This window comes from Burkholderiales bacterium, assembly GCA_035543335.1.
Taxonomy (GTDB): Bacteria; Pseudomonadota; Gammaproteobacteria; order Burkholderiales; family JAHFRG01; genus JAHFRG01.
In genome coordinates, this window is record DASZZH010000023.1 from 1 (window position 1) to 99,321 (window position 99,321).

93 protein-coding genes, 2 tRNA genes, 2 pseudogenes and 1 riboswitch are annotated in these 99,321 nt (G+C 57.2%); of the genes and pseudogenes, 51 read left to right on the forward strand and 46 right to left on the reverse strand.

The annotated features are described in order from the left end of the window. Positions 1-815: 815 nt before the first annotated feature. On the reverse strand, positions 816-1,385 hold the full coding sequence (locus tag VHE58_04490) for a hypothetical protein (protein ID HVS26540.1): 570 nt from the start codon (positions 1,383-1,385) through the stop codon (positions 816-818). Between the two features lie 697 nt (positions 1,386-2,082). Here VHE58_04490 and VHE58_04495 point away from each other — a divergent pair. Then, on the forward strand, positions 2,083-3,966 hold the full coding sequence (locus tag VHE58_04495; protein HVS26541.1) for a potassium transporter Kup: 1,884 nt from the start codon (positions 2,083-2,085) through the stop codon (positions 3,964-3,966). Positions 3,967-4,030: 64 nt separating this feature from the next. Here the strand turns inward: VHE58_04495 and VHE58_04500 are convergent, their stop codons facing one another. From VHE58_04500 to VHE58_04515, 4 genes are all read right to left on the reverse strand, one after another. Further along, positions 4,031-4,510 (reverse strand): hypothetical protein, encoded by a 480-nt coding sequence (locus VHE58_04500; protein ID HVS26542.1) that lies wholly within the window; start codon positions 4,508-4,510, stop codon positions 4,031-4,033. Between the two features lie 525 nt (positions 4,511-5,035). Next, positions 5,036-6,187, reverse strand: coding sequence for an MBL fold metallo-hydrolase (locus VHE58_04505; GenBank protein HVS26543.1), 1,152 nt, complete (start codon positions 6,185-6,187; stop codon positions 5,036-5,038). Between the two features lie 367 nt (positions 6,188-6,554). After that, positions 6,555-7,586, reverse strand: coding sequence for a site-specific integrase (locus tag VHE58_04510; GenBank protein HVS26544.1), 1,032 nt, complete (start codon positions 7,584-7,586; stop codon positions 6,555-6,557). A gap of 272 nt (positions 7,587-7,858) precedes the next feature. After that, the gene (locus VHE58_04515; GenBank protein HVS26545.1) at positions 7,859-8,611 is read right to left on the reverse strand and encodes a hypothetical protein; all 753 of its coding nucleotides are present in this window, start codon (positions 8,609-8,611) and stop codon (positions 7,859-7,861) included. Between the two features lie 398 nt (positions 8,612-9,009). Here VHE58_04515 and VHE58_04520 point away from each other — a divergent pair, with 398 nt between their 5' ends. Continuing rightward, complete coding sequence (locus tag VHE58_04520; GenBank protein ID HVS26546.1) at positions 9,010-9,234, forward strand: hypothetical protein; 225 nt, start codon at positions 9,010-9,012, stop codon at positions 9,232-9,234. 67 nt (positions 9,235-9,301) lie between these two features. On the opposite strand, the gene VHE58_04525 is transcribed toward VHE58_04520, so the two are convergent. Further along, positions 9,302-10,243 (reverse strand): integron integrase, encoded by a 942-nt coding sequence (locus tag VHE58_04525; protein ID HVS26547.1) that lies wholly within the window; start codon positions 10,241-10,243, stop codon positions 9,302-9,304. Positions 10,244-10,513: 270 nt separating this feature from the next. Between VHE58_04525 and VHE58_04530 the strand changes: the two genes are divergently transcribed. The 5 genes from VHE58_04530 to VHE58_04550 all read left to right on the forward strand — a co-directional run bounded on the left by VHE58_04530 (position 10,514) and on the right by VHE58_04550 (position 13,411). After that, positions 10,514-11,071: an ATP-dependent Clp protease proteolytic subunit gene (locus VHE58_04530; protein ID HVS26548.1), complete on the forward strand. Its 558-nt coding sequence runs from the start codon at positions 10,514-10,516 to the stop codon at positions 11,069-11,071. 84 nt (positions 11,072-11,155) lie between these two features. Next, on the forward strand, positions 11,156-11,731 hold the full coding sequence (locus VHE58_04535; protein ID HVS26549.1) for a hypothetical protein: 576 nt from the start codon (positions 11,156-11,158) through the stop codon (positions 11,729-11,731). A 71-nt stretch (positions 11,732-11,802) separates the two neighbouring features. Beyond that, a complete protein-coding gene (locus VHE58_04540; GenBank protein ID HVS26550.1) occupies positions 11,803-12,204 on the forward strand; it encodes a winged helix-turn-helix transcriptional regulator in 402 nt (133 codons plus the stop codon). A 65-nt stretch (positions 12,205-12,269) separates the two neighbouring features. Continuing rightward, positions 12,270-12,728, forward strand: coding sequence for a hypothetical protein (locus tag VHE58_04545; protein HVS26551.1), 459 nt, complete (start codon positions 12,270-12,272; stop codon positions 12,726-12,728). A 68-nt stretch (positions 12,729-12,796) separates the two neighbouring features. Beyond that, positions 12,797-13,411 carry a hypothetical protein gene (locus VHE58_04550; GenBank protein HVS26552.1) on the forward strand — a complete coding sequence of 205 codons (615 nt, stop codon included), beginning with the start codon at positions 12,797-12,799 and terminating at the stop codon, positions 13,409-13,411. A gap of 200 nt (positions 13,412-13,611) precedes the next feature. On the opposite strand, the gene metE is transcribed toward VHE58_04550, so the two are convergent. Together metE and VHE58_04560 are read right to left on the reverse strand one after the other, a co-directional pair. Continuing rightward, positions 13,612-15,918: a 5-methyltetrahydropteroyltriglutamate--homocysteine S-methyltransferase gene (gene metE, locus VHE58_04555; protein HVS26553.1), complete on the reverse strand. Its 2,307-nt coding sequence runs from the start codon at positions 15,916-15,918 to the stop codon at positions 13,612-13,614. A 130-nt stretch (positions 15,919-16,048) separates the two neighbouring features. Continuing rightward, a riboswitch (cobalamin riboswitch) is annotated at positions 16,049-16,235 on the reverse strand. Positions 16,236-16,595: 360 nt separating this feature from the next. Continuing rightward, the gene (locus VHE58_04560; protein ID HVS26554.1) at positions 16,596-17,189 is read right to left on the reverse strand and encodes a heme-binding protein; all 594 of its coding nucleotides are present in this window, start codon (positions 17,187-17,189) and stop codon (positions 16,596-16,598) included. A gap of 429 nt (positions 17,190-17,618) precedes the next feature. Between VHE58_04560 and VHE58_04565 the strand changes: the two genes are divergently transcribed. Both VHE58_04565 and VHE58_04570 read left to right on the forward strand, forming a co-directional pair. Then, complete coding sequence (locus tag VHE58_04565) at positions 17,619-18,125, forward strand: PepSY domain-containing protein (protein HVS26555.1); 507 nt, start codon at positions 17,619-17,621, stop codon at positions 18,123-18,125. A gap of 311 nt (positions 18,126-18,436) precedes the next feature. Then, entirely contained in the window at positions 18,437-18,775 is a 339-nt protein-coding gene (locus VHE58_04570; protein HVS26556.1) for a hypothetical protein, read from the forward strand. Between the two features lie 171 nt (positions 18,776-18,946). On the opposite strand, the gene VHE58_04575 is transcribed toward VHE58_04570, so the two are convergent. From VHE58_04575 to VHE58_04590, 4 genes are all read right to left on the reverse strand, one after another. Then, positions 18,947-19,804, reverse strand: a complete 858-nt coding sequence (locus VHE58_04575) for a hypothetical protein (GenBank protein ID HVS26557.1) — start codon at positions 19,802-19,804, stop codon at positions 18,947-18,949. After that, a complete protein-coding gene (locus tag VHE58_04580) occupies positions 19,801-20,604 on the reverse strand; it encodes a hypothetical protein (protein HVS26558.1) in 804 nt (267 codons plus the stop codon). Before VHE58_04580 ends, VHE58_04575 begins: the two co-directional genes overlap by 4 nt. A 13-nt stretch (positions 20,605-20,617) precedes the next feature. After that, positions 20,618-21,379: a hypothetical protein gene (locus tag VHE58_04585; protein ID HVS26559.1), complete on the reverse strand. Its 762-nt coding sequence runs from the start codon at positions 21,377-21,379 to the stop codon at positions 20,618-20,620. Positions 21,380-21,586: 207 nt separating this feature from the next. Beyond that, a tRNA-Asn gene (locus VHE58_04590) sits at positions 21,587-21,675 on the reverse strand. Between the two features lie 221 nt (positions 21,676-21,896). Here VHE58_04590 and VHE58_04595 point away from each other — a divergent pair. The 7 genes from VHE58_04595 (at position 21,897) to VHE58_04625 (ending at position 30,199) form a co-directional block, all read left to right on the forward strand. Further along, complete coding sequence (locus tag VHE58_04595; protein HVS26560.1) at positions 21,897-22,295, forward strand: MarR family winged helix-turn-helix transcriptional regulator; 399 nt, start codon at positions 21,897-21,899, stop codon at positions 22,293-22,295. A gap of 249 nt (positions 22,296-22,544) precedes the next feature. Further along, on the forward strand, positions 22,545-22,916 hold the full coding sequence (locus VHE58_04600) for a hypothetical protein (protein HVS26561.1): 372 nt from the start codon (positions 22,545-22,547) through the stop codon (positions 22,914-22,916). A 162-nt stretch (positions 22,917-23,078) separates the two neighbouring features. Continuing rightward, positions 23,079-23,942 carry an oxidoreductase gene (locus tag VHE58_04605; GenBank protein HVS26562.1) on the forward strand — a complete coding sequence of 288 codons (864 nt, stop codon included), beginning with the start codon at positions 23,079-23,081 and terminating at the stop codon, positions 23,940-23,942. An 11-nt stretch (positions 23,943-23,953) separates the two neighbouring features. After that, entirely contained in the window at positions 23,954-25,123 is a 1,170-nt protein-coding gene (locus VHE58_04610; protein HVS26563.1) for an efflux RND transporter periplasmic adaptor subunit, read from the forward strand. Continuing rightward, a complete protein-coding gene (locus tag VHE58_04615) occupies positions 25,120-28,263 on the forward strand; it encodes an efflux RND transporter permease subunit (GenBank protein ID HVS26564.1) in 3,144 nt (1,047 codons plus the stop codon). The genes VHE58_04610 and VHE58_04615 overlap by 4 nt, the downstream gene beginning before the upstream one ends. Then, a complete protein-coding gene (locus tag VHE58_04620; GenBank protein ID HVS26565.1) occupies positions 28,260-29,684 on the forward strand; it encodes a TolC family protein in 1,425 nt (474 codons plus the stop codon). The genes VHE58_04615 and VHE58_04620 overlap by 4 nt, the downstream gene beginning before the upstream one ends. Before the next feature lie 47 nt (positions 29,685-29,731). Next, entirely contained in the window at positions 29,732-30,199 is a 468-nt protein-coding gene (locus VHE58_04625; GenBank protein ID HVS26566.1) for a DUF2147 domain-containing protein, read from the forward strand. Positions 30,200-30,673: 474 nt separating this feature from the next. Here the strand turns inward: VHE58_04625 and VHE58_04630 are convergent, their stop codons facing one another. The 6 genes and pseudogenes from VHE58_04630 to VHE58_04655 all read right to left on the reverse strand — a co-directional run bounded on the left by VHE58_04630 (position 30,674) and on the right by VHE58_04655 (position 35,466). Further along, positions 30,674-31,444: an ABC transporter ATP-binding protein gene (locus tag VHE58_04630; protein HVS26567.1), complete on the reverse strand. Its 771-nt coding sequence runs from the start codon at positions 31,442-31,444 to the stop codon at positions 30,674-30,676. A gap of 3 nt (positions 31,445-31,447) precedes the next feature. Next, positions 31,448-32,467, reverse strand: coding sequence for an iron ABC transporter permease (locus tag VHE58_04635; GenBank protein ID HVS26568.1), 1,020 nt, complete (start codon positions 32,465-32,467; stop codon positions 31,448-31,450). A 2-nt stretch (positions 32,468-32,469) separates the two neighbouring features. Further along, positions 32,470-33,510 (reverse strand): annotated as a pseudogene (locus tag VHE58_04640) (iron ABC transporter substrate-binding protein). A gap of 217 nt (positions 33,511-33,727) precedes the next feature. Next, positions 33,728-34,636: a hydroxymethylglutaryl-CoA lyase gene (locus VHE58_04645; GenBank protein ID HVS26569.1), complete on the reverse strand. Its 909-nt coding sequence runs from the start codon at positions 34,634-34,636 to the stop codon at positions 33,728-33,730. A 138-nt stretch (positions 34,637-34,774) separates the two neighbouring features. Next, a complete protein-coding gene (locus VHE58_04650; protein HVS26570.1) occupies positions 34,775-34,942 on the reverse strand; it encodes a hypothetical protein in 168 nt (55 codons plus the stop codon). Positions 34,943-35,091: 149 nt separating this feature from the next. Then, the gene (locus VHE58_04655) at positions 35,092-35,466 is read right to left on the reverse strand and encodes a MerR family DNA-binding transcriptional regulator (protein ID HVS26571.1); all 375 of its coding nucleotides are present in this window, start codon (positions 35,464-35,466) and stop codon (positions 35,092-35,094) included. A 244-nt stretch (positions 35,467-35,710) separates the two neighbouring features. Between VHE58_04655 and phaC the strand changes: the two genes are divergently transcribed. From phaC to rng, 8 genes are all read left to right on the forward strand, one after another. Beyond that, positions 35,711-37,510, forward strand: coding sequence for a class I poly(R)-hydroxyalkanoic acid synthase (gene phaC / locus VHE58_04660; GenBank protein ID HVS26572.1), 1,800 nt, complete (start codon positions 35,711-35,713; stop codon positions 37,508-37,510). A 163-nt stretch (positions 37,511-37,673) separates the two neighbouring features. Then, positions 37,674-40,334, forward strand: coding sequence for a pyruvate dehydrogenase (acetyl-transferring), homodimeric type (gene aceE / locus VHE58_04665; GenBank protein ID HVS26573.1), 2,661 nt, complete (start codon positions 37,674-37,676; stop codon positions 40,332-40,334). An 8-nt stretch (positions 40,335-40,342) separates the two neighbouring features. After that, the gene (gene aceF, locus VHE58_04670; GenBank protein HVS26574.1) at positions 40,343-41,662 is read left to right on the forward strand and encodes a dihydrolipoyllysine-residue acetyltransferase; all 1,320 of its coding nucleotides are present in this window, start codon (positions 40,343-40,345) and stop codon (positions 41,660-41,662) included. Then, entirely contained in the window at positions 41,662-42,318 is a 657-nt protein-coding gene (gene nadD / locus VHE58_04675) for a nicotinate-nucleotide adenylyltransferase (GenBank protein ID HVS26575.1), read from the forward strand. Before aceF ends, nadD begins: the two co-directional genes overlap by 1 nt. Further along, complete coding sequence (gene rsfS, locus VHE58_04680; GenBank protein ID HVS26576.1) at positions 42,315-42,677, forward strand: ribosome silencing factor; 363 nt, start codon at positions 42,315-42,317, stop codon at positions 42,675-42,677. Before nadD ends, rsfS begins: the two co-directional genes overlap by 4 nt. 11 nt (positions 42,678-42,688) lie before the next feature. Beyond that, positions 42,689-43,159, forward strand: coding sequence for a 23S rRNA (pseudouridine(1915)-N(3))-methyltransferase RlmH (gene rlmH / locus VHE58_04685; protein ID HVS26577.1), 471 nt, complete (start codon positions 42,689-42,691; stop codon positions 43,157-43,159). An 8-nt stretch (positions 43,160-43,167) separates the two neighbouring features. After that, positions 43,168-43,788: a Maf family protein gene (locus tag VHE58_04690; protein ID HVS26578.1), complete on the forward strand. Its 621-nt coding sequence runs from the start codon at positions 43,168-43,170 to the stop codon at positions 43,786-43,788. Continuing rightward, complete coding sequence (gene rng, locus VHE58_04695; GenBank protein ID HVS26579.1) at positions 43,785-45,239, forward strand: ribonuclease G; 1,455 nt, start codon at positions 43,785-43,787, stop codon at positions 45,237-45,239. The genes VHE58_04690 and rng overlap by 4 nt, the downstream gene beginning before the upstream one ends. A gap of 393 nt (positions 45,240-45,632) precedes the next feature. Here the strand turns inward: rng and VHE58_04700 are convergent, their stop codons facing one another. The 4 genes from VHE58_04700 to VHE58_04715 form a co-directional block, all read right to left on the reverse strand. Next, positions 45,633-46,205: a YggT family protein gene (locus VHE58_04700; GenBank protein HVS26580.1), complete on the reverse strand. Its 573-nt coding sequence runs from the start codon at positions 46,203-46,205 to the stop codon at positions 45,633-45,635. 118 nt (positions 46,206-46,323) lie between these two features. Continuing rightward, positions 46,324-47,136 (reverse strand): pyrroline-5-carboxylate reductase, encoded by an 813-nt coding sequence (gene proC, locus VHE58_04705; GenBank protein ID HVS26581.1) that lies wholly within the window; start codon positions 47,134-47,136, stop codon positions 46,324-46,326. A 25-nt stretch (positions 47,137-47,161) separates the two neighbouring features. Then, on the reverse strand, positions 47,162-47,707 hold the full coding sequence (locus tag VHE58_04710) for an SRPBCC family protein (GenBank protein HVS26582.1): 546 nt from the start codon (positions 47,705-47,707) through the stop codon (positions 47,162-47,164). 100 nt (positions 47,708-47,807) lie between these two features. Further along, positions 47,808-48,494 carry a YggS family pyridoxal phosphate-dependent enzyme gene (locus VHE58_04715; protein HVS26583.1) on the reverse strand — a complete coding sequence of 229 codons (687 nt, stop codon included), beginning with the start codon at positions 48,492-48,494 and terminating at the stop codon, positions 47,808-47,810. Positions 48,495-48,574: 80 nt separating this feature from the next. Between VHE58_04715 and VHE58_04720 the strand changes: the two genes are divergently transcribed. Next, complete coding sequence (locus tag VHE58_04720; GenBank protein HVS26584.1) at positions 48,575-49,618, forward strand: type IV pilus twitching motility protein PilT; 1,044 nt, start codon at positions 48,575-48,577, stop codon at positions 49,616-49,618. Positions 49,619-49,642: 24 nt separating this feature from the next. Next, positions 49,643-50,779, forward strand: a complete 1,137-nt coding sequence (locus VHE58_04725; protein HVS26585.1) for a PilT/PilU family type 4a pilus ATPase — start codon at positions 49,643-49,645, stop codon at positions 50,777-50,779. Between the two features lie 136 nt (positions 50,780-50,915). Here the strand turns inward: VHE58_04725 and VHE58_04730 are convergent, their stop codons facing one another. The 7 genes from VHE58_04730 to VHE58_04760 form a co-directional block, all read right to left on the reverse strand. Beyond that, positions 50,916-52,067 (reverse strand): THUMP domain-containing protein, encoded by a 1,152-nt coding sequence (locus VHE58_04730; protein HVS26586.1) that lies wholly within the window; start codon positions 52,065-52,067, stop codon positions 50,916-50,918. A 35-nt stretch (positions 52,068-52,102) separates the two neighbouring features. After that, positions 52,103-52,513, reverse strand: a complete 411-nt coding sequence (gene hemJ / locus VHE58_04735; GenBank protein HVS26587.1) for a protoporphyrinogen oxidase HemJ — start codon at positions 52,511-52,513, stop codon at positions 52,103-52,105. 135 nt (positions 52,514-52,648) lie between these two features. Further along, on the reverse strand, positions 52,649-53,437 hold the full coding sequence (locus tag VHE58_04740; protein HVS26588.1) for an ABC transporter permease: 789 nt from the start codon (positions 53,435-53,437) through the stop codon (positions 52,649-52,651). Further along, positions 53,437-54,348: an ATP-binding cassette domain-containing protein gene (locus VHE58_04745; GenBank protein HVS26589.1), complete on the reverse strand. Its 912-nt coding sequence runs from the start codon at positions 54,346-54,348 to the stop codon at positions 53,437-53,439. Before VHE58_04745 ends, VHE58_04740 begins: the two co-directional genes overlap by 1 nt. Beyond that, positions 54,336-54,947, reverse strand: coding sequence for an alpha/beta hydrolase (locus VHE58_04750; protein HVS26590.1), 612 nt, complete (start codon positions 54,945-54,947; stop codon positions 54,336-54,338). Before VHE58_04750 ends, VHE58_04745 begins: the two co-directional genes overlap by 13 nt. Before the next feature lie 15 nt (positions 54,948-54,962). After that, complete coding sequence (locus VHE58_04755; protein HVS26591.1) at positions 54,963-55,271, reverse strand: (2Fe-2S) ferredoxin domain-containing protein; 309 nt, start codon at positions 55,269-55,271, stop codon at positions 54,963-54,965. A gap of 33 nt (positions 55,272-55,304) precedes the next feature. Then, positions 55,305-56,408, reverse strand: coding sequence for a VanZ family protein (locus tag VHE58_04760; protein ID HVS26592.1), 1,104 nt, complete (start codon positions 56,406-56,408; stop codon positions 55,305-55,307). A 259-nt stretch (positions 56,409-56,667) separates the two neighbouring features. Here VHE58_04760 and VHE58_04765 point away from each other — a divergent pair, with 259 nt between their 5' ends. From VHE58_04765 to VHE58_04815, 11 genes are all read left to right on the forward strand, one after another. Then, the gene (locus tag VHE58_04765) at positions 56,668-57,057 is read left to right on the forward strand and encodes a hypothetical protein (protein ID HVS26593.1); all 390 of its coding nucleotides are present in this window, start codon (positions 56,668-56,670) and stop codon (positions 57,055-57,057) included. Positions 57,058-57,471: 414 nt separating this feature from the next. Then, positions 57,472-57,738 carry a phosphopantetheine-binding protein gene (locus VHE58_04770; GenBank protein ID HVS26594.1) on the forward strand — a complete coding sequence of 89 codons (267 nt, stop codon included), beginning with the start codon at positions 57,472-57,474 and terminating at the stop codon, positions 57,736-57,738. 46 nt (positions 57,739-57,784) lie between these two features. Next, a complete protein-coding gene (locus tag VHE58_04775; GenBank protein HVS26595.1) occupies positions 57,785-58,357 on the forward strand; it encodes a hypothetical protein in 573 nt (190 codons plus the stop codon). 10 nt (positions 58,358-58,367) lie between these two features. Further along, positions 58,368-59,714: an AMP-binding protein gene (locus VHE58_04780; GenBank protein HVS26596.1), complete on the forward strand. Its 1,347-nt coding sequence runs from the start codon at positions 58,368-58,370 to the stop codon at positions 59,712-59,714. Then, the gene (locus VHE58_04785; GenBank protein ID HVS26597.1) at positions 59,714-60,922 is read left to right on the forward strand and encodes an acyl-CoA synthetase; all 1,209 of its coding nucleotides are present in this window, start codon (positions 59,714-59,716) and stop codon (positions 60,920-60,922) included. The genes VHE58_04780 and VHE58_04785 overlap by 1 nt, the downstream gene beginning before the upstream one ends. Positions 60,923-60,925: 3 nt before the next feature. Then, positions 60,926-61,495, forward strand: coding sequence for a LolA-related protein (locus VHE58_04790; GenBank protein HVS26598.1), 570 nt, complete (start codon positions 60,926-60,928; stop codon positions 61,493-61,495). Continuing rightward, on the forward strand, positions 61,492-63,798 hold the full coding sequence (locus tag VHE58_04795) for an MMPL family transporter (protein ID HVS26599.1): 2,307 nt from the start codon (positions 61,492-61,494) through the stop codon (positions 63,796-63,798). Before VHE58_04790 ends, VHE58_04795 begins: the two co-directional genes overlap by 4 nt. 31 nt (positions 63,799-63,829) lie before the next feature. Further along, positions 63,830-65,011: a beta-ketoacyl-[acyl-carrier-protein] synthase family protein gene (locus VHE58_04800; GenBank protein ID HVS26600.1), complete on the forward strand. Its 1,182-nt coding sequence runs from the start codon at positions 63,830-63,832 to the stop codon at positions 65,009-65,011. Further along, on the forward strand, positions 65,008-65,793 hold the full coding sequence (locus tag VHE58_04805) for a beta-ketoacyl synthase chain length factor (protein HVS26601.1): 786 nt from the start codon (positions 65,008-65,010) through the stop codon (positions 65,791-65,793). The genes VHE58_04800 and VHE58_04805 overlap by 4 nt, the downstream gene beginning before the upstream one ends. After that, positions 65,790-66,227 (forward strand): 3-hydroxylacyl-ACP dehydratase, encoded by a 438-nt coding sequence (locus VHE58_04810; GenBank protein ID HVS26602.1) that lies wholly within the window; start codon positions 65,790-65,792, stop codon positions 66,225-66,227. The genes VHE58_04805 and VHE58_04810 overlap by 4 nt, the downstream gene beginning before the upstream one ends. Further along, positions 66,224-67,003 carry a glycosyltransferase family 2 protein gene (locus VHE58_04815; GenBank protein ID HVS26603.1) on the forward strand — a complete coding sequence of 260 codons (780 nt, stop codon included), beginning with the start codon at positions 66,224-66,226 and terminating at the stop codon, positions 67,001-67,003. Before VHE58_04810 ends, VHE58_04815 begins: the two co-directional genes overlap by 4 nt. On the opposite strand, the gene VHE58_04820 is transcribed toward VHE58_04815, so the two are convergent. Both VHE58_04820 and VHE58_04825 read right to left on the reverse strand, forming a co-directional pair. Beyond that, on the reverse strand, positions 67,000-68,031 hold the full coding sequence (locus VHE58_04820; GenBank protein ID HVS26604.1) for a hypothetical protein: 1,032 nt from the start codon (positions 68,029-68,031) through the stop codon (positions 67,000-67,002). The genes VHE58_04815 and VHE58_04820 overlap by 4 nt on opposite strands. Further along, entirely contained in the window at positions 68,028-69,374 is a 1,347-nt protein-coding gene (locus tag VHE58_04825; protein ID HVS26605.1) for an NAD(P)/FAD-dependent oxidoreductase, read from the reverse strand. The genes VHE58_04820 and VHE58_04825 overlap by 4 nt, the downstream gene beginning before the upstream one ends. Positions 69,375-69,472: 98 nt before the next feature. Between VHE58_04825 and VHE58_04830 the strand changes: the two genes are divergently transcribed. The 12 genes and pseudogenes from VHE58_04830 (at position 69,473) to VHE58_04885 (ending at position 82,845) form a co-directional block, all read left to right on the forward strand. Next, entirely contained in the window at positions 69,473-70,348 is an 876-nt protein-coding gene (locus VHE58_04830) for a polysaccharide deacetylase family protein (GenBank protein HVS26606.1), read from the forward strand. 170 nt (positions 70,349-70,518) lie between these two features. After that, positions 70,519-71,433 carry a DUF1259 domain-containing protein gene (locus tag VHE58_04835; protein HVS26607.1) on the forward strand — a complete coding sequence of 305 codons (915 nt, stop codon included), beginning with the start codon at positions 70,519-70,521 and terminating at the stop codon, positions 71,431-71,433. A 27-nt stretch (positions 71,434-71,460) separates the two neighbouring features. After that, positions 71,461-71,562 (forward strand): annotated as a pseudogene (locus VHE58_04840) (competence protein ComA). 49 nt (positions 71,563-71,611) lie between these two features. Beyond that, positions 71,612-73,000 (forward strand): UDP-N-acetylmuramate:L-alanyl-gamma-D-glutamyl-meso-diaminopimelate ligase, encoded by a 1,389-nt coding sequence (gene mpl, locus VHE58_04845; protein ID HVS26608.1) that lies wholly within the window; start codon positions 71,612-71,614, stop codon positions 72,998-73,000. 183 nt (positions 73,001-73,183) lie between these two features. Then, positions 73,184-73,756, forward strand: a complete 573-nt coding sequence (locus VHE58_04850; protein HVS26609.1) for a YqiA/YcfP family alpha/beta fold hydrolase — start codon at positions 73,184-73,186, stop codon at positions 73,754-73,756. Positions 73,757-73,826: 70 nt separating this feature from the next. Next, on the forward strand, positions 73,827-75,674 hold the full coding sequence (locus tag VHE58_04855; GenBank protein ID HVS26610.1) for a ribonuclease catalytic domain-containing protein: 1,848 nt from the start codon (positions 73,827-73,829) through the stop codon (positions 75,672-75,674). A gap of 767 nt (positions 75,675-76,441) precedes the next feature. Next, positions 76,442-77,302, forward strand: coding sequence for a TonB family protein (locus tag VHE58_04860; protein HVS26611.1), 861 nt, complete (start codon positions 76,442-76,444; stop codon positions 77,300-77,302). A 6-nt stretch (positions 77,303-77,308) separates the two neighbouring features. Further along, positions 77,309-78,145, forward strand: a complete 837-nt coding sequence (gene aroE, locus VHE58_04865) for a shikimate dehydrogenase (GenBank protein HVS26612.1) — start codon at positions 77,309-77,311, stop codon at positions 78,143-78,145. Between the two features lie 86 nt (positions 78,146-78,231). Beyond that, positions 78,232-78,927: a monofunctional biosynthetic peptidoglycan transglycosylase gene (gene mtgA / locus VHE58_04870; GenBank protein HVS26613.1), complete on the forward strand. Its 696-nt coding sequence runs from the start codon at positions 78,232-78,234 to the stop codon at positions 78,925-78,927. Positions 78,928-79,078: 151 nt separating this feature from the next. Beyond that, on the forward strand, positions 79,079-80,509 hold the full coding sequence (gene mgtE / locus VHE58_04875) for a magnesium transporter (GenBank protein ID HVS26614.1): 1,431 nt from the start codon (positions 79,079-79,081) through the stop codon (positions 80,507-80,509). 708 nt (positions 80,510-81,217) lie between these two features. Next, on the forward strand, positions 81,218-82,177 hold the full coding sequence (gene msrP / locus VHE58_04880; GenBank protein ID HVS26615.1) for a protein-methionine-sulfoxide reductase catalytic subunit MsrP: 960 nt from the start codon (positions 81,218-81,220) through the stop codon (positions 82,175-82,177). 80 nt (positions 82,178-82,257) lie between these two features. Continuing rightward, entirely contained in the window at positions 82,258-82,845 is a 588-nt protein-coding gene (locus tag VHE58_04885; GenBank protein HVS26616.1) for a protein-methionine-sulfoxide reductase heme-binding subunit MsrQ, read from the forward strand. On the opposite strand, the gene VHE58_04890 is transcribed toward VHE58_04885, so the two are convergent. The 14 genes from VHE58_04890 to VHE58_04955 all read right to left on the reverse strand — a co-directional run bounded on the left by VHE58_04890 (position 82,842) and on the right by VHE58_04955 (position 95,439). Further along, a complete protein-coding gene (locus VHE58_04890) occupies positions 82,842-82,997 on the reverse strand; it encodes a hypothetical protein (protein ID HVS26617.1) in 156 nt (51 codons plus the stop codon). The genes VHE58_04885 and VHE58_04890 overlap by 4 nt on opposite strands. A 477-nt stretch (positions 82,998-83,474) precedes the next feature. Further along, the gene (lysA, locus tag VHE58_04895; protein ID HVS26618.1) at positions 83,475-84,719 is read right to left on the reverse strand and encodes a diaminopimelate decarboxylase; all 1,245 of its coding nucleotides are present in this window, start codon (positions 84,717-84,719) and stop codon (positions 83,475-83,477) included. Further along, entirely contained in the window at positions 84,716-84,874 is a 159-nt protein-coding gene (locus VHE58_04900) for a lipoprotein (GenBank protein HVS26619.1), read from the reverse strand. The genes lysA and VHE58_04900 overlap by 4 nt, the downstream gene beginning before the upstream one ends. 652 nt (positions 84,875-85,526) lie before the next feature. Further along, positions 85,527-86,246 (reverse strand): lysophospholipid acyltransferase family protein, encoded by a 720-nt coding sequence (locus tag VHE58_04905; protein ID HVS26620.1) that lies wholly within the window; start codon positions 86,244-86,246, stop codon positions 85,527-85,529. A 3-nt stretch (positions 86,247-86,249) separates the two neighbouring features. Continuing rightward, positions 86,250-86,783 (reverse strand): D-glycero-beta-D-manno-heptose 1,7-bisphosphate 7-phosphatase, encoded by a 534-nt coding sequence (gene gmhB / locus VHE58_04910; protein HVS26621.1) that lies wholly within the window; start codon positions 86,781-86,783, stop codon positions 86,250-86,252. Continuing rightward, positions 86,780-88,864, reverse strand: coding sequence for a glycine--tRNA ligase subunit beta (gene glyS, locus VHE58_04915; GenBank protein ID HVS26622.1), 2,085 nt, complete (start codon positions 88,862-88,864; stop codon positions 86,780-86,782). Before glyS ends, gmhB begins: the two co-directional genes overlap by 4 nt. 3 nt (positions 88,865-88,867) lie before the next feature. Next, positions 88,868-89,770, reverse strand: coding sequence for a glycine--tRNA ligase subunit alpha (gene glyQ, locus VHE58_04920; protein HVS26623.1), 903 nt, complete (start codon positions 89,768-89,770; stop codon positions 88,868-88,870). 30 nt (positions 89,771-89,800) lie between these two features. Continuing rightward, the gene (gene lnt / locus VHE58_04925) at positions 89,801-91,276 is read right to left on the reverse strand and encodes an apolipoprotein N-acyltransferase (protein HVS26624.1); all 1,476 of its coding nucleotides are present in this window, start codon (positions 91,274-91,276) and stop codon (positions 89,801-89,803) included. A gap of 44 nt (positions 91,277-91,320) precedes the next feature. Beyond that, the gene (locus VHE58_04930; GenBank protein ID HVS26625.1) at positions 91,321-92,157 is read right to left on the reverse strand and encodes a transporter associated domain-containing protein; all 837 of its coding nucleotides are present in this window, start codon (positions 92,155-92,157) and stop codon (positions 91,321-91,323) included. 67 nt (positions 92,158-92,224) lie between these two features. Beyond that, positions 92,225-92,692 (reverse strand): rRNA maturation RNase YbeY, encoded by a 468-nt coding sequence (gene ybeY, locus VHE58_04935; protein HVS26626.1) that lies wholly within the window; start codon positions 92,690-92,692, stop codon positions 92,225-92,227. Then, entirely contained in the window at positions 92,689-93,648 is a 960-nt protein-coding gene (locus VHE58_04940) for a PhoH family protein (GenBank protein ID HVS26627.1), read from the reverse strand. The genes ybeY and VHE58_04940 overlap by 4 nt, the downstream gene beginning before the upstream one ends. After that, a complete protein-coding gene (gene miaB / locus VHE58_04945) occupies positions 93,645-94,985 on the reverse strand; it encodes a tRNA (N6-isopentenyl adenosine(37)-C2)-methylthiotransferase MiaB (protein HVS26628.1) in 1,341 nt (446 codons plus the stop codon). Before miaB ends, VHE58_04940 begins: the two co-directional genes overlap by 4 nt. An 8-nt stretch (positions 94,986-94,993) precedes the next feature. After that, a complete protein-coding gene (locus VHE58_04950; protein ID HVS26629.1) occupies positions 94,994-95,320 on the reverse strand; it encodes a hypothetical protein in 327 nt (108 codons plus the stop codon). A gap of 43 nt (positions 95,321-95,363) precedes the next feature. Further along, a tRNA-Met gene (locus tag VHE58_04955) sits at positions 95,364-95,439 on the reverse strand. Positions 95,440-95,584: 145 nt separating this feature from the next. On the opposite strand from VHE58_04955, the gene VHE58_04960 reads away from it, so the two are divergent. Both VHE58_04960 and VHE58_04965 read left to right on the forward strand, forming a co-directional pair. Next, a complete protein-coding gene (locus tag VHE58_04960; protein ID HVS26630.1) occupies positions 95,585-96,739 on the forward strand; it encodes a UbiH/UbiF family hydroxylase in 1,155 nt (384 codons plus the stop codon). A 38-nt stretch (positions 96,740-96,777) separates the two neighbouring features. Then, positions 96,778-97,500, forward strand: coding sequence for a DsbC family protein (locus tag VHE58_04965; GenBank protein ID HVS26631.1), 723 nt, complete (start codon positions 96,778-96,780; stop codon positions 97,498-97,500). Positions 97,501-97,514: 14 nt separating this feature from the next. On the opposite strand, the gene VHE58_04970 is transcribed toward VHE58_04965, so the two are convergent. After that, the gene (locus VHE58_04970) at positions 97,515-98,699 is read right to left on the reverse strand and encodes a murein transglycosylase A (GenBank protein ID HVS26632.1); all 1,185 of its coding nucleotides are present in this window, start codon (positions 98,697-98,699) and stop codon (positions 97,515-97,517) included. Positions 98,700-99,321: the final 622 nt, after the last annotated feature.

A 99,321-nucleotide genomic window follows, 5' to 3' on the forward strand; every position in this document is an offset into this window, starting at 1 on the left:
ATGTCCGGGAGGTTGGCAGCAGGTAGTGCCGCAACCGCCCGCACCTAATTAGTCCGGTCTCTTTACCCAAGGGCTTACGCCTAGGGACGCTAATTTACCCCGTTACCTTTAAAATACTCCCGGCCCCTAATACCGGTTGGAGCGGTTTGAGAGGACAAGTCATGTCAAAGCTGGGTTCAGATCAGGGAGGAGGTTTGAACCTTTTGCGAGTGACTTGATTCTACCTTGGGCAGCCTAGCGGACCCACAGCCGTTTCGACCTGATCTCAAAATCACCGCGCACCAACTGGGATGAAACTGGGCACTGGCGAGAGATTATTTTAATCAGGTAGCTTTGGCGTTCGAGCTCTCTTCGGCCCCCAAACCAGGGCAAAACTGGGCACTTCTGGGAATCGGCCGTGCCGCTCGCGTGATTGCGCTCCCGCCACGTATTCTCATTCACACCTAGGTTCCGGAGATGGCGGCAACCGGCCAACAGCGGACGTTCAATTGAATCAGCCGCGCCAAGGCCGATTTCGCCCGCGCGGCGACTGGCGCGCCCCATCGGACGGGAACGCGAATGTCTGGGTGCGACCTTTCTCGCGCCCCCACCAAAGACTAATAGCATTCCAAAGCGTCGATATGGCGTCTTGACCGGGCTATAGCATCGGGGTAGCGTCATTTTCCATGCGGGCGAAAGTTTATCTCGCCGTCCATAGGGCGCGATGGACACTACATTCCCGCTGATGGCGGCGCGCTCACTTGCCAGTCCGGTGAATTGCCGGAATAATTCTCCCTGAGTTAAAGTTTGTGGCTATCTCGCGTCGGCTAAAAAAACTACCGTGCATTGCCCATTTGTACTTGATTAGTCGTGATACTGATTCGTAGTTCACCAAACTGTTCGGCTTTAGCAGGCGCTATGTTGAATTGCACTTTGTTCCATGTGGCAGGACGGAGAATATCGGTGAGCTTGACCTCCTTTTCATGTTGCGTGCTTATATATGCCTCTGCGGCTTTTGTTCTTTCCTCGTCATTAAGTTTACTCCAGTCTGGCTCCCGTGAACCCCAAGACACATTTAAAGTAAGGCCATTAAATATGACATAATTAAGGTTTCCAATAAGCAACGTTATTTTCTGTCCGTCCAGATAAGGTTGAACATTCTCAAGAACCACCAAAAACGTGCCAACGTTTGCATCAACTCTCTGGAAAGCATGTTCTCTGGTAGGGTCAAACGTGGCATTCTTGTATTGGTTAATTTCAGACTCAAGCCGTACTATTCTGCGGGTTATTGCCGCCAGAAGCTCCTCTAGTTGCTTGATATCGTTTTTAGCGGAAACAACATCGACGGGCAGAGACTGCGGCTGATTGGTATCCTTTTCGGTGGGTGGGGAGCAGCCCAGAAGCATAAAGCAGACCGTTATCGACAGCATTGCTACTGGAGCAACTTGCCTGGAAGTCGAATGGACCATACGCCCCCTTTCTCGGAATACATTACTCCCGTCGAACAACAAGGGTCAACGCGGCACAATAGCGCTACATGCGATTCAATCAAGCCCTTGCCAGCTTGATCCTGTCGAATACTCGATCTTGGTGATGGGTTGAAGCTCCCATAGAGTGCCCCTTGTTTTCCTGAGGTGGTTCGATCTGTTAGAACTGCTCATTCGTACTCAATAAACGTGCCCATAGTGCGCCGTAGCGTCCATATCTCTTTTTTTCACTCGCATCGTCTAGCATAATTTGCTCCCCGAAAAATCGCCCCGCTATTGAGGGGCTGAATGAGGGATAGACTAAAATGCATCACAGTAACTCATTAATTACGTGGCGTCCCCAAGGGGGTTTGAACCTTATGCGAGTGAACTAATTCTACCTTGGGCAGCTTAGCAGACCTGCAGTAATTTCAATCTAATCTGACAGACATTGTCCGATAACGGCCAAAAGCGGACACTGGCGAGAGGTCGTGTCAATCGGGTAACCTGAATGCTCGAGCCCTGCTCGGCTCCCCGACCAAGGCAAATCTGGGCACTGGTTGATAAGCGTCGAACTCTGGTAACGCCCAGAGCAGGGGGCCTACGCGCTCACGTCGTTTTCACCACGAGGCGAGAGATGGAAAAAGAGCCGGACCAAGGAAAATCTTCGCGCGCCGCACTGACCCTTGCCGCACTAGGCGTGGTCTACGGCGACATTGGCACCAGCCCGCTCTACGCAGTCAAGGAAACGTTCAATCCCGAACACGGAATTCCGCTCAACGCCGTGAACATTCTCGGGGGACTCTCGGCGATCTTCTGGGCGCTGATGATCGTGGTCTCGCTCAAGTACGTGATCCTGATCATGCGCGCCGACAACAAGGGCGAGGGCGGGATCATGGCGCTGCTTGCGCTCGCGTCCTCCGCAGTGAAGGACCATCCGCAATGGAGCGCGACGATCATGCTGCTCGGCGTGTTCGGTGCGTCGCTTTTTTACGGTGACGCGGTACTCACTCCGGCAATCTCGGTGCTCTCGGCGGTGGAAGGGCTCGAGGTGGGAACCACCGCGTTCAAGCCCTACGTGGTGCCGATCGCAGTCGGAGTGGTGATCTCGCTCTTCGCCCTGCAGCGCAGAGGAACTTCCGTGGTCGGCGCGCTGTTCGGCCCGGTTACCGTGCTGTGGTTTCTCGCGATCGCGGCGCTCGGCGTGGTTGCGATCGCAAGGAATCCCGAGGTGCTGCGCGCGCTCGATCCGCTGCACGCCCTTGCCTTCGTCACGCAGCACGGCTGGGCGTCGTTCGTAGTGCTTGGCGCGGTGCTGCTCGCCTTCACCGGTGCCGAGGCGCTTTACGCCGACATGGGGTACTTTGGCAAGGCACCGATCCGCATCGCTTGGTTCGGACTCGTGTTTCCGGCGCTGATTCTGAACTACTTTGGGCAGGGCGCGCTGCTGATCGCGAGCCCGAAGGCGCTGGAGAACCCGTTTTATCTCCTCGCTCCGGGCTGGGCTCTGTATCCGACGGTGGCGTTGGCCACGGCGGCGACGGTGATCGCCTCGCAGGCTATCATCTCGGGCACCTACTCGCTCACTAAGCAGGCGATCCAGCTCGATTACCTGCCGCGCATGCACGTCGCGCAGACCTCGGCCAAGGAGATCGGGCAGATCTACATTCCCGGCGCGAACTGGGTGCTGCTCGTCGTGATCATCGCGGTGGTGATCGGTTTCGGCTCCTCGTCGAAGCTCGCCTCTGCATACGGCGTGGCGGTGACGGGGACAATGCTGGTGACGACCTTCCTCACCTTTTTCGTGATCCGCTTCGGCTGGGGCTATCCACTGTGGCTGTGCATCGCTGCCACCGGATTCTTCATTTTCGTCGACGCGGCGTTCTTCTCCTCGAGCCTGCTCAAGATCCGGGAGGGCGGTTGGTTCCCGCTCGCGATCGGCGCGGTCGTATTCACCGTGATGACGACCTGGCGGCGCGGCCGCCTGCTCACGTTCGCCTCGCAGAAGCGCACCGCGGTCCCGCTCGCGCCGTTTCTGGAATCGCTCTCCGCGCACCCGCCGATCCGGGTTCCCGGGACTGCCGTGTTCATGGCCGGCGATCCCGAAGCGGTGCCGCATGCGCTGTTGCACAACCTCATGCACAACAAGGTGCTGCATGAGCGCGTGGTCTTCGTCACCGTCGTTCCCCGCAACATTCCTTGGGTGCCGTCGTCGGATCGCGTCGCGGTCGAGCCGCTCGGGCAAGGCTTTAATCGCCTGCTGGTGTACTTCGGCTTTATGGACCGGCCCGACCTCACGCAGACGCTGGAGGTCTGCAAGAGCTATGGGCTCGAGTTCGACCTGACGCAGACCACGTTTTTCCTCAGCCGCGCGACGGTGATCCCGACGCCGAAAGAGGGCATGGCGCTGTGGCGCGAGGTCTTGTTCGCAACGATGGCGCGCAACGCGCACACCGCGGCGGACTACTACAACATACCGGCGAACTGCGTGATCGAGCTCGGCACCAAGATCGAGATCTAGCCACTACGTCCCCCATCAACCGTTCCGGACAAACCGGACATTCGGCATCGGCACCGACTGCGATTCAGGGTTTGACAAACCGCGCCCCGATCACCGGATGAATCTCCCAAAGGGTAGCGGCGTGCATGCCCTTTTTCCCGCGCGGGGCATCGCCAACATGTGCGTCGTCAAAGAACAGGGCGCCGGCAAATTCCATGTAGGGCGGGTGCTGCATCACGGAGCCGCCGCTAGAGGGTTCGCGCCCCTTTAGCAACCGGTCGCGGATCAACTGGCGTACGGCCCCGGCTTTCTCGCGCACGTACGGGTCGTGGACGTAAATCGGATCGTCCTTGGGCACCTCGACCACGATGCAGTGATCACCCGAGGTCGGGCTGTTTGAAATCTGGATGTGGTAATCCCCGTCGGGCTCTCCCGCCACCAAATGGACGTAGCCGCGAACGGACACAATTTGATCCTCACCCTGGTATCGCGCCTTTTGAAACTTTGGGTTGTTATGGGCAGCCGAGGGCGGGTCGGGAAGGGTTACAAATTGGTCGAAGGCCATGGGCGTGGGCAAGCTGACGACTTTGGCAATCGATGTTTTGATTGCCTAGCGTTCTACACCGGGTTTTTGGACCTTGGCCTGAGCGTGCGCCGTGAGCGCGAGGATCAGGCATACGCCGATAAAGTATTTGATCATGATGCACTCCCTAGTGATGAACTACCCACCCCATCCTGCGGTTAATCCCGATGCAAAGTCAGCTCACCTCCGGTACTGGTGCAAATTTGCTTCTGACCCATTATCCACCGTATCAAGTTTACGGTTTAGACACCAGCCCTCGTAGGGTCGTAAGAACTTTGCACCAGAACCCTTTTCGGTCTGTTGCCACAGCTCTCGGCGATCCTGGATCGCCTGGTTGACGAGGCGAAGTTGTGAACTACGTCATTGACAGGGCGAAGTCGTGAGGGCAATCTCCAAGGTAACAGCTGGCGTCTCCTCCTCAATCGCCGGCTCTTTAAAGCGGCGCTTTGGCTGATTGTGGCCGGCGCCGTTTTTCTTTGGTGGTGGCCCGCATGAGTGGATCCTTGCTTAGTCAAACGGCCACGGCATCGCTTTGGGTAGTGTCAAGGCAGGCATCCCGGATGGTTGCTGTCGAGGCTCTTGTACGTCGACTGCCCGCCACCACGACGTGACCTCATGGGTGTGTGCTGGCTCAACGGGCTCGCCCAGCCGCGGCATCAGCAGCTGCGCACCGTGCCTCGGACCGAGCGTCAGCAACGTCTCGGCTGGCTGGTCCCAATCATGGAGAGCCAACGCAAATGTACCCCAATGCACTGGCAGGAATGCACCACCGCCCAACAGGGCGAGCGCCTCAAGCGCGTGTTCGGGGCCGAGGTGGATATGGCCCCACGATGGGTGGAAGGCGCCCACTTCCAGCATGACGAGATCAAACGGGCCCAATCGGGTGCGGATCGCGGCGTATTCGGTCGTCAAGCCGGTGTCGCCACTAAAAAATACAGCGTGCCGCGGGGAGCGAATAACCAGGGATGACCAAAGCGTCGCATTACGGTCCTTGAGTCCGCGACCCGAGAAATGTTGCGACGGCGCCGCAGTCACCGATAACTCAGTGTTCAGTAGCGTGTGAGATTCCCACCAATCAAGCTCTACAATGCGTTCCGCCGGCACGCCCCACGCCTCCAGGTGCGCTCCGACGCCGAGTGAGGTAACGAACGGCACATCGGACTTCGCCAGCTTGCAGATCGTTGGATAATCGAGGTGGTCGTAGTGATCATGGGACACGAGCACGACGTCGATCGGCGGAAGCGCCCGTAATGCAACGGGCACTGGCTGGAAGCGTTTCGGCCCGACCAGACGCGACGGCGAAGCGCGCGGGCCCCACACGGGGTCCGTTAATACTCGAATCCCGTCTATTTCGATGAGGACGGTGGAGTGACCGAGCCTAGTCGCTCGCAGTCCAGTGCCCGGTGTCCTGGACCACACTTCGCGCGGATCGACGGAGGGGAGGCCCGTGTGCGGTACCCGGCGATTGCTGCCGCACAGAAAATCTGATAGTGATGGCGTCGGTACACTAGTATCGCGCAGACCCGGCAGCACCGGATGAATATTGCGAAAGCCATCTCCGCTCCAGAGAGGCGAGGATTGCATGCGCTCGAGCCGCAAACCGCTTGGCCTCTCACCTAAAGACTTGCAATGCATGCCTTTCTCCCCGGTGCGGCCCATCTAAAGCGATATTGTTGGCCTAAATTCACCCAACGGCAATGTCCGCTTTGAGTCGATAGCGGACATTGAGTGCTGGCACGCCGAATAGGGCTCGAACCACGGGCCTACGGATTAACAGTTCGTAGTAGCAATGTTATCGGAGGCTTGCCGCGGGCAATGTAGCCAAATTTGTACCATTTTGAGACTGGATTAAATGATATTCAGGCTTTACGTGACTGTTTTTTAGTTTAGCGGGCGTCACAGGTTGTTGATTTAAAGGGAGCTACTTTTCACATTTCCGTCTCCGAAGCCAAAAGTCACTGGTTCGAATCCAGTAGGGCGCGCCATTTAAAACATGGCGTTGCAAAAATTCAGCACGTTTTGTTTTTCACTGCTGTGCCAGATTTGTGCCATTGGGAAAATCTCCCACTACCTTAAGCTCGCAAAGGCGATCCGCGTAAGGGGCCAAGTGTTCGCAAGATAAATGCGCGTAACGGCGCACCATCTCCGGCGATGCCCACGCCCCCAATTCCTGCAAGACGTAAAGCGGTGTGCCTTGCTGCACATGCCAGCTCGCCCAGGTATGCCGCAGATCGTGCCACCGAAAATCCACGATCCCGGCACGCTCTAAGCCCTTGTACCAGGCTTTGGTGCTCACCTGGATAATCGGCTTACCCCTGAATAAGAACACGTGCGTCGGATGCTTCCCGAGCTGATTGCGGATGATCAATACCGCCTCCGCGTTCAACGGAACCGCTATCGCTTTCCCCGCTTTCGCCTGATCGGGATGAATCCAGGCCATGCGCCTTACCAAATCCACTTGCGACCATTGCAGACCTGTGACATTCCCCTGCCGCAAACCTGTGGCGAGAGAAAATGCCGCCATGTCTGCAAGGTGCCCCGGCAGCACCGCGAGCAGTCGAGACGCTTCTGCTCGCGTTAACCACCGGATACGCCTTGTGGGTTCCTTCAACAGCCGCACCTTTGGCACACGATCGAGCCATTCCCATTCATTGATGCATTTCCTGAGAATCGCCCGCACGAGCTCCAAGATGCGATTTACCGTTGCGTTACTTACACCTTCAGCAAGCTTGGCCGCCGTAATGCGGTCAAGCACGTCTCGCGTAATGGTGTCGAGAGGTTTGCCGGACAGGTGTTGATCGAGCCAGCGCAGCCGCGACTTATCGGCTACGCCCGCCCCCTTACGGTTCGCCTCTTTCAGCCATCGTACGACCGCCTCATTCCACAGCCTTCGGGGTTTTTCCCCGAGGTAGGCGATGCGCCACGATTCGGCTTTTAACCTGTCGTGGAGTTCTTGCGCGAAGGCTTTGTTGCCAGTCCCAGCAGATCGGCGTACTCGTTGCCCATTCGGCGCAACGAAGTCGATCCACCAGGTATTGCCGCGTTGGATAAGTGACATAAACTCTCCTTGTCACCTTGCAACGCTTGCCGGGAACTAGCATAAAGCGAGCGTAGATAGGTTACAAGATCATCTTCAATAAAAACCCAACACCTGCCGACCTTCGCCCCGCGCACGAGTCCCGCCTTTGCACGCTGGCGCAATTCCTCAGGATGAACATGGAGGAAAATCGCCGCCTCTTTAAGATCAAGCGTCCTCATACCTATGATTGCTCCATCGCTAATTCACGATGAGCCAATTTTGAGGATAGCTGAGAGGTGCGTCTAGGAGGATTAGGGCTTCGAGTTGGCGGAAATCTTCCGGGTGGAGCGGGTGAGCTTTCTGACCAAATCTTCTGTTACCGGGTTGTCGTGAAAGTTAAAGGAAGCGTTCACGGTGTTGGCGACGACTTCGTTCAAGGGTTTTCCAAAGCGTCGTTTGACGTAGCGGGCCAAATCCTGGATGTAGGCGGTGCGGTCGGCGTTCTTGTCTCGGAGCTTGCGCGGGCCTACGGGCGGGGCTTGTAGAGCGAGTTCTGCAGCCTGGATCAGGTTATTGAGTACGTTTTCGATCCCTGTCTCCCTCTGGAGATCGGCAAGGGTCTGTTTTAGGGTGAAGGCGTGAACGATCGTTTGATTTTCTTTCCGCAGTGCGAAGGAATGGGTGACTACCTGGTTAAGCAGATGTTCCAAGGCGGCTAGCCCGGCAGCAGGGTTATTTCCGCCAATCGCCTCCAACTCTTTGAGCAGCTCTTTGCCTAGCTTTGCAACTCGCTTTAGCGCCCGGCGCTGGGAGGACAGGGCGGGGAATTTTCGCCAGTAGCCGTGCCACATGAGGGTGTAATGGAGGCGGGCGTATTCGAGATAGTCCACCAGATCCTGAGGCTGGGGAGCATATTTCGCCAAGGCGGCCCACGCGGCTCTCATCCCTGCATCGGTGGTAAGCCTTTTGAGCCGCTCGGTCATCTTTTCACCCAGCCCCCCGCTATCGATGAGCTGGGTAGCGTGGTCGGCTACAATTTGAGGCAACCAAGGGGGAAAACGCATTATGGGGGCACAAAAATCATAAACTACCAAAGAGCAACCAGCAGCGCTTGGATTAAAACTTATCCTGACGCTTTAGCACAGTTTGACGCGAAAATTCAGAAAAGCTATCTCGGAAATCTTCCCACGCGGTCAAAACACGCTGCGTTAACGCTTTTATGAGCTCTTATAGACGGTAATTGGCGTACAAAGCGCACCTGAACACCTACCCGCCCTGTACGCTTTTACTACGTTTCTTCTACATTTCTCCTACATTTTATCTACTATAGCATCTACTGTTTGACCTACTTTTCGACCTACTTTTTCACGCTGCGGGTCGTGAATTTCAGAAGGTATCGCATCAGGTCCCCCAAAATATCGCCTGCGCGGCATTAATGCGCGTTGAAGGGCGCTTTAAAAGGATGTTTGGCTACGAACAAATGCTGTCGCGGATTCGAATGCTGCCGGGCGCGCCCGGCAGGCGAAACTGGGCATTTCTGGGAATTGGCCGTGCCGCTCGCGTGATGGCGCTCCTGCCACGTATTCTCATATACACCTGGGTTTCGGAGATGGCGGCAATCGGCCAAAAGCGGCCGGTCGAGTATTTCCCCCATAGCAGTCACTCGATCACGTTATTGGTCGGCTGAGACGAGTCTGAGCCAGCAGCAGACCAACACTCACTCATGGCCGTGCGATGCGCTTAAGCTAAGAGCTTCACAGTGCATCAAGTGGGCTGGTTACCCGCTTGGTCACCTCCAAGACATGCGTATAGATCATCGTGGTCTGGAGGTTGCGGTGCCCGAGCAAGAGTTGAATTTTCCGGATGTCCGTCCCCGACGCGAGCAGTTGTGTAGCGAACGAATGTCTCAGCGTGTGAACAGTCGCGTGCTTCAAGATTCCCGCGCGTTCCGCAGCCTGACGGAATGCGCGCTGGATCGTCGCGGGCGATACATGCCAACGGGCCAGGCGCCCACTTTGACCCCAAGGTCGGCACACGGAAGACGGGAACACGAACTGCCAACCGAGGGACTCGAATGCCTTCGGATATTTACGTTCAAGCGCACCGGGTAACGGTGCGAGGCCCGCTCCACGGCTTCGGTCATCGGTATGCAATTGCGCAACCTGCATCAGGTGCGCCTGCAAGTCCGCCTGTAAGCGGGCGGGAAGGACGGTCGCCCTGTCTTTCCCGTCCTTGCCATTGCGAACGTTAATGATCGACGAGCCGAAATCAATATCTTTGACCCGCAAGGTGCAACACTCCTCGACCCTGAGGCCCGAGCCAAACATCAACTGTGCCATTAGCGCCCTTGTCCCAGACATCTGCGACAAAACCGCCGAAACCTCGCTCGCTGTCATCACCACAGGAATACGCTTGCGCTGCTGCACACGATTCAGTCCGCTCATCTCGCCGAGCGGAACAACCAGTACATCGCGATAGAGAAACACAAGCGCATTGAGAGCCTGCGTCTGGGTCGACGCTGCGACTTTGCGCTGAACCGCCAAGTGGTTCACAAACTGCGTCACCTCGGCCTCTCGGAGTTCCCGAGGATGACGTTTGCCGTGGAAGAAAATGAATTGCCGAATCCAGAACCGATAGGCTTCTTCTGTGCGGGGACTGAGGTGCCGACGTCGGCAGACCGCATGAACCTGATCCATCAGGCGCGGCGGCGAGGCGACGGTGTTGCTTTGAGGGGGTTGGCTAATCGGGCCCCATAAGTGTCACTCCTGGTTGAGGGTGAAAGCCTCCACAGTACACCGGCGTCATCGATCTGTATTATTATTGCATATGCGGACAGACAACCTCAGGGCACACACAATGAATCAAGCAGTTATTGCGCATCGGCATGTTCTGAGAATTTCAATAGTCCTGACCGGCCGGTCTGGTGAATAACTGTTAGGGTGCACGGTGGATCAGAGATGACTAGCGTGAAGAGCCCGCTCTACGTGAACTTCTTTGACGCGATTAACGATGTTAAGGTGAAGGCAATCATGGCCGGCCTTGCTGAAGTGATCAACACAAGGAAGCCCGACCAGATCTATTGCCTGTTCGCCTCTCCGGGCGGAGGGGTGGACGCAGGCATCACCCTATACAACTTCCTTCGCTCCCTCCCAGTTGAGATCGTGATGCACAATACCGGGAGCATTGACTCGATTGCAAATGTCGTTTTCCTCGCGGCGAACATACGGTTCGCCTCTGTGCATTCGTCCTTTCTGTTTCATGGAGTAACCTGGAACTTTGCGGCCAACACCTCCATGAACAGGGGTCAATTGGCAGAAACGCTCAGTGGCCTTGATGCCTCAGAGTCCAAGATTCGCGGATTGATCACGGAGAGAACCAAGTTGACGGCCGAGGAGGTTCGTTCCCTGTTCGCTCAGGGCGAGAGCAAGGCCCCCGAGTGGGCGCTAGAGAAGGGAATCGTCAGTGAAATCAAGAATCCGATGATTCCGACGGACGTCCCAATCGTTTCACTTAACCTGGTGTGATGTTGTGCGCCCTAACCCGCGGCTGCAGCCGACACGCTTGCGCGTGCCGCTGAGCCGCAAGCCGTTAGTCATCATTACACGGCCATGAATGTGCGACTGAAGGTTTCCCGAGAGCGCAACTTTTCTGCACACCATATGCTTCTGCGGATTGCAGCTGCGGCACTTGAGGATGCCGAGAAGAAACAACCCGGCTGGTTCTCTGCACAATTCACGGCAATGACCATGTCTGCTTTGTCCCTCGAGGCGATCTGCAACGCGGTCGGCGAAAGAGTCATGGCTGACTGGAAGGACTTTGAGAGTGCAAGCCCTACTGCAAAGCTCAGGCTCATTTGTCAACAGACCGGTATTGAGTACAACCGAAATAAGGAGCCTTGGGCAACCGCGTGCTGGCTTTCGCGGTTCAGAAATGCGATAGCACACGCTAAACCAGAATTTGTGAAGCAGGACGTCGTCTGGACCGAGGAAGAATATGAACGTAGACGCAGTGAGTACCCAAAGTCCACGCTTGAGGCCGAAATCACTCTGGGAAACGCTCGTCGCGCGGTACGCGGAATGGACAAGATCAAAGATCTTCTATGCGAGAAAATTCCAGCGGAAAATCGCTTGGGCCTGTACAGTGATGCATGGACTGGCTCTGCGAAGATGGCGAATGATGACTAACCGCGCGTTCGAGAGCGGACGCGCGCAAGAGCGGCGCGCGCACGCTCAACGCGAACGTTAGGGGTCACGCTATGGGATGGATTGCTGATTTACTCAAAGAAATTCCGAGCGCGGCCCGCTACAAGGCCGAGCTTGAAACGATGAAAGACGAGAACACATCTCTCAAGTCGCAAGTAAGCGATCTGCGGCAAGAAATACAGCGGAGAAATGATGAAGTTCAAAAAGAAAAATCGCATGGTCAACGCCTCGAAGAGGTGAGAGAGAAAATCTTACTGTTACTTGCCAAGAGCGGCGGCTCAACAGTCACAGAAATATCCAAGTCAATAAACATTGAAGTGCAATTAGCCAAATTTCATTTGAACGAACTTCTTGCAACCGAATTCGTTCATCATCCAGCGCCTTATGCCGCGTCAGAAAGGTGGGGCATTGAACAAGAAGGGCGGCGTTACTTGGTCAGTCATGGTTTGCTCTAAGACCCCTAACCCGGCGCTCAAGGCGACCGCCTTCGGCGGCGCCTTAGCTTTGCGTTAGATTGCCCATGGTAGAAATCATTGCACTGGTCGCGGCAGTAACAGCACTGTGCGCCGTCCTGCTGGGACCGTTGGTTGCGCTATGGACCACTCAAAGGCAGTCACGCATTGCGGTCCGCGCGACCAATCGTCAAGCCTGGATTAATAGCCTGCGAGACGCATTCGCAGAGTTCATCTCTCTTGCCTCACTCCTATCCCTGGTTCCTGCTGGCAGAGAGCTTTACGAGAAGGTAGAACGATTGGCATTCCTAGAGGCCAAGATAAAACTACTCCTGAATCCGAAAGAGACAGACCATCAACAGCTGATGTCTTTGGTAGGCGATACGCGCAGAGCGGTTGCCGCAACCATTCGCACTTCAAGGGAGGAGAAGGATCATGAACTGTTGGTTGAAGATGTCAAAGCACTGGTGCCGTTGGTTCAGGCCGTTCTGAAGCGCGAGTGGGAACGTGTTAAGCGAGTCGAATAGACAATCTAACTGTTCGTTGCAGGCGACCGCCTGCGGCGGCGCCTGAACTCGGTTGTTAGGTCGCGATCATGCAGCGGGTACCGGTCACCATATCAGTACTGATTCTCATAGCTTGGGGCGGAACGTCCTGGTACCTCGTTTCATCGAATCAGCTGGGACTTACGAACGCGCAGCGAGTTGAGTACCTGATTCTTTTGGCTACGGCGGCGGGTGCCTTTATCTCAGCGACCTTTGTCGTATGGAGCTATCTGCAGAAAAACCAGGCGTTTGTTCTGAGTCAGAAGCCAGCACTTCTACTCTTTGTGAACAACCTCAAGCTGGCACGGTCTCAAACTAACCCGGAGGTTGTACACGTCACTCAGGTCGCTTATCACAACATCACCGCGAATAGTTTCTATGATCTGACCATACGAGTGAGCGTGACGATCGCGAATCGAACTGTCGATCTAAGCGATCTCTTCACGCCTCGTATGTATATGGCCGGTCGCGACCAGCGGCAACGGCAGTTTGTGACTATGGATGAATTAGGGCCGCGGGGGCTTGACCTGAATGCTATGACGGAAAGAGGAAACGAGGCGGTACTTTCCTTACATTACACGTTCACGTTTTTGCGGAAGCCAGAGGTCGTTCAAGTCCAGGAGTACAGGTGGGAACGAGATAAGCAGTGCTGGAGCGTCCGCTAACTTCGCGACCTAACAGCCGGTTCGAGGGCGACGCTTTTGGCCCGGCGCTGCGCGCCTAAGCTCGCGCGCCTCAACCGGAACGTTGAACGTCTGCTTTCGGGCAGAGCGAAGGTCAGCTAAGGGTCGTTAGCCGACGTTTAGGGAAGTCAGCTTTCGGCCAAAAGCGGACACTGGCGAGCGGATCGTGACAATGGTTCCTTCTATACTTGCTCTCGCAACGCCTTCGCAGCGGCAACCATATTGGCAAGCGCCGCCTTGGTCTCCGGCCACCTTCGGGTCTTCAGGCCGCAGTCGGGGTTGACCCACAGGTTGCGGGCCGGTAACACAACTTGCGCTTTTTGCAGCAGCGCAGTCATTTCCTGTTCGGTAGGAACGCGGGGCGAGTGAATGTCGTAGACGCCTGGACCGATCTCGTTCGGATAACGGAACCTCGCGAAGGCGTCGAGCAGCTCCATTTGCGACCGGGATGTTTCGATGGTGATGACATCGGCATCCATTTCGGCAACGGACTCGATGATATCGTTGAACTCCGAGTAGCACATATGGGTATGGATCTGAGTCTCGTCAGCCACACCGGACGAGGCCAACCGGAAGGTATCTACGGCCCAACGGAGATAATCCTTCCACTCCGCCTTGCGCAGGGGCAGCCCCTCGCGGATGGCCGGTTCGTCGATTTGGATGATGCGGATGCCGGCTTTTTCGAGGTCGCACACTTCATCGCGAATCGCCAGGGCGATCTGTTTCGTCGTGATCGAACGTGGCTGATCGTCCCGTACGGATGACCATTGCAGGATCGTGACCGGCCCGGTGAGCATTCCTTTGACAGGCTTAGTGGTCAACGACTGCGCGTATTGCGACCATTTCACCGTCATCGGCGCTCGGCGTTCCACATCACCATAGATGATGGGCGGCTTGACACAGCGCGAACCGTAGCTCTGCACCCAACCGTTAGCGGTGAACGCAAAACCGTCCAGAAGTTCGCCGAAGTATTCCACCATGTCGTTGCGTTCGAACTCGCCGTGCACCAGCACATCCAAACCGATTTCTTCCTGCCAGCGGATGGCCTGCTCGGTTTCCCTGCGAATTGCCGCCTCGTACTGTTCTTGCGTCAATTCGCCCTTACGGAAGCGGCGCCGGAGCTTTCGCACTTCACCAGTTTGGGGGAAGGACCCGATCGTGGTTGTGGGATATAAAGGCAGCTTGAGGAGCGCGTGTTGTTTTGCCTGGCGCACGCCAAAAGGGCTTTGGCGTTTGAGATCGCCAGGAAGAACGGCGGCAAGACGCTGCTTCACGGCCGGCCTGTGGATCAAAACCGACTGGCGGCGGCTCTCCATGTCGAGCAAGTTCTCCTTGAGCTTGCCAGCGTATTGCCTGTGGGTCTCGGGCTGCGCCAATCCCTTCAGCGTAACGACTTCATCCAGCTTTTGCCGGGCAAAAGCCAGCCAACGCTTGATCTCGCCGGGCAGCGCCGCCTCGTCGTTTTCGATTGTGAGGTCACAGGGCGCATGCAGCAGCGAACAGGAATGTGCCAGCATCACTCGCTCACTACCGAGCTTTTCCACGGCCTTGGCGATCAGCGCCAAGGAATGGACGAAATCGTTTTTCCACACATTGCGGCCATCCACGACCCCTAGTGAGAGGCCCAACTCGGGTGGGATCAACGACAACACGGTGTTCAGTTGTGCCGGCGCCCTGACCAGGTCCAGATGCAGGAAGCGCACCGGAAGGCTCGCAGCTAGCTCGGCATTATCGTCAAGCCCTGCAAAGTAAGTGGCGAGGATGATCTTGAGTCCAGGACACGCTTTTGCAATCTTGGCATAGGCCGATTCATAGGCGCGCTTCGCTTCGTCCTGCAAATCCAGTGCGAGGAAGGGTTCGTCGATCTGGACATATTGCGCGCCGAGACCTTGAAGTTCGCCTAGAATTTGTAAGTAAACCGGCAAGAGCCGGTCGAGCAGGTCAAGGCGGTTGAAGCTCGGTTCTTTCTCCTTGCCGAGGAGCAAATAACTCACCGGTCCGATCAAGACGGGCTTGGCGTTGATGCCAATCGCTCGGGCCTCTTGGAATTCATCGAAGATTTTCCGCGAGCTCAAACGAAACGCCTGGTTCTTGGTGAACTCAGGCACCAGGTAGTGATAATTGGTATCGAACCACTTGGTCATCTCCATGGCGATGATGTCGAGACCGTCTTTCTGATAGCCCCGCGCCATGGCGAAGTATAAATCCAACTCGGAACCATCGGATTTTTCGAGCAGCGGTCGGTAGCGCGCGGGTATCGCGCCAACCATGAGCGAGAGATCGAGCACCTGGTCGTAAAACGAGAAATCGTTGCAGGGGATTAAATCAATGCCCGCCCCGTGCTGGAGCTGCCAGTTATTCCTGCGGATGGTCCGGCCGGCCTCCAGGAGTTCATCAAGGCTGATCTGGGAAGACCAGTAACTTTCGCAAGCTTTTTTGAGTTCTCTGTGGCTACCAATACGCGGATAGCCAAGGTTGTGCGTAAGCATGTGCATCTTTCCTTTCACAGGTTGGCGCTACCAAGAACGTAGCGATCCTGCCACGGAAAGAGGAAAGGCGAACACACCTCACGAATGCAGGCGCAAAGAGTCCACCCGACTGAGCCTCAGACCGCGGAAGCATCGCCGTTGCGGGTAAGGTAGGTCTCCTGGCTTGTCACGTTTGGCCACCCTTCCCATTCCTTGCTGGAACAGTGGGCATCAATGGCACAAACCTTGTACGTGACTTACAGTTGCGCGACAGCTCGTGATTTGCACACGATTCCCTGTTGCTCGCGTATAGCGAAACCTTATCCCATGGCTAAAAATCCAAGGCAAAGAATAACAGTTTATCGTGCATGTGTATAACTTTCGGACGCCCACGACTTTCTGAAAGCTAACCTGTATTGGTTGACAAATGTGGCGGTTCGCAAAAGCCTCATTCGTAGTTGGATGGCAGCCCGATCAGGGCTCGAACCAAGAACCCGGATTAACGGTCAGCAGGAATGACCGCTTTGGGTCGGGAAGCGACCTTTGACGAACGTCAGTTGCCGGCCAAAAAAAGACGGTCGAGTATTTCCCCCATAGCCGTCACTCGAATAACGATCCCTAAAAAACGAAAGGGGTTTCGGACTGCCGAAACCCCTTTCTTATACTCACGCTAAATCTAACTCTGCACAGAATACTTTCTATTTGATCACCGCTGCGCCGGCACCGGCCACCTGCCCATCCTGAACAGACGTTCCGCCGGAAGCACCGATGGCGCCGATGATCTTGCCGTCTTCGATGATGGGTACGCCGCCCTCGATGGCGGTAATGCCGTCCAGGGTCAGGTACGTGATGTTCGACTTGACAACATTCTCGAGCGCTAGGGTTGCGCGCTTGTACTGAACGGACGCCTTGGCCTTGTGGATCGCCACGTCAATGCTCCCCCACTGCACCACGTCAAAGCGCTCCAGGTAAACCAGCTGTCCGCCCGTATCCACAATGGCAATGACCGAGTTGACCTTCATCTCCACCGACTTTGCCGCTGCTGCCGCCGCTACCTTCTTGGCCGCCGCTAGGTTGATGTTCGGGCCGTAGGGGTTCGGCATTTGCTGGGCGAAAGCCGATCCTGCGATGAAGAGGGCGACAACACAAAGTACCGCCGCGAGTTTCACAGAACGCATGGGTGAATCCTCCTTTGAGATCTGCATTTCCACCTCCGGTGGGGAGAGAGCAGTATAAGAAAGAGCAGCGTTCAAGTCAAAAGAGCTGCACAGAAAAAGCGTTTGTACTGCCATGCGGCATCGCCCGCTCTACGATCTGTCCTCGTCCGACCCCAGGCACCTTGCCCGGACTCAAGCCGGAGCGTCAGGACGCGTTCTGGGGCCCGATCCGCGCTTGCCGGTTAATTCAAACATTGAACGGCCGCTTTTCGGATAGGCGGGTGACCGGAATGGGTCGCTTACCGCCAAGTCGCGAATCGGTCAATAGCGGACATTCGCGATCCCACTTGGAACCTTCCAAAAACCGGTGGAGAATAGGCATCTGAAAGCGGCATGCCCATGATCTTCACGCACTTCTGGGCTACCGACAATGCAGGGAAGCTCGCCCAGGCCCTGCGTACCGGGCTTGAGAAAACGGCGATCGCAAAAAACTGAGTCCCTATTGATGATGCGTCACAAGGAATCGAAGCTCGCAACCCGTGGTAAAACGCAAAAGGAGTAGTTATGAACACGAGATTCTCAAGGTTGGTCATCTCCGCAATTGGCGGAGTGCTTCTGATGGGCGGCACCGCCATAGCCGAGGAGAAGGGGGTCGATTGGAATGCGCTCAAAGCGGCAAAGATCTCGCTTAGCAAGGGACTCGCTGCCGCACAGCAGAAAGGTAAACCGATTTCGGGCAAGTTCGAGATGGAAGATGGAAAGCTCCAGCTCTCCGTATACACCGCAAATAAGGGCAAGTTCTTGGAAGTGATTGTCGACTACAAGAGCGGCAAGATCGCTAAGAGCGAAGAAATTAAGGAGGGTGATGACCTCTCATATTCAGTCACTCAGGCCAAAGCTATGGCGAAAGCGAAAAAGAGTCTGCGCGCTGCCGCCGATAAGGCGGTGGCCGGCAACACCGGGTATCGAGCGGTGAGCGTCGTTCCGTCGTTGGAACAGGGTAAGCCCATAGCGACTATTGTTCTAGAGAATGCGACCGGAACGAAAACCGTCTCAGAAAAACTCGACTGAGTGGTGCCATCCGTTTCACGGTGCCCACGTAAGATCGCCGCTGGACAATTCGTTTAGGGGATTTGCCGTTCCCGATCGTAGGTCGAAACCGGGCCTGCTCACAACCCGTCTGCGCCGCGATGGGCCGTTTAGTTTTTAAGGGGGGTTCCCTATGAAATTCGTAAGTCCCGCGGCGTTAAAACTTGATCATGACGATAATCCCACTGAACTAGCACGTTGAATGTCCGCTTTGGGTCGATTAGCGACCGTCACCTCTCGGCCAAAAGCGGCCGGCCTGGCGAATAACTAGTAGGCGGTAAGAACACACGAACATGGACGCCACGGTCATCGCATCGTTTGTTCGGCGCATAAGATATTTAGCAATGGAGCAAGAAATGAAAAAACTATTCGCTGTGCTAGCGGTAGCCGGTATCGCCGGATGTGCAACCCCCGGTTCTGGGATCGTCCAGATCGCGGACGACACCTATATGCATTCGAAATTTGGATCCGCTTTTACCTATTCGGGGGGATATGTAAAAGCAGAACTGTACAAGGAGGCCACTCAGTTTTGCGCGGCTAAGGGCAAGAAGCTGATACCTTTAGACTCAACATCAAAGGATGCTGGCATTGCTTCCTATGCATCTGCGGAAATTCAATTCAAATGCCAGTAAGGAGCATTCCACGCATTTACGAATGCCCACGCGTCATGGTGTCGAGAAATCGCAGCTCATCCATGAGCTCCGCGCCGCGGGCCGCCAGTTACATTGTTTCGTGAATGTCTGCTTCGGGTCGATTAGCGACCGTCACGTCTCGGCCAAGAGCGGACATTCAGCGCGTTCGAATTAGATGCAAGATCTCGGATCTCCAAGCTCATTTGGCAAAAAGTCCCAATACGTCTGAGTTTGTTCAGCGACACCATCACGGCGAATCGACCATACAGTCCACTGCGCGTGAATATAGGTATCGACACAGTAGACGTGAGATGGAACATGCCCGAGATGCTGAATTGCGGATGTGAACGCGCTTCTGATGAATGGAAAATTGGATAGGGCAGCATCCCAGTTTTCGAGAACCAGAACATCAATGGCTCCCAATTCCGCCCATCCTTTTAGCTTCGAGAGCTTGCTGCTGATTCCTTTCATCATCTGAGTAACACGGTCTTTCTCGATGCTTATCTCATTGATTCCTCTTGCGGCAAAAAGCTTCGTCGGAGCTGACCAGCGTTGCCATCTGAGATCTGCCGAAAACGGCACCCCCTCGGGAGTCTCGGATTCAGCACCGCGGTCACCTTTGGATTCAAGACGGTGCGCAGCATCCAGAATCCATTTTGCTAGGCGTGCTCTTATATGCGGCACCTCGTGATGCTTGATACCGGTTGTCGCGCCGACTGAAAGAATTAATTGATACAGACCATTCGCCGGTAGTTTCCCTTCTAACTCCGCACTAAGGCCATCGGTCATTCCAGCGAAGTTGAAACCATCCCCAATCTGATTGTGAAATGCCTCTACTCGCGTATGTTCTAGCGCATATCTGAGGCCACCAATTCTGCAAACTAGCTCAACTGGGTGTGCGCCACCCATTTTCTCGGGGAATGATAGGTCGGCCCTGATCGCATTCCGAGTGCGTTCCAGTACTCTAAGGGTTGCGTCGAGGCACTTGCCTTCATTGTTAGGCAACTTGAGCGTATGCGCAGAGGTCATGACGCTTTTGTGTCGGCCCGGGCGCCCCAACCCGACCTCTTCACGTCCTCGACCACTTTCTCTATCAGCTCCGATACGCTGAGCGCGTCGCAGATCATTTGCGGATGAAGAAATAGCGGCCGCGCGTCGTCGGAGAGCAAATGAGAAAACGCGCCACAGATTGTTCCTAGAGAATCCTGCTCCGCCCTGAGGCGAATCACCTCCGCGATGTCTCTATTCGTCATCGCAAGCTGTATGGCGGAACCGAGGTCTTGCCATTTGGCGCTGTCCTTCGTCCTCACCGTGTAAGGCGGGACGTACAGCGGTATCCGATGCGCAAGCGCATCCCGATAGTTCTTAGCGTATTCCTCGAACCACGAAAGCAACTTCGAATTGAGATAGCTACGTAACGGCTCCGAGAGGTGTTGCTGCGTCCGCTTATTGAATAGCCCGACGAACGTGCGATCACCAGCTGTCGTTGACACGCGCCCCTGCTCGAGCATATAAACCCATGCGATGTTGTCCAGGATACCGTAGACATTGATCGCAAAGGCATGAAGGTTGATTTGAATATCGTTAAGTTCTTCGATCTCGAGGAGTCGCGTCCTCTCGGGAGGAAATATTTTGAATACGTTCTCCAAGCACCGGCGCGCGGTCTTTATCCGTCGGCCGACGCCTTGCTTGAGGTACTCGATGGCTTTCTCATTCTTGGCCAACGGGACTAGCTCCGCAAGCACGCTAAACATGGCAACGTCGAGCCGATCCGCGGCCGGTTGAAACTCGGCGGCGACTTTCCGCGCTTGCTCTAGAGAGAGCCTCATGCTCAGAAAGGCGTTAGGCCCCTTCAGGGGGAGCAGATTGCTGCGGGACCGTCCGCGCCACGGCGCCCTGGCGATCCATTTCTGCCAGCATTTCGAGAATCGGGCGCGGCAACTGGGGCAGGTTCTCCCGCCGAAAGTGTGGGGCGACGACAGTCGATTTCACAAAGTGTGGCTGCTTGGCCCACCACTTGTTCAAAGTGTCCTCAAGAGCCGCGCGGAGGCTCGAAATCGCGTCTGTGTAGGCCTTCTCATTGTCACGGGCGCGCTTCGCAACACTCTTGATGGCAGTGAGCATAGTCTCAATTCGCTGCGGCCCGAGGGCTTTCTCCGCCTCGGCGTGGGAGGTAAAATTCCTTGTCGAAACTTCTTGATAAATGGCTTGCGCGGCATCGTTGCGGAATTTTTCAACCGCCTGCATATCGCGGTATGTCAATTCGGCTAGGCGTACTGCGTTGAGCGCCTCGATACGCTCGGGGTTCTCGAAGAGGAACGATAGCGATTTGAGGTCGATGCAGTAGTCTCCGAAGCTCTGAAGGTTCGGGCGAATGCGTGCCCACAGCGGGCTGTCGCTCGCCCTCTCGGGGTCAGCCATATCAGCATATGCTCCCAGCCTCCACAGTAGGTACTCGTTCAGCATGCTGTTGAGCATGCTTAGGGTGAGGTTTCCTGCGGCAACGTTCTCCTGTTGCTGACGGCGCGCGTCGTGAACGCGCGTAGACAAGAACGCAAGGCCCGCGCCAATGAATGGGCCTATGGCAGCGTTGAGTATGCCCAAGATTGCCGTTCCGATCACGGATCATCGCCTCGCGAAGCCACCGTGCAGTGGCGCTAGCGTGTATTGTATATCAGTCCCAATGGGTGCCGTTTCAGGACATTCGTCCACCGAGTAGAGAGCAATACTGAAGCAGCAGCGCTAAATAGCGCTGGGTTTGAGTCCGATGCCAATGTCAGCTTTGGGTCGATAGCCGACATTGAGTGCCGGCTTTCCCAGTAGGGCTCGAACCTACGACCTGCGGATTAACAGTCCGCAACGCTCTTAAAGCCCAGTCTGGCGGCGCAAGCGTTGAGAAATGTGTAAATACTAGTGGTCAGCGATGAATTATTTTTGAAGCGATAAAATTCCGCTCCTGAGATTTGCATTCCGTAGAAAAATGCGGCCCCTTAGATTCGGTAACAAAAAAATGTGGCGTTAGGGCTTGACAACTCAAATTATATGTATATACTTGCATTCTATGAACAGCCGTATTGACACTTCTGAACTGGCACTCTGCTCCGAGATAAGCAGGATATGTGTGGGCTTTAATCTGCGAAAAGCCGCGCGTGCTGTCTCCCAGTTTTATGACAGCACCTTCCAAAACAGCGGCTTGCGCAACACGCAGTTCTCGATGCTGGTAGCGATCCATACCTATGGGCCGTTGACAATTAACGACCTGGCGAACGGTGGGGTGATGGACCAGACCACGGTTTCCCGGAACGTGAGAGTATTGCAGAGGCAGGGTTATGTCGAAATGGTGCCGGGTACTGACAAACGGACACGTGCTGTGAGCATTACTAGCAAGGGCAAGAGCGTTCTGAAGAGTGCGATCCCTCACTGGAAAACCGCTCAGGCCCACATGACAAAAAAGCTCGGAGATCAAGGAATGAAAGTATTGTTGGAAGGACTGAAGATGGCCACAAAAGCCGTCAGGTGAGTCCTATATTTTTTAACTGCTATATGCATATACATATGTATTGACGTTAATGGGAAGGTGAGATATGCAAATTTTTGAAAGGAGGTTCCCAGCCCAAGACATTAGATGTGAAGGTGTTGTTGGAAGGACTGCAGATGACCTCGAAAGTCGTCAGGTAAGTCCTAAATTTTTTAACTGTAATATGCATATACATATGTCTTTACGTCAATCGTAAGACGAGATATGCAAACTTTTGAAAGGAGTATCACCATGTTTAAAACATTGATTGCTAAACCCACCGTCATCACAGCCAGCGCGCTGCTCTTCGCTTCTTTGGTTGGTGTACACAACGCCAAAGCAGAGCAAGGCGGCTTCGGCTATGTGGATTCTCAGGAACAAGCGCGTCATCTCCTGCAGCACGGAGGAGTTGTGGAATCTGGTTACTCGCAGGCACCTGCGGCAGCAGGCATCGTCCGCTCAGTTAAGTTGGACGCGCAGGAGCAAGCAAGACGCCTGATTGCAGGCCCCATCGCCGGTAGTAACGATGGCCCGGTATATATAGGTGCGATGCTGACCTTGAAACCACAAGAGGTCGACGCTCATAAGCAGATTGAGCGTGTTCTTTCGGCACCCCTACCGTAATAAAGGCGAGTGGTGTGACGAAGCGTAGTGCGGGTGCGAGAGTGTTGCAATTCTATGAACACGACCCTCGTACTCGCATCAACGCACTTTTCACGCTTAAGTGTTGTATAGAAACGGGAGCAGCCCTACAAATGCTGCTCACTTAACTAGGAGGGCAAAAAGATGGTGACTCATAAGTACACAAAGCAAGTCGTTTTGATTTCTGGCGTCTCATCCGGCATAGGCAATGCCATAGCGCGCTTGTTCGCAGATCGTGGTTATCGGGTATTTGGCAGCAGCCGTGATCCCGGCCGGTGTTCCCCGATTTCCGGCGTCGAAATGCTCACACTCGATGTCCGAGATCCGGACTCGGTTCGGCGCTGCGTAGGCGACGTCTTGTCCCAGGCGGGAAATATCGACGTACTGATCAACAACGCGGGCTATGCCTTAATGGGCGGAACGGAGGAGTCTAGTGACGAAGAGATTGCGGCCCAATTCGATACCAATTTCCATGGCGTTGTTCGCCTGACCCGGGCGGTCCTGCCCGACATGCGCAAGCGGCGCCGGGGCCACATCATCAACATCAGTTCCCTCGTAGGCAGGATTTCAATGCCTTTCATGGGGATTTACTCCGCAAGCAAGCATGCAGTCGAAGCCTATTCCGAGGCCCTCTACCATGAACTGTTGCCGTTCGGAGTGCCCGTGTCGCTCATCGAGCCGGGCTTCATTCGCACTGCTTTCGGCGATCACAGCGTCACTGCGAAAACACACATTCCCGACTACGCCCCCTGGTACCGGCAGGCCTCGGAATCGGTGCAGCAGCACCTCGCCAAAGCACCGTCGCCCGATCTGGTAGCAAAGGCCGTACTGCGCGCAGTCGAATCCGACAGGCCCAGGTTGCGTTACCTCGTTGGTTCCGACGCCAACCTAGTTGTAAGGCTTCGCAAGTGGCTTCCGGAAACCATGTTCGGACTGGTCCTGCGCTGCGAGTTCGGCTTAAACCGTGTCACCACGCCCCCGCCGGGCACGTCCATTTATAGAGAATGAGGGAAATACTTATGAACATCGATACTCGAGCATATGTGGCCTTGGCGTTGCTCTTGTCAGCACTCATTGCGGGGTGCGCAAAACAGATCGAGCCTCAAACGGTCGTCCGCCCGGTGCGCGTGTTCAGGGTCGGGGATCACCAGGTAGCGGGCAACCAGGAGAGCTATGCTGCTGAAGTCAAAGCGCGCTACGAGACTAAGCTTTCCTTCCGCGTTCCCGGAAAAGTCGTCGCCCGCCGCGTCGAGATCGGCGATCGGGTCCGCAAAGGGCAGCTCCTTGCGCAACTCGACCCGGTCGACTACCAGCTCGCTTCCAAGAGCCTCGCTTCGCAGCTTGCAGCGGCGCGCACCGAACGCGATTTCGCCAAGGATGATCTGGTTCGTTATCGCGAACTCCTGGAGCTTAAGTACATCAGCCAGGCTGAGTATGACCGGCGTGAAACGGCCTATAAAACAGCCAATGATCGCGTAGAAGCACTGCAGTTTCAGCTCAGTCAAGCGAACAACCAGATAACTTACACGAATCTTTACGCTGATCGAGATGGCGTGGTGACCGCCCTTGATATGGAAACCGGACAAGTTGTCGGCGTGGGTCAGGTGATCATGAGGATCGCCCAGCTCGACTACAGAGAAGTCGTGATCAACATTCCGGAGCATCGCATTGCCAAGCTACGCAATGCGACCGAGGTGGCCGTGGTCCTCTGGGCCGACGGAGACCAGCGCATCAAGGGCCGAATCCGGGAGATTTCGCCCGGAGCAGATCCCGCAAGCCGGACTTATACCGTGAAGGTATCGCTGCTGGAAGGCAACGACCTCGCCCGGCTCGGCATGACCGCGACGGTGTATTTTCCTTCGACCCAAACAAGCGAGCCCGCCATTCCTTTGGCGGCGGTATTTCAACCGCAGAATAACCCGATGCAGACCCGAGTGTGGCTAGTGGATGAGCGGACGAAAACTGTCAGGTCCGTTCTGGTCAAGCTTGGCGCGCCGGTGGCCAATCAGCAGGTGACTGTCAGTGGCCTTACACCAGGGCAAACCGTGGTCAGCGCCGGCGCAACACGCCTGTTGGAAGGACAGGCTGTAAGAATCCTCGGTGGGGAAAACGCACAGGAGCTGGACCCTACGAGCCTCAAACATGTCGCCTCTGGTCCTGCATCACAGGCAGCGGGTGAAGTCAAATGAAGCGCTTCAACCTCACCGAATGGGCGCTGAACTACCGCCAGTTTACCGGGTTCATGATTGTGTTGCTGGTGTTGGGCGGCGCGTTCGCTTATTTCCGCCTCGGCCAGCGCGAAGACCCCGATTTTACCTTCCGCGTTATGGTGGTGAAAACGTTCTATCCAGGCGCCACCGCACGCGAAGTGGAGCAAGAGGTCACCGATCGGCTCGAGAAAAAAATCCAGGAATTACCTAATCTCGACTATCTGAACAGCTATTCCAAGCCTGGTGAGTCGACGATCTTTGCTACCTTGCGGCAGGACGTGCCACGCACGGAGGTACCAGGTCTCTGGTACGACGTACGCAAGAAAATTGGCGACATCCGCCTCACGTTGCCACCGGGTGTGATCGGTCCTTTCTTCAATGACGAGTTCGGAGACACCTACAGCATCATCTACGCGTTCTCCGCCGAAGGTTTTAACTACGCCGAATTAAAAGACTTTGTCGATTCAGCCAGGCAACAACTTCTGCGCGTGAAAAGTGTGGAAAAAGTCGATCTCATCGGCGCGCAGGACGAGAAAATCTATGTCGAGTTCTCTGATAAACGGCTCGCCGAACTTGGCCTCGATGCCCGGCAAATCGCCGCAGCATTACAGACGCAAAACGCGCTCACACCTGCAGGCGATATCTTTACTCCGCTTCGCAACCTGCCCCTGCGGATCTCCGGCAAGTTTGATACCGTCGAGAGCATCGAAAACCTCCCCGTTCGTCTCAACGGCAGCACCTTCCGCGTCGCGGACGTCGCCAAGGTCACGCGCGGCTATATCGACCCGCCCGAATTCAAGATGAGATTCAACGGCAAGAATGTCATCGGTCTCGGCGTGACCATGAACAAGAAAAGCGATGTCCTCGAACTAGGCAAGGAACTCGAGGCGAAGATGGCGAAAATCAAAGCCGAGTTGCCAGTCGGCATCGAGTTCGAGCAAGTCGCCGACCAGCCCCGTGTAGTGAAAACTGCTGTCGGCGAGTTCATGCGCACGTTTTTGGAAGCGGTCGTCATCGTGTTGATCGTGAGCTTCCTGAGCCTCGGCTTTCGCACCGGGACGGTGGTTGCGTTTACCGTGCCTCTCGTGCTCGCAGGCACGTTCCTCATGATGCTGTTGTTCGGTATTGACCTGCACCGCATCTCCTTGGGCGCCTTGATCCTCGCTCTCGGATTGCTGGTGGATGATGCAATAATCGCGGTGGAGATGATGGCGCGCAAGATGGAGGAAGGCTGGGACCGCTTTCGCGCCGCCACCCATGCTTACAGCACGACCTCTTTCCCAATGTTGACCGGGACCCTGGTGATGGTTGCCGGCTTCCTGCCCGTGGGGCTTGCCCGCTCCAATGCCGGCGAATACACCGTGGCCATCTTCCAAGTGACCGCCATCTCACTGCTGCTGTCTTGGATTGGCGCAGTTGTTTTTACCCCTTTCATCGGCTGGTATCTCCTAAAGGCCAAGAAGCGCACTGTCGGCGAGCCACATGAAATTTTTAATACGCCGTTCTACAACCGCCTGCGCCGGTTGGTTGATTGGTGCGTCGCGCATCGTTACAAGGTAATCGTTGCCACGGTGGCGTTGTTCGCGGTCGGTATGGTGGCGTTCATCCACCTGCCGCAGCAGTTCTTCCCGCTCTCCAACCGACCGGAAGTAATCGTCGACATGTGGCTGCCCGAAGGCTCCAGCTTTGCGCAGACTGAAGCGGCGGCGAAGCGTTTCGAGGCAATTCTTGCCAAGGACAAGGAAATCGCCCATTACGCTGCCTACATTGGTGGCGGCACGCCGCGGTTCTTTCTGCTCATTTCCCAGGAACTCGCCAACACTAACCTAGCGCAGTTCGTGGTGATGACTAAGGACAACGTCGCCCGTGAGCGGGTAATGAAGCGTATCCGCGAAGTATTTGCTAACGACTTTCCTGAAGTGCGCGCCCGTGTGGGTCGCCTAAATGTGGGCCCGCCGTTCGAGTATCCCGTGGTGTTTCGCATACTCGGCGAAGACCCGCAAGTTGTTCGCCAGATCGCAGAAAAGGTGAAACAGGTTATGCGCGCCAATCCCAATACCGTGGATGTAAATGACGATTGGCACGATCGAATTCCCTCGGTGAGACTTACCCTCGACCAGGAAAAATCCCGCGCATTAGGTATAACGACAGAAGATCTTTCCCGAGCGCTGCAAGCGCACTACACCGGCATTCCCGTAGGTCAATTCCGCGAGCGTGACAAGTTGATCGATATTGTTTGGCGGGCACAAGCCGATCAACGGGTTGCACCAAACGAGTTGCCGGATGTGGCAATTCAGACTGGTAACGGAAAGTCGGTCCCGTTGTCGCAACTTGTAAAGATGGAAGCCACGTTCGAAGAAGGAGTGATCTGGCGGCGCAACCGCTTCCCGGCAATTTCCGTGCGCACCGATGTGGTTGACGGCGTGCAAGGACCGGATGTGGCACGGCAGATCGAGTTGGCGTTGAAACCGGTCATGGAGCAATTACCACCCGGCTACAACGTTGAGACAGGCTCAGCGCTCGAGGACAGCAGAATCGCGCAAAAATCAATCCTGCTGTGGATCCCATTAGTCGTGGTAGCGACACTGGTCCTGCTCATGATCCAGCTACATAACATCGCGCGCACCATGCTGGTGTTTATCACCGCACCCCTGGGTGTAATCGGTGCCGGTTTTACCTTACATCTGTTCCGCATGCCGTTCGGGTTTGTGGCGCTGCTCGGCATCATCGCGCTCGCCGGGATGATCATGCGCAATTCCGTGATCCTTGTCGACCAGATTGAGCATGACGAAAAAGCGGGGCGCAATACCTGGACTGCGATCGTCGAATCCACAGTGCGTAGATTCCGGCCGATCATGCTGACAGCATCCGCCGCTATCCTTGCGATGATTCCGCTCTCGCGTAGTGACTTCTTCGGCCCGCAGGCGATCGCCATTATGGGTGGTTTAACCATTGCCACTGTGCTCACAATCTTTTTTCTGCCTGCACTCTACGCCGCCTGGTTCCAGGTGAAGCGAGCACCGCGCAAGCCAGGCGAAGACAGCTTAACAACGCCGTCGCAAGCAAAAGGGAGTGCGCTGCCGGAACCGGTGTTGACGGTAACGAGAGGCGCGTTATGAAGCGAACCTTTCGGCTATCTGCGGTCCTTCTCGCTTCCGTGTGGCTTGGCGGGTGTTCAATCACTCCAGTACGCGACAAGGTGTCAGTCAATGTTCCCGCCCATTGGAGCAATGCGCTTAAAGCAGAAAATGCGGCAACCACGCAGGACCTCGCGCGCTGGTGGAAAGATTTCAACGATCCGTTGCTCGACGACCTCGTTACCAGAGCGCTCGCAGCGAACCACGATCTGAAGATTGCTGCGGCGCGGGTTCGCGAAGCCCGCGCCTTCGAGACGGTAGCAGAGTCGGTGTTATATCCAACCATTGATGCGACCGCGAGTGCCGGTCGCAACAAATCGTTCGAACGGCTTCCAAAGCCGCCTATCGGGACAACATGGACCGTCGGCCTTGAGGCCGGTTGGGAAATTGACTTGTTCGGCGGTAACCGGTTCGATGCGAAAGCGGCATCGGCGCAAGCGCGGGCTTTGGAAGAAGCGCGCCACGCGGTGCAAGTTGGCCTCCTTGCGCAGGTCGCTACCAACTACCTGGAGTTGCGCGGCGCACAAAAGCAGACCGCTATACTGAAAGAAAACATCGCGGTGCAGCGCGAGCAATTGCGGTTGCTCGAAGCGCGCTACCGCGCAGGTCTCGCTACAGAACTTGATATCGCAAGGCAACAAGAACTCCTCCATACGAGCGAAGGCGCGCTCCCACTACTTGCGAACGTGACGGCAACGCTCATTCATCGACTCGGTGTGCTACTGGGGGAGCCGCCGGCCAATCTTGAGGCATTACTCGGACCGCCCGCGCCCCTGCCCTCGGCACTGCCGAAGATACCGGGTCTCTTGCCTTCCGACTTGTTCGCGCAACGCCCGGATATCAGGCGTGCGCAGGCTGAAGTAGTGGCTGCCGCTGCAAAACTTGGTTCCGCGAAAACGGATCTGTTCCCCAAGTTCTTCCTGTCCGCGAGCGGCGGTCGAAGCGCACTCGATCTTAGCCCGCTGCCACTTGCCACCGGCAACGTCTTTGCACTCGGGCTTGGGCTTGTCGAGCCGCTCTTCAATGCGGGAAGAATTAGAGCCAACATCGAAGCGGTAGATGCCCGTTTGTCACAAGTCGCTGCGAGTTACGAGAAGACATATCTCACTGCTTTGGAAGATGTCGAGGATGCCTTTGTTGCGCACACGACGGCGCGCGGGCGTCGTGATGAACTCACGCAAGCAGCAGAAGCAGCCGCACGTGCGGAACACCTGGCGCAGGAGTTCTACAAACGCGGTGTCACAGACTTTCTTGCGGTGCTCGATTCGGAGCGGAGAAAGCTAACGGCCGAAGACGATCGAGTCAAAGCTGAGACCGCGGTTTCTGTGTCCATGGTGTCGCTCTACCGCGCTTTCGGCGGGGGTTGGGTAACAGAGGACGAGACAATCGTGAAAACACAGTAAGCAGCAGAGTTGACTTTATTTCCCGTGTAAGTTGAAAGAGGGTTGTCGTGAATCCGATTTTGTTTTTGCATAAAACCGGCCGTTTTGTAGGCTACCTAGTACTTGTTGCTTGGAGCTTGTTCGCACAAGCGGCCTCTTTCGATTCCCCGGTAGGTTTGTGGATGATGATCGATGATCGGACCGGTACGCCTCGCGCACTGGTCCGGATAACTGAAACCAACGGCGAGTTCCAGGGGACGATTGAAAAAGGCCTGCGCCTAGGTGAGGATGAAAATACCGTCTGTGAGAAATGCGAAGGTTCCAGGCACGATCAGCGGCTGTTCGGCATGGCCATCGTCACCGGAATGAGGAAGCAAGGAGACGTATATGCTGGCGGGGAGATCCTCGATCCTGACAACGGAAAGGTTTATCGTTGCAAGATGACCCTGGAAGACAGTGGGACCAAGCTCCAAGTGCGTGGGTTCGTCGGGGTATTTTTGTTTGGGCGGACACAGACGTGGGTCCGGATCGAGTAGCTTTGTGGTACGAGCTGCCTCCACACCCAGTACCAACGTTTATTTGCTTGAGAACGCCAAAGATGATTCGAAATTCGAGTAAATTAATTGTGCTGATATCGTGCTCAGTCTTCCCAGTGGAAAACGTGATCAACCACAATTTACCTAGACAATGATATTGGCCAGCGTTGGTAATTTGTTAATAAAAAATGCATCTTAAATTGCGTCTACGACTTTTAATCAGTTGGTTTGGTTGGCAAGCCGTTCTATCCTTTCTTGTCGACCCCTTTCACTTGCGTGATTGGAAGTTAAATCGAACGCTACGTGTCCAATCTGTGCAAGAGTGATACTGGATGTGCCACAATTGTGCCATGCTGAGGCTGTTTTCGAAGTTGGCAAGCGTTGCAAGTTATTGAAATAATAAACATTTAAACTTCTAAATCCGCCTCCGAAGCCAAAGGTCACTGGTTCGAATCCAGTAGGGCGCGCTAAGTTTTAACGTTTTATCACCGGCAGGCACGCGCGGCCGCCGGGCAAATCGACGACTTCCACCGGCACGCCATACAACGTTTCCAGATTTGAAGCGGTAATCACCTCACTCGGCTTTCCGGTTCCAATCACCCGGCCTTCGCGCAGCATCATCACTCGTTGCGCGCAGGCAAAGGCTTCGTCGGGATGATGCGTCGAAAATACCACCCCGATGCCGCTTGCCGCGATACGCAAGAGTATTTCCAGCACCCGCGCCCGATTGCCGAAGTCCAGGCTGGCGGTGGGTTCGTCGAGCACGATGAGGCACGCCCCCTGCGCCAGGGCGCGCGCAATCAGCGTGAGCTGGCGCTCGCCGCCGCTGATGCGCGTGTAGATGTTGTGCGTCAAATGCGTAAGTCCCAGCGTCGCGATGGCTGCATGCGCCTTCTCGCGGTCTTGCACCGAGGGGCTGGCGAACAATCCGACGTGCGCGGTGCGGCCCATCAGCACGATTTCTTCAACGGTAAAAGCAAAAGCGCCTTCGTGAGACTGCGGCACGTAGGCCAGCGCTTGCGCGAGTTCGGCGCGCGGCCATTCGGCGAGTTCCCTGCCGTCGAGCAGAATCCGGCCCGCTTTCGCGCGCAACAGGCCCAGCAGCGTGCGAAATAGCGTGGTCTTGCCGCTGCCGTTGGGGCCGAGCACGCACAACGCTTCACCGGCGCTAAGCGAAAAACTCAGCCCTTCGCCGATGACGCGCTGCGGGTAGCCGTAAGTCAGATTTTCGGCGATGAGCTGCATAGGTTAATGCCAACCCCGGCGCGCGGTTGCCAATATCCATACAAAAAACGGCGTGCCGATTAACGCCGTTAGTACCCCGGGAGGAATTTCGATATTCGCCGCGGTACGCGCGAGCGTATCTACGCCCAGCATGAACGCCGCGCCCAACAGCAGCGACATCGGCATGGCCTTGGCGAAATCGGGGCCGACCAGCATGCGCGCGATATGCGGCATGAGCAGTCCAATCCAGCCGATGATGCCGGAGATGGCGACGCTGGCCGCGGTCATCAGCGTGGCCGCGACAATCACGATAAAGCGCATGCCGGTGGCATTGACGCCGAGCGCCCTTGCTTCGTCATCGGATAGCGAAAGCAGGTTGATGCGCCAACGCAGGAGATACAGCGGCGCCAATCCCAGCGCAATCAATGGCGCGGCCACCATGAGGTCGGAAGGCGCAATTGCGGCAAGGCTGCCCATCAGCCAGAACGTGATGGCGGGCAATTGGTTGTAGGGGTCGGCGAGATACTTGAGCAGCGCGATGAAGCTGCCAAGCAGCGTACCGATCACCACGCCGGTCAAAATCAGCGTAAGCAACGCGTCATGACCGCGCACCGAGGAACTGATGGCATAAACGAGCCCCACTGCGGCCAACCCGCCCATAAACGCAAAAAACTGAATCATGACGATGTTTTTTGAAAGGAAGATGCCAAGCACCGCGCCGAGCGCCGCGCCGGACGACACGCCGAGGATGTCGGGCGAGACCAGCGGATTTTTAAACATGCTCTGGTAAGAGGAACCGGCGGCAGCGAGCCCCGCACCCACGAGCAGCGCGGCGGCGATGCGCGGCGCGCGGATTTGCCAGATTACCGCGTCGGTGTTGACGGGCAGAGTGACGGAAACGCCAAACAGCTTCGCCGCAAGCGCGGCGAGAACATCGCCGGTCGAAACTGGAAATTTGCCGAGCCAGAAAGCGAACAACACCAGAACCAGCGTCAGGCCCAATGCGCCGGCATAAAGCCAAGCAAAGCCGCGTGACGTGGTCATTTTTACATTTCCGGATTCAGCAGCGCTTCGACTTCGCTGTCACCGGGTTCGCGGTGATAAAACAGGCGGTAGAAAGTCTTCACTTTTGGCTTGAGGTCATCCTTGAAAGTTTCCGGATAGAGAATTTTGGCCAGCCACTGCGCGCCGATTAAACGGTTAGGGCCGAGCGGAAAATCAAACCAGCCGTAAGGCAGATGCGGCGAAAGATAAACGCGCTTGGCGCGCACCGCCGTCAGGCTTGCCCAGCGCGGATCCAGCCGCACGGTATAGTGGTAAAACGCTTCGTCCGTTGTGACGATAATGTCGGGGTTCCATGCCAGCACCTGCTCGAAGGAAACATTGGTAAGGCCGCTCGAAATCTCGCTTTTCCCGGCGACATTTTCCGCGTTGAGGAGTTCCAGCGCTTCCACGTTAATCGAGCCTTCGAGCGCAGTGGTCAAACCGTTGGCGCCGCGTGCATATTAAACCCGCGGCCGCTTGGTTACTGACACTTTCGCGATCCTGTTGCGAATTTCGGCAAGCATCCGTTCCACATAATCGGCGAGCGCATCGCCTCGCGCTTTTTCGCCGACGGCTTCGCCCAGCGCGCGAAATGATTTTGCCGTTTCCGAGAGCCTGCCGTCGAGTAAGAGATAGGGAATGCCGGTCTGCGTTTCCACTTTCTGCGCCAGTGAGACGAAAGTCGGCGCGGTGGAGCCGGCGTCAACAATCAGGTCGGGTTTCGCCGCAAGCACCACTTCCACGTTGGCGGTGTTGCCGCGGCCGGTAAGCCGGCCGAGTTCCGGCAAATTCGCATATTGCGACGGCAGAAACGCTGCTTCATCGGGACGCATCGCCCGCGTCCAGCCGATGAGCTTTTCCGGCGCGATCGCAAACACAAACACCGAAGCAGGCGGGCCGACGGCGTAAACCCTTTTCACTTCCGCCGGCAGCGCTATCTCGCGCCAGGTTGCATCCGTGACATGCCGCCCGCCGGCTGCGCAAGCCAGGCTGGCTAAGGCAAGGAGAAAAAAAGCGGCAAGCCGCAACACCATCAATCGCATGGGATAGGCAAAAACTGCGGAATTGGCCGAAGGATTTTTCGCTTAAATGGAGCAAACTGTATCACGACGCTTCTGCCATTAAAAGATAACGGAGGCGCCGGAGCAGATCTACGGGCCGGAAATGAGTGAAACTAACTGGTGATTTTAATGGGCACGACAGGCATGCCGAATCGGTACCCCGTCGGTATGGGCGCTGGAAGATTGCCGGGATCGGTCATCAGCTTAAGCGCTTGGCGGTCATCGCGCGCGAAACTTTGGATACTGGAGCACGGCCGAGAAAGTTGGAAATAAACAAGCCGGTATCTATCAGCTTGTCGAGATTCACGCCGGTTTCAATTCCCAGGCCATTCAACATGTATAGCACATCTTCGCTAGCGACATTGCCCGAAGCGCCTTTGGCATAAGGACAGCCGCCTAGTCCTGCTACTGAACTATCGATGACCGAAATCCCGCATCCGAGCGCGGCGTAGATATTTGCCAGCGCTTGGCCGTAAGTATCGTGAAAATGCCCCGCGAGCTTTTCCACCGGCACTCTTTCGGCAACCGTTTCAAGCATGGCTTTGGTCTTGCCGGGCGTGCCGACGCCGATGGTGTCGCCGAGCGAAATTTCGTAGCAACCCATGCCGTAGAGCAGTACCGCCACATCGGCGACCTTATTGGGCGAAACTTGGCCTTCATATGGGCAGCCGAGCACGCATGAGATGTAGCCGCGCACGCGAATGTTTTTTGCTTGCGCCGCTTCGCACACTGCGCTGAAGCGTTCCAATCCTTCCGCAATCGAGCAGTTGGTGTTTTTTTGCGAGAAGGCTTCGGAAGCCGCGCTGAATACCGCAATTTCCTCGGCGCCCGCGGCAAGCGCGGCTTCAAAGCCTTTCATGTTGGGAACCAGCACCGGATAGCTCACGCCGGGCTGGCGCTTGATGCCGGCCATGACCTGGGCGTTGTCCGCCATTTGCGGCACCCATTTTGGTGAAACGAAGCTCGTCGCTTCCACCACCGCCAACCCGGCATCGGCCAGATGCTCGATAAGTTCGATCTTGATCGGAGTCGGAACATTGGCGGCCTCGTTCTGCAACCCGTCGCGCGGCCCCACCTCGACCATTTTCACGTGTTGCGGCAAATTCATTCGCCTGCCCCGCCGGTTTCAAAAGCAATCAACTCCGCGCCTTCGCTCACCTCCGCGCCTTGGGATAGTGTATCTGTTTTATGCGGCCTTGCACCGGCGCGGTGACGGTGTGCTCCATTTTCATTGCTTCCAAAATTATCAGCGCCGCACCTCGGTTAGCACGCTGGCGTCGGCGGAGTCGCCGATGGTGCCAATTATGCCGCCATGAAAGAAACCGTGTGGTTGCGAAAGATCACGCTTGTAGGGAAGACGGATTTCGCAATAGCCTGGGCCGAGCCCCCATCCCGCACCCAAGTAGGCCATCATCTGCTGGCGAAAGAAGCTGCCACGTAGCGCTCTTTACAATTAGGGTCAACTGCTTGAAATATCTTCATTTTTCACTAACGTAGTCGGACCAAGCTTGGAATCATAGTAAGCTACGTTTACGTAAACGTAAATCATGCTGGTTCTTTAACCTACTCCTGTTTTTCCAGGATTCTTTTGCATTGGGCTTCGAGCATGTCGATTTCGGACAATACCGCCTCAATGTCCTTTTTCTTTTCTTCGAGCATGGTGCGCTTCTGCGCCAGTATTTTCAGGTATTGCTTGAGTTGCGCTTTCTCTCCCTGGGCCGAGGCATATAAATCGAAAAACTCTTTTATTTCTCCTAGAGAAAACCCCAGTCGCTTACCGCGCAATATGAGTTTAAGCCGAACCCGGTCGCGCTTGCTGTAAACGCGGTTGCGACCGTCGCGGGAAGGGACAAGGAGTCCCTGATCTTCATAGAAACGGATAGCGCGGGTGGTGAGTTCAAACTCTTTAGCGAGGTCGGTAATGGTGAAAGTACTCATTAGTTTTCACCCCAAAAGGTAAAGAAACAGTTACAATATACACTGCCTTTTACGTAAACGTAAAGTGATGAATAAGGCTGTGGCCCAAACGGGTGTTCTTCGCCATGGGAGAGACCATCACGCACCTGGATCACCTCATGCTCGCGGCGATGTGCGTAGACTTGACGGTGATGACGGCGTGTATCGCTTTGCCCGTGTACAGTAACGCTGTGGCTGAACGCGAGGTTTCATAAGGAAATGATTGATGAGCGCACAACAGACAATTTCAACTGACCCGGCGCAGCTTTCTAAGGCCTATGTCGACATAGCGCAGCGGAGCCAGCAAATGGTTTCCGAGTTCCTCAAGCGCCACGCGGTCGCCAATCTCGGCACAGCGGATGAACTGGGCATTGGCAAAGCGTTTCTTGATCTCACCGCGAAAATGATAGCCGATCCCTTCAGGCTCGCCGAAATGCAGTGGAAAATGTGGCAGGATTACATGGCGCTGTGGCAGGGATCAGTGATGAAAATGATGGGGCAGAATGCCGAGCCGGTGGCCGAACCCGATCCCGCAGACCGGCGCTTCAAGGATGAGGCCTGGCAGCAGAATTTCTTGTTCGACTACATCAAGCAGTCTTATTTGATTGCGGCACGTCACCTGCATGGCGCGGTGGCGAACGTCGAAGGTTTGGATGAGCAGACCACCAAGAAGGTGAATTTCTTCACGCGCCAGTTCATCGACGCGCTTTCGCCGACCAATTTTGTGCTCACCAACCCCGAAGTCCTGCGTGAAACAGTGGGGACAGGCGGCCAGAACCTGGTCAAGGGCCTAAAAAACCTGCTTGAAGACATGGAGCGTGGCGACCACAAGCAACTGCGCATTAAGATGACCGATCTCGATGCCTTCAAGCTGGGCGAAAACGTCGCCACCACCAAAGGCAAAGTAGTGTACCAAAATGAGCTGATGCAGCTTCTCCAATATCAGCCGACCACCGAAAAAGTCTATCAGCGGCCGCTGCTGATTATTCCGCCGTGGATCAACAAGTTTTACATCCTGGATCTGCGCGAGAACAATTCCTTCATCAAGTGGGCGGTGGATCAGGGGCATACCGTGTTCGTGATTTCCTGGGTCAATCCGGATGCAAAACTCGCGCACAAGAATTTCGAGGATTACCTGCTGGAAGGAACGATGGCGGCGCTGGACGCCATCGAAAAAACCACCGGCGAAAAGGAAATCAACGCCATCGGCTACTGCCTTGGGGGCACGCTGCTCGCGGCGACGCTCGGTTACATGGTGGCCAAGAAAGAGAATCGCATTGCCAGCGCCACTTTCTTTGCTACCCTGATTGACTTCAGCGAACCCGGCGAGCTGGGCGTGTTCGTGGACGAGCAGCAGGTGAGCGCGCTGGAGAAAAAAATGGAGGAACGCGGCTATCTCGAAGGCTCGGAGATGGCGACCACCTTTAACATGCTGCGTTCGAACGATTTGATCTGGTCGTTCGTGGTGAATAATTATTTGCTCGGCAAGGACCCGTTCCCGTTCGATCTGCTGTTCTGGAATTCGGACTCCACCCGCATGCCGGCGAAAATGCACGGTTATTATCTGCGCAACATGTACATCAGGAATCTGCTGAAAGAGCCGGGCGGGCTGACGCTTGCCGGTGAGCCGATTGATTTAAGCAAAGTGAAAACACCGGCGTACTTCCTGTCCACCGTAGAAGACCATATCGCGCCATGGAAAACCACTTATGCCGGCACCAATCTTTTCGCCGGACCGGTGAAATTTGTATTGGGCGGGTCAGGCCATATCGCCGGCGTAATCAATCCGCCTGTCGCCAACAAATACGGTTATCGCACCAATGCCAAACTTGCCACAGACGTGGATTCATGGCTGAAAAGTGCCAAGCAAAATGAAGGCTCATGGTGGCCGGATTGGGATAAGTGGGTGGAGAAATTTGGCGGCGAGAAGGTCGCACCGCGCATCCCCGGCAAAGGCAAGCTCAAGGTGCTGGAAGATGCGCCGGGCTCCTACGTGAAATTCCGGCTGGATGCCAACAAAACCTAACGCCGCAAGGTAACGGGCGCACTAAAGGGCAAATTCAAACTGACGCACTACCGAAATCCCAGCAAGACGTTTACCCTTATGTGTTGGTGTTATAATTTTATTTTTTGTTTCTTTCACCACAAGTGGAGGATACGTCAGCAAACCTTAACCAAAGGTGGTCACTATGGACAGATTCCCTGATCACGATCCCCAAGAAACGCAGGAATGGCTGGAGGCACTGGGAGCCGTTCTTGAGCGGGAGGGTCCCGACCGCGCGCATTATCTCCTGGAACGGCTCATCGAGAAAGCGCGCCGCTCGGGCGCTTACCTTCCCTACAGCGCCAACACCGCCTATATCAACACCATCCCCGCGGCAAAGGAAGAGCATTCTCCCGGCAACCATGAGCTGGAACACCGCATCCGTTCCTACGCGCGCTGGAACGCGCTTGCCATGGTGCTGCGCGCGAACAAGAACACTAATGTCGGCGGCCACATTGCAAGCTTTGCTTCCGCCGCCACGCTTTACGACGTTGGCTACAACCACTTCTGGCACGCGCCGTCTGAAAAACACGGCGGCGACCTGGTTTACGTGCAAGGCCACTCGGCGCCGGGCATTTACGCCCGCGCATTCATGTTGGGAAGGCTCACCGAAGAGCAGCTCGACAACTTTCGCCAGGAAGTGGGCGGCAAGGGCCTGTCCTCCTATCCCCATCCGTGGCTGATGCCCGATTTCTGGCAGTTTCCCACCGTCTCGATGGGACTTGGCCCGCTGATGGCGATTTACCAGGCCCGCTTCATGAAATACCTGCATGATCGCGGCGTCGCCAACACCGAGGAGCGCAAGGTCTGGTGCTTTGTCGGCGACGGCGAAGTGGACGAGCCGGAATCCATGGGCGCCATCGGCATCGCCGCGCGCGAGAAGCTCGACAACCTGATTTTCGTGGTGAACTGCAATCTGCAGCGCCTCGATGGGCCGGTGCGCGGCAACGGCAAAATCATCCAGGAATTGGAAGCGGACTTTCGTGGCGCCGGCTGGAACGTGATTAAACTCATCTGGGGCAGTTACTGGGACCCGCTGCTGGCCAAGGACACCAAGGGGCTTTTGCAAAAGCTCATGGATGAATGCGTGGACGGTGAATACCAGACCTTCAAGTCCAAAGACGGGGCTTACGTGCGTAAGTATTTCTTCGGCAAATATCCCGAGCTTTTGGAGATGGTCGCCAACATGACCGACGACGACATCTGGCGCTTGAACCGTGGCGGCCACGACCCGCACAAGATTTACGCCGCCTACAGCGCGGCGGTGAAGCACAAGGGCCAGCCCACGGTGATACTCGCCAAGACGGTCAAGGGTTACGGCATGGGCGAGGCCGGCGAATCGCAAAACATCACTCATCAGCAGAAGAAGATGGGCACAATTTCCCTCAAATCCTTCCGCGACCGTTTCAATCTGCCGATTCCCGACGACAAAATCGAGGAAGTGCCTTATCTGAAATTCGAGGAGGACTCGCCCGAGCTCAACTACATGCGCGAGCACCGCATGTCGCTGGGCGGTTATCTGCCCTCGCGCCGCCGCAAGGCGGAGCCGCTGGAAGTGCCGGGGCTCGCGGCCTTCGATTCCTTGCTCAAAGCCACCACCGAAGGGCGCGAAGCTTCCACCACTATGATGTTTGTGCGTCTTCTGAACATTCTGGTCAAGGACAAGAACATCGGCAAGCGCATCGTGCCCATCGTTCCCGACGAATCGCGCACCTTCGGCATGGAGGGCATGTTCCGCCAACTGGGCATCTGGTCCTCGGTGGGCCAGCTCTACACGCCGCAGGACGCCGACCAGCTCATGTTCTACAAGGAAGACAGGAACGGGCAGATTCTGCAGGAAGGCATCTGCGAAGCGGGCGGCATGTCGTCGTGGATCGCCGCCGGGACTTCTTACAGCATGCACGGCGTATCGATGGTCCCGTTCTACATTTTTTATTCGATGTTCGGCTTCCAGCGCATAGGTGACCTGGCCTGGGCGGCGGGCGATTCCCGCGCGCGCGGCTTTTTGCTTGGCGGCACCGCCGGGCGCACCACCTTGAATGGCGAAGGCCTGCAGCACGAGGACGGCCACAGCCATTTGATTGCTTCCACCATTCCCAATTGCGTTTCCTATGATCCGACTTTTGCTTATGAGCTCGCCGTGATTATGCAGGACGGGCTGCGCCGCATGTACAAGGAGCAGGAAGACGTCTTTTATTACCTTACCCTGATGAACGAAAATTACCCGCATCCGGCCATGCCCAAGGGTGCTGAAGAGGGGATACTGAAAGGCCTGTATCTTTTCAGCGAAGCGAAAGCGGACCAGAAAACGCCGAAAGTGCAGCTCATGGGCAGCGGCACGATTTTGCGCGAAGTGATCGCGGCGGCGGAATTACTGCAAAAAGATTTCGGCGTTGCCGCCGACATTTGGAGCGTGACCAGCTTCAACGGGCTGCGGCGCGAGGGGATGGATGTGCAGCGCTGGAATCTGCTGCATCCGGAGGCCAAGCCGCGCCTGAGCTATGTCGAAACCTGCATGAAAGATCGCCGCGGGCCGGTTATTGCCGCGACCGATTACATGAAGGTTTACGCCGATCAGATCCGCGCCTTCCTGCCCAGGCATTATCTGGTGCTGGGCACCGACGGCTTTGGTCGTTCCGACACCCGTGAGCAGCTGCGCAAGTTCTTCGAGGTGGACCGCCGCAATGTCACAGTGGCGGCGTTGAAAGCGCTCGCCGATGAAGGCATCGTGCCCGCATCCAAGGTCACTGAGGCCATCAAGAAGTACGGCATTGATCCCGACAAACCCAATCCCGCCACGGTTTAACTAGGAAAATGGGTGCAGTAAAAGACGTGCTAGTGCCGGACATCGGCGACTTCAAGAACGTTCCTGTTATCGAGGTGCTGGTCAAGCCCGGAGATGCGGTAAGCAAGGAAGATCCGCTGCTCACGCTGGAGTCGGACAAGGCCACCATGGACATTCCTTCTCCCTACAGCGGAGTGGTGAAAGCGCTGAAAGTGAAAGTGGGCGACAAGGTTTCTGAAGGTTCGGTGGTGCTTGCGATTGAAGCCAACGAGGAAGCTGCAGTCGCCGCGGCAGCGCCGGCAAAAGTCGTCGAAACTGTCGCCGCGCTCCCAACCTATCGCTCCCTCGAAATGAGTGAGGGGGAAGTCGTTCCTTCCTCCTTGATGCAAGAAAGTAAGGGCGGGGGGAAACAGCTGCCACCGCCCACGCTGCCGCAGATGCCGGAACGTATGCACCTTCCTCACGCCAGCCCCTCGGTGCGCCGCTTCGCGCGCGAGCTGGGTGTTAATCTCGATCCAGTCAGCGGTTCCGGGCCGAAGAGCCGCATCCTCAAGGAAGATGTGCAGGCCTATGTAAAGGGCGAGCTGTCGCGACCGCGTGGCGGCGCAGGTTTTGCGCTTCCGGAAATGCCGCAGGTGGATTTCGCCAAGTATGGCCCCGTCGAATCCAAGCCGCTGTCACGCATCAAGAAGCTTTCCGGCGCCAATCTTCACCGTAACTGGGTGAGCATTCCGCATGTGACGCAGCACGATGAAGCCGACATCACCGACCTCGAAGCCTTCCGCAAGTCAAACAGCGCGGAAACCGAAAAGCAGGGCTTCAAGCTCACCATGCTGTCGTTTTTAATCAAGGCTTGCGTGACTGCGCTGAAAGCACATCCGGAATTCAACGCATCGCTGGACAAAAGCGGCGAGAACCTTGTGCTCAAAAAGTATTACCACATCGGTGTGGCGGTGGACACGCCCGACGGTCTGGTAGTGCCGGTGATACGTGACGCCGATCGCAAAGGCGTGTTTGATCTGGCGCGCCAGCTTGCTGAAATCAGCAAGCGGGCGCGGGATAAAAAACTCTCGCCCGCAGAAATGCAGGGCGGATGTTTTTCAATTTCGAGCCTGGGCGGCCTCGGCGGCACGGCGTTTACGCCCATCATCAACGCGCCCGAGGTGGCGATACTGGGCGTTTCCAAGGCGCAATTGAAGCCGGTGTACCAGAATGGCCAATTGGTGCCGCGACTGCTGCTGCCGCTCTCGCTTTCCTACGACCATCGCGTGATTGACGGCGCCGCCGCCGCTCGCTTCACCACTTATCTCTGCTCGGTACTTTCCGACATCCGCCGCCTGCTGCTGTAGTGAACGCGTTAAACCCTATCGGCATTTTGGGCGGCACGTTTGACCCGGTGCATTACGGCCATCTCACGCTTGCCGCTGAAGTCGCCGAACAACTCAACCTTGCCGAAGTGCGTTTCATCCCGGCAGGCACGCCGCCGCATCGCCCCGCCCCCCTTGCATCGCCTAAAGCGCGTGTAGATATGCTGCAATTGGCGATTTCCGGAAACCCGCGGTTTTCTGTGGATCAGCGGGAAATCTCTCGCACGAGCGCCCGCTATACCGTCGATACCCTGAGCGAGCTGCGCCAAGAGGTGGGCGCTTCACGTCCGCTGTGTTTGCTGCTTGGAACCGATGCCTTTGCCGGGCTTGCGACCTGGCGGCGCTGGGAAAAGCTGTTTAACCTTGCCCATGTCGCCATCGCGTTGCGGCCGGGATTCTCGCTTAAGGATTTGCCGCCGGTGCTCGCTGCGGAATTCGCCAAACGCCGTGCTCCGTCGCCGCGCACCGCAGTCAGCAGCCCTTGCGGCAGCATCGTGGTTCTGGAAATCACGCCGGTGGATATATCGGCCTCCATGATTCGGGAACAACTGGCCGAGGGTGCAACGGTGCGCGATTGGCTTCCCCCGGCGGTTCTCGACTATATTCGGATTAATCATTTATATACTGGAGGCGGATGAGAATCGATAGAATGGTAAAAGCTACGGTCGCGGCGCTGGAAGACATCAAGGCGCGCGATATCTTGGTGCTGGATGTGCGCAAGATGACTTCGCTGTGCGACCACATGATTATCGCCAGCGCCGATTCGGGCCGGCAGAGCAAGGCGCTTTCCAGCAATGTGCAGGAGAAACTCAAGGCGCTGGGCGTCAAAGTTTACGGCGTGGAAGGGGAAGAGACCGGCAATTGGGTGCTGGTGGACCTCGGCAATGTGGTGGTGCACATCATGCAACCCAAGGTTCGCACTTATTACAATCTCGAGCAATTGTGGGGTGGTGAGCATAAGCCTGTGCGGCGCCGTCGCAAAGCCGCCGCGGTTTAGGCCAGGCGGCGATGAAACTTTGGATCATCGCGGTGGGCGATAAAATGCCGGCCTGGGTTGGGGCGGGTTTTTCCGAATACGCAAAGCGCATGCCGCCGGAAGCGCGGGTGCAGCTCATCGAAATCAAGCCGGAAAAACGTGGAGCGGGGAAAAGCATCCAGCAAGTTCTGGAAGCGGAAAAGGGTCGCATTCTTGCCGCCCTGCCGCGCAACGGCCGGCGCGTGGTGCTCGATGAAAAGGGCAAGACGCTGAGCACGGTGCAGCTGGCCCAGAGTCTTGCGCGCTGGATGCAGGCGGGGCGCGATGTGGGGTTTGTCATCGGCGGCGCCGACGGCCTGGATAATGAAATCAAGGCTTCCGCCGACATGTGGCTTTCGCTTTCCGCCATGACGCTGCCGCACGCGCTGGCACGCGTGGTGCTGGCCGAACAGCTCTACCGCGCGGTGTCGTTGCTGCACAATCACCCTTATCATCGCCGGTAATCAACAAAATGAAACGTCCCGACCAGCACCTATACCTCGCTTCGAGGAGCCCCAGAAGGCGCGAGTTGTTAAAACAGATCGGCGTGAATTTCGAGGTCGTGCTGTTTCGGGAATACCTTGTACGCGGTGCCGACGTGGACGAATCGCCCCATCCCGGCGAGCCCCCGGGAGATTATGTGAAGCGCATCGTGCGCGCCAAGGCCGAAGCCGGCTGGTCGTCAGTCATTCGAAGAAGGCTGCGGCACTTCCCGGTGCTGGCGGCGGATACCACAGTGGCGCTGGGCGGGAAAATCATCGGCAAGCCGGAAAATCGCGAACATGCGGTGAGGATCTTGAAGGAGCTTTCAGGGCAAATCCATCAAGTGCTGACCGCGGTGGCGATGAAGCTGGAGGGCAGGCTGGAACTGCGCCTGTCCGTGACATCAGTGCGCTTTCGCGAGCTCAAGGACCAGGAAATTCTGAACTACGTCGCCACCGGCGAGCCGCTCGACAAGGCGGGCGGCTACGCGATCCAGGGTTTGGCCGCGGCATTTATTGCGGAAATTGACGGAAGCTACTCGGGCATCATGGGTCTGCCGTTGTTCGAGACGGCAGAATTAATGCGGGAATTCGGATACCAGGTGCTGTGAGCGAAGACATTCTAATTAACGTTACCCCCCAGGAGACGCGCGTTGCGGTGATGGGGCAGGGCGTGGTACAGGAGCTGCACATCGAGCGGGTGAGCGGCCGCGGCCTGGTCGGCAACATTTACTGCGGCGAGGTCTGTCGCGTGCTGCCCGGCATGCAGTCGGCGTTCGTCGAAATCGGCCTCGACCGTGCGGCGTTCCTGCATGTGGCGGACATCTGGGGGCAATGGCAAAACGGCGAAGAGCCGAAGCCCATCGAAAGATTGCTGCACGAGGGGCAGAAGCTTTTAGTGCAGGTGATTAAAGATCCCATCGGCAGCAAGGGGGCGCGGCTTTCCACGCAAATCAGCGCGGCCGGGCGCATGCTGGTATACCTGCCGCAGGAAACGCATATTGGCATTTCGCAGCGCATCGAGGATGAGGAAGAGCGCGCCCATCTGCGCGACAAGCTGCAGCAGCTTCTGCCGCAGGACCAAAGCGGCGGCTTCATCATTCGCACCATGGCCGAAACCGCAAGCGAGCGCGAGCTGCTCGCCGACATCGAGTACTTGCGCAAGCTGTGGAACGGGATTCAGGAACAAGCGCAATCGGCGCCGCCGAGGACGCTGCTCTATCAAGACCTTACCCTGAGCTTGCGCGTATTGCGCGATTTCGTGAGCGAAGATAGTGAACGGGTGGTGGTGGATTCGCGTGAGACTTTTCACAAAATGCAGTCGTTTGCACAGAATTACATGGACAATGTAGTGCCGCGCATCGAGCACTATACCGGCGAGCGCCCGCTGTTTGACCTTCACGGCGTGGAAGAGGAAATCCAGAAAGCGCTGGCGCGGCGCGTCGAGCTGAAATCCGGCGGTTATCTGATTATCGACCAGACCGAGGCGCTCACCACCGTGGATGTGAACACCGGCGGCTTTGTCGGCGGGCGCAATTTCGACGACACCATCTTCAAGACCAATCTCGAAGCGGCGCAAGTAATTGCGCGACAATTGAGGCTCAGAAATCTGGGCGGCATCATCATCATTGACTTCATCGACATGGACAACGAAGAGCATCGCAACGCGGTGCTGGCGGAATTCAGGAAGGCGTTGGCGCGCGACCGCACGCGCATGACGGTGAACGGCTTCACCGCCCTGGGTCTGGTGGAGATGACGAGGAAGCGCACGCGGGAGAGCCTCGCCCATGTGCTGTGCGAGCCGTGCCCGACCTGCCACGGGCGCGGCGAAGTGAAGACCGCGCAGACCGTGTGCTACGAAATCCTGCGCGAGCTGCTGCGTGAAGCGCGGCAGTTCAATGCGCGCGAGTACCGCATTCTCGCTTCACAGGATGTGATTGATCTGTTCCTCGACGAGGAGTCGCAAAGCCTGGCCATGCTCGGCGACTTCATCGGCAAGCCGGTCTCGCTTCAGGTGGAAACGCAGTACACGCAGGAACAGTACGATATCGTGCTGATGTGAGTTTAAGTTCGCCGGTGGGCGGCCGCGACACGGTCAGCGAAGCTTGGGGTGCGGAAGCGGCCGCATAAGCCTCAGGAAACAGTGTTTCTTGCAGCCGCTGCGCCTCGTCCCCGCACAAAGCTGCGCTCACCGTGATCCGAGGCGCACGGCGGCTGGTTTCTTTCTTTTGCTTGCCCAAAAGAAAGAAACCTGAAAGACAACGAAGTTGCGGCGGAGGCTAACATGCGAAGCATGTTATGCCAGAACCAAAAGGGCACCCTACTGCGCCGTCCTACGGATTCCTTCGGTTTGTTGGCAAATTGGGCGGCTGCGCAACTCGCGCTAAGCGCTCAAACAGTGCTCACCGAATTCCCCTGATTTGATTTCGTCGCTTGGAGGCTCAGAAGGGGAAACTTAAAACATGCCCGCTATCGTGCGATAAGCTTGAGTAATCAGAATCAACACAAGTTGCGCCAGCACCAGGACGAACAGCGGCGACAAGTCCACATTCCCAATCGGGGGAATCAGGCGCCGGAACGGGCGCAGGAACGGCCGGGCCAGGCTGTTGAATAGCGGCGCCAGCGGCGCATGGGGATTCACCCAGCTGAACAACACCTGCACGATGATCAGGAAAATCAGAAGGTAAACACTGAGCTTGATAACTTCCAGCAGGGCGAGGGTCAGCAAAATGCCGGCGGCAATGCCGGGAGAGCCGGCAAAAACGAAGCCTTTAATCCAGTAAAGCAAGAGCAGTAATATGACCTGCATGGCCCAGGCGAGGGTGAAACTCGCGAGGTCGAATCCGAAAAGGCCGGGAATCGCGCGCCGTACCGGTCGCGCCAGCCAGTCGGTGAGCGCCACCACGAATTCTCCTACCGGGTTGCGGAACGAGACGCGCAGGGTTTGCATGTAAAAACGCATGAGCAGCACCAGCGCGAGCAGATCAAACGTAGTTTCCAGGAGAAATTGCAATGCCTGGCCAAACATATCCTCCCTCCTACCCTTCTCCTCCCCGGGGGAGATAGAAAAGATTCCTTCTCCGCCGGGGGAGCAGGATTGGATGAAGGGGAAAGCGGCCCGCGGTTATCCCGCCCGGTTCCATTTATTATCCCGCCTTGCCGAATTCATCCCCGAGTTCGCGTGAGCGCCCAGCCGCAGCGCGGACGGCATCGATGATATGTTGCTTGATCTGCGCTTCATCCATCTTGCCAATCGCGCGCTCGGTGGTGCCGCCCTTTGATGTGACGCGGCTCCGCAGCGCTTGTGCGTCTTCGCCCTGGCTTGCCAATTTCACCGCGCCGGAAAACGTGGCGAGCGCAAGCTGCCGAGCTTGATTGGCATCGAACCCGAGCTCTCTGGCTGCCTGCTGCAGCGCTTCAATGAAATAAAAAACATAAGCCGGACCGCTGCCCGACAGCGCGGTAATCGCGTCCAGTTGCTCCTCGCGCTCCAGCCACAGCGTTGCGCCCACCGCGCCCAAAATCGCTTCGGCCTGCTGCTTTTCCGCTGGCGTTACTGTCGGCATGGCGTAAAGGCCGGAGAAGCCGGAGAGCACCAGCGCCGGCGTATTGGGCATTACCCGCACAATTCGGGTATAACCTCCAAGCCAGCGCGAAAGATCGGCAGTGCGAATGCCGGCGGCAATCGAAATGACCAATTGTTGCTTGAGCAGGGGTTTCAGATTTCGCGCGGCTTCGCACATTTGCTGCGGTTTGACGGCGAGAATGAAGATGCCGGCTTCGGCGCAGCCCTGATTTAGATCCGCAAAAGCGGCAACGCCGAAGCGGTTGTTGATATTGTCGCGGGCTTCCGTGGAGACATCCACCACGCATAGGCTCTCGGCGACGTAGCCCTTTTGCAACAATCCGCCGACCATGGCGTTCGCCATGTTGCCACCGCCAATGAATGTAATTTGCATTGTTGCTGCGGTGCGAAGCTAATTATCAGCCTTCGGCCAGTTTCTTCAGATTCTCCAAGCCCGCTTTGTAAATCGCGGTGATGGTGTTTTTCGCGGTAGCGTCATTCTCTCCGGCCGGCGGATTGACCAGCGGCGACTTGCGCTGGAACTTGCCGAACCACTCGACGACCGAGCCGCTATTCTTGCCCGGCTTCACGCGAATCACGGACTCGTAGTGGCTGACCGGCAGCACGCCTTCAATGATGCTGTACTTGAAGCTCTTGCCTTTAGCGTTATAGCGCAGCAGTTTTTCCTTGATGGTGCCGCCGTCCTGCAGAGTCAAGAGGCGCACGGCGCCTTTCTGGTTATTGGTGCCGCTCAAGATTTCGCTTTTCGCCACGGCCGGATGCCAGGTGTTAAGACCGTTGAAATCGCTGATCTTGCCCCACACCGCGTCGGGAGAGGCCTTGATTTCGATGGTTTGGGTCACAGTTAGCTTTGGCAGCTTGGCCGGTTTCTGGGTTTTCGCTTCCACGCCGGCGAACGGCAAAGCCAGAAGCAAAACAAGTAGGGGCGCAAGGTTTTTTTTCATTTGTTTGACTCCGATAAGGGTTGAGATAAGGGTTGAAAAAGAATCGTTTCGAGTATAGGGTTGAGCCCGATGTTGTGCAAGCGTTATTGCGGTCTGTTCTTCAGGGCTTGCGCTCGCCGAAAATAGCCGTGCCGACGCGCACCAGCGTGGCGCCTTCCCAAATCGCGGCTTCCAGGTCGTGCGACATGCCCATCGAGAGTGTATCCAACGGGATGCCCTGCGCCACCAGTGCGTCTTTCATTTCGCGCAACTTTCGAAGCTGCCGGCGCTGCAATTCGAAATCCACGGTCGGCTGAGGGACGGCCATAAGGCCGCGCAGTTTCAACCCGGGCAAATCTTGAATAAATCGGGCCAGCCGCGCCGCATTACCGGGCGAGATGCCGCTTTTGGTTGCTTCTCCGCTTACGTTTACCTGGATGCAAACCTGCAGTGGAGACAGATGAGACGGGCGCGCGATGGACAACCGCTCTGCGATTTTTTCGCGGTCCACGCTGTGCACCCAGGCAAAGTGCTCGACAATCAGTCGCGTCTTGTTGCTCTGGATGGGGCCGATGAAGTGCCACTCCAGCAAAATTTTTTCCAGCGCCAGAATTTTTTCCACTCCTTCCTGCGCATAGTTCTCGCCAAAGGCGGTCTGCCCGGCTTGATGGGCTTGGACAATTTTGCTGGGCGGAAAAGTCTTGCTGACTGCGACGAGCTGTATTTCGCGGGGTGCCCGACCGGCTGCTTGGGCGCATGCTGCAACGCGTTCCCTGACAGCTTGCAAAGCCAAAGCGATTGCGGTCATAATGATTCATCAATAAGGGAGGAAAGGACGGCGCCTGCTGTTCGTGAGCGCTCCCTGCCTTCACATCCCCGGGGATTATAATGGATATTGCCGAACTGCTGGCTTTCGTCGTCAAGAACAAGGCTTCCGACCTGCATCTTTCGGCGGGAATGCCGCCGATGATCCGCGTGCATGGCGACATCCGCCGCGTCAATCTGCCGGCGATGGAGCACAAGGAAGTACACGACATGGCGTATGACATCATGAACGACTCGCAGCGCAAGATCTACGAAGAAAACCTCGAGCTCGACTTTTCCTTTGCCATTCCCAATCTCGCGCGCTTCCGCGTCAACGCCTTCAACCAGAACCGCGGCGCCAGCGTGGCGATGCGGACCATTCCTTCCAGGGTGTTGAGCCTGGAAGAACTCAACGCGCCAAAAACCTTCGCCGCCATCGCCGACCAGCCGCGCGGCCTGGTGCTGGTCACTGGCCCCACCGGTTGCGGCAAGTCCACCACGCTCGCGGCGATGGTCAACTATATCAATGAAAAGGTGTACGGGCACATCCTGACGGTGGAAGATCCGATCGAATTTGTGCATGAGAGCAAGAAATGTCTCGTCAACCAGCGCGAAGTTGGGCCGCACACGCTCTCCTTCGCCAACGCTCTGCGTTCCTCGCTGCGCGAGGATCCGGATTACGTGCTGGTGGGCGAGATGCGCGACCTGGAAACCATACGTCTCGCGCTGACCGCCGCCGAGACCGGCCACTTGGTGTTCGCCACCGTGCACACCAGCTCCGCTGCCAAGACGGTGGACCGCGTCATTGACGTCTTTTCCGCGGCGGAAAAGGATATGGTGCGCTCGATGCTTTCGGAAAGCTTGCGCGCAGTAATATCGCAGGTGCTGCTCAAGACCAAGGACGGCAGCGGGCGCGTGGCGGCGTATGAAGTCATGATCGGCACACCGGCGATCCGAAATCTCATCCGCGAGAACAAGGTGGCGCAGATGTACTCGGCGATTCAAACCGGACAGAACGTGGGAATGCAGACCTTGGATCAGAACTTGATGGAGCTGGTGAAGCGCGGTGTCGTGACTTCCGAGGAAGCGCGCGGCAAGGCGTCGAACAAGGATATTTTTTTCGGATAAAGGCTGTTTCGCAAGGAGCAGATTATGGAACGAGAGCAGGCAGTAAAATTCATGAACGATCTGCTGCGCCTGATGCTCAGCAAAAAAGCTTCCGACCTGTTTATCACCGCGGGTTTCCCGCCGGCGATCAAGGTGGACGGCAAGGTGACGCCGGTTTCCAGCCAGGCGTTGACGCCGCAGCATACCCAGGAATTCGCGCGTGCGCTGATGAATGACAGGCAGACGCAGGAATTCGAAGCCACCAAGGAATGTAATTTCGCGATCAACCCGCCGGGAATCGGCCGTTACCGTGTCAACGCTTTTGTGCAGCAGGCCCGGGTCGGCCTGGTGCTGCGCACTATCACCACAACCATCCCGAAATTCGAGGATCTTAATCTTCCGGCGGTGCTCAAGGACATCGCCATGACCAAGCGCGGCCTGGTTATCTTCGTCGGCGGCACCGGTTGTGGCAAATCGACTTCGCTGGCGGCGATGGTCGGCTACCGCAATGAAAACAGCTACGGCCACATCATCACCATCGAGGACCCGGTGGAATTCGTGCACGAGCACAGAAACTGCATCGTCACCCAGCGCGAAGTCGGGGTGGATACCGACAACTGGTTTTCCGCACTGAAAAACATGCTGCGCCAGGCGCCGGACGTGATTCAGATCGGCGAAATCCGCGAGCGCGAGACCATGGATTACGCGATCGCCTTTTCCGAAACCGGACACCTGTGCATGGCGACGCTGCATGCCAACAGCACCAACCAGGCGCTTGACCGCATCATCAACTTCTTCCCTGCAGAGCGCAGACAGCAGCTGCTGATGGACCTGTCGTTGAACATCCGTGCCTTCGTCTCGCAACGCCTGATTCCGAAAAAAGAGGGCAAAGGGCGCGTCGCAGCGGTCGAAATCATGCTGAACTCACCGTTGATTTCCGACCTGGTTTTCAAAGGCGACGTGCATGAGATCAAAGAGATCATGTCGAGATCGCGCGAGCTGGGCATGCAGACTTTTGACCAGTCCCTGTTCGATCTGTACGAAGCGGGGCAGATCAGCTATGAGGACGCGCTGCGTAACGCCGACTCGGTCAACGACTTGCGCTTGAGAATCAAGCTGCACGGGTCGGAGGCGAAAGACAAGGATGTGATGTCCGGCATCGATCACCTCAATATCGTGTAGCGGAACATCGTATTCGGCTTCTATACTTTGTTGCTCGCTTGTCCCGAATGCTCATGTATTGCCTTATACACTCCGCTTCGGGCCAAGCTCGCGCCTCGTCTATAAGCCGAACACTGGTTCCGCTTTACGCCCCTATTTAGTCCGGTCTGTTCTTGCGCATGGATCCAGCGACGATCTTGTATTCGAACAACCGGCATTCCAGCGGACCGTTGTGAAGCGGCGTGCGCTTCGAGGCGTTAAGCCGGATCAATTTCGGCAAACGCATGTCGGCGCTGAAAATGTAGCAGTTCCAGCCGCTGAATTTTTTCTTGAGCACATCGCCCAGCTGTGGATAAAATTTTTCCAGCTCATCAATCTCGCCGACGCGCTTGCCGTAGGGCGGATTGGTGACCATGATCCCCGCGCTTGCCGGCGCCGTAATTTCCAGCACATTGACCTGCTTGAGCGCGACCGTACCTTCCAGTCCTGCCGCCGCCAGATTGGCGCGTGCGTGTTTCAAGGCCTCGCCATAGAGGTCGCTGCCATAAACCGGCAGGAGAGTTTTTGCTTTCTGTCCCTGTTCGCTTTCATGCAGCAGCATTTTCCATTTGCGCGCATTGAAATTCTTGAGCTTCTCGAAAGCAAAATGCCGCCCCATGCCCGGCGCCATGTTGAACGACATCAATGCCGCTTCCATTAGAAAAGTGCCGCTGCCACACATCGGGTCGAGGAACGGAATCCCCGGCGACCAGGAAGCAAGATGCAGAATTCCCGCGGCTAGGTTTTCCCGCAGCGGCGCTTCGCCCTGGACCTTGCGCCAGCCGCGCTTGAATAGCGGTTCGCCGCTGGTGTCAAGATATAAAAAAATTTCCCTGGCGTCGAGAAAAGCGTGGATGCGCAGGTCCGGCCGCTGCGTGTCCACGCTCGGACGCCTGCCGGTTTCCTCGCGGAAGCGGTCGCACACGGCGTCCTTGATTTTGAGCGTGACAAAATCCAGACTGGGAAGGGAGCAGTGAATGGCGGAAACATTGACGCGCAGAGTCAATTCGGGCTCAAACCAGTCGGTCCACGGCAGCGCATGCGCCGCCCGGTAAACGTCTTCCTCGGTTTGGTAGCGCCGCTGGGCGAGCAACCACAACACGCGGCTGGCGACGTGGCTGTGCAAATTGACCTTGTAAGCGAGCGGGAACTCGCCGGCAAAGGTAACTCCGCCGTCAGTCGCTTCGAGCCGCGCCGCGCCGAGAGACTGAAGTTCCGCTGCCAGCGATTTTTCCAGACCGCGCGGGCAGGATGCAAAGAATTTTTCCATGACCAGCGACGAGTGATGAATTGGAATACTACGACTCAGAACGGCTTGACTACAACCAGGATTACTATTGCAATCAGAATGACAGTGGGAATTTCGTTAACCCAGCGGTAGAATTTCCGGCTGTGGCTCTTGGGGTCGTTCTTGATGTCGATGAGCAGCTTGCCACAAAACATGTGAAAAAGAATCAGCGCGATTACCAGCACTAGTTTCAGATTGAGCCACATGCCGGAAAAGCCGTAACCCAACAGCCAGAAGCCGAAACCCAGCGCCAGCACCGCCGCCGGCGTCATGATGTAGAAATAGAGCTTGCGCTCCATCGTGACGAAGCGCTCGAGGCTGATGGAGTCTTCGGCTGCCGAATGATAAACAAAAAGCCGCGGCAGGTAGAAAAGCCCGGCAAACCACGCCACGACTGAAATAATATGAAAGGCTTTGATCCAGAGCATAAACTTAAATTCCGCAGTTAACCGCCGATACACGCCGATAAATGCCGATAAATGCCGACAAAACAGATTATTTTTCCGGCTGCTGAAATATCTGCGTTCATCTGCGTTAATCGGCGGTTTAGCGAGTTTTTGGGTTTATTTCAGCAGCCGCCGGCGTGTCAATACCAGCGCCACATAAAAGCCGACTGCGCCATATCCGGCAAGAACCAGTATATGCATTAAAGCCCGTTCGGGCACTCGCCCGCTGACTAGCGGCCTTGCCAGTTCTATGGCATGGGTGAGCGGCAGATAGGAGGAGATTTCCCGCAAGAACAGGGGCAACTGGCTTACCGGAAAAAATACCCCGCACAGGAGCACCATCGGGGTGATGAAGAGAGTGAAGTAATACAGGAAAAACTCGTAGCTTGGGCAGACGGAGGTCATTATCAGACCGAAACCGGCGAAGCTCAAGCCGATCAGCACAATGAGCGGGATGAGCAGCAGCATCAGCCAGGAATGCGACAGCCCAAGCGTCCAGATAATCAGGAGAATCGAGATGCCGCTCAAAAAACTCTTGCTGGACGCCCAGACCATTTCGGCAAACAGAACGTCGTCCAGCGTGAGCGGCGCATGCAAAATGGCATCCCAGGTTTTTTGCACGTGCATCCGCGCAAACGCGGAATACAGCGCCTCGAAGCTGGCGGTGTTCATGGTGCTGTAGCAAAGCGTGCCGGAGGCGAGAAAAGTGATATAGGACATGCCGTTGATTTGGGGCAACAGAACGCCGAGGCCGTAACCCAATCCCAACATGTAAAGCAAAGGGTCGGCAAGGTTGCCAAGGATCGAGGGTATGGCAAGTTTTTTCCATACCAGAAAATTACGCCGCCATACTGGAATGAAGCGCAGGCTGATCTGCGGCGGCCGGAAGTATTTGCGGTTCGGCATCACTCGCGCAATTCCCTTCCAGTGAGCTTTAAAAACACATCTTCCAGGCTGGCCGGGCGGTGGAGATAACGCAGGCGGCTTGCGTTCTGCAGGCTGTCAATGAGGGGTTGTGCTTCCCCGGTGTAGCAAAAAACGGTTTCTCCGGTGCGCTCGCAGCGCTGCGCTAATTTTTGCCCGTGTTGTTCCAGCCATTTCTCCACGTCTTCGCCGAAAACCTCCACCACCTGCGCCTCGATGTGTTTTGCAATCAAGTCGCGCGGCGTCCCGCTGGCGATGATGCGCCCATGATCCATGATGCCGATGCGGTTGCACAGCCGCTCCGCCTCGTCCATGAAATGGGTGGTGAGCAAAATCGTTTTGCCCCGGTTCAGGAGTTTCTTCAAACCATCCCAAATCAAATGCCGCGCCTGCGGATCGAGGCCGGTGCTCGGCTCGTCGAGAAAAATCAGGTCGGGATCGTTCACCAGCGCCCGCGCCAGGGTGAGCCGCCGCTTCATGCCGCCGGAAAGAGCGGAGATTTTGGCGTTGGCGCGCGTGGCGAGTCCGGCAAAATCGAGAAGAGCGGGAATGCGCGAGTTGATTACCTGGTCAGGGAGCCCGAAATAACGGCCGTACACCAGCAGGTTTTCGCGCACGGTGAAATCCGGGTCGAGGTTGTCGTGTTGTGGCATGACGCCCACCCGCAGCCGCGCTTGTCTGGCTTGCGGCGGCACCGGGAAACCCAGCATGGAAATCTCGCCCGCATTCGGCTCGTTGAGTCCCAGGCACAGGCGCAAGGTGGTGGTTTTGCCGGCGCCGTTGGGGCCGAGCAGACCGAAGCATTCGCCGCGCTCGATCGAAAGCTCAATCCCGGCTACGACTTCCAGCGCGGCATAGGATTTGCGTAAACCGCGAACGCTCAGGACTTGCATGCGTCGAGTACGATTTGCTTGAGCTGGGTAAGTCGCCCGTGAAAGAAATGCCCAGTGCCGGGCAGCAGGACAATCGGCAGCTGCTGCGGGCGCGCCCAGTTGAGCACGGAGGCCAGTGGCACCACATCGTCTTCTTCGCCGTGAATGACCAGCGTATTTGCCGGAACCGCGCTGATGTCAAAACGCTCTACCGCGGGGGCAATCAACACCAGCTTTTCCGCAGGTAGCCGCGTCATCACGCGCGATTGCACGAAGGCGCCGAAGGAAAAACCGGCAAGCAGGAAAGGCAAATTGCCAAACTCACGCCGGGCGAATCCGGCGACGGCGAGCATGTCTTCGATTTCGCCGCGTCCCTCATCAAAAGCGCCCGCGCTTTTTCCCGCGCCGCGGAAATTGGGGCGCAGCGCGACATATCCCAACTCAACAAAAGTCTTGGCGAGTGTCTGCACCACTTTGTTGTCCAGGGTGCCGCCAAACAGAGGATGAGGATGGGCAATCAGCGCAATGCCCCGGCGCGCTTCAGGAGGATGATCGATGACGGTTTCCAGCTGGCCCGCCGGCCCGTCGATGAACAGTTTGCGCAGGGTGAGGGGATGCAATGCGGCAAAAGCACTCTATATTTTCAGGCGCTCAACAATGCGCCCACGGCAGAGGTGTTGTTCGACAATTTCATCAATGTCGTGTTGGTCGACATAGGTGTACCACACGCCTTCCGGGTAAACCACCAGCACCGGGCCTTCATTGCAGCGGTCCATGCAGCCCGCCTTGTTGATGCGGATTTTACCGGGGCCAGCCAGCTTCAGCGCCTTGATTTTCTCCTTGGCGTAGGTGCGCAAATCATTGGCGTGATGATTGTTGCAGCAGGTTTCGCCGGGCTCGCGCTGATTGCAGCAGAAAAACACATGTCTTTGATAGTGGCTCATGGCACCGGCCGAGTGCAAATGCGACTCAATCTATTATACTCGATGCCGGATTCCCGCGCGGAGTCTTTGCACCAGCAGGTAGAGATAACCGAGCGCGGTAAACGGCCACAGTTCAGCGACAATCCGCGCCAGGCCGGTGAAATTGAGCAAATGCCCGTAATGCCAACTGAACAAATGCAGCGCCAGGCTTGAGCGGGATTCGCCCGCATGCAGGTGGGCGACGAAGATACCCGCCGCCAGCGCAAAAGCACACACCGGAATGATTTGACGAATCGTAAGCAGCAGCGATGCGGCGACGATAAACAAGCCATAACCGATGCCGATGACCGATTCGGCGGTTAGCCACTGCAGCAGCGCTTCCGGCTTCAATAGCGCCGCCGCGGCCAGAAGCTTGATAACAGAGGCTGCCAATAACAGTACAAGCATGGCGATGATGGCCACCCTGGCGGTGCGCATCAGCACCATCAGGAGCAGACCGATGCTCACAAGATTGCACATGACCGAGAGACTGCCCATGAGGCTGAAGCGGTGAGCAATGGAATCCACGCGCTCGGAAAAAAATACGATGCCCAGCAGGGGCAGTGATGGATTCAATTGGCTGACAAACCACAATCCCAGCAGCACCAGTCCCAGATCGCCCAGGCTTCCGTGAATAAACCAGCGGTCGCGGAATTCGGCGAGACGGACTGCAATCAGCCCGCGCACCTCCTCGCGTGCGGCGATGAGTGCGCCGGTGAAGCCTCCCAACCCGTTGGTCAGAATATCCAGAGTGGAGCTGGTGCGGGCTGGCAAATACATTTGCACCGCTTCCATCCCCAGGCTTAGTGTGAATCCACACAGAGTGGAAGCCATCAGTGCGGCCTTGATGCTTAAACGCGATTGCAGCGCCAGCGCTAACAGAAAACCCAGCGGAATATAGGCGAGGAAATTGATGAAAGTGTCGAAGCGCCTGATATGGCGCGACCAGGGCGCTAACAGAAACGACCAGAGGCCCACGGCGGGATCGCGCCAGCCACCGGTAAATGGCGTCAAACTGGCATAGACGATGAGGAGCAGGTAAGCTAGCGCGAGATAAGCGGCGAGCCTGGCGCCGCGCGGACGAGGGACCGATTCATTCGTTGCCAGTGTCGAATCCATTATTGTTTTTTCCGTAAGCCCATTCAGAGCAGTAGCAATGACATTTTATGACATATTTTAATGGCGACGCCGACGGCCTTTGCGCGTTGCACCAGCTTGCTGATTTGTGGTTGATATAAGCAAGGTGCCGTCATCGTTGACACCGTACCGGTTCTCCATATAATTCATTAAGCGTGGCGAATGCGCTATGCAATTTTAGAGGTGGCTGCGTATAAAACTTTTGTCCCGTGTTTAGACTGACAAGCTAAAGGGGAAAATCATGAAAAACATCAAGTTAGGACTGATTATTGCCGCAGGTATCCTGTTAGTGGCGGCATGCGCAACACCGGTATTGAATATCGCCAATGCGCCGCTGCAAACCGGCAGCGGCCAAAAAATATCACTGGATCAGGCAGGCAAAGCCATCACCGCCGCGGGCGCGACCCTGGGCTGGCAAATGGAGACGGTGAGCCTGGGCAATATCGTCGGCACGCTAAAGCTGCGCAGTCATGTTGCGGTTGTGAACATCAGCTACGACACCCAGAGCTACAGCATCAATTACAAAGACAGCGTGCATCTGAATTACGACGGCAGCAGAATCCATCCGAACTACAACGGCTGGATTCAGAATCTCGATAAGGGAATTCGCGCCCAGCTGGGCACGCTTTAATTCCCGCATCACGGCCAGCCTGCCCTTGGCCGGTGCCCAGGGGTGCGGGTTGTTTAGTGAAAAAGTATTATAGTTAGGCGTGCATCGGCGATTTATACACTTTGCTTACCCGTGCTAGCGCAGTCAGAGCAGTTGCCGTTGTGGGGAAGCAGAGGCGGGGGCTGTGGCGCTTACCTTGCCTGATTATCGGGGCTCCAGCCAGCAACGGCAGTATGTCTTGCCCATATCCTACGTGTTTTAGGCCGGCTTTGCGCTTGGCTGTTCGCGGTTTCCAAAACGACGGTAGAAGCAGAAAATCAGCCTGTTGATATTAGTGCGCGCCTTGTAGGGTTTAACCAGCGGCAGTTAAAATGATTAAGTCGCGTTTTAAGGACAATCCGCCGCAGCAATGGTCGGGTGCGGGAACCGAGGAGAATGGAAAAAATACAGGACCTGGAAAGAGAAGTGGCGCAACTCATCGTGGATGCGCTGAACCTGGAAATCACCGCGGAGCAAATTGATCCGGATGCCCCCTTGTTTGGCGAGGGCCTCGGCCTTGATTCCATAGACATGCTGGAGATCGCGCTGGCGGTCTCCAAAAAATACGGTTTCCAGCTGCGCTCGGACGACGCCGGCAATCGGCGTATTTTTGCCTCATCGCGCTCCCTTTCGGCCCACATTGGACAAAACTGCACCAAATAAGCCGACCGGTTCCGCGCTGCCGCTACGCATATGGGTATGGGTCATCATGCTTTGCTTCTATCCGGCTGTCACGCATTACGCGGTAATCTATCAAAACTTTGCGCTCGGCATCGGCATGCTGGTGTTACTGATCCTGGTTGCCGCGGCATTGCTGCCGGGGAGAAGCAAATGGCTGGTTGCGGCGGTTTTGCCCCTGCTGCTGCTGGTCCCAGTTGACCCCGGAATCCTGCTCTTCTGCCCGCCGGTTATCATCAATGTGCTTGGGTGCGGGTTTTTTGGAATGAGTCTGCGCGAGGGCCGCGAACCCGTCATCAGCCGGATTGCGCGGCTGGAGCGTGGGGAACTGCCTGCCGAGCTTGCCCAGTATACGCGGCGGCTTACCTGGATTTGGACCGTGTTTTTCGCCCTGATGGCCCTGCTTTCCATCCTGCTCGCGGCTTTTGCTCCACTGACGGTCTGGTCATTGTTTAGCAACCTGGTTAATTATCTGCTGGTGGGGTTTCTGTTCTTCGGGGAATTTGTTTACCGGCGCATTCGCTACCGGCATTATCATCACGCCCCGCCTTTTCAGGTTATCCGCAGCATCTGGGACAAGGGCGCAGCGCGCCTTAAATCTTAGCCTATTTCCAATGACCGAGACCTATCCCTTGCTTGCCGGGCACGGACCGGAAAGTATCATTGCCTGCCACCAGGGCAAACCTATTAGTATCGCGCGTTTCATGAGCGAGGTTGCGCAACTTATGGTGCATCTGCCGCAAAAGCGCCATGTATTGAACCTGTGCGAAGACCGTTATCATTTCCTGCTGGGCTTTGCCGCCGCCCTGCAAGCGGGCCAGGTGAGCCTGTTGCCGCCGAGCCGCGCGGAAGACGTATTGCGCAGGCTCGGCGAGGATTATCCCGACGCGTATTGCCTTGCAGATCACGACGACGTACCGGAAGGGCTTGATGTTTTCCCGGTGCAGGCGAATGACAATTGCACTTCAAAAACTTTGCCTGTCCCGCATATAGCCGCCGCGCAGGTCGCCATAATTGTTTTCACTTCGGGCAGTACCGGCAGTCCCACGCCGCACGTGAAAAACTGGGCTTCGCTGGTCAAAGTGGCGCAGGCAGTGGGCGAACGGATAGGTTTGTTGCCCGGATCGAGTATTTTGGGAACCATTCCGCCGCAACATTTGTACGGCATGGAAACCACCGTCCTGTTGCCGCTGCAATGGGGCGCGATGATGCACTACGGGCGGCCGTTGCTGCCAGCGGACATCCGGTCGGCGCTGGAACAAATCCCGTCCCCGCGCTGGCTCATGACCACCCCCTTGCATTTGCGCGCGTGCATCGCCGAAAGGTTGAAACTCGGCGGCCTTGCCGGCGTGCTTTCGGCGACCATGCCGTTAGCGCCCGACTTGGCCCAACAAGTGGAAACCCTGTGGCAAACCCGGGTGCATGACGTATATGGTTGCACCGAAGCCGGCATCGTGGCGCTGCGTCATGCCGCTTCGCTGGAGAATTGGCGTACGCTGGAAGGCGTGCGGGTTTACGGGAAAGGCGAGGAAGCCTGGGTCGAAGGCGGGCACATCCCGCAACCGTCACGGCTTGCCGACCACATCAGCATCCACAGCGAGCAGGAATTCAGCCTCCACGGCCGCCTCGCCGATTTGGTGAAAATTGGAGGAAAGCGTGCTTCGCTCGAGGCGCTCAATGCCGAGCTTAACCGGGTAGCGGGCGTGATGGACGGAATATTTTTCATCCCGGATGAAGCCGGTGCCGTAGCCGAACGCCTGGTTGCTTTTGCCGTGGCGCCGGGATTAAACGCTGAGACGATTCTCGCCGAGCTGCGCAAGCGCATTGACCCGGTTTTTTTGCCGCGCCCGCTGTACCTGGTGAAAACCCTGCCGCGCAACGCCACCGGCAAGCTGCCGCGTGAAAACCTGCGCAGGCTCGCCGCCGAGTTGTCGCCTGCAGGCCCATTCGGGAAAACTTGATGCGTTATACCTGGAGCGACGAGATTACCCCCGCTCATCCGGCGCTGACGGGACATTTTCCGGGCAATCCGGTGGTTCCGGGCGCGGTGCTGTTAAGCCGGGTCATGCACGCGGCAGAGCAGGGCTTTGGGCCGGGCATAAAAATTGTGGCGGTGCCCGCAACCAAGTTCAGCGCGGTCCTCCACCCCGGCGAAAAATTTGACGTAAGCCTGGAAATGGCGGGTGACAGCCTGATTCGGTTTGTCATCACCCGCGGCGAGACCCGAATCGCAAGCGGCAGCTTGCGTTACCTGCGTTCTCGGGCGGGAAAAACAGTGAGTGAGGCCTGGCTTGCGCAGCGGGAGCGCGGCAGCCTCACTGCCATGCGGCTGCTGATTTGGCTGACGCTGAAGCTTGGCCGTAACGCCGCGCGGATATTCCTCTACCCTATATGCGCGTACTTTATTGTTTTTTCCCTGCATGCAAGACGGGCTTCGCGTTTGTACCTGAGCCGCGTGCTCGGACGAAAGACCGGTTGGCGCGACCTGTTCAGGCACTACCACACTTTTGCTTCCACCATACACGACCGGGTGTATTTGCTGTCGGGACAACACGGCTATTTCGACGTGCAAGTGCACGGGCTCGATTCACTGGAGTGCGCGCTGGAACGCGGTGCGGGCTGCGTTTTGCTGGGCTCGCACCTTGGCAGTTTCGAAATCCTGCGCGCGTACGGGACGTTGGAGAAAAAACTCCCGATCAATATTCTGATGCACATGGAAAACGCCAGCAAGATAAACCGCGCGGTGCACGGCCTGCATACGGAAATTCCGGAACGCATCATTCCCCTGGGCAAGCCGCAAACTTTGCTGCAGGTGAAAGAATGTCTCGAGCGCGGCGAAATCGTCGGCGTGCTCGGCGACCGCACGTTTCAGAGCGACAAGGCTGTGTCCTGCCGCTTTCTCGGGGAAGAGGCGCGGTTTCCCGAGGGGCCGTTGCTCATGGCCGCCCTCCTAGAAGTTCCGGTCGTGTTGTTTTTTGGTTTTTACCGCGGCGGCAGGCGTTACGACATTAATTTCGAGGCATTTGCGCAGCGAATTACGCTGGATCCGTCGCGGCGTTCGGAAGAACTGCGGGAATGGGTAGAGCGCTATGTCAACCGGCTCGAATACTACTGCCGGCAGGCGCCGTATAATTGGTTCAATTTTTACGATTTCTGGCGCAACAATTAATGTATGTATAGACCGCTGTTTATTTTTATCTTGTTTCTATCCCAAGCGGCAAGCGCCGGCCAGGCGGATTGGGATTTGCCGCAATTGATGCAGAGCATGGCGCAAGTGGAGTCGTCGCGCGCCCGCTTCACCGAAGAAAAACACTTGGCAATATTGACCGCGCCGCTCACCTCATCGGGAACGCTCGCCTATAGCCGTCCTGGATTCATAGAGAAACAGGTCCTGGCTCCCTATGAGGAGCGGATGACGGCGGACGGGGATGTCCTAATGATAGAAAAAAAAGGCGAGAGGCGTAGCCTGGCGCTACAAAACTATCCGATCGCATGGGCTTTTGTCGAGAGCATCCGCGCCACACTGGCCGGCGATTTGGCGTTACTTCAACGCTTCTACCGCATCGCGCTCGAAGGCGGCAGGCAGGAGTGGCGGCTTACTCTGGAGCCGCTTGACGCGCAGATGGCGCGTTATGTGCAAACGATAAAAATCGGCGGCGCGGAAAATTGCATCCAAAGCGTGGAAATTCTTGAAACCGGCGGCGACCGGTCGGTGATGGCCATCAGCAGAAACGAATTTTGAAGCCGCGTTTGCTCCTGTGGTTGTCATTCCTCGGCGTCTGCGCCTGGCTGGTGCTGCGCACTCCAGTGGTCACCGATCTCACCGCTTTTTTGCCCTCCTCCGCCACGCGCAGCCAGCAATTGCTGGTGGAGCAATTGAAGAGCGGTGTTGCCGCCCGGCTCATGCTGGTGGCGGTGGAAGGCAACGACCCGCGCGCGCTGGCCGAAGTCAGCCGCAAAATGGTGCAGGGATTGCGCGACACTGGCCTTTTCAACTACGCCAACAACGGTGAAGCGCAGTCAATCGCCAATGAGCGCGAACTGCTGCTTCGCCACCGCTACTTGTTGAGCCCCGCGGTTACCCCCGATCATTTTAGTGTCCCGGCCCTGCGTGAGGCGCTGCAAAACGATCTCGAGCTGCTCGCATCGCCTGCCGGTGCGTTCGTCAAGCTGGTATTGGCGCAAGATCCCAGCGGCGAGTTATCGCGCCTGATGACGTCGTTTGGCGGCGGCCCGGAAGAGCGCTACGGCGCCTGGTTTTCACACGATGGAAAGCGCGCGCTGCTGATTGCGGAAACCAAGGCAGCGGGCTTTGATGTAGAGGCGCAAGGCCGGGTCGCGGCGGCGGCGAGCCGCGCTTTTACTGCTGCGCGCCCCTTGGCGGACATGCATTTGTTGTTGACGGGGCCGGGCGTATTCACCGCGGAATCGCGAGCCATCATCGAGCGCGACTCCTGGCGGCTGACACTGATTGCCGCGGTGCTGGTATTCGCGATTCTGTTCAGCGTCTACCGTTCTTTCACGGTTCTGGCTTTGGGCCTGCTGCCGGTGGTCAGCGGGCTGCTTGCCGGCATCGCCGTGGTGGGTGTGGTTTTCGGCATGGTGCACGGCATCACGTTGGGTTTTGCGGCGACGCTGATCGGGGAAGCGGTTGATTACCCCAGTTATCTATTCACCCACGTGGCGAAAGGAGAACGGGTCGCCGACACTTTAAAGCGCATCTGGCCGACCCTGCGCCTGGCGGTGCTGACCACGGTGTTCGGCGGACTGACCATGCTGCTTTCCAGTTTCAACGGGCTATCGCAACTGGGCCTGCTCTCCATGACCGGGGTGTTGGTCGCGGGCGCCGTGACACGCTGGATCCTGCCGCTGCTTGCGCCAGAGGGTTTTGCACCGCGTCAGCTTAAACCTGTGGCAGGGTTGAGTTGGCTATCGGCTTCGCCGATGTCGGCGAGAGGCGTGGGCGTAGCGTTGATTGCCGCTTGCGTAATCCTCATCGCGCGCCGCGAAACGTTATGGGACGACGATCTTGCCAATCTCAATCCGATACCGGAAGCGGCAAAACAGCTGGACAAGGAATTGCGCAACGAGCTTGGCGCGCCCGATGTGCGGCATCTGGTCGTGGTGACGGGCCGGGAACGCGAACAGGTTTTGCAAAGAAGCGAAGCGGTTGCGCAGACATTGCATGGGTTGGCGGCGCGGAAGTTTATTTCCGGCTTCGAGGGCGCGTTCCGGTACCTGCCCAGCCAAAAAAAACAGGCTGAGCGTCGGGCGGCGCTACCGGACAACATAACCTTGCGGAAAAACTTGAGCGAAGCTTTGCGCGGGCTGCCTTTCCGCGAAGGCTTGTTCGCGCCCTTCCTTAACGATGTGGAAGCGGCAAGGCTGGCGCCGCTGATGCAAGAGCGCGATTTGCAAGGCACGGCCTTTGCCTTGAAAGTGAATTCGCTGCTTTTCCGGAGCGGCAGCGAGTGGGTAGCGCTGCTGCCATTGCGCGGCGTGGAAGACCCGACCGGGCTCGCTCAACAGTTTGCACCAATCGAAAGCCGCGACGTAACTCTTCTCGATTTGAAAGCCGAATCCAATCGCCTGATCAACGGCTACCGCAACGAATCGCTACGTTTGACCGGTTTGGGCATGCTTGCGATCACGCTGGTGCTGGCCTGGGGTTTGCGCCAGCCCAGTCGAATCTGGCGGGTACTTAAACCCGTGCTCGCCGCACTGGGTGTCACCCTGGCATCGCTGCTGGTTGTGGGCGAGCGACTTAATCTCTTCCACCTGGTTTCACTGTTGCTGGTGCTGGGCATCGGGCTCAATTATGCGCTGTTCTTCAACCGCGAAGCGGGCGGCGCGGAAGATCGGCAACGCACGCATTTGGCGCTTATTGTTTGCAGCCTTACCACTTTGAGCGCATTTGGCTGCCTGGCGTTTTCGCAAACACCGGTATTGCACGCGATAGGGTTGACAGTGAGCCTGGGCGCGGTGTTTTCTCTGCTGATCTCCGCCGTGTGGGCGCGGAGTCGAATTTCCCACGGCCTGTTATAATTTTCTAAGTTTTTTAGAGGCAGGAGCGCCATTGCAGCCTTTACTCGTCACACATTTTGCCGCGGCCAATCCGCTCGGCCTGGGTGCCGCCGCCACGCTCAAAGCCTTGCGTGAAGCGCGCACCGGCCTGCGCCCGAACGATTTTGAACACGCGGAGATCAACACCTGGATCGGCCGCGTTGACGGTTTGGAACGGCAGCCTGTCGTAACGGGACTGGCCGGGTTTGATTGCCGCAATAACCGCCTCGCCCAGCTCGGTTTGCGCCAGGATGGTTTTGAACCGGCGGTGACGCAAGCCCGGGAAAAATACGGCGCGGAGCGAATCGCCGTGCTGATCGGCACCAGCACCTCCGGCATTCTGGAAACCGAGCTCGCCTACCGCAAGCGCAACCCCGTCAATGGCACGCTCCCCGCAGGCCTCAATTACCAGGGCAGCCACAACTTGTTTTCGGTCGCGGATTTTGTGCGGCGCTATTTGCATCTGCAAGGGCCAGCGGAAGTGATTTCGACCGCTTGTTCCTCCAGCGCCAAAGTGTTTGCCAGCGCCTACCGTTTCATCGAAGCCGGGTTGTGCGACGCGGCGGTGGTGGGCGGAGTGGACAGTTTGTGCCTCACCACTTTGCATGGATTCGCTTCCCTGGAGCTTTTGTCGGACCAGCCCTGCCGGCCGTGTGACGCGGCGCGCAACGGCATCTCCATCGGCGAGGCGGCCGGTTTTGCGCTCCTGGAGCGGCACGGGGAAGCGAATATCGCGCTGCTCGGTTACGGCGAAAGCAGCGACGCCTACCATATGTCCACTCCTCATCCGCAAGGAGAAGGCGCGCGGCTGTCCATGCACAAGGCGCTCGACTGTGCCGGTCTGACTTCAGCCGATATCGATTACATCAATCTGCACGGCACCGCAACACCGGCCAACGACAGCGTCGAAGACCAGGCGGTTTGCCAACTCTTTGGCGACAACACACCTTGCAGTTCCACCAAGGGCTGGACCGGGCATACGCTGGGCGCGGCCGGCATTACCGAAGCGATTATTTCCATCCTTTGTATTGAGCATGGCTTCATTCCGGGGACGCTCAATCTGGAAACCCCGGACCCGCAACTCAAAAGCCGCATCGTAAAACGCAATGAGAACCGCACCCTCGGGCGGGTGTTGTCCAACTCGTTCGGCTTCGGCGGAAACAACTGCAGCCTGGTTTTCGGCAGGGTCGCATGATCAAGGTATACGTACAAGGCGTGAGCGTTCTCGCACCCGGGCTTAACGGCTGGCAGGCAAGCCGCGCCATTCTCGCGGGTCAGGCGCCTTATCGCGCCGCGCCCCTGCCGCGGGTAACACCCGAAATCCTGCCGGCGGCGGAGCGCCGCCGCAGCTCGGATAGCGTGCGCCTTGCCGTAACCGTCGCGCAGGAGGCGATGAACCAAAGCAGCCTGCCGCCCAATGGCGCGGCGACGGTGTTTGCTTCCAGCGACGGTGACGGGCAGACCCTGCATCAAATCTGCGAAGCCCTGGCGCGACCCGAGCACGACGTGTCGCCTACCCGTTTTCACAATTCGGTGCATAACGCCGCAGCCGGATACTGGAGCATTGCCACCGGCTCCAAATTGCCGTCAAACAGCCTGTGCGCTTTCGATGATTCCTTCGCAGTCGGCTTGCTGGAGGCGGCAACTCAAGTCGTGGTCGAACGTGTTCCGGTGCTGCTGGTCGCTTACGATTTGCCGTTTCCACAACCGCTTCATCAAGTGCGGGCGGTGTCACAGGCTTTTGCTTGCGCTTTTTTGCTGGTGGCCGACCCCACTCCGGCCAGGCTCAGCTTATGGGAAATCTCCGTAGAGAACGGCGCTGCGCCGATCGCCCTGCCGGAAATCTTTGACGGTTTAAGCAGCAATCCGGCGGCGCGGGCGCTGCCCTTGTTGCAAAACCTGGCGCGGCAGCAAGACGGGACGGTGCGGCTTGGATACCTCAGCCGCAGCGATGTCGTAGTAAAGTGCAGCCGATGAACACCGGGACTTTGTCACACGAGGCGATCCGCACGCGAATTCCGCATCAGGGCCTGATGTGCCTGCTTGATCAAGCGCTGGGTTGGAATGAAACGCATATTATTTGCAGTGCCGTGAGCCATCGGGACAGGAACAATCCCCTGCGCCATGGCAATTCGCTGCCGGCCGTATGCGGGATCGAATACGCCGCCCAGGCGATGGCGCTGCACGCCAGCCTCACGGAAACCAGCGGCAAGCATGGATTACTGGCCGGCGTGCGCGATGTGGTGCTGCTCGCGCAAAGGCTTGATGATATTCCGGGCGAGTTGACTATCCGCGCCGAGAAAATAGCCGCGGAAGGGGAGAAAGCGTTGTATCAATTCAGCATTTCGGCGGGAGACCGCGAATTGCTGCGCGGCCGCCTGGCAGCGGCATTTACTATAGAACGGTCATGAGCCCGATTGAGCTTTCGCGTTTTGCTGTGGTGATACCGGCTTACAACGAAGCCGCAACCATCCGCGACGTGGCAAGCCGCGCGTTGTGGCAGATTCCCTGCGTCATTGTCGTGGACGACGGCTCGACTGATGACACCGTCGCGGCCCTTGTCGGGCTGCCGGTCACGCTGTTATCCAACAATGAAAATTCGGGCAAGGCGGCCACCCTGTGGCGGGGAATGCAGCACGCGCTTGATGCAGGGGCCGAGGCGATCATCACACTGGACGGCGACGGCCAGCATGAGCCGGAAGAGATTCCGCGTCTGATTGACGAATTCCAGCGCCAGCCCGACGCCGTGATCATCGGCTCGCGCCTGGGTGATAAACACAAAATTCCGACCGCGCGCTATTACGCGAACCGTTTTGCCGATTTCGGGATTGCCTGGGCCGCCGGCTGCCCAATTGCCGATAGTCAGTCCGGCTTCCGCATTTACCCGGCGCGGTTGCTTCGCGGCAGCACCATTACTCATGACAAAGCGGCAAGCTTCGTGTTCGAGAGCGAGATATTGATCGAAGCCGGACGCATGGGCTTAAACAGCATAGCGGTGCCGATCAAGGCGGTTTACACCAGTCATGCCCGTCCCAGCCACTTCCGCGAGGTAACCGACACCATGCGCATCGTGCGCATGGTGGCTTGGAAGCTTTTGTCGCGCGGCCTGTACTTGCCGGGGCTCATCAGAAGCCTGCGCCGGAATGCCACAACCGAACCCATCCCTTCGGGATTTAAGCGCGGCTAACCGACGGGAGCAATGCACACCCCTTCGATTTCAAGCAGCAGGTCGCGGCGGCAAATATCCGCCTGCAAATATAAAACCGACAGCCCCGTGCCCAGCGAACTTTCCAGCATTTTCCTGATTAGCGGGAAATGCCGCGCCTGCCGGATATAGACTTTAAGCAGCGCAATATTTCCAGGATTCATATTGATGTCTTCTTCGCGGGCCGTGTGTTCAATCAGCGCGTTGATATTAGCAAGGGTCTCCGCCATTTGTTGCTGCACGTCCCCCGGGTGCAGAGAGAGATGGCCAACAATGCTGGCGGTGCCGGAGATGTAGAGATGATTTTCTGTTTCCCAACGCGCCAGCGTAGCCCGCGCAAAGGACGGGCTGTGCGGCCCGTATTGACGAGGGTAGCGGTAAGCGCTGGTCTGTCTTGGATTTTCACGCTGGGTTGCGGGGGCTTTTGAAGCCAGGAAATAAATCCACAGGCTGCCGGTTGCGGTTCCCAAGGCGCTGGCGGCGGGGAGTTCATGAGTGGACAGGCTGCCGTGCTCGAAAAAAGCCTGATGGCGCCCCAAACAGAACAGCTGATAGCGGTCGATTTCATTGTCCTTGGCGTTGATTCCCGGAAAATAATTCCAGATTCTCAGCAGATGCGGATAGCCTTGATTTTTTATAAAACCCAGCGTGCGTGAAATGGCCTGGTGGGTGTCTCGATCAAGCCAAATCTGGTCGGATTGCTTGATTTCAACCGCACCAAAAAGCACTAAATTGTTTCGTGAATAAGCAATGCCGTGTTCTCTTCCGCAGAAAATGGGTGCCGGGCTGGTCCACACTTCCACCAGTGGCTCGGGCCCGAGGATGGGCAAATTAACCACTACCAGCGGAAATTCGACGTCCATTGGAATAGCGGGGGGTTCAGCGTAAGCCACCATTCCCAAGACAGGGCGCGACGATTGCAGGAAATCAAGGAGCCGTGAAGCCGGCACATAAACTGCCGACAGCGGGGTCTTTGGCGCGGGCAGCGCGCGTGCCTGCCGTTGCTTCATGCGGCGCTTTCCCTTGCAGGGGATTCGTTCGGGCTCAAGGCGGCAGGCCTGATATTTTCTTTGCGCACTTTATAGGCCGCGTAGCACTCTCTCCACATGCGGATGCTGAAGAGATAATAAAACAGCTTGAACATGAAAATTTTCCGGTAAATCACCGTGCGTCCGAAAATATCTCCCGCAAGCAGCGAAATGAGGCCCTCTTTCGTGCCGAAAATGTTTGCCGGGTTCATGAACATGTAGCGCATCGCCGGGGAGGTGACGCGGTAGATAAACCAGGAAAACATCTTCAGGCCGTGCCGCACGGTGCGGTCGTACTGGCGTAGCCGCCGGCGCGAGAGGCGGCTGTTCGTGAGGCAGTCGTGCACCACCTCGGCGCCGAGGAAAGCGCTGTTCATCGCGAGCATCACTCCGGAGGAGAACATCGGATCGACGAAGGCAAATGCATCACCCACCATGATAAATTTTTCCCCGGCCATGCATTTCGCCTGGTACGAATAATTACCGGTGGCGGTGACCGGCGAAATCAGCCTGGTGTTCCGCAGGCGCGCCTGCACACCCGGGCACAGCGCGATGGTGTCCATGAAAAAGGTCTGCACATCGGTTTTGCGCGACTTGAGGTAGTATAGCCAGCATACGGCGCCCACACTCATGGCGCCGTCCTTCAACGGGATCATCCAGAACCAGCCGTGATCGAACCACAACACGCTGATGTTGCCGGCATCCTTTCCCGGAAGGCATTCGGCGCCCTCGAAGTGCGCGTATAGCGCGGCGCTTTTATGTTTCGGGTTGCTCTGCTTGATTCCAAAAAAACCGGCGAGAAAAGTGTCCCTGCCCGACGCGTCGATGACGAAGCGTGTTTCCCAGTTATGCAAGACCCCGTTTGCATCCACTGCGGTGACGAGGGAATTTTGTTTTCTGTGAAATTGAATATGGCTTACTCGTGTCTGTTCATATACTGCTGCGCCTTTGGCCGCGCAGTTTTTCAGCAGGATATGGTCAAACTCCGAGCGGCGCACCTGGTAGGAAAAGGGAATACTTTTATCCACTGCTTCGGTGAAATAAAAGGTTTCACTCTTGCCGTGGTAACTGGAGACGAATTGCGCCCCGTATTTGAGCAGGCCGATTCTCTCTATCGCTTCCTTGACACCCAGCCGCTCAAACAGGGGAACATTGGCGGGAAGCAGCGATTCCCCGATGTGGAAACGCGGATGCAGGTCTTTTTCCAGCACCACCACTTGCCAGCCTTTTTCCGCGAGCAAGGCGGCGGTGGTTGAGCCGGCGGGCCCGCCGCCGATAACCAGAACATCACAAATGCTTCTTTCTAACTCGCTGTTACTGGGCATAAAATGTCTGCCTTGTTCCTAATGCCTGCCGGCGCGAGTAAGTTGGGTAAAGGGGTTCTTGTTTGAAATCACGTTCATAAACGAATTATACAAAGATAATGGCTGCGCTGCATAAACGTACAATCAAAAATTTGGCAATCTCGGGCATGCGGCTTTTGCTGCTGGCCGGTCTGTTGCTGGGTGGCGGCTGTCAGTCGTTGCGCCCCGCAGCGTCCCCCGCGCCGCTTGCGGTAAAAGTGCGTTTTCTGCTCACATTCGACGATGGCCCAAGCATACGCACCGATTATAATCCCACGCTTGCGATTCTTGAGCAGTTGGCGCGCAACGACGTGCAAAACGGCATCAAGGGGATTTTCTTCGTGCAGACGCGCAACAGTAACGGAGGGGGCTCCGAGGCCGGCAAAAACATCATGCGCATTACCTACGCACAGGGCCAAGTGTTGGGACTGCACAGCGCCGAGCCGGCCGGGCATGTAAAGCATGTGAGGATGGAAAATGAGCAGCTCAACCAGTCGCTCATCAACGGCATAGACGATATCAGGCATATCACCGGCAGCAATCCGGAATTTGTCCGTCCTCCGGGTTTTCTGTTTGATGCCGAAACCCAGGAACTTTACCGAAGTCAAGGCCTCAAGATGTTGTTATCAGACGTCAACGCAAGGGACGGGGTCATCCATGTTTTTAACGTCAGTTTGCGCCGGCGCAGTCATATCCGTTCCGAACTCAACCGGGTTTACGAGGAGGTAGGCCTGCGCCAGCTGCCAGTGGTGCATGGCGTGGTTCCGGTGGTGGTGACGTTTCACGATGTGAACACCTATACCGCCTGGCACTTTACCGAGTATCTGCACATACTGGTGGAACAAGCGGTCGACATCGGCTTGCCCCTGGCCGCGAAGCCTTTTTTTGATCAGACCGAAGAAATTGTGGAGGCCGCGCGGTACCGGACTGTGCCACCGCTTATCACCGCCAAGTGAAATTCACAACTGTGTACGAGAAAATAGAGATTGGGGTTGGCCTTGCCGCATCGTGCGTTTGACCAGGAGAGAGCCCAACTACTCGAATCTTATCATCAGCTTCCGCGCGCGAAGGAATTGATGAATTAGCGAAAACTCAAGTTGAATTAAATCCAGCCGGGGAGAAAATCATGCGAAATCGGATAGTCATGGGTGTCCTGCTTGCCGCAATGCAGTTTTTGCCGCCGGGTTTGTTAGCGGCGGGGTTGCCACCGGATTATCGGCAGGTGCTTGCCTACCTCGACAAAAAGGGCGACTACAAGGATCACGTTTTCAAGGTGGGCATTCCGCGCAACGATCTGCAAGTGAACGTGGACGGCGTAGACACGCCGACGACGTTCGGTTTTGACGGCTGGCTGGCGATGACGAAAGGCAAAAACGGCCTTGACGTGATGATGGGCGATCTCGTGCTTTTGCAGGACGAAGTCAATCCGGTGATGTCGGCCTTACTGGATAATGGGCTCGAAGTCACCGCATTGCATAACCATTTTTTCTGGGAAGAGCCGCGCATTTTCTGCATGCGCGTGCAAGGCCATGGCAAAGCGATGGAACTGGCGAAAAAAGTAAAGCCCGCGCTGGATTTAATCGGCAACGACGCGGCCGGCGCCTCACAGTCGGAAAAAAGCGTTGATTTCGCTAAAGAGTCTTTGGATACCGCTGCGTTGTCGCGCATCATTGGCCATGCCGGCGAGCAAAACGGCCAAGTTTATAAAATCACCGTCGGTCGCGACGACCTGAAGGTCAACGAAATGGGCGCGCGCATCAATTCGCGCATGGGACTCAACACCTGGGCGGTGTTTTACGGCAGCGACGAGCGGGCAGTAATCACGGGAGAGGTGGCGATGCTGGAAAACGAAGTGACGCCGGTGCTGCGCGCGCTGCGCGCGCACGAGCTGGATGTGGTGGCGATCCATCACCACATGACCGGCTCGCAGCCGATGGTGATTTTCCTGCATTACTGGGGCCAGGGGCAGGCCGTGAAACTTGCGGAAGGATTTAAATCGGCGCTTGATCAGCTCGGCCGCGGCGCAAACCGCGTTCATTAAATTCATGCGCGATTTAATCGCAAGGGGCACTGCGGTCGCACCACCCCAGTTTGAGACGCTAGGGTGGAAGACCCCGCTTCGGGCAAGACCATTGCGTTGTTCCGCTGCACGCAAATGATACTGTGGTAAGGCGCCAGCGACTATACTGCACTTCTGCTGACGGCGGCGGCGTTTTTCCATGCACATCCATATTCTCGGCATCTGCGGCACCTTCATGGGCGGCCTTGCCATGCTTGCCAAGCAGGCGGGACACGAAGTCACCGGCTGCGACGCCAATGTCTACCCGCCGATGAGCACCCAGCTTCAAGCCCAAGGCATTGCACTCACGGAGGGTTATGCTGTCGGGCAAATCAGCCTTAAGCCCGATGTGTTCGTGATCGGCAATGTGATTACCCGCGGCAATCCGCTGGTGGAGGAAATCCTGAATCGCGGGCTTCCCTATATTTCCGGCCCGCAGTGGCTGGCGGAGAATGTGCTGTGCGGCAAATGGGTATTGGCGGTGGCCGGCACCCACGGCAAGACCACCACCGCTTCCATGCTGGCCTGGATTCTGGAAGATGCCGGACTTGATCCGGGCTTTCTCATCGGCGGCGTGCCGGAGAATTTCGGCATTTCCGCGCGGCTGTCATCCTTCACCCCCCATCCCTCTGCCGAGGGCGGGAGTGAGGGAGGATCCCCCTTTTTTGTAATTGAAGCGGACGAATACGACACCGCTTTCTTCGACAAGCGCTCGAAATTCGTGCATTACCGTTCATGCACCACGGTGCTGAACAATCTGGAATTCGACCACGCCGATATCTTCCCTGATCTTGCCGCCATCGAAACCCAGTTCCACCATCTGGTGCGCATGCTTCCCGCGAACGGCTTGATTGTCGCCAACGGCCGCGACCAAAATCTCAAGCGCGTGCTTTCGCGCGGCTGCTGGACGCCGGTGGAATACTTTGGCATAGACCAGGGCTGGCAGGCAAAAGGCGCTGACGAAAGCTTTGCCGTGTGCGAAAAAAGCAGGGCGGTGGGCACGCTGAAGTGGCGGCTTCTGGGCGAACACAACCGTCTCAATGCGCTTGCGGCGCTGCTCGCTGCGCGTCACGCCGGTGTGAAGGTGGCCACCGGTATCGCGGCGCTGGAAAAATTCCACAACGTGAAGCGGCGCATGGAGGTAAAAGGGGTGGTAAACGGGATTACCGTTTACGATGATTTTGCCCACCATCCCACCGCGATTCGCACCACGCTCGAAGGCCTGCGCGAAAAAGTAAACGGCGCGCGCATTATTGCGGTGCTGGAACCGCGCTCCAATACCATGAGAATGGGACTGATGAAAGAAGAGCTCGCGGCAAGCTTCGCCGCCGCGGACCGGGTGTTCTGCTATACGGCGAATCTCGGCTGGGATGCCGCCGCCGTCCTCAAACCGCTGGGAACGCGGGCTCAAACTTGCAACGACTTGCAAAAGCTGTTGATCTCGATCGCGGAGACGGTCCGCCCCGGTGACCATGTGCTTATCATGAGCAATGGCAGTTTCGGCGGCATTCACGAAAAACTACTCGACAAACTTCGTCTCCGGCCGTGATACTTCGTTGCGCGAAAATTTGCTTGCTTACATACTTTTCTGTATGCCGTGCTGCGCAAATTCGCGCGCGCCTCGTCTGACGACCGAATACTCATTTCTCGTGTAGTTTTGTTTTTTGTTGCGCCCGACCGAAATCGCCCAATAGTCCTATCGGCCCCTCAACGTCTCAGCTCCAGCTTGCGGATGGGAACAATCGTCTATATCCACGGCTTCAACAGCTCATCGGCCTCGGTGAAAGCGCGGCTGCTACGCGAATACCTGCAAGACCGCGGATATGCCGATGAATTTCTGGCGTCCGATCTGCCGCATTGGCCCAGCCGGGCAATAGCCAAGCTGGAATCGGAAATCCGCCGCCGCGATCCCAAAACAATTACCCTGATAGGCAGCTCACTGGGCGGGCACTATGCAACCTGGCTTGCGGAAAAACATGCTCTGCGGGCAGTAGTGGTGAATCCCGCGGTGAACCCGCACCTTTTGCTTGCGCCTGCCCTCGGGCCGCAGAAGAATCTTTACACCGGCGGGGAATACCAGTTCACGCCACAGCATCTCAGGGAACTTGAGCAATCCAACATCGCCGCCATCACCCGGCCCGAGCGCTACCTTTTGCTGGTGCAGACCGGCGACGAGATGCTTGATTACCGCCATGCCGTGGAGAAATACCGGGGCGCAAAGCAGGTGGTAATTGAAGGCGGCGACCACGGTTTTCAGAATTTCTCCGACCATATTCCCCTAATCCTGGAGTTTGCCGGAAAATAATTCCTGCGCTCCTGGAGTATAATTTCAGAATTCCAATTCCTGTTTTGCGGCGCTTGCCTGCGTGATTTCCATGAACGTTTTTTACGAAGAAGACGGCGCTTTCAGGGTGGGCGCCATCCTTGCCGATAACGGAACCACGCTGCAGGTCGAGGCCGCGCACGGCAAGCGCAGCAAAATCAAGGCGGCGGCGTTGTTGTTCCGTTTTGAGCAGCCCGGGTTAAACGGCTTCATGGAACGCGCGCAGCAGGCGGTGGACGACATCGATGTGGATTTTCTGTGGTCCTGCTGCGGCGAGGCGGAGTTTGGCTACGATACTTTGGCGCGCGAATACTTCGGTCGCCCACCCGGTCCAATCGAGTCTGCCGCCCTGCTCATGCGTTTGCACGGCTCGCCCATGTATTTTTACAGGAAAGGCCGCGGCCGCTACCAGGCGGCGGCGCCGGACGCGCTTAAAGCGGCCTTGGCCAGCATCGAGAAAAAACGCAAGCAGGCCGCGCAGCAGGTCGCGTATGTGGAGCAGTTAACGGCGTTCAAGCTGCCGGCGGAATTCGGTACTATGCTCCCCAAGCTGCTCTACCACCCGGATCGGGCCGGTATCGAGTACAAGGCGCTGGAAGCGGCGAGTGCGGCGACGCATCTTACTCATGCGCAGCTTATCGAAAAATGCGGCGCCATTTCGTCATCGCACGATTACCACATCCAGCGCTTCCTGTTCGAGTATTTTCCCGAAGGCGCCGGTTTCGGCGACATCGGCGAAATCATCGAGCCGCAGGCGCTGCCGCTTGCCGAAGTTACCGCATTCAGCATCGACGATGCGGCCACCACGGAAATCGACGACGCGTTTTCGGTAAAACGCCTCAAAAACGGCAATTGGCGCATCGGCGTGCACATCGCGGCGCCGGCTTTGGGGTTGGCGCCGGGATCAAAGCTTGATGCAATTGCGGCGCGACGGCTTTCCACGGTGTATATGCCGGAAGGCAAAATTACCATGCTGCCGGAAGCGGTGATTGAGCGTTTTACTCTGGCCGGAGGGCGGTCCTGCCCGGCGCTGTCGCTTTATCTGGACGTGCTACCGGAAGATTTTACCGCCGTTTCATCGGAAACCCGGGTTGAGCGCGTGCCCATCGCGGCGAATTTACGGCACGCAGAACTGGAGCGAAAATTCAATGAGGCTGCGCTCGCCGCAGGCGAGACCGGCTTTCCCTTCGGGAGCGAGCTGAAACTGCTGTGGCAGTTTGCCGAAAGCTTGCAAAAATCGCGGGGCCAGAACGAAACGGCGCCGCCGCCCGCGGATTACCACTTCACCATTGAGAACGGCCGGGTCACAATCACCGATCGCAAGCGCGGGACACCCATCGACAAGCTGGTCTCCGAGCTGATGATTTATGTGAACAGCGCCTGGGGCAAGCTGCTGGCCGAAAAGGGCATAGCCGCGATTTATCGCACACAGTACAACGGCAAGGTGAAAATGAGCACCGCACCGGGCGAGCACCAGGGTTTGGGCGTGGAGCAATACCTGTGGGCGAGCTCGCCGCTGCGGCGCTATGTGGATCTCATCAATCAACGCCAGCTGGTTGCCGGGCTCAAGGGAGAACCGCCGCCTTATGCCAGAAACAGCGAGCGGCTTTTGATTGCCATGCGCGATTTTGAGCTGGCCTATGAAACGTATGCCAACTTCCAGCGCACCATGGAACGCTATTGGTGCCTGCGCTGGATAATCCAGGAAGCCGCGGGCCTCACTCCCGCTACGGTGGTGCGGGAAAATCTGGTGAAAATCGATCGGCTGCCGCTTTTTTGCCGGGTGCCTTCGCTGCCCGAGCTGCCTACCGGCAGCCGGGTCGAAGTGGAAATTTCGGCTATAGATTTTCTTGAGCTAAGCTTTGCCTGCCATTATAAAAGGATGCTGGAAACGCAGTGACAGGACACATTTTGTTGCTTACAATGCAGCATCTGCATCTGTCGCCCGGGGTAAGGAATCTCTGATTGAATCCTACATGAGGCGCGTTGCGAGCAAAAAGCGGATGAGCGCAAGGCGCGCGACGCAGGTCGTAGCCCGGACTACGACGCCGAGGAGGGCCCGCATAGCGTCGCACCTGCGAAGCTGTGCAGTGAAGCGGGCCAACCGCTCGCCTTCGCGGTCGCACGTGCCGAGGCTCCACGCTCCGGCGAGCACGCCGCGCACGCCGCTTTTTTCCGCAACCCGGAGGGACGGGGCGTTAAGGGCGTCATGCTTTGTCGCTCGTCTCTGGTTTGGCATTAAGGAACCTCTGAACAAGTCCCGCGTGACCACGACGACGGCTTGGCGGGATGGGATGCAAGAAAGGCGACGACGCGAAGGGTCGCTCCCCTTCGCGAGGAGTCTGACACCGCAGACCGCCCGCCAAGCCCCGTCCCGTGAGGGTTGCGGCGGAATCGGGCGCTCGCTTTGTCGCGCTCCTCGGCTTCGTAGTCCCGGCTACGACCTTCGTCGCGCTTCGCGTGATCATCCCGATTCCGCCAGCAACGCGGCTCACGAAGGACTTATTCAGAGGTTCCTTAACCAAACGGCGCTCTTCGCTTCGCGCCTGCCGCCCTTAACCCAACCGTCGCCGCCCATGCTGGACTCAATCAGAGGTTCCCTAGGTGCGTTTCGATATCACATCGCTGAAACACGCGGCCGTATCACTAAGCAATAAGATTACTCTGATGGACGTTGCCACGCGCCTGCAAGTGGCGATGTTTCTCTCCTTCACCCTGCATTCGATTTTACTGCTCGGCGTCACCTTCACGTTTCCCGAGGCGCCCAAGCGCAGCCATGACGGCCTGCCGCTGGAAGTGGTGCTGGTGAACAGCAAGACCGTTTCCAAGCCGCTGCAGCCGGATGCGCTGGCACAGGCCAACCTCGATGGCGGCGGCAATGTCGATCAGAAGCGCCGCGCCAAAAGCCTGCTGCCGGTGCTGAAGAAAAAGCAGGAGGTCCCCGACCAGCTCGTGCAAGCGCAGCGCCGGTTGAAAGAGCTTGAAGCGCAGTCACAGAAGCTGTTGACGCAAGTCCAGTCTGCCAAAAAACTCGAGCAGATGGAAAGCAAGCCCCAGCCCAAGCAGCAGAAGGTGGAAAGCCCCAGCGCCATGGATCTGATGCAAAGGAGCCTGGAAGCGGTGCGGCTGGAAGCGGAAATCGCCAGGGAGCGCGAAGAATACCAGCAGCAGCCGCGGCGCATGTTCATTGGCGCGCGCACCCGGGAATATGCGTTTACCCGCTATGTGGACGACTGGCGCATCAAGGTAGAGCGCGTCGGCAATCTCAATTACCCGGACGCGGCGAGGCGCCAGAAAATTTACGGCAGCCTCGTGCTCACCGTGTCCATCAAGGCCGACGGCACGGTGGAAAACGTGGAAATCAACCGCCCTTCCGGCAATAAAATCCTGGATGCCGCGGCCATCCGCATCGTCGAGCTGTCGAGTCCGTTTGCGCCGTTTCCCGAGGAAATGCGCAAGAAAGTGGATATCCTAAGCATCACCCGCACCTGGACCTTCACTCACAGCGATCAGTTGGTGGGGGAGTGATTCCCTATGACTGACCGCTACGCCGTCATCGGCAACCCCATTTCCCACAGCAAATCACCCATGATACATACCGAGTTCGCGCGGCAAACCGGGCAGGATATTGTCTATACTGCCATCCTCGCCACCACCGAAAATTTCGTGAGCACGGTGCTGGATTTCCTGCACGCCGGCGGCAAGGGCATGAATGTCACCGTGCCGTTCAAGGAGCAAGCTTGGAAATATCTCGCAACTGACATCACGAATCGCGCAATTGACGCAGAGGCGGTCAATACGCTGGACTTCCGTGACAATAAAATTATCGGCGACAATACCGATGGCGCGGGTTTGCTGCGTGATATCCAGAATAATCTCGGTTTTCCCATTACGGGTAAACGCGTCTTGCTGATGGGTGCGGGCGGGGCCGCGCACGGCGTAATGACGCCTTTGTTATACGAGAAGCCAGAAATCTTGGTAATTGCCAACCGTACTTTGGAAAAGGCCAACCAAATGGTAGCCAAAGTTCAGCAGCACGCAAGCTTTTCGTTGCACAGCATCACAAGCAGCCCCTATTCTAATCTTGCTGAAAACAAGTTCGATATTGTCATTAACGCCACTTCCAGCAGCTTGAGCGGCGAACTACCGCCGCTGCCTGAAAAACTTTTCGCATCCAACGCGCTCGCCTACGACCTGATGTATGGCGGGGGGCTCACTCCTTTCCTGCGGTTTGCACAGGCACAAGGCGCCGCCAGGCTTGCCGACGGCTTGGGCATGCTGGTGGAGCAGGCGGCGGAGTCGTTTTATTTCTGGCGCGGCGTGCGCCCCGATACCCGTCCGGTCATCGCCAAACTTAAAGGTAAGGAGTAAGGGGTGAGGGGTAAGGGGTTTAAGAACCAGACTTTGTTCTTCCTGCACTTTTACTCCATACCCCTTACTCTTTACTCCTCACGATGTTGAAGATTTTATGGCGTTGCCTTCTGGCCGCGGTCGCGCTGGTGGTTGCGGCAGTGCTTCTCTATCAGTTGTGGATTATGGGTCACATCTGGTACTGGGTGGACCACAATCCGGAAAAAAGCGCGTTCATGCTGTCGCGCTTGGAAGACCTGCAAAGCAAAAAACCGGAAGCCGATCTCAGGCACCAATGGGTGGCTTACAACCGCATTTCGGTTCATCTTAAGCGCGCTATCATCGCGGCGGAAGACGCCAGATTCCTCGAACACGAAGGTTTCGACTGGGAGGGGATACAAAAGGCCTATGAGAAAAACCTGAAGAAAGGGAAAATCGTCGGCGGCGGCTCCACCATCAGCCAGCAGCTGGCGAAAAACCTGTTCCTCTCCGGCCGGCGCAGCCCGTGGCGCAAGGCCGAGGAAGCATTGATTACCCTGATGCTGGAAACAGCGATGGACAAGCAGCGCATCCTCGAGATTTATCTCAACATCATCGAATGGGGCAACGGTATTTTCGGTGCGGAAGCCGCGGCGCGGCATTACTTCGGCGTTTCCGCCGCGGCGCTTAACCGCGAGCAGGCGGCACGGCTGGCGGCGATGGTGCCGAACCCCCGTTTTTACGACCGCAACCGCAGCACGCCCTGGCTCAACCGCAAGACCGACATCATTCTCGAGCGCATGAGCGCGGCCCAGGTGCCGTGAACGCTCTTTCGCGCAAAAAAATCCCGCTTCGCCGTTAAGAAACACGGCCAAATATCCTATAATTCGCGCAACAACGCGCTGGGCGAAATGTGCCGCCCAAGCGCGACCCATCCCACCGGCGCGCGGCTTGCGCCATTGACGGAAGCGGACCATGACGGAAATTGAGGAAGCCCGGCGGCAGGAAAAAGCGCAGGACATGCTGCAGCATGTCATCCGTGTTCTGAAGCGGCACAAGGCGGCGTGGTCTCCCGGGCAGGAAACGGCGCAGCCGGTCGATATCGCTGCGTACAAGCGCAGCCTCGCCAATCTCCAGAAGAAGCTCGATGCAATGCATCCCGCGGATGTGGCTTATATCCTGGAAGCGCTGCCGCTGGAGCAGCGGCTCATCGTCTGGGACCTAGTCAGGCCGGCGCGCGAAGGCGAAATCCTGCTCGAAGTCTCGGATGCGGTGCGCGAGACGCTGATTGCCAGCATGGAGCCGGCGGAGCTGGTCGCCGCCGCCGAAACGCTGGACACCGACGAAATCGCCGAGCTGGCGCCCGATCTGCCGCGCGACGTAGTGCAGGACATCGTCGATACGCTGGATGCGCAGAACCGCGCGCGCCTGCAAACCAAGCTTACTTACCCGGAAGACACCGTGGGTGCGTTCATGGATTACGACATGGTGATCATCCGCGAGGACATCGGAGTCGAGGTGGTGCTGCGCTATTTGCGCCGTTTCGACGAAATTCCCGGCCAAACCGACGCGCTGTTCGTGGTGAACCGAGATGATGTGCTGCGCGGGGTGCTGCCTCTCAAGCGTCTTTTGGTGAGCGATCCGGAAGTCCAGGTGAGCGCGCTCATGCTGCAGGACCCTGTAAGCTTTCATCCCGAGGACAAAGCCAATCAGGCGGCGCTGGCTTTCGAGCGTTATGGCCTGGTGTCCGCGCCGGTGGTGAACGGCAACAACAAACTCATCGGCCGGATTACGGTTGATGCGGTGGTAGAATTCATCCGCGAGAAATCGGACACCCAATTGCTGAGCAATGCCGGCTTGCGCGAGGAAGAAGACTTGTTCGCGCCGGTCAAAGAGAGCACCAAGAACCGCACCCTGTGGCTGGGCATTAACCTGGTGACTGCCTTCGCGGCCTCGTATGTAACCCATTTTTTCGAGGCCTCGATTGAGAAAATCGTAGCGCTCGCCGTGCTGATGACGGTGATTCCCAGCATGGGCGGCAACGCCGGCACGCAGACCATGGCCTTGGTCACCCGCGGCTTTGCGCTCGACCAGATCAACCGCGACAACATCCGGCATCTGTTCAATAAGGAGCTGGCGGTGGCCTACTACAACGGCCTTATCTGGGCGGCGGTAGTGGGGGCATTAGCAGCGCTGTGGTACCACGATTTTAAACTGAGCCTGGTGTTCGGTGCGGCGATGATCATCGAGCTTTTCGCCGCCGCGGTGTCCGGCGTGACGATCCCGCTCATTCTGCGCCGTTTCAAGATCGACCCGGCGGTGGGCACCACAGTGATCCTCACCACCGTGACCGACGTGGTGGGTTTGTTCAGCTTCCTGGGGCTTGCCACCTTATTCCTGATTTGAGCTGGCCCGAGCATTCTGTTGGTGTGCTGCCCCGTATATAAACTGGTGCTCAAGTAACGGGGGAAAACGCCCATCGCGAGAAAGACGGTGAGGTTAGGGAAATCGTTTACGACGGCATCGGCCCGCATCCTCGGCGCGCCGGCCGACATCTTCCAGTGCTGGGCGCCGGTACGGCAGGATGTGGCACAATTTGTCAAAAGCACTTCGGGGCCCGGCCGCCAAGCCGGCAGTCACCACCGGAGCAAACTGACGCAAAAACCCGGCTTGAGCCGGGTTTTTTGTTTTCGGCAGCCAAAGTTTCAGGTGTAAACTTAAAGTGCAGTCTTATGAACCAAGTGGCGAAATCCCAGTCGCAATTAAAGTTGCCGCGGCGAGATCAGGGTAAGGCTGCCGCCGCAGCCGCGACTAAAGAGCCTCTAACACCATGAAACGGATTTGCGTTGCTGGCCAAAAAGCGATGAATGCGCGACGCGAGGCGCAGCCCAATGTTAGAGTCATTGGGCAAGCCGAGCAACAAAGCAGGCGCGCTTTTTGGCCGCAACCCGCAGGGACGGCGCGGATTTCGACGCATCCCCTTGTCGCTTGCCACTTATTTAGAATCACTAAACGGCGTGGCTCGCTTCGCGGCCTGCATCCGAAACCGACGCCGTCGCACTATTCGTTTCATGGTGTTAGAGGCTCTACAGTAAAAAGGCAACGGGAGCGACAATGCTGATCCAAAGGCCAAGCGATATCAAACCATCGGAAATCACGCCGCAGGACCTCTACGTCAGGCGCCGCGAGTTCATCAAGGCAGTGGCTTTGACGGTCGCGGGCGCCGCCATGCCGGCCCTTTTCAATACGCCGCGCGAAGCTCGTGGGGCGGCGCCGGCGACGCCATTTACCAATCTGCACAGCAGCACCTACAGCACGCTGGAAGAGAAGACGCCGTTCAAGGACGTTACCCACTACAACAATTTTTATGAGTTCGGCACGGACAAATATTCCCCTGGGGAACGGGCCGGAAGCCTGAAGACCCGTCCCTGGGCGGTAGCGGTGGAGGGCGAAATCAAGCGGCCGAAGGTTTACGACGCCGACGAACTGCTCAAGCTCGCGCCGCTGGAAGAGCGCGTTTACCGCCTGCGCTGCGTGGAAGGCTGGTCAATGGTGATTCCGTGGGCAGGCTACCCGCTTTCCGAACTGATCAAGCGCGTGGAACCTACAGACAAGGCGAAATTTGTTGAATTCATCACGCTTTATGATCCCGGCCAAATGCCAGGCCAGCGTGTGCCGGTATTGAGTTGGCCTTATGTCGAGGGTTTGCGCCTGGATGAGGCGATGCACCCGCTTACCCTGCTTTGCTTTGGGCTGTATGGCCAGGCGCTGCCCAACCAGAACGGCGCGCCGCTGCGCATCGTGGTGCCGTGGAAATACGGCTTCAAGGGCGCCAAATCCATCGTGCGCATCCGCTTTGTCGAAAAACAACCGGTGAGCGCCTGGACCAAGGCGGCATCGCACGAGTACGGCTTCTACTCCAATGTAAATCCGAATGTGGATCACCCGCGCTGGAGCCAGGCCAGAGAGCGCCGCATCGGCGAGTTCTTCAAGCGCCCAACCTTGATGTTCAACGGTTACGCCGACCAGGTCGCCTCGCTCTACGCCGGCATGGATTTGCTCAAGAATTTCTAGCGCCGCGGCGCGACTTCGCGTTTTCCCCGTTCATGTCTTTTGCCCAACTCCCGCCGCAACACGTTCAAAGGCTCAAGGCCGTGCTGTTCGCGGCCTGCCTTGTCCCGCTGGCGCGCCTTGCCTGGCGCGGTTTCAATCATGACCTGGGCGCCAATCCTATCGAGGTAGTGACCCATACCACCGGCGACTGGACGCTGATATTCCTGCTTATAACTTTGTCAATCACTCCGCTGCGGCGACTGCTTGAGTGGCCGTGGCTGATTAAATTGCGCCGCATGTTCGGGTTGTATGCCTTTTTCTACGCCTGTCTGCATTTCCTCACCTACATCTGGCTCGACCAGTTTTTTGACATCTTCGAAATCGGCAAGGACGTGTTGAAGCGCCCTTTCATCACCCTCGGCTTCACCTGCTTTGTGCTGTTGATCCCGCTTGCCGCGACTTCCACCAACAACATGGTGAAGCGGCTGGGGGCGAAGCGCTGGCAGCAACTGCACCGTTTCGTCTATTTCATCGCGACCGGCGGGGTGGTGCACTTCTGGTGGCTGGTGAAAAAGGACATCTCGGAACCCTTGCAGTATGCGGTTCTGCTCTCCTTGCTGCTCGCCCTGCGCGTGCTGTTCTGGCTGCAAAAGAACGGCCTGCCCAAATTTGCCAAGCTGACCTCCTAAAGCTCTTCAGCCAGGGTTTTCCGGAGCCTTTCCTTCTGTAGCGCCCGTTTCGCTTTCTTGCTTTTGAGCGCGTGCGCCCCGCCTTTGCGCAACAGCGGGCTTAGCGCCACGCGGTTGCGGCGCTTGAGCGGGGCTTTGCGGCTGGATTTCATGTGGCGGCTTCGGAGCTTAAACCGGGGTGGGGGAGGGATTTTATTGAGCCAGAAAAAACTCAGGCGGTCAAAATAACCGCCTGGTAAAAGTGAAAAGGCTGGTTTACAAGAAACCAGCTTTGTATTTTTATTTACTTCTTCTTCTTACCTTTTTTCTTGGATGACTTCTTTTTGGCTGCCATTTTTGACTCCTTTTAAAAAGTTTTTCTGTTACTTACGTGCGGGGTATTGCGCCGCACTCCCGAAGCATCGGCATCAAGCGATTTGCTCCGATGTTTCTCTCAAAACTTGCTTGAAAGAACGATAACTGATGCTTGGTGCGCCAATTCTATTCCAATTATTTTGGTAAACACAACATATTTTTTCATTTTTTGCAAATTTTTTTCGGCGGGGGAAATCGGCTGCCGGCGAGTTGAACCGCAGAAAAACCGATCCACAGGCGCGGGTCCGATGTTTTTATGTGCCGTTGACGCGGTTCTAAGGAAGAAGTTTTTCTCCTGCGAAAAGCTGATTCACGCTCTCGCGGCCGCGGATGAGAATCGCTTGATCGCCATCCACCATTACTTCCGCCGCGCGCGGGCGGGTGTTGTAGTTCGAGCTCATGCTCATGCCGTATGCGCCGGCGGACATCACCGCCAGCAGATCGCCTTCCTCGAGGGCCAGCTTGCGGCCGCGGCCGAGGAAATCGCCGCTTTCGCACACTGGCCCGGCGATTTCGTAGGTGCGTTTTGAGCGCTGCGACTGCTTGACCGGCAAAATATCGTGGTAGGCGTCGTAGAGCGCCGGACGCACCAAGTCGTTCATGGCGGCGTCCACGATGGCGAAATTGCGGTCGCGGTTATGCTTGAGATATTCGACGCGGGTGAGCAGCAACCCAGCATTGCCGACCAGCGCGCGTCCGGGCTCGAGCAGAATCGTCTGCGTGCGCCGGCCGAGCTTGGCAAACAGCGCGGCGGCGTATTCGGCGCCATTGGGCGGCGTCTCGTCGCGATAACGGATGCCCAGTCCTCCGCCGATGTCGATGTGGGCAATACGGACGCCGGCTTTTTCCAGCTTGTCGACAAGCAGCAGAATCTTTTCCAGGGCGTCGGTAAACGGAGCGACCTCGGTAAGCTGCGAGCCGATATGGCAGTCAATGCCGGTGATTTGGAGGTGGGACAGCGAGCCTGCCTTGCGGTAGAGAGCCAGGGCGTCCGCGTAATCCACCCCGAATTTGTTCTGTTTCAGGCCGGTGGCGATGTGGGGATGGGTTTTGGGGTCTACGTCCGGATTGATGCGCAGGCTCACCGGCGCTTTTTTCCCCGTTTCACCGGCCACGCGGTCAAGCCGCCGCAGCTCCGCTTCCGATTCGACATTGAAGCAGAGGATGCCGGCGTTCAGCGCCGCGCGCATTTCCTCGGCGCTTTTGCCCACGCCGGAAAATACCACCTTGCGCGGATCGCCGCCGGCGGCGAGCACGCGCGCCAGTTCCCCGCCGGATACGATGTCGAAGCCGCTGCCCAGCCGTGCGAAGAGGTTCAAGATGGCAAGGTTGGAGTTTGCCTTGACCGCGTAGCAAATCAGATGCTCGCGTTTGGCGAGCGCCCGGGCGAAACTTTGGTACGCCACGGTGAGCGCCGCCTTGGAATAGATGTAACAAGGCGTGCCGAATTGTGCGGCGACATGGGCAAGCGCTACCGCTTCGGCATGAAGTTGTTTATTACGATAGGAAAAATACGTCACTGGTTCGGCGAACCCTGTTGCTTGTTCGCGTCCTGCTTTTGCGGCGGGGTGGTGGGCTGTTGGGTCGGCTGTTGCGGCGGCAGATAAAGCGCGCCTTTGTAACCGCAGCCTTGCATCAGCACGGCGAGCACGATCAGCAAAACGAATGCACGCATGGCGGGTTTGGGGTGTAGCAAAAGTCGAATCTTAACATAAGGCCTGGTGCGGCAAAGGCAGCGAGCCGCTCAAACTGAGGGAACCTCTGATTAAGTCCTCCACGGATTGCGTTGCTGGCAAAATGCGGAGGGATGCAAGGCACGCGGACGAAGGTCGTAGCCAAGACTACGAAGCCGAGGAGGGCCCGCGTAGCGTTGCACCTGCGAAGCTGTGCAGCGGAGCGGGCCAGCGCTCGCCTTCGCGGTCGCACGCACCCGAGGCTCTACGCTCCGGCGAGCACGACGCAGACGCCGCATTTTGCCGCAATCCGGAGGGACGGGGGCTGCCGCGACACGGTGAGCGAAGCTTCGGTGCGGGAGCGGCAGCATGAGCGCCCCGTTTTCGGTGTTGCTTGCGGCAGCTTGCGTCCCTTCCCGCGTCAGGCCCGCCGACACGGCGTTGGCGGAACCATCCGGAGCGGGAGGCGGGCCAATGGCGCGCTTCCCGCAAACAGCTGGCTTTGCCAGTAACGTGTCCGCGCGTCCTAAGCGAGTCCGAGTCCGGGTGCCGGTCGCATGGCTGTTCGTCGCTGATTTGGCCTCTACCAAACGGCGCTCCTCACGCCTCGCCCTGCACCCGGATTGCACCCCGTCGCAACCGCGTGGGACTTAATCAGAGGTTCCCTAGCTTGGCGATGCGCGCCATCTCCGACTCAATCCAGGTTTCCACTTTGGCGTTCAATTCGCCGGGTTTCATCCCTTGCGCCCGGATCGGCGGGCCGATGCTTATCGTGATGGTGCCCGGACGCTTGAGGAAAGCGTTTTTTTTCCAAAATTCGCCGGAATTGAGTGCTATCGGCAGGACCATGCTGTTAGAGTGTGTCGCAAGCCAGGCCCCGCCCGGTTGGTAGACGCCCTTTTTGCCTGGTTTGATGCGCGTGCCTTCGGGAAAGACAATCACCCAGAAACCCTGTTGCAGCCGCGCGACGCCTTGTTCCTCGATTTGCCTGAGTGCCCGGGTTCCCGCGCCGCGGTCAATCGCGATGGGAGAGAGCATGGCGAGCCCCCAGCCGAAGAACGGGATGCGCAATAACTCTCTTTTAATCACCAGTGCCTGCGGCGGGAAAATTACCTGGAACGCCAGTGTTTCCCACGCCGATTGGTGCTTGGACATGATAATGCAGGGATGGTCAGGAATGTTTTCTCTGCCCACGATGCGATAGCGGATGCCGCAGATCGCGCGCGCCGCGCCGATGATGATGCGTGACCAGGTGGTAATGATGCGGTAGCGGGTAAAAGGATCGAAGCGAAAGGTAAGAAGAGCGATTAAAGCAAACGGGGGAGTGACGACAGCCTGGAGCAGCGCAAAAAGCAGGGACCGCAGGACAACCATCGGCTAAGCGGCAAGCGCCTGCGCCGCTTCCGCGAGGTCGGCGTATATCTGGGTGCTTTTAGGCAGATTTCCGGCTTCCCTGGTTTTTTTACCCTTGCCGGTGAGCACCAGTATCGGTTGCGCACCGGCGGCGTGCGCCGCCTGCAAATCGCGCGCCGAATCGCCTATGCAGGGCACTTCGGCGAGATTGACGTTAAAGCGTTGCGCGATTTCCTGGAACAAGCCGGTCTTGGGCTTGCGGCAGGCGCAACTCAGTTCCTGCGCGTGTGGGCAGAAGAAAATCGCATCAATCCGGCCGCCATACTGCGTGAGCGACTTGTGCATCTTGTCATGGATGGCGTTTAACGCCGTCATGTCGAGCAGCCCGCGCCCGATTCCCGACTGGTTGGTCGCCACCACCACGCGGTAGCCGGCCTGATTCAGGCGCGCGATGGCCTCAAGGCTCCCGGCAATCGGCTTCCATTCGTCCGGGCTCTTGATGAATTCCGCGCTGTCGTGGTTGATGACGCCGTCGCGGTCGAGGATGACTAGTTTCATGTGGCGAGCTTGGAAATATCGGCGATCCGGTTCATTTCCTTCCGAAGGTCGGCAAGGAGCGCGAGGCGGTTGTGCCGCAGCTCGGGTGCATCCGCCATTACCATGACGGATTCGAAAAAAGCGTCCACTGGGGACCTGAGAACGGCGAAAGTCTTCAAATAACCTGTAAAGTCACCTTGTTTGAAAAGCGCATCAGCTTTCCGCGATGTGGTTTTGAGCGCATCAAATAGCGCTTTCTCCGCAGGTTCTCTCAGCTTATCAGCTTCGGCATTTACGAAGGATTCTCCGTTTGCCTCGGCCTGTTTGAGAATATTCACTACGCGCTTGTTGGCGGCGGCAAGACTTTGCGCTTCGGGTAGCGTGTTGAACGCTCGCACCGCTTCGACTACGCGAAGAGTCAGGTTGATCCGATCGGGCCGCAGGTTTACGACTGAGTCGACTTCTAGTGTTGAATACCCGTGGTCTCTGAAGTACCCGGCAAGGCGTTCGAAGATGAATGTTTCCAGCTCGGTATGTGCGTGTCCAACACGCTCGTTGTAGCCGGCGAAAGCCGCGTTGACTAAATCGTGCAAAGAAAGCGAAAGATCTCGTTCAATCAGGATTCGTACAATTCCAAGCGCCGCTCGCCGCAACCCAAATGGATCTTTGTCTCCGGTCGGAACCTGACCGATGCCAAAGAGGCCTGCTAGTGTGTCGAGTTTGTCGGCGAGGGCCACAGCAGAGGCGATGGGCCCATCAGGCGTTGTATCACGCGCAAAGCGTGGTCGATAATGCGCCTCGATAGCGGCGGCGACATAAAGTGGTTCTCCGTCGTGCAACGCGTAATAGCGTCCCATTACTCCCTGCAACTCGGGGAATTCGGCAACCATGTCGGTGAGCAGATCGGCCTTGGCCAGCCACGCTGCCCGTCCAGCGAGCAGCGGATCAGCGCCGATCTGGCGCGCGATCTTGCCGGCGAGCAGCTGTATTCGTTCGACGCGTTCGAGCTGGCTGCCGAGCTTGTTGTGGTAAACGACATTGGCGAGGCGCGGTACGCGCGCTTCGAGTCGAATCTTGCGGTCTTGGTCATAGAAGAATTTTGCGTCAGCGAGCCGCGCGCTCAACACGTGCTCGTTCCCGCGGATTATATTGGCGGGGTTCGCAATTCGTATGTTGCTGACCAAGAGAAAACGCGGAAGTAACGTCCCGTTTGCGTCGGCAAGTGGAAAATAGCGCTGATGTCGCTGCAGCGAGAGGATCAGGCATTCCTGCGGCACCGCAAGGAACTCGGGGCTGAAACTACCTGAATAGACCACCGGGTATTCCACCAGCGCGGTGACTTCGTCGAGCAGCGCATCGTCCCAGATAATTTTGGCACCGGCGGCTTTCTTCTCCAGCTCCGCACGGATGAGCTCTTTACGCTTGGCGAAAGAAACGATTACCAAGCCTTTTTTTTCAAGAACCGCTTCATATTGGTCGGCGGTAGGAATTTCGATCTTGCCGCTGCTCAGGAAACGGTGGCCCACCGTGTAATTACGGCTTTCGAGACCCCATATTTTGCCTGGAATGACGTGCTTTCCATGCATCATTACTAGTCCATGAACAGGACGCGCGAACTGGGCCTCGCTATTGCCCCAACGCATTAGCTTCGGAACGGGTAGCACCTTTAACGCTTCCTCAACCTTTTGTGCGAGGACATTGTCGAGCGCCGCACCGGCGCTCGTGTAATTCGCGAGCCACTTGTCTCCGTCCGACGTCGGAATCTTCTTCAACGATTCGACTGCAACTCCGTACTTTCTCGCGAATCCCTTGGCCGCCTCGGCGCCGGCGCTTACCAATGGACCAGCTGTGTCCCCAGATACGTCAGTTGCCTTCTCAAGTACCCCTTGAATCAACACGGCAATACGTCTTGGCGTCCCGAAGCAGCGCGGGTCCACTACACGTGGTCGAAGCAATAGGCTAGCTCCTTCTAGGCCCGAGGCAAGCGCATCGCGAAACTTCTCGGCCAACCGTTGCAGCGCCATCGGCGGAAGTTCTTCGGTGAACAGCTCGACTAGCAAGCTTGCGGACGCAGGCGCCTTGGTGGCTTTCTTTTTCGGCATGGATCAGGCGCGGGCTTTCTTTTTTGTCGCTTGCGGTTGCTTCAGCAACGGGAAGCCGAGCTTCTCACGAGATTCGTAGTAAGCTTTTGCCACCAGTCGGGCTATAGCGCGAACGCGGTCAATGTAAGCGGTGCGCTCGGTGACCGAAATCGCGCCGCGCGCATCCAGCAGATTGAAGGCGTGCGAGCACTTGAGCATCATTTCGTAAGCCGGCAGGACGAGCTGTGCTTCGACCAGCCGTTTCGCTTCGGCCTCGAACTGGCTAAAGTGCTGGAACAACATTTCGTTGTTGGCGAGCTCGAAGTTGTATTTCGATTGCTCGACTTCATTTTGGTGGTAAACGTCGCCGTAGGTGACACCGTCCACCCAGATGAGATCGAACACGCTTTCCTTGCCCTGTAGATGCATCGCCAGCCGTTCCAGACCGTAAGTGAGTTCGCCAAGCACCGGCTTGCAGTCGAGTCCGCCGACCTGTTGGAAATAGGTGAACTGAGTGATTTCCATGCCATTGAGCCACACTTCCCAACCCAAACCCGAGGCACCCAGCGTGGGCGACTCCCAGTCATCCTCGACAAACCGGATATCGTTTTTTTTAGGATTTATGCTCAGCGCCACCAGCGATTTCAGGTACAGGTCTTGAATATCGTCGGGTGAGGGTTTCAGCACGACTTGGTATTGATAGTAATGCTGCAAGCGGTTGGGGTTTTCGCCGTAGCGTCCATCTTTGGGCCGGCGCGAAGGTTGCACGTACGCCGCCTTCCACGGCTCCGGCCCGATGGCGCGCAGGAAAGTGGCCCAATGGAAGGTGCCTGCGCCCATTTCCATATCCATTGGTTGCACGATGACGCAGCCCTGCTTGGCCCAATAGTCCTGCAATTTGAGAATGATTTGCTGGAAGGTGAGCATGGGCGGAAAGCCTGCGCAAATACGTGAATTCTACTGGTTTTGGAGGCTTGGAGAAAGCAAACGCCGCGCAAGCAGCAGACTGGTGATCATTGCTATCACACAAAGCGCAAGCACTGCCCAATTGCCCCAGCGCACGTAAGGAGTAGTCCCGGTGTAGCCGCGCACTTCATGTTCAAGCACCGCGGTGGTGAAAAGCGGGAGTCTACTCAACACTTCACCTTGTGCATTGATAACCGCGGTCACCCCGGTGTTGGTGGCGCGCAGCATGTATCTGCCGGTTTCCAGTGCCCGCGTTTGCGACATTTGCAAATGCTGCATGGGCGCGACCGAGTCGCCGAACCAGGCGTCGTTGGTGACGTTCACCAGCAAAGACGCTTGTGGCAGCTGGCGGATGATTTCCTCACCGAACACGTCTTCGTAGCAAACGTTCACCGCTACCTGCTGGCCCGCGACTTTCAACGGCTGCGGGTCCGCAGGCCCACGGGAGAAATCCAGCAGGGGAATTTGCAGCACCTCAAGCACCCAGCCGAAAAGGGGACGCAGCGGAATGAATTCCCCGAATGGCACCAGGTGCGATTTGCGGTAAGTCTGGGTAGGGGAACTCCCAAAACTGAAAACGCTGTTGTAGTAATGCTCCTGATCGGCGCGCTCGGGAAGGCCAATCAAAACATCGCCGCCGTTTTTCTTCGCATGCGCCGTGAATTTTTCCAGATAAATTTTCGGCACCTCATGGTAAAACAGCGGGAAAGCGGTTTCGGGCAGAATGATGAGCGGACTTCGGCTCCCGTCAACCAGCCGGCGGTAGGTTTCCAGGGTGTTGACGATTTGATCATCGCGCCATTTCAGCTCCTGCGGGATGTTGCCCTGAACCAGGCTTACTTTCAGTGCCGGCCCCGCCGGCTCAGTCCATTCAATTTGCTGCAAGCCCAGACCGCCGAGCCAGAGCGCGGACAGCAAGCCCACGCAGCGTGCCCGGCCTGCGCCTCCGATGAGCATGTTCAACAACCCCGCGCTGGCCGCGACAACAAAAGACACGCCGAATACGCCCAGGAGCGGCGCATAGCCCGCAAGCGGGCTCACCGGTACCTGCGAATAACCGGCGGCCAGCCAGGGAAAGCCGGTGAAAATCCAGCTCCGTGTCCATTCCAGCAGCGTCCAGATGGCGGGGAACAGCAAAATATTCTTTATGAAAGGCGGGTTTTTTTTGAGCGCCAGCAGCCACCCTGCGATTGCCGGAAATAAACCGAACAGCGCGCAGAAAAACAGCGTGGCGACGCCGGCAAGCAGCCAGGGCATGGCGCCGAAATCGTGCAGGCTGACATAAATCCAGCTCGTGCCGAAACCGAAAAAACCGAGGCCGAAGCCAAAACCGATTAGAGCCGCACGCCATTTTTCGTCGGATTCTTCCCACAAGTGGAGAAGCAGGGCGAGAGTAAGCAGGGGAACAGGGAAAAAATAAAAAGGCGCAAAGCCTAGAACGCTTGCCGCGCCCAGCACGAATGCCACAAGCGCTTTCCCGGTCAAGGACTGGGGAAGCGGAAGGTTTGCCTTCATTCTTGGGGTTTGGGCGAATTGAGCTTCTGTACCAGCAGGGTGTGTATCCTGCGGCTGTCCGCCCGCAGCACCTGGAAACTCAGGTTGTCGAAGCTGATTTGCTCGCCGCGCTTGGGAAGTTTTCCAAAGCGGGAAATCACCAGTCCGCCGATGGTGTCATGCTCTTCGTTGCTTAAAGTTACCCCCAGCGCCGCGTTGAAATCGGGGATTTCCACGACTGCTTTCACGCGATAGCGGCCGCCACGCTCCTGGCGGATGTTGTCCTCTGCTTCGTCGAAGTCGTATTCATCCTCGATGTCGCCGACGATCTGCTCCAGCACGTCTTCAATCGTCACCAGTCCGGCCACGCCGCCGTATTCGTCCACCACGATGGCGATGTGGTTACGATTGCTGCGAAAGTCCTTGAGCAGCACATTCAAGCGCTTGGATTCGGGCACGAACACCGCGGGGCGCAGCATATCGCGCACGTTGAAGTTCTGTTCCGCATAGTAGCGCAGCAAATCTTTGGCGAGCAGGATACCGATTACGTTGTCCTTGTTCTCGTCGATCACCGGAAAGCGCGAGTGCGCGGTTTCGATGACGAAGGGAATGAATTTTTCCGGCGGGTCACTGATATCGATGATGTCCATTTGCGAGCGCGGAACCATGATGTCGCGCACCTGCGTTTCGGAGACCTGCATCACACCCTCGATCATGGAAAGCGCGTCCGCATCGAGCAGGTTGCGCTCGTAGGAGGAGTGCAGGAGCTCCACCAGTTGCTGACGGTCTTCTGGCTCGCGCATCAACAGGGCGCCGAGACGTTCCAGCCACTTTGGTTTTGGTGTTTCGTTCATATGAAAATCGGCAAGGTGTCAAAGATAAAGAGTGAGGAATAAATCAAGACAAGGCCCCTAATTCTCCTTACTCTTTACCCCTGACTCCGTACGCTTCACGCTCATAAGGATCGGGAAAGCCCAAACCCGTGATGATTTGCGCTTCCAGTCTTTCCATTTCCTCGGCTTCGGTTTTGCGCTCATGGCTGTAGCCCTGCAAATGCAGGACGCCGTGCACCACCAGGTGCGCGTAATGCGCTTTGAGGTTTTTGCCTCGCTCGCTCGCGGCGCGCACCACCACCGGCGCGCAGAGCGCGATATCTCCGCTAAGCTGTTTGGTGCCGGGATAGGCGAAGGTCAGCACATCGGTGGCGTAATCCTTGCCGCGAAAGTCGCGGTTTAGCATCCGGCCTTCTGCTTTGCCAACGATGCGGAAGGTGATTTCCGCGGGCCGGCGCAGCGCGGCAAGCGCCCATTTGCGGATTTGCGGCCGGCTCGGAACGCGAGCGTAGCGCATCGCGTATTGCACCGAGAGGTTAAGCTTTTTTGCCTTCATGGTTTGTTCTTTTCATGTTGTTCGTAGGCATTGACGATTTTCTGCACCAGCGGATGGCGCACCACGTCTTCGCTGAGGAAAAAGGTGAAGGCGATGCCGCGTACTTTTTCCAGCACCTGGCGCGCTTCCACCAGCCCGTTTTTCTGTCCGCGCGCCAGGTCGGTCTGTGTCACGTCCCCGGTAATCACCGCTTTGGTGCCGAAGCCGATGCGGGTCAGGAACATCTTCATCTGCTCCGGCGTGGTGTTCTGCGCTTCATCGAGGATAATGAACGAATGGTTGAGCGTGCGGCCGCGCATGTAGGCCAGCGGCGCGATTTCAATCGCCCCGCGCTCGAACATTTTGTTGATCTTTTCAAAGCCCATCAGGTCGTAGAGCGCGTCATAGAGCGGGCGCAAGTAGGGATCCACTTTCTGCGCCAGGTCGCCGGGCAGAAAACCCAGGCGCTCACCGGCTTCCACCGCAGGGCGCACCAGCACGATGCGTTTTACGCTGTCGCGCTCCAGTGCATCCACCGCGCACGCCACTGCGAGATAGGTCTTGCCGGTGCCCGCCGGTCCGATGCTGAAAGTGATGTCGTACTCCTGCATCTGCCGCAGATATTGAATCTGTCTGGGCGTCCGGCCATGCAAATCCTGACGCCGGGTAAGCAGCGCCGGTGCTTCCTCTTTTTCGGCTGCCGCCAGTTTCGGGTTGGCGACTTCAATCAGCCCCAGCTGTACTTCTTCAATCGACAGGCTTTGCGCCGCCTTGCCGTAAAAATTTTGCAGCGCCTCGGCCGCGAGCCTGGTCTGCTTGGGCTCGCCTCGCAGCGAAAAGTTCTCCCCGCGCCGGGCGATGCTCACGTCCAGTGACGCTTCGATCCGTTTCAGGTTTTCATCCAGGGCGCCGCACAGGTTGGCGAGGCGCTGGTTGTCCACCGGTGTGAAGGAAATGTTGAGCGGCTGGGACTTCAAGGTTTGCAGGTTCGTGCCGTCATCTCACCGCGCAGCGAATGCGGCATGGCAGCGGTAATGTTGAGGTCGACGAAATTTCCGATGAGGCGGGTATGGCCCGCGAAATTGACCACGCGGTTATTGTCGGTGCGCCCGGCGAGTTCGCCGGCATTTTTCTTCGACCGGCCTTCCACCAGCACCCGCTGCCTGGTGCCGACCATGCCGTGGCTGATGGCCTGGTCCCGGGATTCGATCTTTTTCTGCAATCGCGCGAGGCGCTCGAGCTTGGTTTCTTCCGGGACTTGATTAGGCAATTCCGCCGCCGGCGTGCCAGGACGCGGGCTGTAGGTAAAGCAGAAACTCGCATCGAAGCCCACCTCATCCACAAGCCTGAGCGTGGCCTGGAAATCCTCCTCGGTTTCGCCGGGAAAGCCGACGATGAAATCCGAGGTGAGTGAAATTTCCGGGCGCACCTTGCGCAGCCGCCGCACGATGGATTTGTATTCGAGAGCGGTGTAGCCGCGCTTCATCGCCGCCAGTACGCGATCGGAGCCGGATTGCACCGGCAGGTGCACATGGCTCACCAGCTTCGGTGTTTTGCCGTAGGCGTCGATCAGGCGCTGCGTGAATTCCAATGGATGCGAAGTAGTGTAGCGAAGGCGCTCGATGCCGGGAATCTCCGCAAGGTATTCGAGGAGCAGAGCAAAGTCCGCGGTGTCGCCGTCATTCATCGGTCCGCGGTAAGCGTTCACGTTTTGTCCGAGCAGCGTCACTTCCTTCACGCCGTGCTCCGCAAGTTCCGCCACTTCGGCAAGCACGTCGTCGAACGGGCGCGACACTTCCTCGCCACGGGTGTACGGCACCACGCAGAAACTGCAGTACTTGCTGCAGCCTTCCATGATGGAAACAAAAGCGCTCGCGCCTTCCACGCGCGGCGGCGGCAGGTGGTCGAATTTCTCGATTTCGGGAAAGGAAATATCCACTTGCGGCCTGCCGCTCTGGCGCCGCGCGCGCAGCAACTGTGGCAGTCGGTGCAAAGTCTGCGGGCCGAACACTACGTCCACGTAAGGCGCGCGCGCGACGATGGCTGCGCCTTCCTGGCTGGCGACGCAGCCGCCGACGCCGATCAGCAATTCCGGATTGCGCTGCTTCAAATGCTTCCAGCGGCCGAGATAATGAAAAACTTTTTCCTGCGCTTTTTCACGAACCGAACAGGTGTTGAAGAGAATCACGTCGGCCTCAAGAGGGTCATCGGTTTTTTCCAGCCCTTCTGCGGCGTGGAGCACGTCCGCCATCTTGCCAGAGTCGTACTCGTTCATCTGGCAGCCAAAGGTCTTGATGTAAAGTTTCTTCGCCACGAGACTCGCTATTTTTTGAGGCTCGCAGCCTCTTCCGGCGTCAACAGCCACATGTTGATGAGGTCGCCGTTGCCGTCGAGCTGGTAGAGCACGGTGGCTGACCGAGGCAGATAGTTGGGAAGAATAATGCGGTTGTTCTGGTCAAAAATCCTCGAGCCGGGAGCAAGATGAAACTGCCTGCCGCCGATGAGGACATAAGGATACTTGCTGTCTTTGAGCTCATCCGCCACAGCGTCAGGCGGCAGGATGCGCCCGGCATGCGCCCCCGTCTGCCACCCAAGCAGGGCAAGGAAGGTGAGACTGACCAGAGTCTTTAATATAGGCGTTGTACTCAACCGGGCGGAAACCCCTAGTGATCAAGGTATAAATGTAAGGTAATGGTGGCGAATCAGGGATTTGAACCCCGGACCAAAGGATTATGATTCCTCTGCTCTAACCACTGAGCTAATTCGCCACACTCGAACCCGACATTTTCTGGGTTAAAGCCCTAATTTGTCAAGATTAATAAAGGCTTGTGTGAATTTAGGCCGTGCGGAAAGTAAGCTTTCCGGACGTGCTAATATGCGCCTAGACCTTTATATGTAAAGGGGTAAACCACCTTGTTTGACGTCATTATCGTCGGTGCCGGCTTGGTCGGGGCGAGTCTGGCCTTGGCCTTGCGGGCAAGCGGGCTCCGGCTGGCTTTGGTAGAAAACCATGCCCCGCCTAGTGCGGAAGAAACCGGCTGGGACAACCGGGTTTATGCCATCAGCCCCGGAGCCGCGGCATTTCTGGAAAGCTGCGGTGTATGGCGAAACCTGGATAGCCAGCGCGTCACGCAAATACTGGGAATGCAGGTCTACGGCGACGACGGCAGTTCACATCTCGATTTCAGCGCCTATGATTGCGGTTTGCCGGAGCTCGCTTTTATCGTCGAAAACCGCTTGCTGCAACGCTCGCTGTGGCGTGAACTCGCAGCGCAGGAAAACCTGAAGCTGTTTTGCCCGGCGCAATGCAGCGCTTTGGAACGGGCGCCCGGCCATATCGCGCTGCGCCTTGAAGACGGGACTGGTCTTGAAAGCAGACTGGTGGTCGGCGCCGATGGCGGCGATTCCCGGGTGCGCGAGCAGGCGGGGATTGCGGTGAAGTGCCATCAGTACGGCCAGCTCGGCGTGGTGGCGAATTTCGAAACCGAACAGCCGCATCGCAATATCGCTTTTCAATGGTTCCGCGATGACGGCGTGCTCGCTTATTTGCCGCTGCCGGGAAACCGTATTTCCATTGTCTGGTCTACCGCGGAAGACAACGCGAAAAGGCTGCTCGCTCTTCCGCTTGCGGAGTTTTGCAGCCAAGCAGCGAGCGCGGGGCAGCATGTTTTGGGCGCGCTGCGCTTAATTACAACCCCTGCCGCTTTTCCCCTGAAATTCCTGCGCGTGGAGCACATGGTGAGCCCGCGACTTGCTTTAATCGGTGATGCCGCGCATGTGGTGCATCCGTTGGCGGGACAGGGCGTGAACCTCGGCTTTCAGGATGCGCGCGTCCTGGCGGAAACCCTGCTCAATCGCGGCGTTCAAAGCGATTGCGGCGATTACCGCCTGCTCCGGCGTTTCGAACGCGGGCGCAAGGAAGATATTCTGGCGATGCAGCTCACCACCCACGGGCTGCAGCAGCTTTTCGGCCTCCCCTGGTTTTCAGGATTGCGCAACTTTGGCTTGCGTCTTACTAACAGCCTGCCGCCGATAAAAAGCATTTTGGTGCAACGCGCGTTGAATTAGGCTGTCGAAGCTCGGAATTGACCTTCTTAGGGGACGCTATGCCGAAAAGTCTGTTTAAAACCTGCCTGCTGCTGGCGTTGTTAGTTTTTGCCGGCGCGGCAGCCGCCGACGAAGCCTCGGTGAAAAAAGCGGTGCAGGCGAAATTCCCGCAGTCCAGCGTCGAAAGCGTGACCAAGACGCCTTACCTCGGTCTTTACGAAGTGTATATCGACAGGGATATTTTCTACACCGACGAAAAGCTGAGCTACATTATTCTCGGCAACATTATCGACGGCAAAACCCTGCAGAATCTTTCCGAGGAGCGCAAAAGAAAACTCAGCGCGATCAAGTTTGACGCCCTGCCGCTCGATCTCGCCATCAAAATCGTCAAGGGCAACGGCAAGCGCAAAGTGGCAATTTTTTCCGACCCGGATTGCCCGTTCTGCCAGAGGCTGGAAAGGGACATGGTCAATGTCACCGACGTGACCATTTATACCTTCCTTTACCCGATTGAGTCGCTCCATCCGGGCGCGACGAAAAAAGCCAAGGCCATCTGGTGCTCCTCCGACCGAGTGAAAGCCTGGAATGACCTCATGCTCAATCGCGCCGGGCCCGAAGCCAACGCGAGCTGTGACAACCCGGTGGACAAGATAATCGATTTCGGGCAAAGCAAAGGCATTCGCGGAACGCCCACGCTGATTTTCGCAGACGGAAGAGTGATACCCGGCGCGATTCCGGCAGCGCAGTTGGAGCAGATATTGAATGGTACGGATTCGAACTAGGGAGAAGAGAGAGATTACTTGAGTTGTGACGCCAAGTTGGGCGGCAACTCGTAGCCATTGGGCAGCAGCACCCACATCTTGCCGCTTTGTTTCATCTTGCCGGCCTGGCTGCCGGCTTCCTCGCCAGAACCCCAGAAGAAATCCGCGCGCACCCCGCCCTTGATCGCCCCACCCGTGTCCTGCGCCAGCGTCAGCCGGTTTAACGGCGTGCTGGTGTTCGGCCAGGTGGTGGAAAGATAAACTGGCGCGCCCTGCGGAATCGTGCGCGGGTCAATGGCAAGGCTGCGCCCGGCGGTAAGCGGCACGCCCAATGCGCCAATCGGCCCGGGCAGACCAGCGGGCAATTCACGGAAGAATACATAACTGGGGTTGTTGTTTAAAAGCGCTGCCAGTTTCTGCGGGTTCTTGGCGCCCCAGGTCTTGATGCCCTGTATCGAGGCTTGTTCCAGCGGAAGTTCCCCGCGCTCAACCAGCAGTCTGCCGATGGATTTATAAGGATGTCCGTTTTGCTCGGCATAGCCGATGCGTATGGTTTCGCCGGTATCAAGCTGTACCTCTCCCGAGCCTTGGATTTGCAGGAAGAAAAGCTCCACCGCATCGTCCGCCCACAGCAGTTCGCGCCCTTTCAGCACAAGCCCGCCACGCTCGATTTCGGCGCGGCTGTAATACGGGACAACTTTTTTGCCGACTACGCGTCCGCGCAGCCGGAAATTTTTAAGCTCCGGATAAACCTCGCCCATGTCCACCACCAGCAAATCATCCGGCACGCCGTAAACCGGATAGCGGTAGCGCTCCGACGGTGTGTGGCTGCCGTGTATCAGCGGCTCGTAATAGCCGGTAACCAATCCTTCATCGCTGCCGTCGGCGTTCAACACCTGGTAGGACGTGAAATTCAGTTCGAAAAAAAGGCGCAGGGCCTGGTTGTTTTTATGCTCGAAAAACTCCGCGGTCAGACATACGGGCTGCCAGGTGGGCTGGTTCTTGAGCGCGTTGCAGCTTTGCAGAAAGGCATCCCACGCCTGCACAATATCGTCGTCAGCCCAGTTCGGCAGCGCATCCCAGGTGCTCGCCTTGAGTACAGGCACGGGCTTGGGCGGCGTTACAATCGGCGGGATGATGGTGGGGGGTTTTTCCAGCGTGGTGCACGCCGCCAGAAACAATCCGGCGGCGAGCAGAAAATAGCGCATTTGGCGTTGCATTGCTTTTCGTTTAAAGTAAAACCGTTAATGAGCTGGAAACAAGTATAACAAACGACAATATGGACTGGTTGCTGTTAGAAGCGGGCGTTGCGCTATTGGTTCTGATCCTCATCGTGTGGTGGACCTGGCCGCGCGGAGGCGGAAAAAATGACAAGCGCTGATTGTTATTCTTCGAGACGGGTTCACTGCAAAAAATTACGGATGAGCGAGTAATAAATGCGAACGAAAAGGGTCCGCCTGAACTAACAGGGTGTTGAAGAACTCCACGGGGCCGCGGCGTCGGCTTTCCGGGATGGGATGCGCGAAGCGAGCCGCGTCGAATAGCCGTTGCATATTCGCAAGGCGAGCGACAAAGCAGACCGCCCGGAAAGGCACCCCGGACTCGGTCTCGCGAAGCGTGGCGCGGGAAGGGGCGCAAAGCTGCCGCAAGAAACGCCGTTAAACGAGGCGCTCATGCTGCCGCTCCCGCACCCCAAGCTTCGCTTACCGTGTCGCGGCAGCCGCCCCATCCGGGTTTGCACGAAAAATGCCCATCTGCTGCGTGCTCGCCGGAGCGTGGAGCCTCGGCACGTGCGACCTCGAAGGCGAGCGCTGGCCCGCTCCGCTGCACAGCTTCGCAGGT

Bases quoted from the DNA above. Each gene is read 5' to 3' on its own strand.
- VHE58_04605 (HVS26562.1), top strand. From the start codon at position 23,079: ATGGTGACTCATAAGTACACAAAGCAAGTCGTTTTGATTTCTGGCGTC.
- proC (HVS26581.1), bottom strand. From the start codon at position 47,136: ATGCAAATTACATTCATTGGCGGTGGCAACATGGCGAACGCCATGGTC.
- metE (HVS26553.1), bottom strand. From the start codon at position 15,918: ATGCTTACGCACAACCTTGGCTATCCGCGTATTGGTAGCCACAGAGAA.
- VHE58_04600 (HVS26561.1), top strand. From the start codon at position 22,545: ATGTTTAAAACATTGATTGCTAAACCCACCGTCATCACAGCCAGCGCG.
- VHE58_04560 (HVS26554.1), bottom strand. From the start codon at position 17,189: ATGGCAGTACAAACGCTTTTTCTGTGCAGCTCTTTTGACTTGAACGCT.
- VHE58_04770 (HVS26594.1), top strand. From the start codon at position 57,472: ATGGAAAAAATACAGGACCTGGAAAGAGAAGTGGCGCAACTCATCGTG.
- VHE58_04905 (HVS26620.1), bottom strand. From the start codon at position 86,246: ATGGTTGTCCTGCGGTCCCTGCTTTTTGCGCTGCTCCAGGCTGTCGTC.
- VHE58_04745 (HVS26589.1), bottom strand. From the start codon at position 54,348: ATGCAAGTCCTGAGCGTTCGCGGTTTACGCAAATCCTATGCCGCGCTG.
- VHE58_04755 (HVS26591.1), bottom strand. From the start codon at position 55,271: ATGAGCCACTATCAAAGACATGTGTTTTTCTGCTGCAATCAGCGCGAG.
- hemJ (HVS26587.1), bottom strand. From the start codon at position 52,513: ATGCTCTGGATCAAAGCCTTTCATATTATTTCAGTCGTGGCGTGGTTT.
- VHE58_04700 (HVS26580.1), bottom strand. From the start codon at position 46,205: ATGTTTGGCCAGGCATTGCAATTTCTCCTGGAAACTACGTTTGATCTG.
- aceF (HVS26574.1), top strand. From the start codon at position 40,343: ATGGGTGCAGTAAAAGACGTGCTAGTGCCGGACATCGGCGACTTCAAG.
- VHE58_04785 (HVS26597.1), top strand. From the start codon at position 59,714: ATGCGTTATACCTGGAGCGACGAGATTACCCCCGCTCATCCGGCGCTG.
- VHE58_04780 (HVS26596.1), top strand. From the start codon at position 58,368: ATGACCGAGACCTATCCCTTGCTTGCCGGGCACGGACCGGAAAGTATC.
- VHE58_04650 (HVS26570.1), bottom strand. From the start codon at position 34,942: ATGATGGCCTACTTGGGTGCGGGATGGGGGCTCGGCCCAGGCTATTGC.
- VHE58_04500 (HVS26542.1), bottom strand. From the start codon at position 4,510: ATGGCCTTCGACCAATTTGTAACCCTTCCCGACCCGCCCTCGGCTGCC.
- VHE58_04790 (HVS26598.1), top strand. From the start codon at position 60,926: ATGTATAGACCGCTGTTTATTTTTATCTTGTTTCTATCCCAAGCGGCA.
- mpl (HVS26608.1), top strand. From the start codon at position 71,612: ATGCACATCCATATTCTCGGCATCTGCGGCACCTTCATGGGCGGCCTT.
- VHE58_04570 (HVS26556.1), top strand. From the start codon at position 18,437: ATGGACGCCACGGTCATCGCATCGTTTGTTCGGCGCATAAGATATTTA.
- VHE58_04720 (HVS26584.1), top strand. From the start codon at position 48,575: ATGGATATTGCCGAACTGCTGGCTTTCGTCGTCAAGAACAAGGCTTCC.
- VHE58_04495 (HVS26541.1), top strand. From the start codon at position 2,083: ATGGAAAAAGAGCCGGACCAAGGAAAATCTTCGCGCGCCGCACTGACC.
- VHE58_04505 (HVS26543.1), bottom strand. From the start codon at position 6,187: ATGGGCCGCACCGGGGAGAAAGGCATGCATTGCAAGTCTTTAGGTGAG.
- VHE58_04835 (HVS26607.1), top strand. From the start codon at position 70,519: ATGCGAAATCGGATAGTCATGGGTGTCCTGCTTGCCGCAATGCAGTTT.
- VHE58_04930 (HVS26625.1), bottom strand. From the start codon at position 92,157: ATGAACGAAACACCAAAACCAAAGTGGCTGGAACGTCTCGGCGCCCTG.
- VHE58_04655 (HVS26571.1), bottom strand. From the start codon at position 35,466: ATGAGTACTTTCACCATTACCGACCTCGCTAAAGAGTTTGAACTCACC.
- gmhB (HVS26621.1), bottom strand. From the start codon at position 86,783: ATGAAACTAGTCATCCTCGACCGCGACGGCGTCATCAACCACGACAGC.
- VHE58_04890 (HVS26617.1), bottom strand. From the start codon at position 82,997: ATGAAATCCAGCCGCAAAGCCCCGCTCAAGCGCCGCAACCGCGTGGCG.
- VHE58_04645 (HVS26569.1), bottom strand. From the start codon at position 34,636: ATGAATTTGCCGCAACACGTGAAAATGGTCGAGGTGGGGCCGCGCGAC.
- VHE58_04630 (HVS26567.1), bottom strand. From the start codon at position 31,444: ATGCAGCTCATCGCCGAAAATCTGACTTACGGCTACCCGCAGCGCGTC.
- VHE58_04725 (HVS26585.1), top strand. From the start codon at position 49,643: ATGGAACGAGAGCAGGCAGTAAAATTCATGAACGATCTGCTGCGCCTG.
- VHE58_04805 (HVS26601.1), top strand. From the start codon at position 65,008: ATGATCAAGGTATACGTACAAGGCGTGAGCGTTCTCGCACCCGGGCTT.
- VHE58_04690 (HVS26578.1), top strand. From the start codon at position 43,168: ATGAAACGTCCCGACCAGCACCTATACCTCGCTTCGAGGAGCCCCAGA.
- VHE58_04740 (HVS26588.1), bottom strand. From the start codon at position 53,437: ATGCCGAACCGCAAATACTTCCGGCCGCCGCAGATCAGCCTGCGCTTC.
- VHE58_04730 (HVS26586.1), bottom strand. From the start codon at position 52,067: ATGGAAAAATTCTTTGCATCCTGCCCGCGCGGTCTGGAAAAATCGCTG.
- msrP (HVS26615.1), top strand. From the start codon at position 81,218: ATGCTGATCCAAAGGCCAAGCGATATCAAACCATCGGAAATCACGCCG.
- VHE58_04815 (HVS26603.1), top strand. From the start codon at position 66,224: ATGAGCCCGATTGAGCTTTCGCGTTTTGCTGTGGTGATACCGGCTTAC.
- VHE58_04710 (HVS26582.1), bottom strand. From the start codon at position 47,707: ATGAAAAAAAACCTTGCGCCCCTACTTGTTTTGCTTCTGGCTTTGCCG.
- VHE58_04760 (HVS26592.1), bottom strand. From the start codon at position 56,408: ATGGATTCGACACTGGCAACGAATGAATCGGTCCCTCGTCCGCGCGGC.
- VHE58_04580 (HVS26558.1), bottom strand. From the start codon at position 20,604: ATGAGGCTCTCTCTAGAGCAAGCGCGGAAAGTCGCCGCCGAGTTTCAA.
- VHE58_04540 (HVS26550.1), top strand. From the start codon at position 11,803: ATGGGATGGATTGCTGATTTACTCAAAGAAATTCCGAGCGCGGCCCGC.
- glyQ (HVS26623.1), bottom strand. From the start codon at position 89,770: ATGCTCACCTTCCAGCAAATCATTCTCAAATTGCAGGACTATTGGGCC.
- rlmH (HVS26577.1), top strand. From the start codon at position 42,689: ATGAAACTTTGGATCATCGCGGTGGGCGATAAAATGCCGGCCTGGGTT.
- VHE58_04635 (HVS26568.1), bottom strand. From the start codon at position 32,467: ATGACCACGTCACGCGGCTTTGCTTGGCTTTATGCCGGCGCATTGGGC.
- VHE58_04900 (HVS26619.1), bottom strand. From the start codon at position 84,874: ATGCGTGCATTCGTTTTGCTGATCGTGCTCGCCGTGCTGATGCAAGGC.
- VHE58_04810 (HVS26602.1), top strand. From the start codon at position 65,790: ATGAACACCGGGACTTTGTCACACGAGGCGATCCGCACGCGAATTCCG.
- VHE58_04830 (HVS26606.1), top strand. From the start codon at position 69,473: ATGGCTGCGCTGCATAAACGTACAATCAAAAATTTGGCAATCTCGGGC.
- aceE (HVS26573.1), top strand. From the start codon at position 37,674: ATGGACAGATTCCCTGATCACGATCCCCAAGAAACGCAGGAATGGCTG.
- VHE58_04970 (HVS26632.1), bottom strand. From the start codon at position 98,699: ATGCAACGCCAAATGCGCTATTTTCTGCTCGCCGCCGGATTGTTTCTG.
- VHE58_04565 (HVS26555.1), top strand. From the start codon at position 17,619: ATGAACACGAGATTCTCAAGGTTGGTCATCTCCGCAATTGGCGGAGTG.
- VHE58_04855 (HVS26610.1), top strand. From the start codon at position 73,827: ATGAACGTTTTTTACGAAGAAGACGGCGCTTTCAGGGTGGGCGCCATC.
- VHE58_04550 (HVS26552.1), top strand. From the start codon at position 12,797: ATGCAGCGGGTACCGGTCACCATATCAGTACTGATTCTCATAGCTTGG.
- VHE58_04615 (HVS26564.1), top strand. From the start codon at position 25,120: ATGAAGCGCTTCAACCTCACCGAATGGGCGCTGAACTACCGCCAGTTT.
- VHE58_04515 (HVS26545.1), bottom strand. From the start codon at position 8,611: ATGCGTTTTCCCCCTTGGTTGCCTCAAATTGTAGCCGACCACGCTACC.
- VHE58_04575 (HVS26557.1), bottom strand. From the start codon at position 19,804: ATGACCTCTGCGCATACGCTCAAGTTGCCTAACAATGAAGGCAAGTGC.
- glyS (HVS26622.1), bottom strand. From the start codon at position 88,864: ATGCCGAAAAAGAAAGCCACCAAGGCGCCTGCGTCCGCAAGCTTGCTA.
- VHE58_04850 (HVS26609.1), top strand. From the start codon at position 73,184: ATGGGAACAATCGTCTATATCCACGGCTTCAACAGCTCATCGGCCTCG.
- VHE58_04860 (HVS26611.1), top strand. From the start codon at position 76,442: ATGGACGTTGCCACGCGCCTGCAAGTGGCGATGTTTCTCTCCTTCACC.
- VHE58_04825 (HVS26605.1), bottom strand. From the start codon at position 69,374: ATGCCCAGTAACAGCGAGTTAGAAAGAAGCATTTGTGATGTTCTGGTT.
- aroE (HVS26612.1), top strand. From the start codon at position 77,309: ATGACTGACCGCTACGCCGTCATCGGCAACCCCATTTCCCACAGCAAA.
- VHE58_04520 (HVS26546.1), top strand. From the start codon at position 9,010: ATGTTTGGCTACGAACAAATGCTGTCGCGGATTCGAATGCTGCCGGGC.
- VHE58_04820 (HVS26604.1), bottom strand. From the start codon at position 68,031: ATGAAGCAACGGCAGGCACGCGCGCTGCCCGCGCCAAAGACCCCGCTG.
- VHE58_04510 (HVS26544.1), bottom strand. From the start codon at position 7,586: ATGTCACTTATCCAACGCGGCAATACCTGGTGGATCGACTTCGTTGCG.
- mgtE (HVS26614.1), top strand. From the start codon at position 79,079: ATGACGGAAATTGAGGAAGCCCGGCGGCAGGAAAAAGCGCAGGACATG.
- VHE58_04525 (HVS26547.1), bottom strand. From the start codon at position 10,243: ATGGATCAGGTTCATGCGGTCTGCCGACGTCGGCACCTCAGTCCCCGC.
- VHE58_04775 (HVS26595.1), top strand. From the start codon at position 57,785: ATGCTTTGCTTCTATCCGGCTGTCACGCATTACGCGGTAATCTATCAA.
- VHE58_04490 (HVS26540.1), bottom strand. From the start codon at position 1,385: ATGCTTCTGGGCTGCTCCCCACCCACCGAAAAGGATACCAATCAGCCG.
- VHE58_04965 (HVS26631.1), top strand. From the start codon at position 96,778: ATGCCGAAAAGTCTGTTTAAAACCTGCCTGCTGCTGGCGTTGTTAGTT.
- ybeY (HVS26626.1), bottom strand. From the start codon at position 92,692: ATGAAGGCAAAAAAGCTTAACCTCTCGGTGCAATACGCGATGCGCTAC.
- VHE58_04610 (HVS26563.1), top strand. From the start codon at position 23,954: ATGAACATCGATACTCGAGCATATGTGGCCTTGGCGTTGCTCTTGTCA.
- phaC (HVS26572.1), top strand. From the start codon at position 35,711: ATGAGCGCACAACAGACAATTTCAACTGACCCGGCGCAGCTTTCTAAG.
- VHE58_04715 (HVS26583.1), bottom strand. From the start codon at position 48,494: ATGACCGCAATCGCTTTGGCTTTGCAAGCTGTCAGGGAACGCGTTGCA.
- VHE58_04765 (HVS26593.1), top strand. From the start codon at position 56,668: ATGAAAAACATCAAGTTAGGACTGATTATTGCCGCAGGTATCCTGTTA.
- rsfS (HVS26576.1), top strand. From the start codon at position 42,315: ATGAGAATCGATAGAATGGTAAAAGCTACGGTCGCGGCGCTGGAAGAC.
- VHE58_04545 (HVS26551.1), top strand. From the start codon at position 12,270: ATGGTAGAAATCATTGCACTGGTCGCGGCAGTAACAGCACTGTGCGCC.
- VHE58_04535 (HVS26549.1), top strand. From the start codon at position 11,156: ATGAATGTGCGACTGAAGGTTTCCCGAGAGCGCAACTTTTCTGCACAC.
- VHE58_04620 (HVS26565.1), top strand. From the start codon at position 28,260: ATGAAGCGAACCTTTCGGCTATCTGCGGTCCTTCTCGCTTCCGTGTGG.